At 42.4% G+C, this 115343-nt stretch carries 108 protein-coding genes and 2 pseudogenes (2 of these 110 only partly in view); 41 read left to right on the plus strand and 69 right to left on the minus strand.

The annotated features are described in order from the left end of the window. On the minus strand, positions 1 to 580 hold the 5' portion of the coding sequence (locus AVL57_RS09785; protein WP_057793315.1) for a flagellin. It extends 221 nt beyond the left edge of the window; only the first 580 of its 801 coding nucleotides appear in the window; it begins with the start codon at positions 578 to 580; its stop codon lies beyond the left edge, outside the window. A gap of 248 nt (positions 581 to 828) precedes the next feature. On the opposite strand from AVL57_RS09785, the gene pseB reads away from it, so the two are divergent. The 9 genes from pseB to AVL57_RS09830 all read left to right on the plus strand — a co-directional run bounded on the left by pseB (position 829) and on the right by AVL57_RS09830 (position 9691). Beyond that, positions 829 to 1980 (plus strand): UDP-N-acetylglucosamine 4,6-dehydratase (inverting), encoded by a 1152-nt coding sequence (pseB, locus tag AVL57_RS09790; protein ID WP_082759562.1) that lies wholly within the window; start codon positions 829 to 831, stop codon positions 1978 to 1980. Between the two features lie 62 nt (positions 1981 to 2042). After that, a complete protein-coding gene (gene pseF / locus AVL57_RS09795) occupies positions 2043 to 2744 on the plus strand; it encodes a pseudaminic acid cytidylyltransferase (RefSeq protein WP_057793320.1) in 702 nt (233 codons plus the stop codon). Further along, a complete protein-coding gene (gene pseG / locus AVL57_RS09800; RefSeq protein WP_057793322.1) occupies positions 2738 to 3862 on the plus strand; it encodes a UDP-2,4-diacetamido-2,4,6-trideoxy-beta-L-altropyranose hydrolase in 1125 nt (374 codons plus the stop codon). The genes pseF and pseG overlap by 7 nt, the downstream gene beginning before the upstream one ends. Before the next feature lies 1 nt (position 3863). After that, a complete protein-coding gene (gene pseI, locus AVL57_RS09805; protein WP_057793324.1) occupies positions 3864 to 4913 on the plus strand; it encodes a pseudaminic acid synthase in 1050 nt (349 codons plus the stop codon). Between the two features lie 4 nt (positions 4914 to 4917). Continuing rightward, on the plus strand, positions 4918 to 5625 hold the full coding sequence (gene pseH, locus AVL57_RS09810) for a UDP-4-amino-4,6-dideoxy-N-acetyl-beta-L-altrosamine N-acetyltransferase (RefSeq protein WP_082604954.1): 708 nt from the start codon (positions 4918 to 4920) through the stop codon (positions 5623 to 5625). A 43-nt stretch (positions 5626 to 5668) separates the two neighbouring features. Then, positions 5669 to 5938: an acyl carrier protein gene (locus AVL57_RS09815; protein WP_057793326.1), complete on the plus strand. Its 270-nt coding sequence runs from the start codon at positions 5669 to 5671 to the stop codon at positions 5936 to 5938. 4 nt (positions 5939 to 5942) lie between these two features. Continuing rightward, entirely contained in the window at positions 5943 to 7313 is a 1371-nt protein-coding gene (locus AVL57_RS09820; protein ID WP_057793328.1) for an ANL family adenylate-forming protein, read from the plus strand. Positions 7314 to 7317: 4 nt separating this feature from the next. Beyond that, positions 7318 to 8055, plus strand: a complete 738-nt coding sequence (locus AVL57_RS09825) for an SDR family NAD(P)-dependent oxidoreductase (RefSeq protein ID WP_057793330.1) — start codon at positions 7318 to 7320, stop codon at positions 8053 to 8055. Between the two features lie 151 nt (positions 8056 to 8206). Then, positions 8207 to 9691 carry a CDP-glycerol glycerophosphotransferase family protein gene (locus AVL57_RS09830; RefSeq protein ID WP_057793333.1) on the plus strand — a complete coding sequence of 495 codons (1485 nt, stop codon included), beginning with the start codon at positions 8207 to 8209 and terminating at the stop codon, positions 9689 to 9691. Between the two features lie 29 nt (positions 9692 to 9720). Here the strand turns inward: AVL57_RS09830 and AVL57_RS09835 are convergent, their stop codons facing one another. Then, the gene (locus tag AVL57_RS09835; protein ID WP_057793335.1) at positions 9721 to 10608 is read right to left on the minus strand and encodes a GSCFA domain-containing protein; all 888 of its coding nucleotides are present in this window, start codon (positions 10606 to 10608) and stop codon (positions 9721 to 9723) included. Positions 10609 to 10787: 179 nt separating this feature from the next. Between AVL57_RS09835 and AVL57_RS09840 the strand changes: the two genes are divergently transcribed. After that, entirely contained in the window at positions 10788 to 12062 is a 1275-nt protein-coding gene (locus AVL57_RS09840; protein WP_057793337.1) for a class I SAM-dependent methyltransferase, read from the plus strand. Positions 12063 to 12094: 32 nt separating this feature from the next. On the opposite strand, the gene AVL57_RS09845 is transcribed toward AVL57_RS09840, so the two are convergent. From AVL57_RS09845 to AVL57_RS09920, 16 genes are all read right to left on the minus strand, one after another. Beyond that, a complete protein-coding gene (locus tag AVL57_RS09845) occupies positions 12095 to 12790 on the minus strand; it encodes an acylneuraminate cytidylyltransferase family protein (RefSeq protein ID WP_057793339.1) in 696 nt (231 codons plus the stop codon). Next, positions 12790 to 13653, minus strand: coding sequence for a sugar phosphate isomerase/epimerase family protein (locus AVL57_RS09850; protein WP_057793341.1), 864 nt, complete (start codon positions 13651 to 13653; stop codon positions 12790 to 12792). Before AVL57_RS09850 ends, AVL57_RS09845 begins: the two co-directional genes overlap by 1 nt. Continuing rightward, complete coding sequence (locus AVL57_RS09855; RefSeq protein ID WP_057793343.1) at positions 13650 to 14255, minus strand: NeuD/PglB/VioB family sugar acetyltransferase; 606 nt, start codon at positions 14253 to 14255, stop codon at positions 13650 to 13652. Before AVL57_RS09855 ends, AVL57_RS09850 begins: the two co-directional genes overlap by 4 nt. Further along, complete coding sequence (locus tag AVL57_RS09860) at positions 14248 to 15303, minus strand: N-acetylneuraminate synthase family protein (protein ID WP_063457193.1); 1056 nt, start codon at positions 15301 to 15303, stop codon at positions 14248 to 14250. Before AVL57_RS09860 ends, AVL57_RS09855 begins: the two co-directional genes overlap by 8 nt. After that, a complete protein-coding gene (locus AVL57_RS09865; RefSeq protein ID WP_057793346.1) occupies positions 15300 to 16439 on the minus strand; it encodes a DegT/DnrJ/EryC1/StrS family aminotransferase in 1140 nt (379 codons plus the stop codon). The genes AVL57_RS09860 and AVL57_RS09865 overlap by 4 nt, the downstream gene beginning before the upstream one ends. Next, on the minus strand, positions 16432 to 17559 hold the full coding sequence (gmd, locus tag AVL57_RS09870) for a GDP-mannose 4,6-dehydratase (protein ID WP_057793347.1): 1128 nt from the start codon (positions 17557 to 17559) through the stop codon (positions 16432 to 16434). Before gmd ends, AVL57_RS09865 begins: the two co-directional genes overlap by 8 nt. A 15-nt stretch (positions 17560 to 17574) precedes the next feature. Further along, entirely contained in the window at positions 17575 to 18654 is a 1080-nt protein-coding gene (locus AVL57_RS09875) for a polysialyltransferase family glycosyltransferase (RefSeq protein ID WP_138118079.1), read from the minus strand. A 138-nt stretch (positions 18655 to 18792) separates the two neighbouring features. Continuing rightward, positions 18793 to 19791, minus strand: coding sequence for a stealth family protein (locus tag AVL57_RS09880; RefSeq protein ID WP_057793351.1), 999 nt, complete (start codon positions 19789 to 19791; stop codon positions 18793 to 18795). An 11-nt stretch (positions 19792 to 19802) separates the two neighbouring features. Then, entirely contained in the window at positions 19803 to 23186 is a 3384-nt protein-coding gene (locus AVL57_RS09885) for a motility associated factor glycosyltransferase family protein (RefSeq protein ID WP_057793353.1), read from the minus strand. A gap of 2 nt (positions 23187 to 23188) precedes the next feature. Next, entirely contained in the window at positions 23189 to 23503 is a 315-nt protein-coding gene (locus AVL57_RS09890) for a hypothetical protein (RefSeq protein ID WP_057793354.1), read from the minus strand. Beyond that, positions 23500 to 23928 (minus strand): flagellar export chaperone FliS, encoded by a 429-nt coding sequence (gene fliS / locus AVL57_RS09895; RefSeq protein ID WP_013785132.1) that lies wholly within the window; start codon positions 23926 to 23928, stop codon positions 23500 to 23502. The genes AVL57_RS09890 and fliS overlap by 4 nt, the downstream gene beginning before the upstream one ends. An 18-nt stretch (positions 23929 to 23946) precedes the next feature. Next, complete coding sequence (gene fliD, locus AVL57_RS09900) at positions 23947 to 25380, minus strand: flagellar filament capping protein FliD (RefSeq protein ID WP_013785133.1); 1434 nt, start codon at positions 25378 to 25380, stop codon at positions 23947 to 23949. Between the two features lie 24 nt (positions 25381 to 25404). Further along, positions 25405 to 25893: a flagellar protein FlaG gene (locus AVL57_RS09905; RefSeq protein WP_057793356.1), complete on the minus strand. Its 489-nt coding sequence runs from the start codon at positions 25891 to 25893 to the stop codon at positions 25405 to 25407. Positions 25894 to 25982: 89 nt separating this feature from the next. Continuing rightward, positions 25983 to 26822 carry a flagellin N-terminal helical domain-containing protein gene (locus tag AVL57_RS09910; RefSeq protein ID WP_057793358.1) on the minus strand — a complete coding sequence of 280 codons (840 nt, stop codon included), beginning with the start codon at positions 26820 to 26822 and terminating at the stop codon, positions 25983 to 25985. Between the two features lie 722 nt (positions 26823 to 27544). Then, positions 27545 to 28396, minus strand: coding sequence for a flagellin N-terminal helical domain-containing protein (locus AVL57_RS09915; RefSeq protein ID WP_057793361.1), 852 nt, complete (start codon positions 28394 to 28396; stop codon positions 27545 to 27547). Positions 28397 to 29056: 660 nt separating this feature from the next. Then, complete coding sequence (locus AVL57_RS09920; RefSeq protein WP_057793363.1) at positions 29057 to 29908, minus strand: flagellin N-terminal helical domain-containing protein; 852 nt, start codon at positions 29906 to 29908, stop codon at positions 29057 to 29059. A 227-nt stretch (positions 29909 to 30135) separates the two neighbouring features. Here AVL57_RS09920 and AVL57_RS09925 point away from each other — a divergent pair, with 227 nt between their 5' ends. Then, on the plus strand, positions 30136 to 31122 hold the full coding sequence (locus AVL57_RS09925) for a hypothetical protein (RefSeq protein ID WP_057793364.1): 987 nt from the start codon (positions 30136 to 30138) through the stop codon (positions 31120 to 31122). On the opposite strand, the gene flgL is transcribed toward AVL57_RS09925, so the two are convergent. The 13 genes from flgL to AVL57_RS09990 form a co-directional block, all read right to left on the minus strand. Further along, the gene (flgL, locus tag AVL57_RS09930) at positions 31099 to 32322 is read right to left on the minus strand and encodes a flagellar hook-associated protein FlgL (RefSeq protein WP_057793365.1); all 1224 of its coding nucleotides are present in this window, start codon (positions 32320 to 32322) and stop codon (positions 31099 to 31101) included. The two genes, AVL57_RS09925 and flgL, sit on opposite strands and share 24 nt — an antisense overlap. A gap of 6 nt (positions 32323 to 32328) precedes the next feature. Next, complete coding sequence (gene flgK, locus AVL57_RS09935) at positions 32329 to 34458, minus strand: flagellar hook-associated protein FlgK (protein ID WP_057793366.1); 2130 nt, start codon at positions 34456 to 34458, stop codon at positions 32329 to 32331. Between the two features lie 17 nt (positions 34459 to 34475). Further along, a complete protein-coding gene (gene flgJ, locus AVL57_RS09940; protein WP_057793368.1) occupies positions 34476 to 35426 on the minus strand; it encodes a flagellar assembly peptidoglycan hydrolase FlgJ in 951 nt (316 codons plus the stop codon). Beyond that, positions 35426 to 36538 (minus strand): flagellar basal body P-ring protein FlgI, encoded by a 1113-nt coding sequence (locus AVL57_RS09945; protein ID WP_057793370.1) that lies wholly within the window; start codon positions 36536 to 36538, stop codon positions 35426 to 35428. The genes flgJ and AVL57_RS09945 overlap by 1 nt, the downstream gene beginning before the upstream one ends. Before the next feature lie 20 nt (positions 36539 to 36558). Then, positions 36559 to 37239, minus strand: coding sequence for a flagellar basal body L-ring protein FlgH (flgH, locus tag AVL57_RS09950; protein ID WP_057796302.1), 681 nt, complete (start codon positions 37237 to 37239; stop codon positions 36559 to 36561). An 11-nt stretch (positions 37240 to 37250) separates the two neighbouring features. After that, complete coding sequence (gene flgG / locus AVL57_RS09955; RefSeq protein WP_013785145.1) at positions 37251 to 38039, minus strand: flagellar basal-body rod protein FlgG; 789 nt, start codon at positions 38037 to 38039, stop codon at positions 37251 to 37253. Positions 38040 to 38087: 48 nt separating this feature from the next. Beyond that, entirely contained in the window at positions 38088 to 38831 is a 744-nt protein-coding gene (locus AVL57_RS09960; protein ID WP_057793372.1) for a flagellar basal-body rod protein FlgF, read from the minus strand. A 127-nt stretch (positions 38832 to 38958) separates the two neighbouring features. Beyond that, positions 38959 to 40335 carry a flagellar hook protein FlgE gene (gene flgE / locus AVL57_RS09965; protein ID WP_013785147.1) on the minus strand — a complete coding sequence of 459 codons (1377 nt, stop codon included), beginning with the start codon at positions 40333 to 40335 and terminating at the stop codon, positions 38959 to 38961. Positions 40336 to 40349: 14 nt separating this feature from the next. Further along, positions 40350 to 41039 (minus strand): flagellar hook assembly protein FlgD, encoded by a 690-nt coding sequence (flgD, locus tag AVL57_RS09970; protein WP_013785148.1) that lies wholly within the window; start codon positions 41037 to 41039, stop codon positions 40350 to 40352. A 31-nt stretch (positions 41040 to 41070) separates the two neighbouring features. Beyond that, the gene (flgC, locus tag AVL57_RS09975) at positions 41071 to 41493 is read right to left on the minus strand and encodes a flagellar basal body rod protein FlgC (protein ID WP_057793374.1); all 423 of its coding nucleotides are present in this window, start codon (positions 41491 to 41493) and stop codon (positions 41071 to 41073) included. Between the two features lie 2 nt (positions 41494 to 41495). Further along, the gene (flgB, locus tag AVL57_RS09980; RefSeq protein ID WP_057793378.1) at positions 41496 to 41927 is read right to left on the minus strand and encodes a flagellar basal body rod protein FlgB; all 432 of its coding nucleotides are present in this window, start codon (positions 41925 to 41927) and stop codon (positions 41496 to 41498) included. A 178-nt stretch (positions 41928 to 42105) separates the two neighbouring features. Continuing rightward, positions 42106 to 42936, minus strand: coding sequence for a CheR family methyltransferase (locus AVL57_RS09985; RefSeq protein WP_057793380.1), 831 nt, complete (start codon positions 42934 to 42936; stop codon positions 42106 to 42108). Between the two features lie 14 nt (positions 42937 to 42950). Then, complete coding sequence (locus AVL57_RS09990) at positions 42951 to 43880, minus strand: chemotaxis protein CheV (protein WP_057793382.1); 930 nt, start codon at positions 43878 to 43880, stop codon at positions 42951 to 42953. Positions 43881 to 44088: 208 nt separating this feature from the next. Between AVL57_RS09990 and flgA the strand changes: the two genes are divergently transcribed. The 3 genes from flgA (at position 44089) to flgN (ending at position 45686) form a co-directional block, all read left to right on the plus strand. Further along, positions 44089 to 44811, plus strand: coding sequence for a flagellar basal body P-ring formation chaperone FlgA (gene flgA, locus AVL57_RS09995; protein ID WP_057793384.1), 723 nt, complete (start codon positions 44089 to 44091; stop codon positions 44809 to 44811). A 103-nt stretch (positions 44812 to 44914) separates the two neighbouring features. After that, entirely contained in the window at positions 44915 to 45247 is a 333-nt protein-coding gene (flgM, locus tag AVL57_RS10000; RefSeq protein ID WP_057793386.1) for a flagellar biosynthesis anti-sigma factor FlgM, read from the plus strand. Positions 45248 to 45257: 10 nt separating this feature from the next. Next, on the plus strand, positions 45258 to 45686 hold the full coding sequence (gene flgN, locus AVL57_RS10005) for a flagellar export chaperone FlgN (RefSeq protein ID WP_057793388.1): 429 nt from the start codon (positions 45258 to 45260) through the stop codon (positions 45684 to 45686). Positions 45687 to 45783: 97 nt separating this feature from the next. Here the strand turns inward: flgN and AVL57_RS10010 are convergent, their stop codons facing one another. Continuing rightward, positions 45784 to 46275 (minus strand): LPP20 family lipoprotein, encoded by a 492-nt coding sequence (locus tag AVL57_RS10010; RefSeq protein WP_057793390.1) that lies wholly within the window; start codon positions 46273 to 46275, stop codon positions 45784 to 45786. A 208-nt stretch (positions 46276 to 46483) separates the two neighbouring features. Between AVL57_RS10010 and AVL57_RS10015 the strand changes: the two genes are divergently transcribed. The 3 genes from AVL57_RS10015 to AVL57_RS10025 all read left to right on the plus strand — a co-directional run bounded on the left by AVL57_RS10015 (position 46484) and on the right by AVL57_RS10025 (position 50488). Further along, positions 46484 to 47713, plus strand: coding sequence for a flagellar assembly protein T N-terminal domain-containing protein (locus tag AVL57_RS10015; protein WP_082604955.1), 1230 nt, complete (start codon positions 46484 to 46486; stop codon positions 47711 to 47713). A 215-nt stretch (positions 47714 to 47928) separates the two neighbouring features. After that, positions 47929 to 48543 (plus strand): transglutaminase-like cysteine peptidase, encoded by a 615-nt coding sequence (locus AVL57_RS10020; RefSeq protein WP_231519261.1) that lies wholly within the window; start codon positions 47929 to 47931, stop codon positions 48541 to 48543. Positions 48544 to 48550: 7 nt separating this feature from the next. Then, complete coding sequence (locus AVL57_RS10025; protein ID WP_057793395.1) at positions 48551 to 50488, plus strand: bifunctional diguanylate cyclase/phosphodiesterase; 1938 nt, start codon at positions 48551 to 48553, stop codon at positions 50486 to 50488. Here the strand turns inward: AVL57_RS10025 and AVL57_RS10030 are convergent. Genes AVL57_RS10030 through AVL57_RS10045 form a run of 4 tightly spaced genes read right to left on the minus strand, consistent with a single transcriptional unit; the run spans position 50463 to position 56532 of the window. Next, the gene (locus tag AVL57_RS10030; protein WP_057793397.1) at positions 50463 to 51062 is read right to left on the minus strand and encodes a response regulator transcription factor; all 600 of its coding nucleotides are present in this window, start codon (positions 51060 to 51062) and stop codon (positions 50463 to 50465) included. The two genes, AVL57_RS10025 and AVL57_RS10030, sit on opposite strands and share 26 nt — an antisense overlap. Further along, positions 51063 to 52427, minus strand: coding sequence for an HlyD family type I secretion periplasmic adaptor subunit (locus tag AVL57_RS10035; protein ID WP_057793399.1), 1365 nt, complete (start codon positions 52425 to 52427; stop codon positions 51063 to 51065). It abuts the gene before it with no gap. Beyond that, positions 52424 to 54580 carry a type I secretion system permease/ATPase gene (locus tag AVL57_RS10040; protein ID WP_063457195.1) on the minus strand — a complete coding sequence of 719 codons (2157 nt, stop codon included), beginning with the start codon at positions 54578 to 54580 and terminating at the stop codon, positions 52424 to 52426. Before AVL57_RS10040 ends, AVL57_RS10035 begins: the two co-directional genes overlap by 4 nt. 23 nt (positions 54581 to 54603) lie before the next feature. Continuing rightward, complete coding sequence (locus AVL57_RS10045; protein ID WP_231751109.1) at positions 54604 to 56532, minus strand: TolC family outer membrane protein; 1929 nt, start codon at positions 56530 to 56532, stop codon at positions 54604 to 54606. A 248-nt stretch (positions 56533 to 56780) separates the two neighbouring features. Here AVL57_RS10045 and AVL57_RS10050 point away from each other — a divergent pair, with 248 nt between their 5' ends. Both AVL57_RS10050 and AVL57_RS10055 read left to right on the plus strand, forming a co-directional pair. Further along, a complete protein-coding gene (locus tag AVL57_RS10050) occupies positions 56781 to 57794 on the plus strand; it encodes a retention module-containing protein (RefSeq protein WP_061093585.1) in 1014 nt (337 codons plus the stop codon). Positions 57795 to 57932: 138 nt separating this feature from the next. After that, entirely contained in the window at positions 57933 to 58487 is a 555-nt protein-coding gene (locus AVL57_RS10055; protein ID WP_063457305.1) for a dienelactone hydrolase family protein, read from the plus strand. A 45-nt stretch (positions 58488 to 58532) separates the two neighbouring features. On the opposite strand, the pseudogene AVL57_RS21015 reads toward AVL57_RS10055, so the two are convergent. Further along, a pseudogene (locus AVL57_RS21015) lies at positions 58533 to 58763 on the minus strand (transposase); the annotation flags it as partial. Then, positions 58706 to 59660 (minus strand): annotated as a pseudogene (locus AVL57_RS10060) (IS110 family RNA-guided transposase); the annotation flags it as partial. The pseudogenes AVL57_RS10060 and AVL57_RS21015, both read right to left, overlap by 58 nt. A 398-nt stretch (positions 59661 to 60058) precedes the next feature. Between AVL57_RS10060 and AVL57_RS21510 the strand changes: the two are divergent. The 9 genes from AVL57_RS21510 (at position 60059) to AVL57_RS10110 (ending at position 66081) form a co-directional block, all read left to right on the plus strand. Further along, the gene (locus AVL57_RS21510) at positions 60059 to 60475 is read left to right on the plus strand and encodes a haloacid dehalogenase-like hydrolase (protein WP_057791731.1); all 417 of its coding nucleotides are present in this window, start codon (positions 60059 to 60061) and stop codon (positions 60473 to 60475) included. A gap of 240 nt (positions 60476 to 60715) precedes the next feature. Next, positions 60716 to 61129: a helix-turn-helix domain-containing protein gene (locus tag AVL57_RS10070; protein WP_057791729.1), complete on the plus strand. Its 414-nt coding sequence runs from the start codon at positions 60716 to 60718 to the stop codon at positions 61127 to 61129. Positions 61130 to 61257: 128 nt separating this feature from the next. Next, entirely contained in the window at positions 61258 to 61764 is a 507-nt protein-coding gene (locus AVL57_RS10075; RefSeq protein ID WP_057791727.1) for a GNAT family N-acetyltransferase, read from the plus strand. A 661-nt stretch (positions 61765 to 62425) separates the two neighbouring features. Next, positions 62426 to 62677: a superinfection immunity protein gene (locus tag AVL57_RS10085; protein WP_057791723.1), complete on the plus strand. Its 252-nt coding sequence runs from the start codon at positions 62426 to 62428 to the stop codon at positions 62675 to 62677. A 460-nt stretch (positions 62678 to 63137) separates the two neighbouring features. Further along, positions 63138 to 64076 (plus strand): acyl-CoA thioester hydrolase/BAAT C-terminal domain-containing protein, encoded by a 939-nt coding sequence (locus AVL57_RS10090; RefSeq protein ID WP_057791721.1) that lies wholly within the window; start codon positions 63138 to 63140, stop codon positions 64074 to 64076. Positions 64077 to 64168: 92 nt separating this feature from the next. Then, the gene (locus AVL57_RS10095) at positions 64169 to 64588 is read left to right on the plus strand and encodes a hypothetical protein (RefSeq protein WP_057791719.1); all 420 of its coding nucleotides are present in this window, start codon (positions 64169 to 64171) and stop codon (positions 64586 to 64588) included. An 86-nt stretch (positions 64589 to 64674) separates the two neighbouring features. Beyond that, entirely contained in the window at positions 64675 to 65055 is a 381-nt protein-coding gene (locus AVL57_RS10100; protein WP_057791717.1) for a VOC family protein, read from the plus strand. 96 nt (positions 65056 to 65151) lie between these two features. Beyond that, positions 65152 to 65478 (plus strand): antibiotic biosynthesis monooxygenase family protein, encoded by a 327-nt coding sequence (locus AVL57_RS10105; RefSeq protein ID WP_057791715.1) that lies wholly within the window; start codon positions 65152 to 65154, stop codon positions 65476 to 65478. A gap of 87 nt (positions 65479 to 65565) precedes the next feature. After that, positions 65566 to 66081, plus strand: coding sequence for a hypothetical protein (locus AVL57_RS10110; protein ID WP_057791713.1), 516 nt, complete (start codon positions 65566 to 65568; stop codon positions 66079 to 66081). A gap of 120 nt (positions 66082 to 66201) precedes the next feature. On the opposite strand, the gene AVL57_RS21190 is transcribed toward AVL57_RS10110, so the two are convergent. Beyond that, on the minus strand, positions 66202 to 66504 hold the full coding sequence (locus AVL57_RS21190; protein WP_057791711.1) for a hypothetical protein: 303 nt from the start codon (positions 66502 to 66504) through the stop codon (positions 66202 to 66204). 211 nt (positions 66505 to 66715) lie between these two features. Here AVL57_RS21190 and AVL57_RS10120 point away from each other — a divergent pair, with 211 nt between their 5' ends. Together AVL57_RS10120 and AVL57_RS10125 are read left to right on the plus strand one after the other, a co-directional pair. Then, positions 66716 to 66916, plus strand: a complete 201-nt coding sequence (locus tag AVL57_RS10120; protein WP_057791709.1) for a hypothetical protein — start codon at positions 66716 to 66718, stop codon at positions 66914 to 66916. 259 nt (positions 66917 to 67175) lie between these two features. Beyond that, entirely contained in the window at positions 67176 to 68303 is a 1128-nt protein-coding gene (locus AVL57_RS10125) for an alpha/beta hydrolase (protein WP_057791708.1), read from the plus strand. A 46-nt stretch (positions 68304 to 68349) separates the two neighbouring features. Here the strand turns inward: AVL57_RS10125 and rluF are convergent, their stop codons facing one another. The 4 genes from rluF to AVL57_RS10145 all read right to left on the minus strand — a co-directional run bounded on the left by rluF (position 68350) and on the right by AVL57_RS10145 (position 71098). Beyond that, a complete protein-coding gene (rluF, locus tag AVL57_RS10130; RefSeq protein ID WP_057791706.1) occupies positions 68350 to 69090 on the minus strand; it encodes a 23S rRNA pseudouridine(2604) synthase RluF in 741 nt (246 codons plus the stop codon). 136 nt (positions 69091 to 69226) lie between these two features. Then, the gene (locus AVL57_RS10135) at positions 69227 to 69469 is read right to left on the minus strand and encodes an EF-hand domain-containing protein (protein WP_013784036.1); all 243 of its coding nucleotides are present in this window, start codon (positions 69467 to 69469) and stop codon (positions 69227 to 69229) included. Between the two features lie 61 nt (positions 69470 to 69530). Next, positions 69531 to 70526, minus strand: a complete 996-nt coding sequence (gene trhO, locus AVL57_RS10140) for an oxygen-dependent tRNA uridine(34) hydroxylase TrhO (protein ID WP_061093586.1) — start codon at positions 70524 to 70526, stop codon at positions 69531 to 69533. 86 nt (positions 70527 to 70612) lie between these two features. Continuing rightward, a complete protein-coding gene (locus AVL57_RS10145) occupies positions 70613 to 71098 on the minus strand; it encodes a VC2046/SO_2500 family protein (protein WP_082819605.1) in 486 nt (161 codons plus the stop codon). Between the two features lie 192 nt (positions 71099 to 71290). Here AVL57_RS10145 and AVL57_RS10150 point away from each other — a divergent pair, with 192 nt between their 5' ends. From AVL57_RS10150 to AVL57_RS10160, 3 genes are all read left to right on the plus strand, one after another. Next, positions 71291 to 72934: a tetratricopeptide repeat-containing response regulator gene (locus tag AVL57_RS10150; RefSeq protein WP_057791700.1), complete on the plus strand. Its 1644-nt coding sequence runs from the start codon at positions 71291 to 71293 to the stop codon at positions 72932 to 72934. Next, positions 72934 to 73263, plus strand: coding sequence for a hypothetical protein (locus tag AVL57_RS10155; protein WP_057791698.1), 330 nt, complete (start codon positions 72934 to 72936; stop codon positions 73261 to 73263). Before AVL57_RS10150 ends, AVL57_RS10155 begins: the two co-directional genes overlap by 1 nt. Before the next feature lie 185 nt (positions 73264 to 73448). Further along, the gene (locus AVL57_RS10160) at positions 73449 to 74444 is read left to right on the plus strand and encodes an ATP-dependent 6-phosphofructokinase (protein WP_057791696.1); all 996 of its coding nucleotides are present in this window, start codon (positions 73449 to 73451) and stop codon (positions 74442 to 74444) included. A gap of 185 nt (positions 74445 to 74629) precedes the next feature. Here the strand turns inward: AVL57_RS10160 and AVL57_RS10165 are convergent, their stop codons facing one another. The 4 genes from AVL57_RS10165 to AVL57_RS10180 form a co-directional block, all read right to left on the minus strand. After that, positions 74630 to 75457 (minus strand): LytR/AlgR family response regulator transcription factor, encoded by an 828-nt coding sequence (locus AVL57_RS10165; protein WP_013784030.1) that lies wholly within the window; start codon positions 75455 to 75457, stop codon positions 74630 to 74632. Then, positions 75454 to 76533: a sensor histidine kinase gene (locus tag AVL57_RS10170; RefSeq protein WP_057796143.1), complete on the minus strand. Its 1080-nt coding sequence runs from the start codon at positions 76531 to 76533 to the stop codon at positions 75454 to 75456. The genes AVL57_RS10165 and AVL57_RS10170 overlap by 4 nt, the downstream gene beginning before the upstream one ends. Positions 76534 to 76652: 119 nt before the next feature. After that, entirely contained in the window at positions 76653 to 77114 is a 462-nt protein-coding gene (locus AVL57_RS10175; protein WP_057791694.1) for an Mpo1 family 2-hydroxy fatty acid dioxygenase, read from the minus strand. Positions 77115 to 77171: 57 nt separating this feature from the next. Beyond that, positions 77172 to 77855: a PilZ domain-containing protein gene (locus AVL57_RS10180; RefSeq protein ID WP_057791692.1), complete on the minus strand. Its 684-nt coding sequence runs from the start codon at positions 77853 to 77855 to the stop codon at positions 77172 to 77174. Positions 77856 to 77984: 129 nt separating this feature from the next. Between AVL57_RS10180 and AVL57_RS10185 the strand changes: the two genes are divergently transcribed. Next, a complete protein-coding gene (locus tag AVL57_RS10185; RefSeq protein ID WP_057791689.1) occupies positions 77985 to 79769 on the plus strand; it encodes a M61 family metallopeptidase in 1785 nt (594 codons plus the stop codon). A gap of 177 nt (positions 79770 to 79946) precedes the next feature. Here the strand turns inward: AVL57_RS10185 and AVL57_RS10190 are convergent, their stop codons facing one another. The 3 genes from AVL57_RS10190 to yejK all read right to left on the minus strand — a co-directional run bounded on the left by AVL57_RS10190 (position 79947) and on the right by yejK (position 82993). Next, the gene (locus AVL57_RS10190; RefSeq protein ID WP_171008992.1) at positions 79947 to 80834 is read right to left on the minus strand and encodes a M23 family metallopeptidase; all 888 of its coding nucleotides are present in this window, start codon (positions 80832 to 80834) and stop codon (positions 79947 to 79949) included. Between the two features lie 153 nt (positions 80835 to 80987). Further along, complete coding sequence (locus AVL57_RS10195) at positions 80988 to 81863, minus strand: 6-pyruvoyl trahydropterin synthase family protein (RefSeq protein WP_057791687.1); 876 nt, start codon at positions 81861 to 81863, stop codon at positions 80988 to 80990. Between the two features lie 65 nt (positions 81864 to 81928). Then, a complete protein-coding gene (gene yejK / locus AVL57_RS10200; protein WP_057791685.1) occupies positions 81929 to 82993 on the minus strand; it encodes a nucleoid-associated protein YejK in 1065 nt (354 codons plus the stop codon). A 159-nt stretch (positions 82994 to 83152) separates the two neighbouring features. Here yejK and AVL57_RS10205 point away from each other — a divergent pair, with 159 nt between their 5' ends. Both AVL57_RS10205 and AVL57_RS10210 read left to right on the plus strand, forming a co-directional pair. After that, positions 83153 to 83368, plus strand: coding sequence for a YejL family protein (locus AVL57_RS10205; protein ID WP_057791683.1), 216 nt, complete (start codon positions 83153 to 83155; stop codon positions 83366 to 83368). Positions 83369 to 83380: 12 nt separating this feature from the next. After that, entirely contained in the window at positions 83381 to 84898 is a 1518-nt protein-coding gene (locus AVL57_RS10210; protein ID WP_057791681.1) for a DUF3413 domain-containing protein, read from the plus strand. 176 nt (positions 84899 to 85074) lie between these two features. On the opposite strand, the gene AVL57_RS10215 is transcribed toward AVL57_RS10210, so the two are convergent. The 4 genes from AVL57_RS10215 to AVL57_RS10230 form a co-directional block, all read right to left on the minus strand. After that, a complete protein-coding gene (locus tag AVL57_RS10215; protein WP_057791679.1) occupies positions 85075 to 85632 on the minus strand; it encodes a D-glycero-alpha-D-manno-heptose-1,7-bisphosphate 7-phosphatase in 558 nt (185 codons plus the stop codon). A 24-nt stretch (positions 85633 to 85656) separates the two neighbouring features. After that, positions 85657 to 86520, minus strand: coding sequence for a putative RNA methyltransferase (locus AVL57_RS10220; RefSeq protein ID WP_057791677.1), 864 nt, complete (start codon positions 86518 to 86520; stop codon positions 85657 to 85659). 148 nt (positions 86521 to 86668) lie between these two features. After that, positions 86669 to 87799, minus strand: a complete 1131-nt coding sequence (locus tag AVL57_RS10225) for an enoyl-CoA hydratase/isomerase family protein (RefSeq protein WP_057791675.1) — start codon at positions 87797 to 87799, stop codon at positions 86669 to 86671. A 53-nt stretch (positions 87800 to 87852) separates the two neighbouring features. Continuing rightward, positions 87853 to 89007: an acyl-CoA dehydrogenase family protein gene (locus AVL57_RS10230; protein ID WP_057791673.1), complete on the minus strand. Its 1155-nt coding sequence runs from the start codon at positions 89005 to 89007 to the stop codon at positions 87853 to 87855. 313 nt (positions 89008 to 89320) lie between these two features. On the opposite strand from AVL57_RS10230, the gene AVL57_RS10235 reads away from it, so the two are divergent. Further along, positions 89321 to 90964 carry a response regulator gene (locus AVL57_RS10235; RefSeq protein WP_257721361.1) on the plus strand — a complete coding sequence of 548 codons (1644 nt, stop codon included), beginning with the start codon at positions 89321 to 89323 and terminating at the stop codon, positions 90962 to 90964. A gap of 107 nt (positions 90965 to 91071) precedes the next feature. Here AVL57_RS10235 and AVL57_RS10240 read toward each other — a convergent pair whose 3' ends face one another. Then, positions 91072 to 91983 carry an NAD(P)-dependent oxidoreductase gene (locus AVL57_RS10240; RefSeq protein ID WP_057791671.1) on the minus strand — a complete coding sequence of 304 codons (912 nt, stop codon included), beginning with the start codon at positions 91981 to 91983 and terminating at the stop codon, positions 91072 to 91074. 96 nt (positions 91984 to 92079) lie between these two features. Between AVL57_RS10240 and AVL57_RS10245 the strand changes: the two genes are divergently transcribed. Both AVL57_RS10245 and AVL57_RS10250 read left to right on the plus strand, forming a co-directional pair. Further along, on the plus strand, positions 92080 to 92562 hold the full coding sequence (locus AVL57_RS10245; protein ID WP_057791669.1) for a glutathione peroxidase: 483 nt from the start codon (positions 92080 to 92082) through the stop codon (positions 92560 to 92562). Between the two features lie 44 nt (positions 92563 to 92606). Continuing rightward, positions 92607 to 93632: a 2-hydroxyacid dehydrogenase gene (locus AVL57_RS10250; protein ID WP_057796127.1), complete on the plus strand. Its 1026-nt coding sequence runs from the start codon at positions 92607 to 92609 to the stop codon at positions 93630 to 93632. Positions 93633 to 93760: 128 nt separating this feature from the next. Here the strand turns inward: AVL57_RS10250 and AVL57_RS10255 are convergent, their stop codons facing one another. The 9 genes from AVL57_RS10255 to AVL57_RS10295 form a co-directional block, all read right to left on the minus strand. Then, entirely contained in the window at positions 93761 to 94522 is a 762-nt protein-coding gene (locus AVL57_RS10255) for a methyltransferase (RefSeq protein ID WP_057791667.1), read from the minus strand. Then, entirely contained in the window at positions 94519 to 95280 is a 762-nt protein-coding gene (locus AVL57_RS10260) for a Nif3-like dinuclear metal center hexameric protein (protein ID WP_057791665.1), read from the minus strand. Before AVL57_RS10260 ends, AVL57_RS10255 begins: the two co-directional genes overlap by 4 nt. A 100-nt stretch (positions 95281 to 95380) precedes the next feature. Then, on the minus strand, positions 95381 to 95704 hold the full coding sequence (locus AVL57_RS21030) for a serine hydrolase domain-containing protein (RefSeq protein WP_231751110.1): 324 nt from the start codon (positions 95702 to 95704) through the stop codon (positions 95381 to 95383). A gap of 132 nt (positions 95705 to 95836) precedes the next feature. Next, positions 95837 to 96217 (minus strand): hypothetical protein, encoded by a 381-nt coding sequence (locus AVL57_RS10270; RefSeq protein ID WP_057791661.1) that lies wholly within the window; start codon positions 96215 to 96217, stop codon positions 95837 to 95839. A gap of 269 nt (positions 96218 to 96486) precedes the next feature. Next, a complete protein-coding gene (locus AVL57_RS10275; protein ID WP_057791659.1) occupies positions 96487 to 96900 on the minus strand; it encodes a GFA family protein in 414 nt (137 codons plus the stop codon). Between the two features lie 72 nt (positions 96901 to 96972). Continuing rightward, entirely contained in the window at positions 96973 to 97632 is a 660-nt protein-coding gene (locus AVL57_RS10280; protein ID WP_057791656.1) for a TetR/AcrR family transcriptional regulator, read from the minus strand. Positions 97633 to 97762: 130 nt separating this feature from the next. Further along, positions 97763 to 98791 carry a protease SohB gene (gene sohB, locus AVL57_RS10285; protein WP_057791654.1) on the minus strand — a complete coding sequence of 343 codons (1029 nt, stop codon included), beginning with the start codon at positions 98789 to 98791 and terminating at the stop codon, positions 97763 to 97765. Between the two features lie 116 nt (positions 98792 to 98907). Further along, complete coding sequence (locus tag AVL57_RS10290) at positions 98908 to 101493, minus strand: acylase (RefSeq protein WP_082604913.1); 2586 nt, start codon at positions 101491 to 101493, stop codon at positions 98908 to 98910. A gap of 194 nt (positions 101494 to 101687) precedes the next feature. After that, a complete protein-coding gene (locus tag AVL57_RS10295) occupies positions 101688 to 104291 on the minus strand; it encodes a VolA/Pla-1 family phospholipase (RefSeq protein WP_057791652.1) in 2604 nt (867 codons plus the stop codon). A 316-nt stretch (positions 104292 to 104607) separates the two neighbouring features. Between AVL57_RS10295 and AVL57_RS10300 the strand changes: the two genes are divergently transcribed. Then, complete coding sequence (locus AVL57_RS10300; protein ID WP_057791650.1) at positions 104608 to 105375, plus strand: YciK family oxidoreductase; 768 nt, start codon at positions 104608 to 104610, stop codon at positions 105373 to 105375. A 160-nt stretch (positions 105376 to 105535) separates the two neighbouring features. Here the strand turns inward: AVL57_RS10300 and glnS are convergent, their stop codons facing one another. Then, positions 105536 to 107203 carry a glutamine--tRNA ligase gene (glnS, locus tag AVL57_RS10305; RefSeq protein WP_057791648.1) on the minus strand — a complete coding sequence of 556 codons (1668 nt, stop codon included), beginning with the start codon at positions 107201 to 107203 and terminating at the stop codon, positions 105536 to 105538. Positions 107204 to 107482: 279 nt separating this feature from the next. Between glnS and AVL57_RS10310 the strand changes: the two genes are divergently transcribed. Continuing rightward, positions 107483 to 108523 (plus strand): LacI family DNA-binding transcriptional regulator, encoded by a 1041-nt coding sequence (locus AVL57_RS10310; RefSeq protein WP_057796124.1) that lies wholly within the window; start codon positions 107483 to 107485, stop codon positions 108521 to 108523. Between the two features lie 137 nt (positions 108524 to 108660). On the opposite strand, the gene AVL57_RS10315 is transcribed toward AVL57_RS10310, so the two are convergent. From AVL57_RS10315 to AVL57_RS10330, 4 genes are all read right to left on the minus strand, one after another. After that, complete coding sequence (locus AVL57_RS10315) at positions 108661 to 110391, minus strand: alpha-amylase family glycosyl hydrolase (RefSeq protein ID WP_057791647.1); 1731 nt, start codon at positions 110389 to 110391, stop codon at positions 108661 to 108663. Continuing rightward, a complete protein-coding gene (locus AVL57_RS10320) occupies positions 110391 to 111881 on the minus strand; it encodes an MFS transporter (RefSeq protein ID WP_057791644.1) in 1491 nt (496 codons plus the stop codon). The genes AVL57_RS10315 and AVL57_RS10320 overlap by 1 nt, the downstream gene beginning before the upstream one ends. A gap of 38 nt (positions 111882 to 111919) precedes the next feature. Beyond that, entirely contained in the window at positions 111920 to 113815 is a 1896-nt protein-coding gene (locus tag AVL57_RS10325) for a glycoside hydrolase family 13 protein (RefSeq protein ID WP_057791642.1), read from the minus strand. Between the two features lie 245 nt (positions 113816 to 114060). Beyond that, positions 114061 to 115343, minus strand: partial view of an alpha-amylase family protein gene (locus AVL57_RS10330; protein ID WP_231751111.1) — the 3' portion only. It continues 532 nt past the right edge of the window; the window shows 1283 of its 1815 coding nt (coding positions 533-1815); the start codon falls outside the window, past its right edge; it ends in the stop codon at positions 114061 to 114063.

Below are 115343 nucleotides of genomic sequence, written 5' to 3' on the forward strand. Positions count from 1 at the left end.
GTGCACCACCTAAAATTTCAATCGCCTCGTCGGTAGCACTTAATGCATCATCAATATTACTACCAGAGGTTAAATCGATAGAAAGAACATCTGATAGTTGGCTGCCTATATCTTGGGTTTTAATATCAACTGAGTTGCCAGCATTGGCCCCAACTTGAAAACTCAACGCGCCATTGTCAGACAACAAGGGTTTACCTGCAAAATTGGTTTGCTCAATGGTAAAGCTAATGTTCTCTTGAAGCTGTGATATTTCAGATTGCAGCGCTTGACGGTCGCCGTCGCTTAAAACGCCATTACCTGACTGAATAGTAAGTTCACGTATACGATTTACATCATCGTTGATGTTACTTAACCCGCCTTCAGCAACTTGAGCTAACGATATACCATCATAAACGTTGTTCACAGCCTGACGATTACCTTCAACCTCAGAGGTTAAACGGTCAATAATTTGCTGGGCAGCAGCGCCGTCTGATGCGCTATTAATTTCTTTTCCGGACGCAAGTTTTTCCAAAAGCGTATTTTGCTTTTCTTGTACTTGCTGAAGAAGCGAACTGCCGATGTCAGAATCAACTTTCAACATTTTAACCTCCGGTTAAGTGTCAGTAGTGGTAATTAGTTCAGTAATTATACAGCATTTTCGTAAACCCAAGTACCCCACTACATTATTAATAAGTATACATTGCCATACTCATATATGGATTAGCGTGCTAAATTTGTGTTTAAAAGCGAAAAATAGCGAATAGGAACTGTTAAAAACTAATGGTTTATGGCATTCGCGCCGACACATGATATATTTATTTTCATAATGATAAAAATAGCGAGCGAGACATGTTCGACGGTAAATCAATACTGATAACAGGTGGCACTGGGTCTTTTGGCCACAAATATACAGAAACCTTGTTGTCTCGTTACAAGCCTAAGCGCTTAATCATCTACTCTCGTGATGAACTTAAGCAATACGAAATGCAGCAAAAATTTAACGCATCTTGCATGCGATATTTCATTGGTGATGTTCGTGATAAAGACAGATTAACCCGCGCTATGCAGGGCGTTGATTATGTTATTCACGCGGCCGCTATGAAACAAGTTCCTGCTGCTGAGTACAACCCCACCGAGTGTATTCGTACTAATATAGATGGCGCCGAAAACGTTATAAATGCCGCCATTGATAACGGGGTGAGTAAAGTCATTGCATTATCTACTGACAAAGCCGCTAACCCCGTAAATTTGTACGGCGCAACGAAATTGGCTTCAGATAAATTATTCGTAGCAGCCAATAATATGGTTGGCGGTAAGAAACCTCGTTTCTCAGTGGTTCGCTATGGCAATGTGGTGGGCTCAAGAGGCTCAGTAGTGCCCTTTTTCAACAAGTTAATTGATGAAGGTAGCGACCATATCCCCATTACACATCAGGATATGACGCGCTTCTGGATCACCCTTCAGCAAGGCGTTGATTTTGTATTGAAAAACTTCGCTCGTATGCTTGGTGGGGAGATTTTTGTGCCTAAAATCCCTTCTATTCGCATTACCGAATTAGCAAAAGCGATGGCACCTAACTTACCGATAAAAATTATTGGTATACGACCAGGTGAAAAACTACATGAAATGATGTGCCCAGGCGATATGGCATTTCACACTTATGAATTTGACGATCATTTCGAGATAGCGCCGTTAGTCGTTGAAGAAAACAGCGATAGCAGTTATCACCTCTATGTAGTTCGGTTTATTGGCATTGATGACGCTCAGCATCGCCATGCTATAACGTTTTTGCGCGAACAAGGTATTGTAGGGCACGTTCATTATATTCCGATTTATCTTCAACCTTACTATCAAGCTTTGGGCTTCGAAAAGGGCTATTGCCCGAATGCCGAGATCTACTACAAACAAGCGATTACCCTTCCACTATTTCCAAGCCTTACGCCTTCACAAATTTCATTTGTGGCCGATAAAGTAAAAGAAGCACGCTTACTCGTCGCTTGAAAAGTGCCGCGAGTACAAGTAAAGAAGCCGTAATGAAAGCAAAGATATAGAGCACGTTACTCATGAATATAGCCATTATTCCTGCCCGAGGCGGAAGTAAGCGCATTCCTCGAAAGAATATTAAGTTATTTCGAGGAAAGCCTATTATTGCCTATTCGATAGAAGCCGCCCTTAGCAGTATTGCTATAGATAAAGTTGTGGTGTCCACTGACGACAGGGAAATTGCCGATATTGCCATTCAATATGGTGCAGAAGTGCCTTTCTTAAGAGAAGTATCACTGGCAGACGACAAAACTGGTACTACGCCAGTAATTCGCAGTGCGCTTGAATCGTTAGTCGCACTCGGATGGAATGTTGATGTATGCGCGTGCTTATATGCTACCGCCCCTTTTCTAACAGGCACTTTGATTAACGATGCGGTACACCGGCTTCAGCAAGACAATGCTGAATTTGTTTTTACGGTAAATCAATTCTCTTTTCCTATTCAACGAGCACTCTTGCAAACTGAGCAGGGCGAGGTTATGCCATTCAATCCTGAAACGATTGGTAAGCGATCACAAGATTTACCAGACACCTTTCACGATGCTGGGCAGCTATACGTTGCTAATGCCACCACATGGCTAGATAAAACCAAGCGCGTGTTTTCACCTCAATCTCGCATGATTAAACTCCCATCACACCTTGTTCAAGACATCGATACTCCTGAAGATTGGAAGCGTGCAGAAGTCTTGTACAAAGTACTTAAAGAGATGGGTGAATGCTAAAAGTCGTTTTTCGTGTTGATGCTTCAATCGCTATTGGGGCTGGCCACGTTATGCGTTGCCTTACCTTAGCCCACGCACTAGGTGGCAAAGCATATTGTGAATTTATTGTCAGTAAAAGCGGAGCCGCACTTTCATCTAAGATAAAAGCTTCTGGGTATAATGTGCATGTTATTGCTGACATAGACAACGACCCGGCGCAACACGCGACGAATACGTTAGCAGTAATATTGCCTGAAACCGACCTGATTATTATCGACCACTATAACTTGGACACGCGTTACGAAACACATTTATACAACAAGGTTTCGGGTGTAATGGTTATTGATGATCTCGCCAATAGAAAGCACCACTGCAATCTGCTTTTAGATGGCAACTTGCTGCCAAATAGTGCTTCACGATACAAAGACCTTGTTCCTAAAGACTGCGCCACGCTTTTGGGGCCGCAGTTCGCGTTATTACGAGAAGAGTTCTACACGCCTACACAAACAAAAACCCCAAAACACATACTCAACGTTGCACTTCAAACCAACGAGAAACAAAAAAGAAAACGTATTCTAGTTTGCTTTGGGGGTACAGATCCGCAAAATGTAACCGATAAAACCCTATCAGCGATAAGTAAGCTAGACACTACACTTTTTGACGTTGATGTCGTGATTGGCAGCCAGCATAAGAGTTATGCTCAGATTGTTTCAAAAGTGGCGCAGTTTTCTACTATGTCATTGCACGTAGATACCACACAAATGGCAGTGCTTATGCGGCACGCGACAATAATGATTGGCGCGGGTGGCAGTATGCACTGGGAACGCTGTGTATCAGCTCTGCCTAGCATAGTTATTACACTTGCCGCCAATCAAGTCGCGACGACAAAATATTTGTCAGAATTGGGAGCCTGCAAATGGCTTGGCGACAGTGAAACGGTAACGAAGGACGCCATTGCGCATTCTGTATTAGCGTTGTTAAATGATGCAACGGCTCGGCGACACATGGCTAATATCGCATCACAGATTGTTCCAATAGATGGCGGCGCTGTTGCAGTGGTTGATGTAATAGTAGCGCAGATGAATAAGATAAAGGGCGAGACGGTGTTAAACAGTAGAATCTTAAGAGAGGAAGGCTAACGTGGATACATTTTCAATTGGTCACCATACCATTGGTGACACACAGCCCCCTTTTATTATTGCGGAATTATCGGGTAATCATAACCAAGATCTTGATGTTGCTTTGGCCATGGTAGACGCTGCCGCAGAAGCTGGTGTTCATGCATTAAAGCTACAGACTTACACTGCTGATACCATGACATTAGATATTGCTACTGGCGAGTTTTATATTGATGATGAGAATAGCCTGTGGCACGGTTCGTCGTTATATCAGCTATATGAAAAAGCGTTTACGCCATGGGAGTGGCATAACGCTATTTTTGAACGAGCGAAAGAAAAAGGTATGGTTGCCTTTAGCACACCATTCGATCTTACTTCAGTAGCGTTTCTAGAAAGCCTAGAAGTACCTTGTTATAAAATAGCCTCATTTGAAAATACTGACCACGCGCTCATTGCTGCAGTGGCTAAAACAGGTAAACCCGTTATTGTCTCTACGGGTATGGCAAGTTTGACAGAAATTTCAGAAGCGGTAGATGTGTTACGTGACAATGGCTGTGAGAATTACGTGCTACTTAAATGTACTAGCCAATATCCTGCCGACCCAGTAAACGCTAACTTAATGACCTTGCCCCATTTAAAAGCCATGTTCGGATGCCATGTGGGATTATCTGATCACACTACGGGTATAGGGGTAGCCATTGCAGCTGCCGCACTAGGCGCGAGTGTAATTGAAAAGCATTTCGTTATTGATAGAAATGCAGGCGGCGTGGACGCGGCATTTTCTTTAGAACCGAAAGAATTTAAACAGCTAGTAGAAGAAAGCCAACGCGCACGCATTGCAGTGGGGGAAGTTAATTACGGCTGTACAGAAGCAGAGGTTAATTCACGGGTACACAGGCGTTCGCTTTATATCGCTAACGATTTAAAGGCGGGTGATGTTTTAACCCCCACAAACTTGCGTTCAATTAGACCAGGCCTTGGTTTGCCGGTTAAAAATTTGCCCATGCTGTTAGGAAAGCCTGTCAAACAAGATGTGGCAAAAGGTACCCCTATGAGCTGGGACCTTATTTAATCCCATGACGCATATTCCCGAAACACCCAAACAAGTGATACCCAAACAAGTAGCACCTAAACCAGCAGCGCCTCTTTCAAAAGCAACTAGCGCAAAAACTAAAACATCGCCGAGCAGTCAGTTTATACCGTTAAATGAAACGCACCTTGAAACGGTGCTTGGCTGGCGTAACTTGCCGCATATACGCGAAAACATGCACTCTACTGATGAGATAAGCTGGCAACAGCACCTTAGTTGGTTTGAAACACTTAAAAACAACGCGGGTAAGCAGTTCTTTGTGTTTATGCAAAACCAGCGCCCTATTGGGATTTTAAATTTCACTTTAATAGGCGCTATTAAGAATAGCAATGAACTGACTGCGCCCTGCATAGAATGGGGATGTTATATTGGTGAGGACAATGTGTGGCCTGGGTCAGGGTTACTATTAGAAATTGCCGCACTCGATTATGCATTTATCAGTAAAAATGCAGCAACCTTGTATGCCGAGGTGCTGTCGTCTAATCAATCCGTGCTCAAAATGCACAAATTGTTTCAATACGAAGCACTTGAAGATCGAATAGATGAAAAACCAGAGAAAAAAGACGGCACTACTGTTACGGTTAAGCGCTTTTTATACCAACAAAAGCAGTGGCTTACCAAACGGGAAAAAGTACTTTCAATGTTACCAAAGCAAATTGGCGCAGCGGCACAGCATATACACTTTGTTGATTAACGTAATTTGCGACTTCTTAAACTATCAATAATGAACGAGACCAATGAGCGATTTAAACAGAACTGAGTTAGCGCAAACTATTTTAGATACCATGTCGAATGTAGCGGTTATTGCAGATTGTACGCTCATCGATACCATTACTGATGAAACCGTACTGCTTCAAAGCGGTTTAGATTCACTAGGATTTGCCATGTTGGTAGCGCAGCTTGAAGAAGACTTAGGTATAGACCCATTTAGTGAAATGCAACTCGCCGTATACCCTCGTACTTTTGGAGAGTTCACCGCGCTTTATGCAAGTGCATTAAAGGGCTAACAGGGTGTTGTCGCTGCTCGAGCAGGTTTCAAAATTTTCAGGTATTGCGCTTGTTCACAATACAAGGGCAGATAAAAAGGCAGCAAAAAAGGTAGATAATAGCGTTAACGATGACGCTCGAGCTATTCAATACACCACTTACGAAACCCTAATTGCCGAAGCCAAAGCATTACGCGCTAAGGGAAACTTGCCTTGCCAGGCGGTACTTACTTTTGATGATCTAACCACCTTTGTAACCTATTTGCTAGCCTATGAAGGCGTGGTGGAAAATTTATATCTACAACCTGAAGCCCCGCTTGCTCTTCCTAATACAAGCAACGCATATAACAGCAGCACAAACACGGTAGATATCACACACAAAAAACCAGCTGCAACCGTGTGGCACTTGGCCACGTCTGGCACAACAGGTACGCCCAAATGGATTGCTCATACTAGCTCTAGTTTATGCCGCGCTATTAAACACGGACGGCAACATCAGCAAACCCGCTGGGCATTATGCTACCAACCCTTTCGCTATGCAGGCCTGCAAGTAATCTTACAAAGCCTGCTCAATGGCGCCACGTTAGTAGATTGCACCACCGCAGATACCGCCAAAAAAGTAGATATCATTAGGCGCGAGAAAGTAAATGCGATTTCCGCCACCCCCACCCTTTGGCGTCAATTTTTATTAAGCGGCGCTTTTTCAGATAGCTCGCCTACTTTCACTATCGAGAAGATAACTCTTGGGGGAGAAATTACCGATGCCCCGTTGATGGCCCTATTGGCAAGCCAATTTTCGAACGCAAAAATTATGCATGTATATGCATCTACTGAAGCTGGTGTAGGCTTTGCGGTTACCGACGGTCAGCCTGGTTTCCCAAAACAATGGCTAACTTCGGGAGTGAATGGTAATAGCTTAAAAGTGGATAGCGAAAATGTACTTTGGATCAAGGCTAACGCAGCGCAAAACACTAAATTAAACAAGATAAATAACACCATTGTAGAGGTCGATTCACAAGGCTACGTAAACACAAATGATGTAGTAATAATTAAAGACAATCGTGTTTACTTTAAAGGCAGAGCAAATGGTGCCATTAACGTCGGTGGGCAAAAAGTGCACCCCGAACATGTAGAACAAGTACTATTACAATCGCCATTAGTGTCACAAGCGCGAGTCTACGCGAAGCAAAGCAGTATCATGGGGCAACTCGTCGTGGCAGATGTTGTGCTCTCTGCTAGCAAAGACATCGAAACAAAACCCACAATAGCGTTATTGCTACATTGTAAAAAGCATCTTGCTCGATTCGAAATGCCCACAAAAATTAACGTTACTGATAGCATAGCCATCAATGCCTCAGGCAAGATAGGCAGAGCACAACAAGCGTCAACAGAGTAAATATATGCAGCAACCAACATTGAATAAGAAACTAGTGATTGTGACGGGCGCGAGTCGAGGGCTAGGCCTTGCAATATGCCACTTATTGGCAGCAGATAACTACCAAGTGGTGGCGATTTCACGGGCAAGCAGTGACGCCCTTGATGCATTGTGTAGTGGCAATGATGTTACCCATATTCCATTTGATTTAGGGAACCTTGATTCACTTCACGAACTGACTAAATCAATAGTGAAAACACACGGTAGACCTTACGCGCTTATAAATAATGCCGCCGTAGGTTTTGATGGTGTGTTGGCCACTATGCATAACAGCGAGATAAACACGCTGCTGAATGTGAATGTTCAGGCGCCCATTTTACTGACCAAATATTTGTCTCGCGCCATGCTACTTAACCGCACGGGGCGAATTATCAATATTTCTTCAATTATTGCCAACACCGGATTTAATGGTTTAAGCGTTTATGCTGCCAGCAAAGCGGCGCTTGAAGGATTTACCCGCTCCCTTGCACGGGAAGTTGGAAAAGCCGGCATAACAGTGAATTGCGTAGCCCCTGGCTACATGCAGACGGATATGACAGATAGCCTTACTGGCGACAAGCTTGAAGCAGTGAAACGCCGTAGTCCGCTAGGCACACTTGCCACGCCTGAAGATGCGGCAGGCGCCGTATTGTATTTATTAAGTGATAGCGCAAAATCAATTACAGGTACAACCATAACCGTTGATGCTGGCAGCACGGCTTAGCTAGTTGGCTTAAATTTTTGGTTTGGCAGGCAACGTCATAAGAACGTTTAATTATCGATTAATGTTAGTTACGAACTCGATACGGATTGGACAGGCATTGGCATTGGCATTGGCATTGGCATTGGCGAGAGCTTAGCGAGAACGCATTACTATGCAGAGCAATATTAATACCTCACAACCAGTATACGTAGCACCAGCCAACCCAGCAGGAAGGGCGCTTGCGAGTGCACTAACGGCTGAGGGATACAACGTATGCGGGCTTGCTGATAATTTAAAGCAAGCCGATGGAATAATAAACTCACACGCTCAATCAAAACCTGATGCCATCGTTATTATTTGCAACGGCCCATACACTCATAATGTCGCCAAAGGGCTTATGGCAAGAGGGTTTGCTCCCCACCAGCTTTACACTTCGTTAAGAGAAGATGTCGACACCACAGTGCAAACGCAAAGCTCTGGCGCAAGCGCTCACTCGGACATTCGCCCATACAAAACGCCGATAAGCGAAAAGTTTAAGTCATTTCGGTTTAGAATATTATCGTTCACCATCAAGGTATTAAGGAGCATAGTGCCGCAACGGGGCTATGTGTATTACGCAGAGCAGTTTTTTGATACCAATATGCTGTTAGCGTACCGACAACACCGAAGACAATACCCTGATGAACCCTGGTTGATAGGCAGAAATATCAAGCAAGATTTAACCATGCTGGATGCCGACAATCATCTACTACGCTTATTTTCGCTTTACGGGCTGTGGAAAATGGTACGTGCTAAAAAGATGGTGGTAGATCATGAGTTCACCGGGAATACCTTCACCCTTTTAAGAAAGTTTATTCCTGTTGTACAGCTATGGCACGGGTTACCTTATAAAGCGTTGAGCGGAAATATTCATTACCCTGATATTTGCGATGATGCCTTCATATCTAGTTCATCATGGTTTAACGAACACATCTTTCCCACTATTTTTAGGGCTAAACGCTATTTAGATTTCGGATACCCTCGAAATGATGTGTTTAGTCAATCACCTCAAGCGCGAGACTGGATAAACGCTGAGCCTCTCAGCACATTGACGCATATTCAAAATACCACAGGTAGTATTATTGTATACGCCCCCACCTATCGCGATTGGGGGGATAACGATTATCCGTTAGATTTAGATAAGATAAACGCGTGGTGTGAGAATAATAAACGCGCTTTTATTTTAAAATTTCACCCGTTTATTTCACGTCAATTTGGGGATGCCATGGCACTGCCTGATAGTGAAAATGTTCAAACGCTTCCTTCGCACCCTCATATCTATTTATACCCTAGTGGAAAGAATATATACCCTTGGCTGGCCGATGCAGAAACCTTGATTACTGACTATTCGTCAATCGCGTATGACTTTTTATTGGCAGACAAACCGATTATTTATTTTCAATATGACAAGCAGGATTATCTGAAATTACGTGGAAATACATTGGTGAGTGACAATGATTTTATTGCGGGGGAAGTGGCGTTGACTATTGATGAATTACTTCGTCTTCTTACCGACTCTGCGGCAGCAAATACTGAATTAGTATCAGCACTGCGTGATAAATTTTTGCTCGGTAACAAACCGGCTTGCCCATTAATTCTTGAAGAGGTTAGAAGTTAAATCTTACAATAGTAATTGCCATCTTCTCTCTAGTCGTTAGCACTCAGGTAATACTCATCGAAAATTGACATTATCGTTTCAACAGTATCAGGCGTAATGTGTCTATTATCTTCTTTCCAAGGCGACTCAATGTAGTCATTTACTAACTCGTATGATGGGAAATAGAGGGCATCTGCATGCTCCTTTTGACTTAAAAACTCATGCAATACAGCACGGAGTGTTGCTTTAGAGGCAGTATTCGCGGCAACTACTGACTTTCCGTGATACGAACCAAGGAGCGGTATTGGGGAAAGGGTAAACAATACTTTCGCACAAGGAACGTTACTTTTGATTAAGTTATAAATTCGACGTAAATTCTCTAAATTTTCGGAAAAGGAAACAAACCGACTTTCAAATCGAGTTGGATCTAAGCGTCTATTTGGCACAAACTTCCAGAGGTATTGCTCACTCTCTTTGTCATACCAGGCCTCTGTGAGACCCAATGTTATTATAAAAAAGTCTGTTTCTTTAATAATTTGTTTGCAGGCTTCCAGACTATGGTATGTCTGTGCTTTTTCTTCGGCGGAACCGATGAAAACGGAGCCCAAAGGTTTGTTGTTAAACGCCCACTCAAACTGGGCAAGTAGAGCCGGTGTATGCACCATTATTTCGTCAATACGAATTAAATCCGATTGATTGTGGTCCCAGCTATGAGCATTAACCTGATAACCTTTTTTGAGTAAATAGCGAGAAACATTTCCAGCGAAACAAGAGCCAAAGGCAGTTATTTTTGTATTTTTAGTAATCAATGGCTCAGGCGGGGCGTAACCGTGCATAAAATAGTCTGAGACCGCCTCGGCACTCTCAAGTTGCGTATTACCTGGCCAACGATTCAAGCCATTGAACCCATGCTTTTCTAAAACGCTCAACTTACGCATCTCTGTCTCCGGTATTAATCATTCTCACACCTTTATTATCGGCCATACTCCAGTACGCTTAACACTTTTCTTAAACTAAATAAAAAGTTACCTTGACCAGCCTTATTCAATGAAACGCTTTAGAATATTGAATAATTGCCGTTAAACCATGTGACTACTTATAAGTAAAGGCGCCCCAAATGCTTTCTGAAAGATTTAAAAATGATAACGTCGCGAGGTTAACATTAAAGGAAGCGCAACTAGCCGCTAGGAACGAGTATTTGTCTCAAGTGGCTCTTGGCAAATATCAGTTCGAATCGGTACTTTGTGAATGTGGAAGTAATGATCTGGAAATTTTGGCTAAAAAAGACAGATACGCCATTCCGATTACCACACAGATATGCAAGTCATGCGGCCAAGTTTTCAGCTCTCCACGCTTAAACCAAACAAGCACCTCAGATTTTTATGCTAATTTGTACAGAAAGCTCTATGTAGGGGCCGCGGCTGCAGACGAACAGTTTTTTAATCGACAGGTTCGTCACGGCAATCGAATATTACGCTATTTATCAGATGTTATTAAGCCCAATAGAGGTTCTGTTTTAGAAATTGGCTGTGGTGCCGGAGGAATATTAAAGCCTCTCGAAGAAGCTGGCTATTCGTGTATTGGGGTGGATTTAGGGGACACCTATTTAGACATGGGCCGACAATTTGGGTTAACTCTTCATTGTATGTCTTCTCAACAACTTTATGAAACTACAAAAGAAAAATTCAATTTAGTTATTCTCAGCCATGTGTTTGAACACTTTCTTGATATAGAGAAAGAACTCAACACCATCTCATCGCTTCTTGCAAAAAATGGCCTTCTCTATATAGAAGTTCCAGGCTTATTCAACCTCAGAAACACTTATGACAGTGACTTTCTTAAATACTTGCAAAATGCACACAACTATCACTTTAACTTGGCATTATTGAAAAGAGTACTTGGTAAATATGGATTTTCATTTGTGAAGGGTAATGAAAATGTACAAGCCGTATTTAAGAAATCTGACAACTCTGTACCTTGCACTGATAATCAATACCCAAGCATTCGCGCATATTTAGATGACCTAGAGAGCAATCGAGAATGTTACGTTAAGCAACAAAGTGAGAACGCTGAATTAGCGATACGTCAACGCTTTAGCGAGCTCGATTTAACACTCAGTGCTTTCCCCGACAAATCCGTATCTCTTTACGGAACTGGCCTGCACACGAAACAATTACTGTCTTACATCACTCAAGCAAAAAAGTTAAAAAATATCATATCGCCAGATGCGGCAGAACATGGGAACACAATGGGAAACCTTCCGATAATTGCCCTTGAAGAACAGATTCCAAAGGCTATTGTTATTTCATCCAATTCGTATCAAGAAACGATATTTAGACGAATAAATCATCTTGAATCTAGTGGGGTTGAGATTATTTGCCTGTACAAGTGATTCACTTAGCATTAGCTATGCTGGAGGATAAGTTACTGCTGACGCTTAAGTGCTAAATTAAATTCATCCAGCGTATCAATATCAATTGAATCAACTTCGTCCATCACAAATGAATAGGTGGTGGGCTGGTATTGTGCAAACAAACTATCAACCTGGTAAATGAAGATAGCGCCATTGGGCATGTAAACTCGGCCATTGTTCTGTCGATTAAATAATCCACCTTGGTTTAAGCTATCGTCAAGGAACCTAAGTTGCCCTTCGGAATTATCTTGTAGCAACCATCGGTACTTATTCTCAACTTGATAGACTGACGCTAGTGACTTTTCTTCGCTAGGAATACGTTCAAAATACTCAAGAGCAGCATTGATGTGCTCATAGGTTCTAAGCGGGGATGTGGGTTGAAGGCAAACAACCACATCATAAAATAGATTAGCTTTTGCCATCTCATCTACTGCATGTTTAAGTACTGACATCATTCCTGCTGTGTCATCAGAAAGTGTTTTGGGTCGAATAAAAGGCACATGTGCCCCCCACTTTTTTGCCACTTCTGCATACTTATTACAATCGGTAGATACGACAGCATCTAGCACATATTTTGACTGCTTAGCGGCCTCTATACTCCATGCTAATAAAGGCTTGCCATTAAATGGCAGTATATTTTTGTCTTTGAGCCCTTTTGAGCCAGAGCGGGCTGGAATAACAGCTAAAACGCGCGGATGATTAGCCATCACGAATTCAACAACGCCGCTGTACTTTCGTAGCTTTCTTGCAAGCTACCATCGTAAACTTCAAGCGTAATCGTTTTATTGTTTAGAGCGACACTTTCTAGCAACTTAAATACTTCGGTCCCCTTGTGCAGCCCATGATTGGTATCGGCCATGCCATTATTATCACTAAAGTGTAGGTAGTCAGATTGTGCAACCAAGGTTTTAAGTTCATTGTCAAAACTTAGGCCCAAGCTATTACAGCTTACCTTAAGGTGTGCAATATCAAGCAACAATGGTGCGCCTGTGGCCTTTTGCAATTTTTTTATTGATACGCTGTCTGTCGCTAGAAACGGATTACCTTGCGTGAAGGTCTTGTGATTTGCAGCCGATAAAACATTATTTTCCACATAGAGTTTTACACCGTGCTCAATAGCTCTATCGTTGACTTTTTCCCATGCAGCAGCGAACAATTCAATGGCCTCATTCTCAGGCTGTAGTGCAACATTTGTAAATGCTTTACCTAACTTGTTTGTGTCGGGCTGCAGACGAAACCCTGCATGAATACCGTATACTGACGCCTCCAATTCATTTGATAATTCAATAACATTGAGAACATGCTCGATGGAACGGCGTCGTTCAAATTTATCATGAGATGATAAATTCAAAACAAAATGCTCTTTGGGAGGGGGAAAGTAGTTGTGGCATCGATACGTTAAGCCTAGCTCAGATTTTAATGCAATTAACTCTGCTTTCCACTCAGGGTATAAATTAGTTCCCCCGGAAAGTTCGATATTTGTAAAACCTTGATCAGCCAACATTTTAACGCTTTGCGCGATACGGCTATTATTGACACAACTGCTGGAAACAAAAATAGCCGAGTTCATGGTTTCACCTTTCTAGCTGGACTACCTACGTAAAGTCCTGGCTCATCAATATCACAATTCACAAACGCGTTAGCACCAATAATAACACCATCTGTTAAGCGCACACCTTCTCGGATAACCGCGCCAGCTCCTACAAAGCATCTATCTCCAAGCGAACAACGCCCTAATACCATAGCACCAACAGCAATATGGCTATGACATCCTATTCGGGATTCATGCTCAACAATAGCATGGGTATTAACAATCGTGTTTTCACCCACGATACATAAAGGACCAACATAAGCGCCTGAAAATATTTGAGAGCCCCGTTGCGCTGTCGCATTTTCGTCTATGCTTGCGCGCAGATGTACTAATGGCTTATTCCACAATCGAGTGTGGTACTGGTGAAACATGGCTTCTCGTATTTTGTTATCGCCTACTGATAGGACTAGAGACTCTACAGATTTTGCCAAATCCGATACAACCGGTATACCCATCACGTTTTCATCCGCTAAGGCTGTGCTATCGACTATACGCGCCACTTGCACATCAATTGAACGAAGTAGCGATAATACTGAACGAGCATGCCCTCCGGCACCAAGCAAGGTGATTACGTCAGACATTTACTATATCGCCTACGTTCAATAACTTTGTCGCTAATTTTCCATATACACTTTGGACATAATTAGCAGGGATCCCTACACCACCAGTTCGTTTCGCGCAAATATTACTCTCATTAAAGGCAACACCTGGCTCAATATGACAACTCGCCACTAAACACTTTTGAAGTGAAAGCCTGTTTTCACGCTCACACAATTCCACACGTTTTATATTGCGCCCCATCATGGTATCTACTCGCCTTATTTCACGCATAAAGCTAATTAATTCATCGGGTGAAAGCGATGCTTGGTGGTCAGGGCCAGGCAATGTCTTATCTAGCGTAAAGTGTTTCTCGATAACTAAAGCTCCAGCGGCAACTGCATAGGGCGAAGCACCTATGCCTACCGTGTGATCGGAATAACCAGCGATAATCCCATAGTCTTCCGCGTATTTGCGAATAACTCTTAGGTTCAAGTCAGCCTCTGGCGCAGGGTAACTGGAGGTACATTGGAGTAACACCACATCTTTACAGGCTTCATGAATTGCAGAAATAGCGTGATCGACTTCTGACTGCTCACTCATGCCGGTAGATAATATAATCGGAACACCTATCTTAGCGGCATCTAGAAGAAAAGGAGTATTGGTTAAGTCAGTGGACGATATCTTTAATGCTGACAATCCCAACGTAGCGAGAAAAGAAAGGCTAGGTTCATCAAATGGCGTAACTAGAAAATCAATGCTTTTAGTTGCGGCATACTCTGCTAACACCTTGCATTCATCCGCACTAATCTCCAGTGCCTTCAACATTTCATACTGTGATTGACTATCAGTTTTATTACCAACTTGATATGCGGCTTTTTTTACATCAGCTTTAATAAGGGCATCAGTATTAAAGAGCTGAAATTTAACCGCATCTGCGCCTGCAGAAACCGCTGTGTCTATTAGTTTCTTAGCCAACGCGATATCACCATTGTGATTCACCCCGGCTTCTGCAATGACATAGGTAGGCTCCCCTGCCCCTATAGTATGTTTTCCTATGGTGACATTTTTAGAAAAGCGATAAATTGTCATTTCGAAAGGCTCCGTTGGCGGTTGGTAATTGCGGTACTGATGATTTCACACACTCTTTGAATATCTTCACAACTCAAACCTACAAAAGTGGGCAATGACAAACCAGATGAAGATAATACATCGGTAGATTTCAGCGCAGCTCTTTCATTTGAATAAGGCGGTTGCTGATGTAATGGGTAAAAGAACAATCGCGACTCTATTTGGTGTTCCGTTAAAATACCTTGTAATTCGGCTGCACTAATTCCACTTAACGCTTCATCTATTCTTAAGGACATAAGCCAATTAACAGGTATAGCCCCCTTAATAACTCTTTTAAAAATGACCCCAGGAACATCCGTTAGATATTTTTTGTAGAGAGCTTCTTGTTCACTACGTGCTTTTGCAAATTCATCGAACACATTGAGCTGAGAAACGCCAATAGCAGCTTGAATGTTGGTCATTCTATAGTTTAATCCCGCTATATCATGCCAATATCGTTTCTCGGTGCTCATGCCGTGATCTCTTAGCGTTCTGATTTTAAGCGCGAGTGCATCACTATCTGTCGTCACCATCCCTCCCTCGCCGGTGGAAAGGAGTTTATTCGCAAAAAAGCTATAGCACCCCATATCACCAAAAGTACCTAAATAACGGCCATCTAGTGTAGCACCAAGCGACTCAGCACAATCTTCAATAACGCTTAAGCCGTTGCGTTTAGCGAAATCATTAATCTCATGCATCCGTGCCGGGTTCCCGTATAGATGTACGGGAATAATAGCTTTAGTTTTGTCTGATAACACCGCCTCAGCGTCGTTAACATCCAGTGTCCACTCATCTTTATTTACACAACAAAGCACAGGTGTTGCGCCACATAAAATAACTGCATTTGCGGTAGCGGCAAACGTTAGGTCGGGCACAATAACTTCATCTTCCGATCCGATCCCTAAACAGAGCAACGCGAGATGAAGTGCAGCCGTCCCACTGCTAACGCTGATGGCGTGCTTAGCCCCGCATTTTTCTGCAAATTCGTTTTCGAACCTCTCGACGTAAGCCCCTTTCGATGAAATCCACCCCGAATCTAAACAATCAACAACAAAGGTTTTTGCTTCTTGAGTGAGATAAGGCTTTGATACTGGTATAAAATCACTGTTGCTATTCATTACTATACTTATTTAAAATCGCTTCATCTCTTGAAAGGGATAAGTCGTGAGTCATCATTTCATTTACCATTTCATTCAGTGTGACTTTGGGTTTCCAACCTAATTCACGCTCCGCTTTACTTGCATCCCCCCACAATACGTCCACTTCATTTGGGCGAAAATAAAAAGGATCTATTTTTACTACTACATCACCGACATTAAGGCTACTTATAAAGCTACCTAAAAGTGTTTCCGTTTTTTCTTTATCAATTGTATCTATTCGCGCTATTTCATCTACACCACTACCTTGCCAAGCAAGCGTGATACCTAGTTCAGCAAAACTCAATTCAACAAACTGCCTTACCGAGGTTTTACTTCCTGACGCGATGACATAATCTTCAGGTTTATCTTTCTGAAGCATCAGCCATTGAGCTTCGACATAATCCTTAGCATGCCCCCAGTCCCTTTGTGCATCTAGGTTACCTAAGTATAGGCAATCTTGAAGACCATAAATCATACGCGCGATAGCTGAGGTAATTTTACGGGTAACAAAAGTTTTACCCCGTAGCTTAGACTCGTGATTGAATAAAATGCCGTTACAGGCAAACATCCCGTAAGACTCTCGGTAATTAACGACAGACCAGTAAGCATATAATTTTGCAGTGGCATAAGGTGAGCGAGGATAAAACGGCGTAGTTTCACTTTGCCGAGGCTCTTGAATTTTGCCATACAACTCAGACGTTGAAGCTTGATAGAACTTTACTTTATCAGCCTGTTTCAAGGTTCTAATTGCATCTAGTAGGCGTAAGGTACCAATAGCATTTACGTCAGCTGTATTTTCTGGAGCGTTAAATGAAACATGTACGTGACTTTGCGCGGCTAAGTTATACACTTCTGTGGGTTCAATATCGGCCAGTAATCTTACCAATGACAGTGGATCAGACATGTCGCCATAGTGTAGATAGAAATTATTTTTAGTCCCTTGGGGAGGCTGAACAAGATCGTGTACGCGATCTAAGTTTGGCAATGAAGCCCGTCGCCTTAACCCGTGAACTTCGTAGCCTTTACCCAGCAAAAAGCGCGATAGATATGCGCCGTCTTGCCCTGTAACCCCAGTGATTAGTGCTATTTTCTTTGCCATTACCTGACCTTAAAATTATTGTAAGTTAAGGGTCGTTATTCCAAACTCTTCAAACCTATCATATATAGACTCAATATGATCTCGAAGCGTAAACCTGTCACTGCCGTAATGACGTGTGCCCATAGCGGCCAATTCATTTTCATTTAACATATAACAAATTGCCTCACACGCATTGCCTGACAGTATTTTCATGTTAAATAAACTTGTTGAGTGTAAACCTACTACCTTTTCAGGCATACGACCTTGCGAGGCACACGCTAATTCATAAGGCTGATCGTGAAATTCTATTGTGTATCCCAAATCAGATAAAATCTGCGCCTTAGATTTTATATCTTCCGCTCTGTGAGCAAAGTAAATTAATGATGTTTTTGCATCATGGGACTTAGCAGCATGAGTCAAGATGTCGTAATAGCGCTTCGAATCAAGCAGGCCCTTTTCACATACCGGCGAGCCAATGAAATGCCGCTCTACGTTTTCATTATGGTCGTGTAGTGCAAACTGCTGTCGAAGCAACGACAGTGTATTTCGAATAGAATGCTTACTATCATTAAATTCAAATATAGAAAAAAGGCGAAACTTCGTAGGATTGTGAGATATCCCCAATGAAGATTTTAGCTCCCATGCCAGCAATTTTCGCTCGGGGTTGTCTGAATGCATAGAAACAGGAAGCATATAATCGCTAGGTCGAATTATAAACTTTTCAAAAACATTCGTAGCGGCGCCATCATCCACTAATACCACGTTATCTGCATTGATATTACATGCAATATCTTGCATCCATAGCTGTCGCAGGTCGCCAATTAATACCGTCGAAAAAGCACCTTTTGCAAATACAGAGATAAGATCTGAATAGGCGCCAATTCGCGAAGCTAAACTGCCTTCTTTAGGGATAGAGAGTAGCTTTACAGATTCAGGTTTCGCAATCTTATGCATTGCCTCAATTTGAAGCATAGAGTTTTCACAGAACGTAGCTGCATTCACTACGGTAATACTGACCCGCCGTCCCATTTGATGCAAATATTCCAACGCACACCAATATTGAAATGGTGATGAGATGAGCATTAAAATCTTCAATTGATGGTTGTCACTTGTCATTTACTGTTTACCCAACGACAAAAACGTCTGCACTTTTAGAAACTTATATTGATATGACCATGAGTTTATCACCTATAAACCACAGGTCGTAAACTCCTTATTTATCGGCAGTAAACGTAAACAGTAAAGCTTTATTTTTTAAAGGGCTAATTCAGACACGAGTGGCGGGCCACAGAGCGCTTCTAAGTCACTTTTTACAAAGGGTAAACGGGGGTAAAGTGATTGATACTCGTTGATACAAAACATTTTCCGTTTGTTTTGACGAAACAAGTCAAAAAGAAACTTAATTTTTTCAGCCTCACCTTCTCGGCATAACTGAAAACTAAAATGTACCATGGGTTCGGTACCGCTTGTCTCAACGTTTTTATGTCGGTAGCAATAATGATTGTGTAAGGATTCAAGCAAAAATTGGCTACGGTGCCTGAACTTGTGAGCTAAGTTATTTGTGAATTGAGCTGGAAATTTATCCCTAAGCGTTTCGATAATTTGTCTATCCATAGGTTGAAACCCATGGCTTATATTTATAAAAGAGTGAGAAGGGAACCCGAGCATTTTTGCGGCATTCATCATGCCTTGCTGATATAGTGTTGGCTTTATTTCGGCGGTGTGTGAGACCCAATCACCATAAACTACAGGCAGCCCTTGCTTGAAGAAAAAGTCAGGCGCAACATTGCCCCCAAGCATAAAATCATCGTTGCCATATATAAATTTCTGGCTCAACCCTGGAATTTTATCGATTAAAGATACTATGCTGCGGGTGTTAAATGTAGGCAGGTACTTTTCATTTCCAGAAAATATAGCTTTGTGATCAACTATCTCGATGCGATCTTTATAAAGCTTTTTGGACTCTAAAAATGAAGGTATTTGACTATCGGTTACCAGCCAAATTTTCCTATACCAGGGGGCATGATGCTTTATTGAACGTAGACAATATCGCAGTTCGCTTGTCTGTATAAATCTTAGGTTATCAATCGACTGCTCTTCATCTCCTGGATTACAACCTATATCAGAAGATAAAAAGGCCTGCCTTTTGGCACGGTGTTCAGGCGCATCTCCGTCTACCCAAAGTATAACGAAATCTATACCACTTTCTTGACTAACTGGATCTGGGCTACTATTGGACGTAGATAAAGTCATAAGTGCTTGGCTTAGCGCGTTTTTCGGTCAATAAATATTTGTTTCATGCTCTGGTATTTTTCATCATTTATTTTTCGACCGAGAATATCTAAAACCTTAATATGCGGGAGATAATAGACCCTATCACCATTACCTAATAATAATTCCTGCTCATCCAAACGACGTTGGCTGAGTAATAAAAAGTCGGAACCACTATAAGCATAAATCCCCTCAAGTGAGAGTAATCGCTTATCGAACCAAGGTGTATCCGCTGCGTCATCGTTATAAATCAACTTGGGAACAAAAACCACACCATTAATGCCACTAATTATTGAAAGTACAGCAAAATTCAATCCAGTTTCATCGTTACATGACACGGAGTACCCTTCTGTTAAATAACTTCCAGGGATGTAAACTGAATTGCCGTCCTCGATAAACAATGACTCTATATTTTTTGCGACTTCTCTTACTATCACATATCGCTTCTGATTCGCTTCTTTATTTGAAGGTTCAAGGTTAGTGGTTAACAATGCGGCAGGGTTTTTCTGGTCTCTATATTCGTCCACAATAGAAATGAATGTGCTATTTCGGCCAATTGGCGCACTGCTTTCGATATCAATATTAAAAGGTTTTGAGGATAAGTAGTTTCTTAATAAAATTTCTCTACGTTTACCCATAAAACTAGTAATACCATCCAGCTCGAATCGAGCATGTGCAAAACCATCACGAATATACTTTAAGTAGCGTTTCCATATAGAAAGGAGTTCGCTACTTAATGAAATCATCCGTGTTTCATCACTTAAATTAGCCACTTTAGTGAGTGAGCTATTAATGTAATTTAACGTGCCATTTAGGTAAAAGAATAGAAGAGAGTTTTTGTTCAGCAAAGATTTGACCACAAAGTTCCTTTGCTCTTCTATTAGCACTGTTAAATCTTCTTTGCTCTCTAATTCTGTAGGTACTAATAGATGAAATTGAGAAAGCTCTTCTATTAATACATTACTGTCGTAGCGATTGTTAAATCGCTTTTCAAAGTCATCAAAATCTAGCTCTTTAAAAACCTGTTGCTTCATTGCTTCAACTGCGGCATCTCTTTGAGCAGCGCTACAAACTAAAATAGCGTCCTCTTTGCGAAGCGGTTTAGTTCCCGCTATTTTCGCGCCATCATTTAGGTTATAAACTTCGGCTTTCTTCACTGACAAAACATTTTCTAATACAGATTTAGATACTTTAAATTCATATTTCGTTTTTACCACGGGCCTAAAATTTCCAGGCAGAATCAAAGATGTATTGTTTTCAGCGGTGTAATCGTACAGTTCGTTGCCTTTCTCACTGTAATACCCTGAAGATTTCGAATGATGATAATTTTCATCTACAAACCCCATATCAGTCCCAAACAGATAAAACTGCTCAAAGCCGATTTCAGTCAGCAGATTCATAGCGAAATTAGTGACGGTAGGGTATGCGGCATCAAGAGCCCCAAAGGTCTTTTTGGGGTACAGTTCCGCAATAGACACTGTTGAAGCTTCACCTTGTTTAAATGCTAAATACACATCTTTGTACAAGTTACAGGTGTCAGGATGAATTCCGTTGCAGCTTATTAAACTGATTTGTTTTAAGTAATCTGGCGCATTAACACGAATCGCCCAATCATAGGTAGACCGATTTGATTCAATTTCTGCGTGAAAATGAGGCGTAATACCGTGTTTATAAAGTGTTTGAAGCGCCGTTCCACAAGAAACAATAATTGCGGCATCAGCTTCTTCTTTAATCAAAGGAATGAGATCGTCAAGCGAAGGGCCATTACCAACAATAAAAACCGGTACTTCTTTGTGAATAGATTCTAAATGAGTCGAAGGCTTATAACGCATCAGTGGCATGTGGTGCTTTATCGCTGAATGTGTGTGCGAAAGACCATATTTTGCATTATCGAGATAGTCACCCATCGCAATAATAACCTGTAACTGCTCTCTTAGTTGAGATACGGCGGTTACTAACCCTTGATTATAATAAGACTGATAAAAATATGAATTGGCCAACACATAGGGACCAATAGACTGAAACTGAACCAATAAATCATTAATTAGATTGCTTCCATCGTCTCCAATATTTAAGTAAAGACGACGTTCTTTTTTATTGAAATAATCTAAAATTTTAGCCCAATCAACGCTATATAAAGACGCGTAAAAGAAGTCTTTATTAGGTTCGCAAATAAATAATTTTTCTATATCGAAGTTTTCTACAAAATACTCGAAATCGTACCCAGCAGCCAAACCAAAAAAGATAGTCGATTTTACTTTTTCTGGTAACTGTCCCGACTCTTCTTCAAAGCCCTGTAGTACTTTCTCGCATTCTGTAACCAACTGATAGTGGGTATAATTGCGAAGCTTTTTCCCTTTATAACCGAGCACTAAACTGTCTTTATGAGGGTGCTGAGTAAAGTTTTTAAAGCTGTGATGGGCTTCATTTTCCGGCGCGTTACCATAGAAAAGAGCCCCAGTGGCTTTATAGCAAATATTGATGCTGCCATCGGCGAGTGCAATGGGCTCCCACACGGCCGGAGAATATGCTAAAAACTCTTTATATAATTCGGGGAAATACTGTTTTAGTGCATCAAGATTACGCAGCTTGGTGCTTTCATCAAGAAAGCTTTGATCCCAATTAAACTGATGCTTAATTTGAGTCCAAGGGGAAATATAATTAACAATAGGATTGAGTGTGGTGCGTTTAAATCGCCAATGCTCAAACTCATCCCAGGTCAGGGTTTTAAGGCCACTTTCAACTTGGTCGAACGTTGGATTATTAAAATGCTTGTATAACGCAAATTTTGTTAAACCTAAATGTTCTTGTAGCTCACTAATATCACTATATAAACTACTTCCATCGCTGCCTATTTGTAGAAATAAAGCAATTCCCGCTTTCTTCGCATCACTAAGAATATCTTTCCAATTAATGGATGAAAGTGAGCAAATAAAATAATCAACATTAGGTTCGTAAACGACAATATTTTTATATTTCTGGCACGCTATCAGTTCTTCAAGGTGATAACCTAGCCCCAACCCCAGAACGACCAATGTATCTGTAGCAGTGGTGACACCTGATTCTTCGACAGACACATCAAGTCTATCATTCAAATATGCACGCAAATGCCCACTTACTTCTTCTTTTGGTGAGATCCCATAAAGTACTTGACCAGTCTGAATGTCGACAATATTCAACTCGCCGAATCTATTGCACATTATCGTAGAAGACGTGGCTTCTTGATTGACGAAAAATTTTAGTAAAGAGGGAATTTGACGTCTAAAAGCCTCAACACCTTCGTGATGACGCCGCTGAATTGATTTCGCAACTTCTTGTTCAATATTCTGTTGCTTTTGTTCGTCTTCATCAATGTGAAACTGAATTTGGTTTAGCATGATTATTTATATTTCTTTAATGCTGCCCGCCCACGAGAATATTGAACGGCTTCGTCTTTAGCACTATCTAGCAAACCACGCGCCAATTTCTCTAATTTATTATTTATCTCTAACTCTTTAGCAGCGAAAGCTTTTTCTACTTCGGAGTCCATTTGCTTCAGCGCCCGCCTTATTACACGGTCGCGTAATTGAACCAAAGATCTAAAATTTTCAGTAGGAATTGGGGCGTCAGAAGGCACCAAACAGGCAGCTAATTTTTCATTAACTACCTGTAAGAATAAAGGAGTGAGTTCGTGATTAAAAATAACCTGGTTCACATAGCTTGACGATTTTGACGCTGAGCTTCAAAGGCCTCTTGCTTTGCAGTTTCAGGAATTTGTACCCACGCGTCTCGAATAGGTGTTAATAGGCTAGACACTTCATCAAGTAACTTCAAGTCGTTATTTACATGCGCATCATTTAAACGCTGAATCATGTAGTCATATAGATTAAACATGTTCTGCGCTACTTCACCACCAATTTCAAGATCTAACGTATCACGCAAGTGCATGAGGATAGCGCTTGTTTTAGAGATAAAATCTGCTTTAGTGATAAGATCTTTTCTTTCCATTGCACCTTTGGCATAGGCGATTCGATCTAACGCGCCTTGCAGCAGCATGAGTGTAAGCTTATGCGGATCCGCAGACGCTATATCTTGTTTTAGGTTACCTTTGCGGTAAGCGTTAATGCCTTTAAGTGCCATAAAATCTCCGAAAACTTCTTAGCCTAGTGAAGCAAGTAATGCTGAACTAGTCTGGTTTAGCTGAGCAACAGTTTGGTCTAGATTCAAATACTTATCTCGAAGAATTTCTTCATAGCTAAGCATTCTTAGTTCCAATGTCTCTCGCTCGTCGTACAAATCATCTCTATCGTCTTTGGCTGACCGTTCACGCAAACTAATGAGGCCACTGTAAGAGGTATATTGGTTTGCAAATTCATAAAGCCGTACCGCAACACCTTCATCGTCATCAGTAAATAGCGATGCTATTTCATCAAAATTATCTTCAAGGGCATCTGCAAGACGATCTTCACCTGAACCCAATCCATAGTCGGTTGTGCCAATTTCTAGTTTACCATCGTCATCAAATTCTATCCCTAATTGGAATAAGCCCCCCAACGCAGATGCGCTGTTACTGTCACCAACTATACTGGCCAAACCTGATTGAATTCCGCGCAATAAAGAATCTCCAGCCAACGCGCCATCATCTTCTAACTCTGACTCGCCGTATTTAGTTAGCAGGCCTATTTCGTCAATCAAACTATTATAGTTTTCTACGAAATCACGAATTTTTTTATCGAGGCCTTCCTTGTCGTAACCAATTTCCAATTTTGTCGAAAGAAAATCACCGACGGCGTCTTTAGGCGAAATTTCATTCACTTCAAAAGACACGTTTTGAATGGTGTTTTCAAATTCATTGGATTCACTTTCAACCGCGATACCGTCTATATAAGCAATCGCATTTTGTGCAGATTCGATATTCGCAGGGTCGATGCTACCTGCCCCACCAGTAGTAGAAAGCCTATCTAACTCGGCGTTACCATTATCATTGGTGATAACCAAATCATTGCCCGTACCCGTTTCACTAGAGCTAAACACTAAACGAGGGCCGGCAGCTGTGCCGGTATCGATAATGTTGGCAGTTACACCGAAATTATCATCTGCGTTATTAATTTTTTCTCTAAGCGCGGTTAATGAGGTACCCGCAGTAATATCGATGGTAAAGCTGTCGCTTCCGCCTACGTCAAACGTAAGTGAGCCAGTACCTGATGTGAGTACTGGATCTGAACTGGCGGTAAACGCGCCATCGTCGGTAGTAATTCGGCTGCCTTGGGCTAATTGCTCAACTACAATATCGTAGGAACCACGGAGGGCTGAATTAGATGCTTCTGCAGAAAGTACATCGTCATCTTCAGAAGGGTTAGTAATAGTGGGTTCACGACCATTGATATCGTTATCGCTTCGTAGATCGTCTACCGCATCTTTAAAATCAGAAAATTTGGATTTAATCTGACCTAACCCTGAGATTTCAGCTTCAATCTGTTCTTCTTTCGCATTCAGCCGATCTTCTTTGGGCTGACGCTCAGCGGTAAGAAGCTGCTGAACTAGGTCGTCAAGTGCTAAACCTGAACCTACACCTAATGATTGAATTGTCATACTTTACCTCGTTAAACACGGTTGCTAGACGCGATTATTAATAAATACCCCTACACTGTCGCCTACGTCTTGCTGTAAATCTTGAATACGTTCAGCAAGCGCTAATACTTCTTCAGAGGGTATTTGTCTTATTACATCACCAGACTCAGAATCTTTTACCGTGACAACCGAGCGCTTAGTTTCATCATCAATAGAAAACGCCAAGTTTCTATTTTGCGTTTGCAAGAATGATTCAACTTCTTGAACAGCGTTCTCTAGCGAAGCTTGATTCTCTTCTTCTGATACTTTATCGGCTAACGTACCAGAACCTTGAGCCAAATTTTGTACACTAGATACACCGTTTTTAAGCGCCGTATTTGTTCCACTACTATTTGCTTGCTGTTGGCCAGCACTATTATTTTCACTGTCGTTGCTCGCTTTACCTGAGCTCTCGTTAGGCGCAACTTTAGACACCGTTGCGGATTCAGAAGCTAATGCAAAAGCCTGACCAGTTTGATTATTTACGATTTCCACTTATTTCACCCCCCTTTTGAAACGACAAAACGGGCCCTTGCAAATAAGCAAGCACCCGTTACATTCCAACTAAGGTATTAAATTATAGCTTATCCAAGCAAAGATAGCGCAGTTTGAGGGCGCTGGTTTGCTTGACTTAGTACAGAAATAGATGCCTGCTGAATAATCTGATTACGTGTTAGATCTGCCGTTTCAGATGCAAAATCTGTATCACGAATCTGAGAACGTGCAGATGACAAGTTCTCACTGATATTGCTCAAGTTACGAATAGTTGATTGGAAACGGTTTTGAAGCGCACCCAGGTCAGCTCGAACTCCCCCAATACCTGATATTGCAGCGTCTACATCAGATAGAAGCGCAGACGCGCCATCTGCTGTGGCAACACTGTTGGTAGTAATACCCAACCCAGTTGCACTAAAGCCGCTGATAGAACCAAGATTAGTTGAAGATAAGTTCACAGAAATGGTTTGGCCAGCATTTGCACCTACTAAGAATTTAGCAGAGAAGTTACCGTCCAAAAGTTTCACGCTTCCGAATTGAGTATCGGTCGCAATGCGCGAAATTTCAGTTCTAAGCGCAGACACTTCTTTTTGAAGTGCTAAGCGGTCAGCTGAAGAGTTAATACCGTTTTGTGATTGAACTGCTAATTGGCGAATACGTTGTAAGCTAGATGTTACTTCGCTAAGCGCTCCTTCAGCAGTTTGTGATAATGAGATAGCATCGTTCGCATTACGAACAGCTTGGTTTAATCCTTCAACTTGAGACGTTAGACGGTCAGAAATTTGAAGACCAGCAGCATCATCAGCCGCACTGTTGATACGAAACCCAGATGACAATCTCTCAAATGACGTGTTCAATTTATCACTTACGTCAAAAAGCTGACGTTGAGCGTTTATTGACGACACATTAGTATTTACAAATAAAGACATTAGATTACCTCCTAGGGATTCAATGATGCCTGTGCTACCATTAAATCCTTCCAGTTCAAATTAGCTGGGTCACTACTCCCGACTAACTTCCTCTTGCAAAGTAAATTACATTACCCCTCAACAATAGGTATCGGCCAAGTCTTTAGCTTCTTTAGTTTTTTTTGTCTTTTTTTAAAAATAAATCAAAATAATATTTAAGCTACTGATTTTTAATGGCTTTATATCTATCTGATTTTGTGCTTTTTTATCTTTAAGGCCACTAAAGCGACACAAATGCTAGTCTATTTACGATAAATCGATTCACATTCCGGCTGGCAACATTTACTTTTAAGGGTATTACGGCATCATTAGGTTTAACAATGATTCGTAGATTTGACACATTAAGTGAATACACTTGGCATGGAAGGTGCATTTATATTTGTGAATCATTAATTTTGCTCAAGTTAATGATTTCAGTTTGGCAGGGTGTTTCGGCTTAGAATAAAAAAAAGGCCGAGACATTAAATCTCGGCCAATCTGCTCACGTTAGGAGATTGAGCAAATACTGTTTCAGTCGGCTGGCAGGGTTTTAGTAGGATAAACTGGCCTCTCAACCAACACTTCTACACTCTCAGTCCTGTTAGTCGGCGCTTTCTCAAAGGGGGCGGCCTTAATTGGCCGCCATTCCTTCATTAGGGGATGGCCTCTCAACTCCTTCCCAATTAAAACGCCTTATTTACTTCTTACCCTAGTAGTGACAATGCCGCTTGTGGACGTTGGTTTGCCTGGGCAAGAATAGTTGTACTTGCTTGTTGAAGAATCTGGTTACGGCTCAACTCTGCCGTTTCGGTGGCAAAATCTGTATCTTTAATTCGTGATCTTGCCGCAGATACATTCTCAGAAATATTACTTAAGTTTCTGATGGTAGATTGGAAGCGGTTTTGAAGCGCACCCAAGTCTGCACGCAGGCCACCTATTGCAGATATCGCGTTATCTACAGAACCAAGTAGTGCAGATGCATTCGTTTCTGTTAATACATCATTATTCCCACCTGTAATTCCTAAACCTGTCGCACTAAAGCCATCAATGCCTGCGCGGCCCAATGCTTGTGTAGACAAGTTAACAGAAATCGTTTGCCCAGCGTTGGCGCCTACTAAGAAGCGAGCTGAAAACGCGCCAGTTAGTACATCTACGCCAGCGAACTGGGTAGTGGTAGCAATACGTGAAATTTCAGTACGAAGTGCCGACACTTCTTTTTGAAGCGCTAGTCTATCCGCAGAAGAGTTAATACCATTTTGCGATTGGATAGCAAGAGTACGAATTCGCTGCAAGGCTGTCGTGGTTTCTTGCATTGCACCTTCAGCAGTTTGCGACAACGAAATCGCATCATTTGCATTACGTACCGCTTGATTTAGACCTTGAACTTGTGAGGTCATACGGTCGGTAATTTGTAGACCTGCAGCATCATCAGCGGCACTGTTAATTCTAAAGCCAGATGATAAACGTTCAAATGCAGTATCTAAGTTATTGCCTGTTGAAAACAACTGGCGCTGCGCATTAAGCGATGACACATTAGTATTTACGAATAGACTCATGAGAGGTCTCCTAACAGTTTAAGTTTTGCGCTATTGATTTTATTATTTGCGCGAGTTAATTAAATATTTTGGCATAGCTTGTGCTTCACATAATTGTCAGGATTTTATTCTGACGCTTTAACGGGTCACTCCCGGTGAAGCTTGTTACACAGAGAAGGAAACTTCTCTTTTGCTGACTGTCGGGTTTGTTGTTCCAGACCTCAAACCTCTCACTACCTCCTGGCTTCATTCTCGCCAGTCAGCAGCCCAATCAGCAAACTTAACTCTTTATCGACTTACCTCACCATTTCCTTTAGAACTTTATGAAAATGATTTTTCAGGTTTCAAGCTATTGATCTCCTGACAATATCTAAAACCAAGCAGCCAACTAACACTCGTCAAAACCTATTAAACTTATTGCTTTTATTATTCGTTTTAGGCTTTAAAGAGAGGAAGTAATGTTTACCTTCCCTTTGTTATAGTTATCGTACCGGACTGCCGTTTACTTTAGGTTTTTTTGATCTTTTTAAAAAAATCTTTTATTTCAATAAATTAATTCGCAGAAATAAAAAAAGGCCGATTAAAAAATCGGCCTTTTTAAATATAATTCACTGTAGAACAGCTGAGGTTAAAGGTTCACTACCTCCTGGCCCCATTCTCTCACTGTTAACGACTAGCTTATTAACCTAGAAGCTGAAGTGCTGCCTGTGGACGCTGATTCGCCTGAGACAACACGGTAGTGCTCGCCTGCTGTAGAATCTGGTTACGGGTCAAGTTAGCTGTTTCAGTAGCAAAATCGGTATCTTTGATTTGTGAACGTGCTGCTGAAACGTTTTCAGAAATATTACTAAGGTTACGAATCGTTGACTGGAAACGGTTTTGAAGCGCACCTAAGTCGGCACGAAGACCACCTACCGCTGAAATAGCCGTATCTACGCTAGCTAGCATACTTGATGCATTTTCACTGGTAAGTACGTTATTTGTGCCGCCAGTAATCCCTAAACCTGTCGCACTGAAACCCTGAACACCAGCGTTTGCCAACGGGGTAGTAGAAAGGTTTACAGAAATCGTTTGGCCAGCATTTGCACCTACCAAGAACTTGGCAGAGAAGTCACCTGACAATATATTTACACCAGCAAACTGAGTTGTGGTTGAAATACGCGATATTTCAGTTCTTAGTGCAGATACTTCTTTTTGAAGTGCTACACGGTCAGCAGAGCTGTTGATACCGTTTTGTGATTGAATTGCTAGTGTACGAATACGTTGAAGAGAAGTAGTCGTTTCAGACAACGCACCTTCAGCCGTTTGCGATAGTGAGATCGCATCGTTAGCGTTACGTACCGCTTGGTTAAGACCTTGAACTTGTGAAGTCATTCGGTCGGTGATTTGTAGACCTGCGGCGTCATCTGCAGCACTGTTTATACGGAAACCCGAAGACAGACGCTCAAAAGACGTACCCAAAGAATTGCTTACATCAAATAATTGACGCTGAGCATTCAATGAGGAAACATTGGTATTGACGAACATAGACATAAAGTCTCTCCTACACTCTCAGTCCAGCGTGAGCTGGCTGCCGGGGATCCGGCTATTACAATTTTAATAGTCACCAATACCTGAGGGGTAATGATGAACTGGCTCTCTCAGTGTTTGTATCGACATAACCGCAGTTCCCTTTAGAATTATTTACAAAAATTGCCGTAGTGCGGTATAAAATTGCCGTTTACGATTACATAACAGTCGGTTTTTAAAAGAGTATTAGCGTGAATATAAATTTGAAGATTAACGCGGTTGAGCGAATTTCATCTGAAGGTGAACACTGCGCATTCACTGATTTAATCGAAAATCCCTTCGACAATAGTCGTAAGTCACTACTGACCTGCTATAGACGGGGCGTAAACCATATAAGCCCAGATGGTGTTGTGATTGTCTGTAAAGTGAATGTTAATTCAGGAGCAAAAACTTACCAACGACTGACACTACCCTCTTGGGATTTACGCGATCCAAAATTTTGTTTTGATGGACGAAAGTTAATCATCAGTGCCTACGCTAAGCACAAAGACGTAAATACCGGTGTGATAACCACTAAAATGGTGAGTTACTTTTCTACCACCGGTGAGTCTTGGTCAACACCCCACTTTTTTGGACATTCAGGTTGGTGGCTTTGGCGCATAACTTGGAACAAGGGAAAGGCTTATGGGTTTGCCTATAATCGTAAAAATCAAAGGATCGATTTGTTTGAAGGCAATCCGCTCAAACAACTTTACCTTCAAAAGAAGGGCGCTATGTCTTTTGAAAAGCACAAATTTGGCTATCCGAATGAAAGCCATATAGTGTTTGATGATGCTGATAAAGCGACGGCGATTGTACGCCGAGATGCCGATAGTTTCAGCGCCAAATTGGGTTTTTCCTTGCCCCCCTATACCAATTGGACATGGCACGATTTGGAACAATACGTGGGAGGACCCGTAATGTTATCACTTTCCGAAAATACGTATGTGGTAGCAGGTAGAAATTGGGATGGTAAAAATCTGACTACGGCAATTTGGTTACTTTCATCAACTGATTATTCGCTGAAACTTCTGATTACCTTGCCTAGTAAAGGAGACAATAGTTACCCAGGCTTAGTGTGGCAACACGATACTTTGTATGTCTCTTATTATTCAGATCATATCGATAATAAAACCCGTGTATACCTCGCCACATTATCGGGAATGAATGCTTTACTAGATGAAGTTGAACAAGGATAAATTAGATACTTGCGGGAAAGTCGCTAACGCTGCATTGAGTGCGGTTTCTTGTTTGGCAAATTCCGTAGAAGCCTCTGCATAATCAACATCTTGGATTGACGAACGGGATGCCTTTGCCGCAATTTCCATATCAAGGTTACTTTCGTAAGTAGATTCAGCGATGTTTAAGCGACTACCTATAGAGGCGCGTTCAAGAGATATTTTTTCTAACCCATTATCTAACCCGACCAATGAATCGGCAATAGCCTCTTGCAGCGCACTATCATCAATGGTGCTGTCCATAAGTATGGTTTGAATTTCATGAAGTGATTGGGCCATACTCTTTTTCTCCGGCGCATCCAAAGAAAAATTAATGGTATCGCCAACGGCAGCACTCGCTTCAAACTGCATGCCTTTGATAGTAAATGGACTCCCCGAAGTATAGCCAACCGTTCCCACAACAGCACCTGTGCCAGTATTGGTTAACTGTGCTTCTCCCGATGCCAAAAACTCTACTTGATAGTCATTATTAGCACTGGTCACTGGGTCATAATTCTTGTTGAAAAAGGTATCAAATGTACCTTGTTCTTTCACTATTGTGTTTTGTAAATCCGCAGCTGTAGTGCCAGTGACTGAGAAATCAAAACGGGATAATACGTTCTCAAAAACTTCATAACCGTTGCTGGTAGATTGTATTTTTGAGCTAGACGATAGCTGAATAAAACTTACGCCTGCATCACCCGAAAACGTGATTGCATTTCCTGATGATGCGGGATTATAGGTAAATGCTTGGTTTGCAGATTGATAGCCTGCATACATATAATTTCCATCGGCGTCTTGGGTATTCATTAAGTCGAAGATCTCCAACTTAATTTGTTCTAACTCAGCGCCAATGGCGCGTTTATCAGGATCGTCCAGAATACCCGAGCCTGCTTGAACAACAAGCGTTCTAGCACGGTTAATTGAATTGGTAATATTTGTTAGCACTGCTTCTTGCTGTTCTAGAGAGCCAGTTACCAAATCATTATTTCGTTGAAATTGCGTCAGCCCATCAAGCTCTTCGGTCAAGCGCAACACTTTTGCAGCACCCACAGGGTCGTCTGCCGGTGTTAAGATTCGCTTACCTGTTGCCAACTGCTCTTGTGTTTTAGCCAAACCTTCTTGGTTTTCCATAATGGAGCGAATGCTTTGGTCGTAAATTTGACTCGTTGATATACGCATAATCTGTTACCTCGCTGCACTTAGAATAGTATCGAACAACTCTTGCGCTGTGCTTAAAATTCGTGCTGCGGCAGAATAAGACTGCTGAAACTTAACTAGGTTTGCCGCCTCTTCATCTAGGCTTACTCCAGACACTGACTCAAACCAATTTTCTGATTGAGTTTTCATTGCTTCTGCTGAAGTCAAAGAAATGTCAGCCATGGCTGCGTCTTCACCAATCCGCCCTACCATAGATGCATAAGCATCTTGAAAAGTACGTTGCTGGTTGGTTGATTCACTGCTCACTTGCACTAGATTCTCGTTCTGCAAAGATGCGATTTCAAGTGCATTACTGTTGTCGTTGAAACCATCAGTATTGTAACTAATCGTAAAACTATCACCTGCTTTAGGCACACCATCTAAACTGATGTCGTAACCTGGGTAGTCATCTAGTGATGAAAATGCTGCGGGCCAAGCAGGGCCGCTGCCACTGCTTTCTGCCTGTGCTAGTAAGTTGCTTAAATTCGTTGCGCCGGTCACATTGGTAATGACATTAGGCGGCGTTTCTCCATCTAGCACTTGATAGCTATCTTCTGCGGTAAAGACTATTTGAGCTGGCGCGCCAAACGTGCCGCTGGGTGAGCTGGCTAAATCGTGTATGCCACCAGCGCCGTCAAATGCAGATTGTTCGGTACCACCGCCGACTTCAGTGTTGGTAATTGTTACCCCACTTACATTGGCGCTACCTAAATTCGTTGCATCCGCTTGGGCTCTTACGGGCGCCGCGAAAGCGAGGTCTTCAGGTCTGTTTGTGGCTAACTCAATGGTTGATGCAATAGTTTTAGTAGGCTGCATCAAAAATTCATCCCCAACCGCATAGGTTGAAGCACCACCAAACTCTACTTCAATACCACCAGGTAATTCGTTAAAGCCACTAGTAACAGTGTAGTTTGAATAGATAATATCATTCCCAGAACCGTCTTTTTGAGGTGTTCCGTCAGGATTTAAAAAAGTAATTTCTATTTCGCTAGGAACCCCTCCCGCTACAGCGGTTACCTCAATTTGATAATCCGCATCAGTGAGTTCAGCGCCTTTTCCCGCAATAAGCTGCCCGACAACCTGATAGTCTCCGCTGGTATCTTGAGTTTCTAATCCCCTAAACGTAGGAATGTCGAAAATATTGCTACCCAGCTGACCGTCTAAATCCATCCCGAGCTTGTTTTGGGTATTAACAGCATCGGCAAAAGTAACGGCAAGCTGGCCCACATCGCGCATAGCAGTGCCAAGCACTTCATTTCTGTAACGAAATAATCCGCCTAGGCTGCCACCTAAGTCACTTTCGACAACACGAACCGTAGTATCGTTTTTCGTTTGAGAACCAAAATCAGTTTCTAACTTTAATTCTTTGCTGGTTGAATCCGCACTGGTACTTATTTCAAATAAATTAAACGCGCCATTATCTAGTATGAGTGATTCGCCAGTGGTCAAATTTACGGTAATCGCTCCGTTTTGACTCTGACTCTCTTTCACATTGATAGCCATAATAGAGGCGAGTTCTTCAACAGCGGCATCTCGTTTATTCATTAATGCGCTGGGTTCGTCGCTGGTGTTATTCCCTTTGGCAATGACAATATTTTTGTTTAGTTCGCCAATAGAGCTAATCAAGCTATTGGTTCTGTTAACCAACGACGTGACTTCAAGATTAAACTCTTCTTCCTTCTCAACCATGTAATCTGACAGGGTTTTCATACGCTGATATAGCGATTCTGACTTCCCTAATACCTGTTCACGAGAGGCCAAATTTGTAGGGTCGTCGGAGGCAGTTTGGACTGCTGCAAAATAATCACTAATGCCTTTAGAAAGGGAGTTCGCTTCACTGGCCAGAAGGTTATCAATTGCTGACGTTTTTGAAGAAAAAGCCTCTAGTTCGCCCACCGAAGTTATATCGCGGCGAAGCTGGTTTTGCGCAAATACGTTAATAATTCGCTCTGTATTACCGATTTCAACACCGAATACATCACTGTTAACAAGCTCGGTTCGTTCGCGTACGTACCCTGGCGTATTTACATTGGCAATATTATTACTGGTCGTTTGTAAAAGCTTACTACTGGCGTTTACACCACTGGTGGCTAGGGAAAATAAATCAACTGCGCTCATATATTAAACCCCTCTTCTTACGGCATTAAGCCGTTAAGCCTATCACTGTTGTAAACGGCCATGATTTTACTGGCGTAATTAGGATCCGTAGCATATCCAGCGCTTTGTAGCTCACGGGTATAGCTGTGTGCATCTGAGGCTTGTTCTACAGCTTGCTGATAACGAGGCTGAGTGACGATAAAGCGCCCATAGTCATCAACGGCTTCTTCTAATGAAGCATAAGAACGAAATGCTGCTTTTTGCTTTTGTGGAATGCCGCTATTGAATTCAAGTGTATCGACAACCGCTTGGTCGCCTTCCCACTGCGCATTCGCTTTAATCCCAAAAAGATTATGCGAACTTTCACCATCGGCGTTGTGAATAACAAACTTACCCCAGCCCGTTTCAACCGCAGCCTGTGCAATAATGGCTTTAGCATCCATACCGTACTTTTCAGCCACTTGCTCAGCATAGGGGCGTATAGTTTCAACAAAGTCTTCAGGGCTATCAAACATGCTGTCTTTGGTGGCCGATTGCACACCTTTAGATTCAGAAGCCAGCACAGTTTCCTGGGCTTGCTCTGTGGCAATAACACGGTCACGGTTCAGCGAGCTCAAATTACCATCACTGCGAATTACGCTGGCAGGTAAATAACTGTCTTCAGATTGCCCCATTTGTTTCACGATAATATCAGCTAACCCCAAACCGCCGCCTGACGTTAAATCAGTTGCAAGTTGTTGGTCGTGCATATCGCGATAGAACTTAACTTGTTGAGAATTAAATGGGCTATTTTCATCGGCAAGCGCGTCTTGCGCTTTACGCATTGACTTCAGCATCATTTGCACAAATATGGCTTCAAATTGCTCTGCCGCTTCTTGCAATACACTTTCATCACCCGAAGCAATGGCCTCGCGCATTTTATTGATACTGCCAAGATCGTGAACATTGCGTGCCATATCGAGCTGATTTTTTGAGCTGAATGCTTCCATTAGATGATCACCAATTCACCGTGTAGTGCACCGGCTTGTCTTAATGCCTCTAAGATAGCCATTAAGTCGCCTGGTGCTGCACCGACTTCGTTGACAGCTCGCACTAGCTGATCGAGAGTCACCCCAGGTTCAAAAGAAAACATGCGACTATCTGATAAATCCACATCTACAATCGACTGTGTCGTTACCACCGTTTCACCATCTGCAAACGCATTAGGTTGGGTAACTTGTTGGTTTTCTGAAATTGTCACCGTTAATCCACCATGGGTAATAGCGGCTGGCAGTAAACGCACGTCTCGACCAATCACAATCGTACCGGTACGACTATTGATGACAACCCGCGCAGGCGCATCAGCCGGCGTGAATTCAAAATTTTCTAGTGTGGCCAAAAAGCCCACTCGCTGACCAACATCTCGTGGCGCTGATACACGTACTGACGCGGCATCAATGGGCGTTGCTATGGAATACCCTTTTTCTGGCTGTGCGCCTAATCGCTCATTAATCACATCAGCTAATGCCTTTGCTGTTGAAAAATCAGGGTAATGCAAGTTCAGTGTTAGTGAATCGCCATTGGCAAAACCGCTTGGTACGGTTTGCTCAACCATGGCACCATTTGGAATACGACCAACAGTAGGCGTATTCACCACAATTCGCGAACCATCGCCACCTTGAGCACCAAAGCCACTCACTACCAAGCTACCTTGCGCTACTGCATACACTTTGCCATCTACCCCGCGAAGAAACGTTTGTAGAAGCGTGCCGCCTTGCAAACTACTCGCTTCACCTACTGACGACACGGTAATATCAATGGTTTGCCCTGGCTTAGTAAAAGCCGGCAATTCTGCGTGAACAGCCACGGCTGCCACGTTCTTAATTTTCGGTTTGGTGTTGGAGTCTAAGCTAATACCGAAGTTACTTAACATGGTACGGAAGCTTTGCTCGGTGAAAGGACTTTGCTCGCCGGTGCCAGGTAAACCTACCACTAGACCATAACCTACTAATTGGTTACTTCTCACCCCTTGGATACTTGCCAAGTCTTTGATGCGTTGTGCATTAGCATTGTTAGACAACACCAATGTTAATGCGATAAGTACCACTGAAAACAAACGCATAATGATTCTCCTAGCCCCGCTTAAAGCGGCCACCATGATGATGTGAAAAACTTCGTTAGCCAGCCTTTCTCTTGCGCACTGGCAAATGAGCCCGTTCCGCTGTATTGAATTCTGGCGTTGGCGATTTTGGTCGATAGCACTTCATTTTCGGGGCTAATGTCAGATAAGCGAATAATGCCCGTTAAACGAATATATTCGTCGCCATGATTTAAGGTAAGCCACTTTTCGCCGCGAATAACCAAATTGTCATTGGGCAGCACTTCCACTACGGTGACCGAGATATTTCCCGATAAACTATTACTTTGATTTGTTGCGGCATCACCTGCGAAGTCGTTTGAAGAACTAACGCCAAGCTGAACAGATTGGCCGCCAATATTTAACGCTTGCCCGCCTAATCCAGTGATTGTATCTAAATCAACCGTGGTGTCTTTTGATGTAGATGTACCCGCTGATTTACTCGCGTTGGTATTTTCACTTAACGTTATGGTAATAATGTCGCCAACCCGTCTAGCCGTCATATCTGAATATAAGCTATTAGCCATATAAGAGCGGAACAGCGAACCATCTTCTACAATCTTCTCGCGAGGATAATCAGGAACCACTGGAGCAAACGACGGGTCGTTTGCTTGAACCGGTGGCTGGTTAGTGCTTGCACAACCTGCCAAAATTGCCACTGAAAGAAAGAGTCCGATAATTCGCATAACATTACTCACTAAAGTTGCTGAATGACTTGTCCAAGCATCTGATCCACCGATGAAATCACTTTCGAGTTCATCTCGTACAAACGTTGACTTTCAATCAAATTAACCAGCTCTTCGGTCACATTCACGTTAGAGGTTTCCAACGTACCCTGTGCAATAGTGCCTATACCTTGAAGGCCTGGTACACCCTGAATAGGCGCCCCGCTTGATGCGGTTTCAACGTAAAGGTTCTGCCCAATAGGCTGGAGGCCAGTTGGGTTAATAAAGTCTGAAAGGTTCATTTGCCCAAGCACTTGCGGCTCTGCTTGACCACGAATCGACACGCTAATTTCACCGTCTTGTGAAATGGTAATTTGCTGCGCATCCTCTGGAATAGCCACTTCAGGTTGTAATAAAAAGCCAGCGCCAGAAGTCACTATTTGACCTTGGTCGTTCATTGAAAACTGACCATTTCTTGAATAGGCAATGGTGCCGTCAGGCTGTAATATTTCAAAGTAACCGCGCCCTTGAATAGACATATCCAATGCGTTATCTGTGGTTAATAAGTTACCTTGGGTATGCGCTTTTTGTGTTGATACCACCTTTGAACCAGAACCTAACATAAGGCCAGACGGTAATTCGGTATCAGCTGATGAACGGCCACCAGGTTGGTTTATATTTTGATAAAGCAAGTCTTCAAAAATTGCTCTGTCTTTTTTAAAGCCTACCGTTGATGCGTTAGCCAGGTTGTTCGATACCACGGCGACATCTGTTTGTGCGGCATCAAGACCTGTTTTACTTATCCACAATGCTGGGTGCATGGCGACCTCCTAACCTTTTAAGTTCGTATAACGAAATTGTTAACTAATCTATAGAATACGTAGTAACTGGTTGCCGCGAGAATCTAGCTCGTCAGCTTGCTTCATCATCTTCACTTGAAGCTCATAGTGGCGCTGCAGGCTTATCATGTTGACCATTTCATCAACGGCATTCACGTTCGAGCCTTCCAACATGCCAGACATCACTTTTACACCAGCGCTTGCTGGAGCTACCGTGCCGTCTTCCATTCGAAATAAACCATCAGTGCCTCGTTCCATATCAGCATAGTTCGGCTTAACCAATTTCAGCCTGCCAACATCTTCAATGACATTTTCGGGCGCACCTAGCTGTCTCATTGACAAGGTGCCGTCCATACCGATATCTAGATTATCCAGTGGTACAGGAAGGAAAATTGGACCGTTATCACCTAAAACTGGGCGATTGTGCACATCTGTCAAAATACCGTCGTCACCTAACTTGAAGTTACCGTCACGAGAATAGGCTTCTTGGCCATTGTCATCCTGAACGGCAAACCAACCATCGCCTTGTATAGCAACATCTAAATCACGACCTGTTTGAATCATGGGGCCCGATTCATAGTTGTTTGACGGACTTTCGGTCATTGAAAAAACGCGAGACGGCAAACCTTCGCCGTAGGCAGGCATTGACCTTGCCTGTTCTAACTGAGCTCTAAACCCAGTTGTTTGCGCGTTAGCCAAGTTATTGGCACGAAGCCCAGTACCTAGAAGGTCTTGAGATGCACCACTGGCAGCAATGTAGAGAAGTTTGTCCATGACTGACTTTTGACTCTGGTTAAACCATATACAGGTTTTGCAATCCCAGTGCCAACATGCACAAATAAGAAGTGGATACAAAAAAACCGCAACAAAGTTGCGGCTTTTTTTAGTTAAACATCACTGTTTATCGGATGTTCAGGATAGTCTGGTTAAGTGAATTATTCACTTCAAGTGCTCGAGAGTTAGCCTGGAAGTTCCGCTGTGCAATAATCATATCGATAAGCTCAGTGGTTAGGTTTACGTTAGCTTGCTCTAGCGCTGATGAGTTAATTTCACCAAATGTACCGGTAGTTGCTTCACCCGCTAATGCTTCACCAGAGAGAATACTTTCTTTCCACTCAGTGCTGCTTTGCTGGGTTAAGCCCTGCTCATTGGCAAATCTCACTAGGGCCACACGCACGATGGGCTCTGACGTACCGTTTGAGAACGTCGCTCGAACCAAACCATCTGGACCGATATCAATACCTGTTAATCGACCAACTGGCAAACCATCTTGCTCTAATGACGTAACTTCGAATGCTGATGCGTATTGCGTAGGCTCAACAGTAGTCGCATTTGAAGGGTCTAAGTTGAAATCGATACCAATTTGCTGTGTCGCATCCGCGCCGTTTGATAAAGCAGAACCAAGCGCTTCAGTCGTTAATTTATAGTCGGTAGTTTGAATGCCATCTGGTGATTCAATACCAATAAAGTCACCACCTTGAGAAAACACAAGTTTAGCTGCTGTAACACCGTTACCTGTGTTAGTACCCAACGAGTTTACCGCTGTAGTAGGGTCGGAATCAGTACCGGTAGAATTCACTAAATCAGTAAGTTGATCGTCTACCGCTGTCGCCACATACCATTCATTGTCTGCCGCCACATCTTTAACGAAGTAATACGTCATCACGTGGCTGTCGCCTAGTGAATCATAAACCGTTACCGAGGTTGCCGCGTTGTAGGTAAGTGGATCTTGTGGGTCAAATGCAGCTGGATCTAACCCTTGATCACCTGCAGGTAAGTTCATACGAATATCAACTTCTGAGGTTTGCGCTGGAGAACCTGATGAATCTGGGATTTGAACTGGCTCTGTAGTACTTAATGCAACCGATGAACTGGTAGAGTCTGAGTTAACGGGGAAACCTAAAAGTAAGTCGCCGTTACTGTTAACCACATAGTTGTCATCATCTAACTTGAATTGACCGGCACGAGTAAACGAGAAGTCTCGTGAGGTTTCATCAGGAACAGTAGCAAAGAAACCATTACCAGTAATCGCTAAATCAAGTGCAGTATTGGTAAACTGTAAGCTACCTTGTGAAAACTGCTGGGCTACGTCTTGTGTCAAAACACCGTCGCCCACCTTGGTTTTACTTCCAGCCAATAATGATGTGGCGTACACGTCGCCGAATTCAGCTCGAGACTCTTTAAAGCCAACAGTATTCACGTTTGCGATGTTATTCGCGGTTACATCTAAATCTTTTTGTGCGGCAGCTACGCCACTTAGTGCAATATTAAAAGACATGCTTCTTTCTCCTGCTAACTGCCGATTTGAATAACGTCGTCAAGACTAATGCTGACTTCGCCATCTAAATTTAAAATTACGCCCTGACCGCTGCCGGCCAAGCTAACACTTCCTACATGACGATTAATGGCAGTATTCAATTGAACGCCTTCACCGTTTAATTCGCCTGTAGCACTAATTACGTAGTCGCCCGCTGGCATATCGTTGCCTTGGGTATCCTTGCCATCCCATTCAAATTGAATGTTGCCAGCGGCTTGTGTGCCAGCATCAATGGTCTTAATCACTTCACCGTATTGATTTTCAACGGTGATCGTCATGTTTTGTACACTCTGCTCATTAACCACAACACCCGAGACCCCAGCAGCGTCGCTAGACATGTGCCCTACGTTGCCCTGCACTAACACGTTCTGGCCTATTAAGCTGGATGCTTGCAATGCCTGATTAGATGTCATCGAGGCGGCGAATGACTCGAACTTATCATTCAACTGAGAAATACCGTCAGCCATAGTGAATGATGTCATTTGCGCTACCATCTGATCATTATCTACAGGTTTAGTAGGATCCTGATTCGCTAATTGCTCAGTTAACATGGCAAAAAAGTCTTCTTGCGAAAGCTGTTGCTCTGTTCCATCGACAACCGGAACCGTCTCTTCTTGCCAGTAGAGTTCGTTGTTCAGGCCAGTAGTGTTGTTAATTGTGGTCACAGTATTTTCCTCACATTACCTATGCGGCAACTTATTGCCCTTGTCCTAGCTGCAGTACCCGACGGAATATCCGTTTGGTGGTATCAGCAACCTGAACGTTGGTTTCATAGGCTTTTGACGCCGACATCATATTTGCCATTTCTTCAACGATGTTTACGTTCGGCTTATAGATATAACCCTCTTCGTCAGCCATTGGGTTATGCGGGGCATACTCAACTTGCAATGGCGCATCGCTTTCTACAATTCCCTTAACTTCAACACCCACACCCTTACTTTGATCGCCCATGGCTCGCTGTAACTCAGCGGCAAACACAGGGTGTCTTGCACGATACGTTTCGTTATAACTACTGCTTACCGAGTTCGCGTTAGCAATGTTACTAGCAGTGGTGTTTAAACGAACATTTTCAGCTTCCATACCGGTACTGGAAATTGACATCACATTAAATAAGCTCATGATTACTGGCCTCCAGAACTAAGGGCTTTTTTCATACCTTTGACTTTACCGTTAATAAACTCAAGTGTGGCTTGATAGCGTAAACCGTTATCTAAAAAGCGGTTACGTTCTGCTTGCACTTCCACCGTATTGCCGTCTCCGGTATCCGGTTGAGTGGGTATGCGGTATTGCATTTCAAAATTTGATGCTACCGACGACATATCGCCACCTATGTGTTTATCATGTGTTCTTGCTAAGCTGCCACCACCCAATTTGTGCTGCCCTTCTTGGGCGCTCATGGCTGACTCCATCGCTTTGTTAAAGTCGATGTCTTTAGCTTTATAACCAGGGGTATTGGCGTTCGCTAGGTTTCCAGAAATGACTTCCATTCTGTCGGTGCGTATTGCTAACGCCGACTGATGAAACCCGACTAACTTGTCGAGATTAATGGCCATATTGAAAACTCCTAGTTGCGAAATTCCGAAAAAACGTCGTGAATAAAGAATGACGAATTAACTATTATAGAGTTTTACTAGCAAGGCAGATGCCAACCTGAAGATTGGCACTGTATAAAAAAGAGAAAAGAAACGGGGGAAATCTGAACTATTACATGAAATTCAGTACGTTATATGTTTATTTCTTTTGGTAGTACAGGCCAGGATTACATTTAATCATGGCATATGTATCGCTTGCCGCACTGATAGATTCAGACGCGCCAAGGAAAAGGACACCGGCAGGTTGCAGCTGTCCGGCAATTTGTTGCAGTATCTTTTGTTTTACATCTGCCGAAAAATAAATCAGCACATTGCGGCAAAAAACGATGTCAAAGCGGCCAAGTGCTGCATAGGAGGTTAACAAATTCAAACTTCTGAATGAAACCATTTTGCGCACTTCTGGCTTAACCTGCATTTGGCCACTTTCATGAGGCTGGAAAAACATAGCCCTGCGTTGTGGCGATAACCCTCTCGCTAGCGAAAGTTCATCATATAGCCCTTGGCTACACTTATTTAGCATTTCAGAAGAAAGGTCAGTGGCTATAATTTCAACCCCTTGCCTAAGCAATCCAGGTCGCTGTTTTTGAAACTCTAGAATGGACATAGCAATAGAGTAAGGCTCTTGTCCAGACGAACAAGCTGCACTCCAAATTCTAAGCTTTTGATTTTTAGTTGCTAGTTGAGGAAGTAAATCGCGTAGTAGCAACTCAAATGGATAGGTATCTCTAAACCACAACGTTTCATTTGTGGTCATCGCATCGATGACGCTTTGCAAAAGGTTACGATCGTAACCCTTTACAACCACATCAATAAGCGCATCAGTATTGTCATAGTCATGCTTATATAACAAAGACGCAAGCCTACTTCTTACAAGATATTGTTTGTTTTCCCCGAGTACTATTCCGCATTGTTTCTCGAGGAAGTGCCGAAACTTTTCATAGCTTGCCGGCGACACATTTTTATTATCCAACCCCTACTGCTCCGTTATTCACAATCCGTCATTAACCACTTCTGAACTGCTGTCGCTAGTTCATCGGGGTGAAATTTCGCAATAAAGTCATCCGCTCCCACTTTCTGGACCATGGCTTGATTGAATACACCACTTAAAGATGTGTGAAGTACAACATGAAGCTTTTGAAGTTCTGGTGTATTTTTAATTTCCGCCGTAAGGGTGTAACCGTCCATCTCTGGCATTTCTATGTCAGACACTAGCACCCCAATTCGCTTGGTAATATCACCATATTCTTCAGCGATTTCCTTCAAGCGGTTTAACGCTTCTAAACCATTCTTTGCCAGCTCAATTTCTAACCCAAGTGAGGTTAGCGCTTTTTTAACTTGATTTCTTGCCACAGCTGAATCGTCAGCAATGAAGATAATTTTGTCTTCTTTACCTTCCGTAGAAAGCCCTTCAGCAACATCAGCGCTTACTTCTGCATTAAGCGGTGAAATTTCATTGAGAATTTTTTCTACGTCGAGAATTTCAATTAATTCGTTTTCTACTTCAGTAACAGCAGTTAAGTAACTCGCTCGGCCTGTCCCTTGAGGAGGCGGCATGATGGCATCCCAGTTGGTATTAATGATGCGCTCAACAGCGCCCACTAAAAAGCCTTGTACAGAACGGTTGTATTCAGCAATAACGATAAACGCGTTTGATAAGTCTTCAATACGCTTGCCACCCGTCGCCATGCTTAAATCGATGACAGAAATAGTTTGCCCACGAATATGTGCTACTCCGCGAACTAACGAGTTCAACTTTGGCATTGAAGTCAGTGGTGGACACTGAAGCACTTCGCGTACTTTAAACACGTTGATACCAAAGCGTTGACGGCCATTAAGCCTGAACAACAATAACTCAAGACGGTTTTGACCAACTAATTGGGTTCGTTGGTTAACCGAGTCTAAAATTCCCGACATATCTCACCTCTTTTTAATACTGGGCATGATCATTGCCTTCACTAAAGAGAATAGACAATATCACTAAATGTATGCAGGTCAAACGACAGAAAAATGACGGTTTCGCTGCATGTACAACTTAATCACGGACGTACGCAAGTTATTGTCTGAACCTAATTTGTCTTATAAGCATAGACAATAACTCAGTAAGTGAACACGAAAAGTGACTATGAAAAATTTAAAAAACGTAAAATCTTGGCTTACAGGAGTTCGTCTGCCACTTTTCACTGTTGTGGTGACCGTTGCTTTAGCACCTTACAGTTACGCTGAAACAATGCACGATGTAGTGAATAAGGGCGCAGAAGAATACCTGCTGTCGGCGCTTAGTATACACGATGAAAACACCGATATTGCTGTGAGCATTGCTGAAGTAGACGAAAGAATTAATATTCCTCAGTGTCCAACGGGATTTCAATTTCACGCGTCTGATGAATCTTTAAACCAATCGTATGTTTCGGTGCGGGTGAGTTGTGGAACTAATGATTGGTACTTGTTTACCAGTGCCCAAGTCACCAGAACGAAAGAAATTGTGGTTACGTCTGGCGCGGTTAGCCCTGGCACCGTACTCTCTGCGTCTAATCTAACGCTGGCATCGGTGGATATAAAGCGTCTTCGTTATAGTGCTTTTACCGATGTAGATGCATTAATTGGCGCTCGAATGAAACGCCGAATTGTTGATGGTCAAGCTGTGCAATCTAATATGCTATGCTTTGTGTGCAAAGGCGATAGAATTACCATTCGCGCATCACTTGGTGGAATGGCGGTTAAAACATCCGGAATAGCACAACAAGACGGTGTTATTGGCGATACCATAAAGGTGATCAATGCCAGTAGCCAAAAGCCTGTCATAGCGGAAGTCGCCAGCGCTCAAGAAGTCGTGGTACACTTGTAGTTCAGCGTGCTAAAAAACTACGTTTTCGTTGTATAAAAGCCTAAAGAAAAGAAGGCTTTTGCCGATAACATGTACAGAGGCGAAAAGGTAGTGGAGAAATATTATGGCAATTAACAACGTAAACAATGGGTTACCAAAAACGCCCGTTGATAATACAAAAATTACGCAACAGAATCAGACACAGCAGTCGCAACAGCAACAAGCGACTTCTAACAATGCTTCTGTTGCTCAAGCACCACGACAAGATTCAGTATCCTTGACTCAGTCTGCGCAGCAGTTGAATCAAGTTCAGAAGAAAGGATCTGAGGCACCTGTAAATCAGGAAAAAGTCGACCGTCTTAAAAAAGCGGTCTCCAGTGGTGAATACCGAGTAAACCCAGAAGTGTTAGCGAATAAAATCGCTAAGCTTGAGGGTGAGATCTTTGGCCGCAAATAATTAGGTTTTTATGACTAGTCATCTTTATTCAGCATTATCACAACAGGTCGCTAATTTAGAGGGCCTGTGCTTGTTGCTGGAAAAAGAATTACATTTGATTAGCTCACGAGATGCAGAAACCTTGATGAGTCTGCTAGAAGATAAGTCTGCATTACTAGAGTCTATTCAGGCTACCGACCAAAAAGTCGAGGCCTTACATCGTCAAACTACAGACGAAACGATTAGTGCAGAAGAACAAGGGTTAATGGATAAAGCGAAAAGTCTGTTAGAAGACTGTAAGTATAAAACCAAAATTAATCAGAAAGCCGTAGAGCAAGGACAGCTTCGCCTCACACACTTACGGAATCTGATGTTGGAAGTTCGCGCTAAAGAGTCCTTAACCTACGACAAGAAAGGCAAGCCAAATGCTGGCCGTTTAGGTTCAGGTATTAGCGCCTAAGTAATGCACTCGTCATAAAATGCCAAAATAAGAATACAAAAAAGCGCGTTTAATACGCGCTTTTTTGATGGTGCTATTTAGCCATATATTTAAATACTTAGTAGTACTTAATGTCTTTAATTCTTTGTGGCTTCGCCGTCGTCAAATAAATGTCGTAAACGCGATGCATATCTAGTTCAAGTTCGGTGGCATAGGTATCTTCACCCACAGGGTAACTTTTTATTACCCTTGCCCCTCTAATGACTCCCTCTACAGAAGCCCGTAAGGTTTCATTATCCACTACAAGGCTAGACAGTGATTGATTACCTTCAATTCGTTGTCCATACACCTGCTCTGCGAGTTCTCTGTAAGCCTCTAGTTTTGACGCTTTAATTGCCATCAAGGTTTTCACCGTTTCGCTATCACCCCGTTGCGACATAATAGGGGCATAGCCTACAGCACTTAGTACGGGGTAACTGTCTGGCTCGACCGTCTCCCATTCCACATGTTTATCTACAAATAAACTGCATCCTGGTAAACCTGTCAGAGCAGCGAATAAAGCCGCTGTTATACATGCTCGGCTACTTACCAATTTCCTAAAAAACACCATCAGAGAAACCTCATTCTCAATTTTTCTATTAGTGGATAAGCAATGTTTACGCCTAAATTTTAAATTTGAAACATTGGCATCTATTTCGCTTATATAAATTGGAGTAAAAATAGAAACAAAAACTGACAAAAAACTGGTTCAAAAAGAATACTGACTTAAATTAACTGATGTAGCGCTCTTCATCGCACTGCAACAAAAGGACAAGACTGTGCTTGGCATACGAACATTCGCTAAATTATTTTTAGTTAGCATCTCTTCTGCTAAAAGAAGATATCAAGCTAGATACGCCAATGTCGCCTTTTTTATGGCGCTGTTTTGCCTTACTGCAGTAACGACAGGGCAATGCCATGCCGCCTGGTATGAAGCCAAAGGCCAAGCAGTTATCGTGAACGGTAATAAAGAAAAAGCGCGTAGAGACGCCACTGAAGAGGCCCTAAAACAAGCTTTGTTATTCGCAGGTGCCTCGATTAGCAGTGTTCAGCAACTCACAAATGGGCTACTTGAAAGTGAAGATATTACCATTAGTAGTTCCGGTGAAGTGGACCATCTCGAGCTTACTGATGAAATATGGCATAAGGATTATGTGACTGTAAGCGTTAGGGCGGATATCTTCCCCGCGGCAAAACAATGTAACGCAGTGGAGTATGATAAAAATATTGCCACCAGTTACTTTATGGTGGAGAACCGCAATCATTTGGTTGAAGGAAAGATCCCTAACTTTTCAGAGGCAGTGACAAGAAAGCTAGCTACCGAAATGTCGGCGCAGACGCAAAATTTAAATTTAGCGTACATTGCTCCGCACACCACACGATGGGGAGTTAATGGGCTTGAAGAAAATGTGCGTGCACTGTCACAACAATCAAATGCACAGTTTGTTTTAATTGGCAGCATTAGTGACGTTAGTGTGGAAAGACAACGTCCCTCTTCGTTTGCGTTCTGGAAGGATGAAAAAGCCACCCGATACTTTTCGCTAAGCATTAAGGTTTTCGACGGCATAAATAGCGGCTTAATACTGCAACAAGATTACGTTACTGAAGCAAAGTGGCCTTTTGACAGATTTGCCGATGTAGACGAATTTTCGTCTACCTTTTGGCGCACAGAATACGGTAATGCGATTAAAAAGCAGATGCAGCAGTTAACCGCTGATATTAACGAGACTATTGCTTGTCAGCCCATGACTGGCCGAGTACTCAATGTTGCTGGTTCGCATATTTCAGTATCATTGGGGCGCGATAATGGCATAAAGAACGGTGATGAACTTTTTGTCTATCAAACCAGCGAAATTATCGACAGACACGGCAAGGCCTACTTGCAGTACCATATTTACCCCGGAGCATTTGTTGTTGAAAATGCGTATGGCAATACCGCCAAATTAATTCATAAAGACAGTGGCATTATTGCGAATATCCAAGAAAGTGATTTCGTTATTAAACGGTAGCCGTGATAATTCTCTTCTACGCAGCACTTGGTTTCACATTTCCCCCATGCTATACCTATACCATAGTATGAACATCTATATATAAATGCAGGAGCACCGACTATATGGTGCTTATACTTTCGTATAATAAATAATTAAAAAAATAAATCATGACCCTTTCGATATTTGCGTCAAACTGCTTCGTAGTTTTAGCTCTTATGTTGACAGGACAGCAAATGAAGGATCATCTGTCTATAGAGTTCCCCGTTTTAGAAATGGAAGTTAAGACACGATTTGGGGATGATAAAGCTCTAGATGTCAAAGCGTTAGAAGAAAAACTAAGCCAGCTAAACAATCTTTCAGTATCCGCTCAGTTAGACGGTGTGAACCGCTTCTTTGACGAGCATATTCAGTACGCCACCGATGATATTGTTTTCAAACAAAAAGACTACTGGGCTACCCCCGCCGAGCTTTTTGGCCATTCCCGTGGAGATTGTGAAGATTACGCCATTGCAAAATATATAGCTCTGCTACACTTAGGTATTGATAGTGCTAAACTTCGCTTAATTTATGTTAAAGCTAAGATTGGTAGAAGCCGCGTAACGCAAGCTCATATGGTATTAGGTTATTACGAAACGCCGTCTTCAGACCCTTTGGTCTTAGACAGCCTTGTTTCTGAAATATTGCCTGGTTCACAACGAACCGATCTCATGCCTGTATTTAGCTTTAATGACGCTGGCATTTGGTCGCCTGGCAAAACCAAGCAGGTTTCCACTTCTACCAGTAGACTATCTCGGTGGCGCAACGTTATTGAGCGCATGAAAAGTGAGGGAATAAAAAGACAATCCTGAGGAGTCTATGTCAATAACAAGAGAGTTGTGGCTTGCCATTATAGCCGTTGTCCTTGTTGCCATTGTGGGAAGTGTATCCATTCACGGCGCAACGACAAAAGGCTATGTAGAAGAGCAGCTTTATTCTAAAAACCTCGATAATGCTAACATGCTGGCACTTACGCTAAGTGGTTTAGAAAAAGACCCTGATACACTAGATTTATTTATCATGTCCCAGTTCGATGTGGGGCACTATGCGTCAATAACACTGCAAAAGCCTGATGGCGAAATCATTTCAAGCCATACTCATACCACACAGTTAGATGAACAAACACCGGCTTGGTTTGTTTCATTGTTTAGTCCAAATGTCGAACCAGGCGTAGCTCAAGTCTCTGAAGGATGGGGCCAGTACGGAGTCGTTAATGTTCAAACCGATACTAGCTTTGCTGTGGCCTCTATGTGGAAAGCCACACTCCGGTTAATTTTGGGATTGTCTCTTGTAGGCACGGTGGCAGGTCTTATTGGTGCATGGTTTTTACGCCTTATTATGCGCCCTCTCGACCAAGTTGTTGAACAGGCTGAGTCTTTCAGCCAAATGCAATTTGTTCAAGTAAGTGAACCACGAACCTTAGAATTAAAACGCGTGGTTAAAGCCATGAACTTCCTAGCAAGTAATTCCCAACGAATTATGGATGAGGAAAATACACGTCTTGATCTTCTTCGCCACAAAACTCAGTTTGATGTCGAATCCGAATTAGCCAATCGCGACTATTTTATCTCTATTCTTAAAGGCCAGTTGGCATTCAGAGATACCGAAGGTGTGAATTGTATATTTCTACTGAGGGTTGTGGGGGGCCGAGAAGCATTTCTTCGCTCGGGGCCAGAAAACCGTAGAAAGCGACTTTTACAGTTCACCACCAATGTGAATGATTGCCTTGCACAGCACCATCACCATTACACCGATAGCAGAGTAGCTCGAATGCAGAAAAATGAGATTGTCATACTGCTAACGGAAACTCATGACATAGTGACAATTGCTGAGGCTATTCATGGTGCCTGTTTATCTGAGTTGTCTCAACAGGGCGATCCGAAATTGTATCAGTCTGTAGTACGGTTGCGACCTGACGATGATGTGTCATCTGCGCTAATGCGCCTCGATACACTGCTCGATGATGCTGAAGATAGAAAAATGAGTGGACCATATATAGAAGGCTCTCTCGACTCGTCTATTTCGTTGGTGGAAGAAAACCGTTGGAATAAGCTGCTCAAAGAAGGTATTGCTAATCAAGCGGTAGAAACGTTTAACTTTCCGGTATTAAATGCTGAAAGAGAACTAGTTCACTATCAAAGCTGGGCGGGTATTGAAATTGACAATGACTTGAGAAAAAGTGGCTATTATACCCACTGGGCGAGATACTTGGGCTTACTGCCTGCTTTAGAGCTAGCGACCATCAGCCACCTTTTCTCACATATAGTCAAAACTGGTACAAAAGCAAAGTTTGCCTTTCTGTGCTCTGAGCAGTTTCTTCTTGATCAAGAAATTTTAGCGCAGCTGTATTTCCAAATAAAAATGAACGAGAACTTTGCCTCACAACTTAACTTCGAAGTGAGGGAATCTACCGCGGCTCGCTTCCCTCATGAGTTTGAGTTATTTTGCTCCACGTTGAAAGCTAAAGGATGCGGCATCGGATTAAAGCGGGTTGGCGAATCTTTCTCTCAATTAATGAATGTGCAAGAACTTGGACTTGATTATGTGGTTATCGATTCTGCCTTTATGGCAGATATAGATCACAACCCTGCCAATCATGCTTTTATTAGAGGCTTCTGTTCACTTGCCCATACTTTTGGCATTCACGTTTATGCTGACGGTGTGAAGACAAATAACACTAAAGAGCTATTTGTGGAGTTAGGTGTAGATGGCGTGGTATCGCATATTGAAGTTATAGAGCATCTTTTAAATGACTAAACTCGCCAAGCGACAGTAACAACCCTATTCTGTCTTTGGCGTTTAACTTCTTCAGAAGCGTGCCTACATGCTCTTTAATCGTTCTTTCTGCGAGCTTAAGGTTTCTCGCAATTTCTTTGTTACTCAAGCCCTCTAGAATACCCGTGAGTACATCTCTTTCCCGCGCCGTTAATGTCGCAATTTCAGGTACTTTTTCTTTTAAACTCAGCGTAGTTGCAACTGCTGACGTTGTATTCACATAAAGCTCGTTGGGTACCCAAATTCCGCCTTCTTTTAACACCCGACTAACCGATTCAAAAAGAGATGGTTGTCCTAGTGCATGACAGTACGCCCTTGCGCCCAATAATAACGCGGTCTGCATTTCAGGCCTATCGTAATGAAATGTTAATAAAATAACATTTCGACACTTCCCACTAGCGGCAATAATGTTTTCACGCCAATTTTTATGAAATGTCGACACCCAAATACTGTCTTCTTTCTCGCAACGTACACTTTCAATATCAGAAAACTCAACCCAATCTATTGCGTCAACACCAAGATTCTTTTGAGATGTATTCATAATATAATGTTTCATCTATCGCTCCCTTAGTGCAGATGACGTAACGGTGAAAAGTGGAGACAGAATGTAATTCAACACCGTCTTTTTGCCTGTTAAGATATCTACCTGAACAATCATTCCCGGCATGATATCCAGCGGTGCATCAGCAATGGTTCTTTTGGTTTCTAGACGGACTAAGAAGTAGGTCTCATCCTTCTCATTGGTAATAGCATCAGCGCTTATATGCTTTACTTCAGCATCCATACCACCATATATAGTGAAGTCATAAGCGCTAAATTTTAAGATGGCTTTTTGCCCCCCTCGAATGAACGCAATATCTTTAGGGGAAACCTTCGCTTCTACAATAAGCTGGTCGTCTTGGGGAATAAGCTCAATGACCGCACTTCCAGGTGTAATTACCCCGCCAACGGTGTTAATTAGTAGACGCTGAACCGTGCCATTAATTGGCGACCTGAGTTCAGCTTGCGAGACTACATCTTCTAACGTGGTTTGCGATTGTTGAAGGGTTGCCATTTCACCCACCGCATCGGTTAATTCTTGATTCCACCGATTGATGAGTTTTAGCCTACTTTCTTCTTTACTAATAACCTCTTCTTCAATGGTGGAAAGGCCTCGTTCGATAGCCACTTGCGACATGGCTATGTTTCCTTCAAGCTCTACAATTTGTCGCTCTAATCGTAAAATTTCAATTTCAGACACCGCTCCAGAATCTAATAGGGGTCTTGTAACGCCTAATTCCTTTTCGGTTAACGAAAGCACACTCTTGTATTGATAAAGGTTAGCTCTTTCTTGTTCAACATCTTGCTTGCGTTGCTGTATTCGACTATCAGAACCTGCTGCTACTTCATTTAATTCAGCAAGATTTGATTCAAAAAGCTTTCTTTCGTTTTCAACAATTTTAGGGGCTTGTTCAACTAAATCGGGCGAGAAAGCTAAACGAGTATTGTGCGTTAACGCTGAAAGACGCTGCACTTTGGCGGCAAGGGCGGCAAATTGTGTTGTATTTTCTTCTAAACTTGAAATGTAGCGTGTAGGGTCGACACGAAGTAATACATCGCCTTTTTGAACCTGTTGGCCTTCATTTACCAATATATCTTGAACGATACCACCATCATATGATTGAAGGATTTGCAGCTGCTGTGAAGGGATCACTTTCCCTTCCCCTTTAGCTACCTCGTCTATCTCTGCAAAATATGCCCAGACTAGCAATATGAGTAAGACCACTGCTACGCTGTACAAAAGCCGCTTCGCTTTAGCAGGAGTTTGCATAATTCTGGCCCATTCAGCTTCAAGTACCCAATCTTGGCCCGAAGGGGGCGCTAGCCATCCCCTTACTAGCTTATGCAAAATGCTATTTTTGTCGTCACTTTCAATCTTCATTGTGCCGTCCTTTGTTTAGAAGGTACCGGCTTAAACTGAGGTAAAACGTCCTCTTTTTTACCATCAGCTATTACTTTTCCGCTTTCGATAACAATGACTCTGTCGACTAAATCCAGCAACGTAGTGCGATGGGTATTGAGGATAAATGTTTTGCCTTTAATCGCTTCTCGAATCGTTTCTTTCATCATGGCTTCATTCGCTGAATCCATGGCAGAAGTAGGTTCGTCCATAATGAATATCGCGGGGTTGTAAATCAGTGCACGGGCCAGTGAAACAGATTGACGTTGCCCACCTGACAATTGCTTCCCCCCTTCCCCAACTTGCTGTTCAAAACCGTTTCCGTGACTATTAACGACTTTCGCTAAGCCACATTGCTTAGCAATTTCCCATAGCCTCTCGTCATCTACCCCTCGATGTGCCGGCAATATATTCTCTTTTAGTGTGCCAGAGAAAAGATTCACATCTTGCGGCACATAGCCTATGTTTTGCCTAAGAAGGACAGGATCGTATTGCTTCATGTCAATTTCATCGAGTAACACTTGACCCGATTCGGCTTTATAGAACCCCATCAGTAATCGATTTAATGTAGATTTACCGCAGCCATTCTTCCCCAAAATGGCAACGTGCTCACCTTGCTTAATTGAAAAGTTTATATCTTTAAGTGCCAAGACGTTTTCATTAGGGTAGCGAAAGCAAAGCTGCTTAACATCAAGGTTTCCGCTTAACTGGCTGGCGTTTTTAACTTGCTTGTTGTCACCACCTTCTGATGGCAGTGACATGATATCGTCTAACGCATTTTTCGCAGTTTCAGCTTGATGATACTGAGCTAAAAGCGCAGCGGCTTGAGATACAGGCCCCATAGCCCGACTCGAAAGTAAGTACGCCGCTATTAGCCCACCTTGGGTAATTTCACCTTCAATAATGAGGTACACACCGGTAAGAATTATCACTACACCGACGGATTGCTGAATCCACAGTGCAGAGTTGTTAACCGACATAGAAACTAAACGTAGTTTAGCATTCACTTTGGCTAAGAAGATGGTTTGCTTTTCCCATGCACTTTGCGTTCGGCTTTGATATCCAAAGGCTTTTAAATCTTCAAGTGCCGTAACACTTTCAGTAATTAATGAACTTTTTCTGGCGCTAATCTCCATCGACTCTTCAGACAATGAGCGCATGACTCGCTGTGCTTTTAGGGCATATAGAAAGAGAATAGTTGTGCCCAATAAAATTGGAATGACTAGATAGATATCTATCATCGCAATGATAAACACAAACAGTAAACCAAAAGGCAAATCAACCAAGGCGACCAAGGTCAGTGAACCAAAGAAGTGACGAATACTCTCAAAAGATTGCAGGCTATTAATAAACGCACCACTTTTGGCGGGCCTATTGGTTAAATCGATTGAAAGTACTTTCTCCATAATTTTTGCAGACATGGTGACGTCTAAGCGACTAGCGGCAAGCTCTACAAAATATTGTCGCAAGACACGTAAGAGAAAATCTGCCGCTAATACTAAAAGCACGCCGATGGCTAGCGCCCACAATGTCTCCATCGCCGCGTTGGGCACTACCCGATCATATACATTCATCACAAATAGCGGTAGCGCTATCGATAACAGGCTAATGAATATTGATGCCAGTAGAACATCACGATACAAGTCATACGCAGATTTTACTGATGACCAAAGCCAATGACCGACAGCGCTTTTTTCAACCTTGCCAGAAGGCGTTTCAGATTGGGCAACAGGACGCGCGAAAATTATGTAGCCGGTAAACTGCGAGGCGATTTGTCCACGTTCTACCGATACCACAGCGGTACCTAGCTCTGGATAGGACACTTTCGCACTATCATCGGTTAATTCGTGTAAGACGCAGGCTTGTCTGCCTTCCATAATTAACACGGCGGGAAGCAAAGCAGCATTAATCTGCGTAATGTCTCTTTTTGCAGTACGACTTGCTAAACCAGCACGTTGGGCGGCACGCTCGAAGCCCGTGGGAGATAACTCACCATTATCTAGAGGCAAACCACTGAGTAGGCTTACCCTAGAAACCGAAATATTGTGTGCTCGACAAATAATCATCAAGCAATCCATTAGCACGCCACCTTGATTTTCCAAATAAGACAGCGCGCCTTTTTCTCCCTGAACCATTAACCCTCCGCGTCCTTTGCGAATTAAAGCTGAATTATCGTGGCTTCAATTCGACGATTTTTTGCATTTGCGGCTAGTGACTCTTCATCAATTAAAGGCCGCGTTTCGCCATAGCCTACCGAGGTAATACGGCGGCTACCTATGTCAGCGGACTCAATTAGTAAAGCGGCAACTGCACTCGCTCGCCGTTCTGAAAGGCGTTGGTTATATGCCGCATCTCCATCTAACGAGGCATGACCGTGAATAATAACGCCGGCATTGTCATACTGTTCAAGTGCATCAATAACTTGAGCAAGTGACGAGGTGTATTCAGACGAAATTTTGGATGAGTTTGATGCGAATGATATGTTGATACTAAAAGAGGCTAAAACTTGTGCATCATCTAAGGTGAAATCGGCAGCGCTTGCTGGGGTATTAATGGCTTGAGGTTCAAGTTCAGGTGCACTCGCTTCACATCCAAAATCATCAACCATGGCACCAGGTGCAGAATTAACGCAATCGTCCCATAGATCGACTATGCCATCTGAATCTGAATCTCGCTTTAAGATATTGCGCTCATCATCTAACGATGTTCGGGTAGCTGGGCATACGTGATTGGGATCGTAACGAAGCTCTTTTTCTGCTAATTCACTTACACTGGCTACGCCATTTCTACTCACTCCTAACGCTTTAACCAAAACCCCCGACGCAGCCAATAGACGTGCTCTCGCTTTTTCTAATGTATAGGTGGCTTGTACATAAGCTCTGCTCGACTCGTAATACTCATTTTCTGAATCGAGCAAATCAAGAAGTGAACGTTCGCCAATAGTGAACTGATCCATATACGCCGACTTAACTCTGTCGGAAGACAATCTGTGTGCATTTAATGAAGGTAGCTGCTCGCTGATATTTTGAATATCGTTACGAGCAATTTGAATAGTTTGGCGCATATCAACACACGCTTTATCTCTTAAGTCTTTAGCTAAATCCACCTGTGAAAGTGCTTGCCTAATTGCCGCTCTGTCAGCACCGCCGTTGTATATATTATACGAAAAGTTAACCCCCACACTCGCTTCAGAAATAGTATTGTTTAACGCCGCTTCGTCTCGAGTTTGCGCCCCGTAACTCGCGGTTAAGTTAACTTGAGGATGATATCGACTTCTTGCGCTATCAATTGCAAAACGTTGTGCGTCGATATTATAAATTGTTGCATTGAAAGACGGATTAGTTTCGTATGCCGCTAACAATATGGATTCTAAATCCATTGCTACTGACGTAGGCATAGCCTCTGAAAGTGACACCTCGGCTAATGCTTCTGCAGGTTTCTCCCCAACAAGCCTTAAAAACCTAGCAGTTACATCATGCAAGTTAGACAGTTCAGTTAATACATTGGACTCTGACAGCGAAAGCCGACCACTAATTTGTTCCAAGTCAGCTCTTCGGCCAACACCTGCTATCACACTTTCTTCGATTTGCTTAAAGACATCCACATGTGTAATGAGGTTCTTTTCTGCCAATGAAAGCAACTCTCTATAAAGCTGAACATCCATATAAGCCAATGCGGTTTCAAGTGACTTTTGTTCTATCTCGCCCATCAATTCATAGTAACGAACCACTTGAGCTTGTTTGAACCTACTTACTTCGCTGGAGGTGAAAAAGCCATCGTAAAGTAATTGCGTTAACCTAATCTCAGCAGTGTGGCCTGCGTAATCTTGATCTAACCCATAATTTCTCTCGGTATAGGCGCTGGAAGCTAGAACGTCAATAGAAGGGAGATAACCGGATTTAGCAATATCTACATCTTTCATGGCGATTTGGAGTTGCCGCCAACTGGCCTGAATTTCAGGGTTTGAATTAATAGATTTACTTACATATTGCTCTAAGGAAGCACTCGCCATTCTGGGCGAGGACTCTTGCGCAGACAAGGAAAATGTTACTAGCCCAAGTAGCCCAAAAATCTGTCTTTTCTTCATACCTACAGTACTCATATATATAAACAAACCCACATATAAAAGTTTTCTCAACGTGACTTTAGCCTAGTAGTAAATCTAAAGTCCTGCCAAATGATGGCGTGCAATTATGTTTAAAATTAGCTAATTAGGGGAATACACCTAGAGAACCATTCGTCATATCACTACCTGTACCACGGTACGGTAACCATTTTCACTATCACTGCTAGGCTTTACTAGGTATGTAATGTGATAGATGAAAGGGATTTTAAATGGTCGATGTAGTTATTGTAGAAGTAAATGGTGAAGTGTTGGTAGAGCGCCCAGAAACGGGTGAGCAATTTGCTGTCCGTGAAAACACCACCTTATTGGATGGAGACAGCCTTACAATCCCCGATGGTAGTACAGTGCTTGTCAGTATTGATGGCATTGTGAGAGAGTTACCTGCTGGCCAAACTGTTACTTTCCCTCTTCAATTGGCCTTTTCAGATGTTGACAGCGATGACGAATTTGCTGTTTTCGACGACAGCGTCGAAGATCTTAATGCATTGCTTGATCAAACTGGAGATAGCCAGGATCTCGACCAAGATTTTTTAGACGTACTTGCTGGCGATGATGATATTTTAGAGTCGTTAGAAGCCACCGCTGCTGGTTTAGATGGTGGCGGCGGTGCAGGTGGCAGTAACTTTGTTCGTGTCGACAGAATTAATGAAAATGTAGATCCCGTCGCTTTCGAATTTGAGCAAGGCGCCAACGATAACGAAGAGATAACGTCGGAACAGTTGGGTGACGGCGGTGACGAAGCCGCAGACATTACCATCACACTCGACGCTATTCCTCTTAATAACGACTCTACCCCGACCTTATCGGGCAACACTGACGCAACGCCAGGTTCTACCGTAACGCTAACGGTGACTGATAGCGCCGGTAACGTACAAACGCTTACCACCACTGTACAAGCTGATGGCACCTTCTCTGTGGATGTGCCTGTTGAATTAGCGGAAGGAGAATATTCCGTTGAAGCCAGCGTTACAGATGCCGCAGGCAATACTGCAACCGATGCAAATACCGGCGAAATTGACACGACTGCACCGGCCATTTCGTTAGATGCACAAGGCACAAACAACGACACTACGCCTACCCTGTCAGGCACTACTGATGCCGCACCAGGTTCGACCGTAACGCTAACGGTGACTGATAGCGCCGGTAACGTACAAACTTTTGCTAAATCTACACCAGTGAGCATATTATACATACATGGACTCCTACCTAACCTTTGTGTGTGACAACGTAAATGTTAGACCAACCTATTAGGTTGTGGAGTCCAATTATCTCGCTGGGACGCATACACGCGGGGCGGCTTCGCCATTATGCCCCACGTGCCTGCGCCCGTTATTGAAAAGTTAGATGGCACGGAAAGCTCAATGAAAACCCTAATTATCACTGATATATTCGGTAAAACCGAACCTTTAACCGAATTGGCTTCATTAATTTGTCAGGAGCATTTGATCTTAGATCCGTACAATGGCAAAAATATGGATTTTTTAGATGAGGAAACGGCCTATCGTTATTTCTCGGAAAATATCGGTCTCAAAAATTACACTTGCGCACTCAAAAACTTACTAGTAAACACCTCTGCGCCTATTCAACTTATTGGATTTAGTGTTGGTGCATCAGCAATCTGGAATATCTCAAACGATGCAACGATTTGTCATAATGTAAAAAGCGCAATCTGCTACTACGGCTCACAGATAAGAAATAACAAAGATATCACTCCTTTATTTCCTATCGAACTGCGATTTCCAATCAAAGAGGAACATTTTTCAGTTGGGGAGCTTATTTCTAGTTTAAGCAACAAATGTAATGTTAAAATCAAACAAGTCCCTCACTTACACGGCTTTATGAATAAGTACTCTAATAATTATAACCAAGAGGGGTTTAAATCTGAGATTCAGACTTATGAGAAATGTGCCATCTAACAAACGACTATGGTTTCAACTCCCTCGTTAAACCGTTTTTTCTTCTCACGTGACTCCATCTCTAACCATTGAGATTAATATGACAACCATCTTCCTCACACAGGCAATGATGGCGACTTTCTTCGGTTTCCCTGCGGCCACTAACCTCTTATAAGTGGCTTTAAACTTAGCATTGCACTGCATCGCTGACATCATGGCCATAAATAAGACCGTTCGAAATTGACGTCGCCCTCCTTGAGTAATTTGCTTACCCTTATATCGGCCACTTTCTTTGTTCGTCGTAGTTGAATATCCGTCGAGATATTGGTTGGATACCGATAACTATGCGCAACCTCAATGAGTAAACGCCTTGCTCTGCCGTTGCCGGCTTTAGTAACAGCGCCTAAATGCCGCTTTTCACCTGATGATTGCTCACTAGGCACTAGCCTTAAATACGCCATAAGCTTTCTCGGGTGGTCGAATCGGTGTAAATCACCAAGTTCCGCAACAACCCCAACCCCACTAGCAGCCTCACACCACGCATTGCTTGAATCGCTTTAACGACAGGATAATAACGCCACTGGTGTACATGATGGGTTAGCTCATTGTCCAGCCTTTCTAAGCGGCTAATCCGCTCTTCAATAGTCTGCAGCTGTTCCTGCAATACGATTTGCTGCGCCGGATGAGGTAATATCAGTTCGGTCAGCCACCGCAGATGTTTTTTGACCAATTTGCTGTACCTTCGTAACGAATATTACTTCGAAGCAACACCGCTTTGAGTTGGTACTTGGCTTCTTTTAAATTCTTCATTGCCGCTTCGCGAGCGCGGGATAAGTCACGTACCGCTTCATCTTCAGGCTCAGGAACATAGATAGGTGTAAGATCTTCCGACTTTAGCAACTTCACTAATTTAAGTGCATCACGGCGGTCAGTCTTAATCCGTTCACCAGGCTTTTTGGGTATAAGGGACGGCGCTACAACATAGCAACAATGCCCTGCTTCGTAAACCACATGAATTGTCGCGCCCGGATACTTCGATTCAAACTGACGAATGAGCTTTTTGACGCTGACTTTTGAAGAAGGAATGCGGCCATAGTGCACCGCACTTGCTCCACGCGGCTCTTCACGATAAGCCACTTCATGGAATTTTTTGTGAGTATCTAATCCTAAAAAAACTATGCTATGTTTGTTCATGCTAGCCTCCAAATGATTTAGTCTTAAGCAAACTAATAATGGACTCCGACCGGCGCTCCGGTGGCTATTTAAGCTAACCCACGAAAATGCGGAGGCTAGCATTTCTCAGGGAGTCATTGTGTCTATGCCCAATCAAGGAAGAGTTTAGCTACATGAACTTAGTGCTTTTTGATTTCGATAAAACCATAATAAATAGAGATACTGGCGCTGCGTACATGAAGTTCATGCTTTACCGAAACCCTTTACGCCTATTGTTTTGTTGTCTGTCATTGCCAATCTCTACCCCATTTTTATTCCATGCGAAGACTAAATATATAGGATTCTCGATACTTTTATAGTTAGCAACACTTGGAATCAGCACCAAGAAAATTGTTTATCTTCGTAAGTCGTTCATCCGAATGTACCTCAATGACAGCTCAACTATAATTTTTAAAGACGCTGTCCAAAAACTATTCTTACACTTTTCAAATACAGATGAAGTTGTAGTCGTTAGTGGGGCTTCAGACTGGATGGTCAAAGCCATTTTCACTCATAATCATTTCCCTAACGTAAAGTTCGTCTGCTCTAAAGAAACTCGCTTTTTCGGCGGCATTATTAGTAAATTTCACTGTTACGCATCTAGAAAAGTAGAACGTGTCCAGGAACTTTTTGATTTAGAAAAATATGACTTAATTATTGGCTACTCAGACAGTTCAGTCGATATCCCAATACTTAAACTTTGCAATAAGCGATATATTGTTAACCCTACCCCAAGTTGCTTTAAAAAATTTACTAGGTCGTTCAATAAGGAAATGGTAATTTTAAGTTGGGCATAACAAACGAATAAATTCGCTCCTACGTTCGCTGGGACAAAAACACGTAGGCTCCCTGCTCTTCGCTTGGTATTTTAACCCATATGAATACGAAGCGGCATATGCTTAACATGGATGTCCACTTTTAGTGGGTAAGACCAATCCCAGTAAAACATCGCCTGTCGCCCCACTGTCGTGTGAATTTCGTAACCGACAATAGATTAAAACATGGATAGTCCCCTCTCACATTGGTAAGGAGCCCGAATGATAGTCAAACGTCTTAGAGAAAAACGAAACTGGTCGCAAGAACAACTTGCCACGTTAAGTGGCTTGAGCACGAGAACTATTCAACGAATAGAAAGTGGAAATAAAGCCAGCATAGAATCTCTTAAAGCCCTTGCCTCTGTGTTTGAAATTGACATTTCTAAACTTCAAGAGGAAATTATCGTGATAGACAAAACATCTAAAGAATGGAACAAAGAGCCATTGTGGGTCAGGTTTTCGTTTTGGGGAGTAAAAGCAAGAAAGCAAATTATCATGTTAGAAATGATAACCGTGCTCTTGGGCCTACTAACTTGGCTCATAAAACCCGACGTATTTGCCACGCCGGCATTTTTTCTTTTAGCTTACATCTTTTCTAACATGAAGCATTATATTGATACGAAAAAATATTGGTGAGTGGCGATATAAAAAATTCAATAAACTCACTTCTTTCGCTGGGACGCACACGAGCAGGGCGATTTCGCCATGATGCCCTACGTGCCTGCGCCCCACATTTGAAATGTTAGGCGCTTTTAGGATAATCAATGCTTATCAATCCTTTAGTTGAACTTGAAGATAGCTATTTAAACTACATCAAAGAATTGGGTAGCGAAGAACGTTATCCCTATCCAATGGATTTAGATTACTCAAACTTTCCTGCTTTTGTTCAGTTGCTAAACGATTATTCAGAGGGTATCAACTTACCCAGTCACATGGTGCCCAATACCACTTTCTGGCTTATCGAAAACCAAGAAATTATTGGCTGCTCCCATTTACGGCACACATTAAACGACTCATTAAAACATGCTGGCGGACATATCGGGTTAGGTGTAAGGCCTCGTTATCGCGGCAAAGGCGTTGGAAAACGTTTGTTATCTCAAACCATCGAGCGAGCTAATAGAATGGGTATTTCAGCGGTGCATATTCACTGCTACAAAAGCAATATCAGCTCTACAAAGCTCATAGAATCTTCTGGCGCAATACTACATTCAACTATAGATTTAGAGGATAGTTCGGAAACGGTACTTAGGTTTATTCATGAGCACACCTAACAACTTAATAAACTCACTTCGTTCGCTAGGACGCATACACGTGTGCTATTTCACGTTTAACCCTACGCGGCATTACCCCTATTTGGAGCGCTAGCAGTCAATGGAAGCTACGAAGACAACATCATTTATAGCTGGTGCACTAATAATACTCAGCGATGCTGTTATTGAATTTTATTCTTTTCCATGGGGCGTTTTCGCGTTCATTTTCTTCTTTTTATTTATTTTTTTAGTTATTGGTAAGCAAATTACTAATGAATATGAGCGCCAAATACACAGAAGGCACGAACTAGATGAAAACCCATGGAAAGACACTGTGAGTTTACGTTTTAACTTCAATTTAGTTGTACGTTTATTGCTTTTTTGTTTAGGTATAATATCTACAGTAGAACTAATAAACTTAGAATTTGGCATTCAACAACCCGTTTAAATCATTCGCGCTGCTAGCTAGGTCGCTAATACATGGACAGTATCTCTTAGCTCCTAATTTTAGCCCACATATATTTGCCATTTCCTGGTGGGGGTTAAGTTTCAATCACACTTTTGTATAAAAAAATTTTAGTGGTTCTGTAATAAATTTCTTAGATTTAAGACTACTATCTTTGACAATCAGGTTTTATTGTCAATTTCATTAAATCAGTAGTTAATATTAAGGGCGAATAAAATGGAATACATCGATAGTATTTTGGCAAGTGACAACTACGCATTTATAGGCTTTTTACTCGTTGGGGTTTTAATCCTCTGGTTCCTTCCAGCATTGCTTGCTTTGGCTTTTAATAGAAAGCAATTCAAATATATATTGCTTGCTTGTATTCCCGCGGGCTTTTCTCTAATAGCATGGGGAGGAGTAATGGTTTGGGCTACAACGGGCAAAGCAATTGGTAAATATGCAAATAAAGCCAGTAGTGAGAATTAAAAAGTACATATACGCCCTGCCTTACAAAACTGAATAAGGAACAAGATGCCAATTAGAAAATGGATATTTCAATACAGTATCGCTTTGCCCCTGGTATTCGCGTTACTTTCAGGCATTCAATACATTAAAGGACATACGCTTTCTTACTCCGTCGTTTTTGGTATAACGTGGTCTTTTATTTCAGTAGCTATATTTGCCACTCGAAGAGCTTATAATTTTAAGAAAAATATCGACTGCCAATTATGTAACGACTTAACCCAAAGTGATTCACATCAAAAGTAGGTTTAAAACATTACTTATGGGTTATTTACCAAGTAAATTCACTTGTTGCGCGGGCTGGGATTAAAACAAGTGTGCTGACTTGCTTCACCTCTGAGCCGTTTAGCATTAGCTAATCTTAAATAGTAATGAAACAAACTTTAAAAAGTAACATCTTTTAAAAAATGAAAGGAAGCAAACGGTGTTGAAAATAGTTAAATATTTTAGCTTTATAGTTCTCATCATATTAATTTTGTTAGTTGGGTTTGTATTCATTACTCCAATGACATTCGACTCTAGTACTCCCCCTTTGAACTATGGAAAAGTTGATGCTGAGCTGTTTTTGGGTGAAGGTAAGGAACAGCCTTTACTTGTATACTTTGGCGGTAGTGAAGGCGGAAATAGTATGACAAAGCCTCATAACATTAAAGAAAGACAGCAGTATATTGATCAAGGATATGCGATGTTAGCTGTTGGATATTTTGGTATGGAAGGTATACCTCAAGAGCTAGATCGAATTTCTTTAGATGCTATTTATAATGAAATAGTTCTAACATTAAATAACCCAAGACTAAATTCGAATTGTGTCGCTGTTATGGGGGGCTCTAAGGGAGCTGAATTAGCACTTACCTTGGCTTCTAAATACACACGAATCAATGGTGTTGTTTCATTAGCTGGAAGTCATGTTGTATTTGCCGGCCCTTCTTTTTTTGCTGATGGCAAAACCTCTTCATTTATGTTTAATGACCAAGAGCTCCCTCACGTACCACTAACGCTGAATATTTTACCATCAGTTTTAATGGGCAATTTACGACGTGCTCATGAAATAGCACTAATGGATATTGATTCGGTCGAGGAGGCTAGAATAAAGGTAGAGGATGTTAATGGACCTATCTTATTAGTTTCCGGTGAAAAAGATCACATATGGCCTTCACAAGAAATGTCAGAAGAAGTAATAGAGAGATTAAAAACAAAGGGCTTCCCCCATCCTTTTAAACATATCGCTGTACCTAACGGAAATCATTTTCAACCTCAAAATGATTTCCAACCGGAAGTGATTAAATTTTTGAATGAAAAATTCTTGCCTTACTGCGATGCTCATCATCAGAACATCGCCGTTGACACCCAAAAAAGCATTTAAGCTCGTAAACTCGTTCGCAAAATTAACAATACGCTATTGTCGCTGTGCTCAATAATGCTTAAGCTTATGTTGACGTTTTACAAGGATGATTTATGAAACCAGTACTTTTAATATTGTTACTAGGCCTGTATGCATGTTCCCCTTCCCCTGAAGATTTAGCGAATATAGCAAGTCAGCAGTTCAGGGAAAGTGGCGAAACAGAAGAGACTTGGCTACATGACGGTGAACTCCATTTTTCCACCGCATTCGAATGGCAAAAAGCTTCTTTTCAAAATAAACGGGCGACTTCTTCAGATTTTCTATTAGCGCTCGACGAACAAGGACGGCTGGTAATTAACATTGCTGACAATCAAAGTTTAAAAATACATAGCGAAGAACTTACCCGAAAATTAAACAAGCAATTCGAAATTATTGGTCCGGCAGTTCATAACAAAAACAAATACAAAGACCAATTAATTAGTGATTCCGTCGTTTTAATAGCATCTCAGAATGGTTGGCTAAAAAACATATAACAAATAAATCAACTAATAATAAGCGGGGCTTTAAGCTTTCTAGCCGCAAACTTTCCACATAATCAGTTTTTAACGTAGGTAAATAAATGGAACTCAATCAGGTTACTTTACCAGTAAGCAATATGGATGATGCTGTTGGTTTTTACTTAAAGCTTGGCTTCACACAAATTGTCGACACACCTCACTATGCTAGATTTTCTTGCCCAAATGGAAACGCTACATTTTCTTTATCTCTTGAAAATGAAGTGTTTGAAAATAAGTCGGTAATTTATTTTGAACACGAACACCTTGATGAGCTTTACCAAAATTTATCTCAAAAAGGTATTCAGTTTATACAACCCCCTACTGAGCAAAGTTACCTTTGGAAAGAGGCTATTCTAAAAGACCCTTCTGGTAATAAGATCAAACTCTACTGGGCGGGCGAAAACCGCTTAAATCCGCCGTGGAAAGTAGAAATACGCGAGTAACACGCACTTGAAAGTACTCGTTAGATTGCTTGCTTTAAATATCAGTAAATTATTTCTAGCCGTCTATTGCGGCGTTTACATCAAGGAAGAATTGTAATGTTCGTCGTAATGTTTGAGTTCGTAGTAAAGACTGGATATGAAGAGCAATTTCTTTCCGCATGGCCCAAAACCACGCAAGGTATTTTCCTATTCAAAGGAAGTCTAGGTTCTCGTTTACATAGGCATAAGAACGATACTTTTATCGCTTACGCTCAATGGCCAGATGAAGAAACCTATCGCCAAGCCGCTAAAATCGAAATGAGCGCCGCATATGAACAGCAACGTCAATTAATGCGAGAAAGCCTTAATTTAGAATCAACAAAAACCTTGTATGAAATGGAAGTTGAAATTGATTACTTACATCGTAGAGTCTTTGATGTATAACAATAAATTGAGCAACGGCTGACACGGCCTAAGTCGTAAACATGGTTGCCAACTGGCTTCGTAATAAGTGTCTTAAGGGCTAAATTTATGGCAAGAGAAAAATGGTACAGAAACCCAGAGATGATAATCGCACTCACAGCTCTGTTTATTGGACTGCTTACCGCTTTCATTTCAATTTACTCTGCTTACACTGACCGCGCCTATGCTAAAGCTTCGGTATGGCCTAAAATTGAAATTTCTAGAAGCCATAATACTAATTCTTTTAGTTATGGCGTTGCCAATAAGGGAACTGGCCCAGCGCTCATCAAGTACGCAAAAGTTTATTCGGGTACGAAATTTCTAAAAAAATGGTCAGAATTTCCAGAATTCAAAAATATATCTCAATCCCATTTAAATAATACTACTTTGCCGTCGGGTCACTCTATAACACCTCTAAAATACAAAGGTGAGTCGGTTTCGGATATATTAGCTATAGATGATAATATTGAAATAGAGCTCTGTTATTGCTCAATTTATGAGGATTGTTGGGTAGTTGATCGCACAAATATAACCCAACCAGTTAATTCATGTTCAGTCCGCTCTGAACACGCATTTTGGCAATGAAGTAATTAGTTAGATTGGCGCTTAGTCAGTTCTATTGTTGTGGTAACTGATGTAGCCAAATCAGATTTAGAATTATCCAAAGGTGCATGGATACTTTATTTAGCTTACATATTACCGCCCTCATTGGATTGTTATTTTTAAGGAATATATGCGTAGCATCCAAATTTTAGGCTTAATATGCGCACTGGCTGCTCTAGTAGTTACGTACTGGTCAATGTTTATCATAACTCCGGTATCAAATGGGTCTGCCGCAAGTTCGGTCGGCTTAGTATTAATGTTTGTTGTCGTTCCTTTATTTGGACTTTCTGCCACTTTATTAATCCCATCTTCCTTAGCTTTACTGAACGCTAAGTTAAGGAGAGCCACCTTTATTTTCGGAAAATTTTGGTACGGTATATGGGCCATTAATAGCTTTTTTTTCATTGGCCTATTTAGCTATCGGGTTATACTTTTGTTCCCTGTATCTTGTTGTTGGGCTTGTAAATTAATTGGGCTATTACTAAAGCCTTTATTTCGAACTGGTAACGGCTGAAGGTATTTTCGCTTTACCATAAACTCCAACGCGCCTCCAATTGGCAATATTTGATCTAGCTAAAACGGCAACTCGTTAGGCATTGGAAAAAGGGAAAAGCTAATGAGACAGTTTCTTTTAGGTTTGTTTGTATCAACCCTGCTTGGTGCTGCTATTTTATTTTTTTCACCCTTTTTTATCGGTGAAATTGAGCCTTGGATCTCATCCTATTACTACACTGGCGCGCTACTATTGGCAGGGTTTATAGTGCTTATTGATCGGCATGCTTCTTACGAAAGCGTTTTTATAGGCATTATGCTTTAGCAAGCTATTTGCTTGTTTAATTTTATACCTGTAGATTCACTGGTCGGGGTCGCCTTGGTTATTATGGCCTTCAAGAGCTTATTGTCTTGTGTAGGTCTATTGTTAAAGTCCGCACTTATTAACATTCTGTACGTGATTAAAGGGGATGCCTAACACCATGTTATCTGCAAAGCTGCGCCCTACTCACTCGCCGTTTGAAAGATAATCTTAATTGCCTTAGAGAATTTCACATAACAATTTAAAAATAGGGAAATATATAGTGAAAAGGATACTTTACGGATTGTTACTTATATTGGGAAGCCAATGTAACGCGTGGTCAGTTGAAACAGTATTTACAACCGAAGACTTAGTTATAAATAGTAAAAAGCTTGGTGAAACACGTAACCTTGTAGTGTATTTGCCTGCAGGTTACTTAAAAAGCGACGCACACTACCCTGTATTGTATGTAACAGATGGTGATATTCAGGGGCCTCATACTGCGGGTACGATAGATTATTTGGCAAAATTCGATCAGGCACCACAGATGATTATTGTGGGTATTGTGAACCCTCGTGAAACACGCGAAAGAGACTTAACCTTAACCAGTGCAAATAATCAAAACCCACAGCAGTTAGTAAATGCAGACCTGTTTTTAGCTTTTGTTGAGCAAGAAGTGATACCCGAAGTAAAAGCGCGCTATCGTACTTTAGATTACCAAGGGTTGGCTGGCACCTCACACGGGGGACAATTTGCTATTAATGCTTTAGTGAAACGACCAGGTTTGTTCAATGGTGTTGTAGCAGTAAGCCCATCTCTATATTGGAATAAAAGCCAGTTACTTACATTAACTGAAAACGCGTTAAAGCAAGGCAGTTTACAAGGGCGTTTGTATATTTCTATAGCACAAGAAGAGCCTACAATGACTGAGCCCTTCGCCAACTTTGTTGCACTAACAAAGCGTTACCCTAACCAGCAATTTGCTGTAACCAGCCAAATGTTTAGTAATGAAACGCATAACACCACTGCATTACTTGGTCAGTACTATGGTGTGAAGTATTTATTTAATGGTTGGGCAATACCTGAAACACCGCAAACCTTAGCCGATTTACAGGCTATCTTTGCAACACGTTCGTCATTGTTAAAAACATCGATGATTATTCCCGAAGATCGGGCTGCTGGTTATGGGCAGTGGTTACAGTATTTAAACAGGCAAGACGATGCGCTAGCCCTGCTTAAATGGAATACAGAAAATTACCCACATTCTTTAAATGCACATACCGCACTGATCAATGCTTACCTTCATTTTAATATGGAAGATGAAGCTAAACAGGCGCTTGGTACAGCGTTGCGGTTAATTAAAGGGCTTAGCACAGAACAAAAAGAACAACTTCAAAGTTTGTTCTCTTAACGTATAAAGCCCTTCAAGTAGGTTAAGCCGCTTTATTTTATAGCGCCTACCCTGCGGTTTTAGATGATTTTTGCACAGCGCTATTCAGTTGATTTAGCTCTTTTTCCGTAAGGTTACGCCATTGGCCTGGTTTTAAATTACCTAGCTCTAAGTGCATGATGCGTGTGCGTTTCAGTTTAGTCACTTCGTAGCCGAGAAATTCGCACATGCGCCTGATTTGTCGGTTTAGGCCTTGGGTTAGAATAATTGAAAACTGAAACTTGCCACGTGCATTTACCTTACACGGTTTAGTCACGGTGCCTAAAATCGGTACGCCTTTTGCCATTTTTTGAACAAAACGTTCACTAATGGGTTGGTTAACGGTAACTTCGTATTCTTTATCGTGGGCATTTTCAGCACGCAAAATTTTATTCACAATATCGCCGTCACTGGTCAGAATAATCAATCCTTCTGATGGCTTATCAAGTCTGCCTACTGGGAAGATTCTTTGTTTGTGCTTAATGGCATCGATAATATTACCTTTTACATGGCGCTCGGTGGTACAGGTAATGCCAATGGGCTTGTTGTATACCAAGTAAATGCGGTCTGATTTGTCTTCGGCCACGGCTTTAACAAGCTTACCATCAACCTTCACCTGATCGCCCTGCGCTACTTTAGTACCCAGTTCAGGCAGCTTATCGTTAATGGTAACCCGATTTTGCTCAATCAATTTATCAGCTTCACGTCGTGAGCACAGTCCAGTATCACTGATATATTTATTAAGACGCTTTGTTACCTCAGAGGTCATGCTAAAAGTCCTTACCCTTTCGCTTCTAAACGATAACGTGAGTAAACCTCGCCGGTTTTACTCTCAATGTTGTTACCATTAATTTTACTATAAAAAAAGCGAGCTAAAAGCTCGCTTTTTTAACATTCAGTTAGTATTAATATTCCCACCAACACTCTTGCCACCACTCAAGGAATTCCTCGAAATCGATATAGCCGTCGTTATTGCTGTCTATTAATTTAAAACCTTCCTGTACATGGCTGGCTTTTGTTTTTGGAGAAATAACGGTTAATAACTCGATAAACTCCGTTAAATCAATTTGACCATTACCATCTTGGTCGAAGAAGGTGAAATCTTTCTTTATTTCTTCAATTTTTTCGTCTGAAAGTTGAGCGGTCACACGCTTTCCCTTTTTTAGCAACTACATAGAGGGTGAGTTTAACGCCCTTATTGAGTAGTGTCTATGCTTGATTTTCTCTTGCTTTTAATGCGCGCTCACGTTGTAAGCGGGCCTTTTCTTCACGTTTTTGTTCCATAGTAATTCGTGCCTCTGTACCCACGTGTTCTTGCTTTCTCATCTTGGCAAGATTCACCTGCTTTTCGCGCTCACGAAAACGGGAAAGTTGATCTTCTGTATGGGTTCCAAAACAATGCGGGCAGCTTACGCCAGACTCATATTTTTCACTTTGCATGTCTTCATCGGTAATCGGTAAACGACAGGCATAGCACTGATGATAATCACTTTTTTCAAGATCGTGATTCACAGCCACACGATTATCAAATACAAAACAGTCGCCTTCCCACAATGACTCTTCTTTTGGTACATCTTCTAAATACTGAAGAATACCGCCTTCCAAGTGGTATACCTCATCAAACCCCTGCTCTTTTAAATAAGCCGTAGATTTTTCACAGCGAATACCGCCGGTGCAAAACATGGCCACTTTTTTGTTTTTTTCTGGGCTTAATGTTTTAGCGACATACTCTGGAAACTCCCGAAAAGTTTCAGTTTTAGGGTCGATAGCGTGCTTAAAAGTACCAATTTCGATTTCATAACCATTTCGAGTATCTATCACAGTCACATCGGGGTCGCTAATAAGCGCGTTCCAGTCGGCTGGTTTCACGTACGTACCTACGGTTTTACGTGGGTCGATACCTTCAACACCCATGGTGACGATTTCTTTTTTGAGCTTAACCTTGGTGCGGTAAAAAGGCTGTTCTTCGTGAAGTGATTCTTTACAAGAGATAGGATTAATTCTCTCGTCGGCATTAAGATATTGAAGTAATCCATCAATACCTTCTCGCGTGCCTGAAACTGTGCCATTGATGCCTTCGCTGGCAAGTAAAAGCGGACCTTTAATGCCATTAGATTCCATGGCAGTTAATAGGGGTTGGCGCATGGCCTCGAAGTTTTCAAGCGCAACAAATTTGTACATCGCGCAAACGATATATTTAGACATAGTAATGTTAACCTTTGCTAGTTGGAACGTAAAACCAGTGCAAAAATGCGGCGCGCACTATATCAAATCAGTTTTAACATTTCCAGTTAGGCAGCAAGAAAGGACTCAGACTGCTCAATGATGTCACTAAGCATGGTGTTGTCTTCACCAATAGAGGAGGAATAAGTAGCGGCAATGCGCTTTTGCGTTGCTAACGAACAGTTAGTAATAATATCTTGCCTGATTTTCTTAGCGTCATTTGTTTGTGCAAGTGGCACTGGGTGCATTTCATTGTGAAGGCGTACTTCATCAAACTGCAATGATGAGGGCTCTTGCTGTGTTACTTGATGCGCTATTTTTTGAGACAATCGATTCATGTGTAACCAATCTGACTCACTCGCAAAAAGTGGTGCTTTGCGGTAAAAGTTAAGCGCTTCTAGTCGTTGTGTGATGTCACTACTGGCTTCGTCTTCGCTAGGGCTTTCTATCGATATTGTATCGGCAAGCGCACTTTGCTGCATTGCCAAATACAAAGCAAAAAGCGTGGCATTACCCGCTGCTTTTGACAGCGTGCCGTTCCATTCCCATGCCATACTGGGATCTATGGATTTAATTGTGTTTATATCGTTATCAGACACAAAAATAAGACGATTTAAAATTCATACCTATAGTGTCGGCAAGATAATGTTTTTCTTAAGCTTATTCTTGCCCTTATCGTTATTTTAAACAATCATGTATAGAACCTCTCAAGTAGTTAAAGTGTCATGGTTATCATTGGATGAAAAATGAACTTTTCGAATAAGCAGGTGCTTATTGTTGAAGATCAACGCCCTTTTCTCTTATTACTACGTGGATTATTGCATTCCATGGGCGCAAGTGACGTTGTTACCAAGTCTTCTGCGGAAAAGGCGCTGTCACTGTGTAAAAAGCAGAAATTCGATATTATTGTTTGCGATCTTCATTTAGGGGTAGACAAAAAAAACGGTTTCGAGCTTATAGAAGAGCTGAGAATAAAGCGCTTAATTAAACCCACCACCGTGTTTATATTAATTAGCGCTGATAGTGCGCGCCCTGTAGTACTTGGCTCTATTGAACGACGCCCTGATGATTATCTTATTAAGCCCTTTTCACAGGTACAACTTAAAACCCGTATTACCCGCGCATGGCAAAAACGACAGTTTTTAGGGGCGGTATTACAAGAGGTGGCCAATGAAAATATCAACGATGCTATCGATTTGTGTGAAGATCTTATTAGTACCCCATCACCCTATACAGGCACGTGTGAGCAGCTTTTAGTTGAACTGTATTTGCGCCTAGAACAATACGACAAAGCACTGGATGTACTTGCGCCTTACTTAGAGGGAAAGCCAATACTTTGGGCTAAGGTTGCGTTGGCAAAAACCTATCTAGCTTTAGAAGAATTCGATAAAGCCATTGGTATTGCCGAGGATATTATTAAACGCAACCGGTTTAATGCCGAGGCCCATGATGTATTGGCGAAAGCCAATGATGCAAAGGATCAGGGCGAAGCCGCGATTTCTGCGATTAAGCATGCCATAAAACTTTCGCCCTTTTCTTTGCCTAGGCATTTTAGTGCATGCTCCATAGCGCGAAACCATAAGGATTACATTTTAGCCTCTACCTCTAGTTTGGCCATATGGGACTTATCGAAAAGAACCGTACATCAGAACAGCCTGCATTGGTGTGGATTTATTCGAAGCTTGCTTGATGTCGCCGAATATACCGATGACAAACGCACGCGAAATCGCTATCAACAAGAAGCTTTGCTTGCCCTCCAACGGGGTAAGTTTGATGAAAACATATTACGTATAGACGAAGATTTTGATGTCAGTATTTTTGGCAGCATTATCAACGCTCGCGTTAATGCTATTGATGGGAAAATGCTTGATGCCAAAAAGAATTTGGCGCAATCACAAGCTGCCATAGACGAAAAGTACACCACGCCGCCAATCACATTTATACCGGATAGCCTTAAAGTCATGTACGACCTTGGTGAATTTGAAGACGCACTGCAACTTCAAGACATCATTAAACAGCAGAATTTAGAATTCGATTCTAATAGCGACTTCTTGTTACGTTCAGAGACGACAAAAGTCCAACAAAACATGACTAATTATCAGCAGTTCAACCGTGAAGGCATTCAGCTTTACCAACAAGGCCAATATGAAAAAGCAAAAGACTCCTTTGCCCTTGCACAAGGCTTTTCGCCGGTAAATACAGGTGTAGCCCTCAACCTATTACAGTGCTTATTACAGATATTAAGCAAAAACCAAAAGCCAGATCCTGATTTATTTAAAGAATGTCGTCGACTTTATAAACTTATTGATGACATGCCACTAAAGGTGCAACACGAAGAGAAATACTCTACGCTACGTAACGACTTAGACACTTTTATGGGAATTACATAATGACAATAACCCTAATTGAAAAAATCTGTGCGCTTGCTAGCCTACTTTCAGTTGTAGCACTTAATGGATGCAGCCAAACCCCACCTTGTGAAGATATTGTAGAAGTAAATCGTCAATTACATGTATGCAAAAGCTTGTCGAAAGTGATGAATGATAATCGCTACCCACAGCAAGCGATGTCAGCGAAAAAGCGTTATGAAAGTGAATGTGAAAACTTCAGGTATTATCGCGATGATTACGACACTATTTGTAAGGGAGAGCAACAAGCCATTGGCAAAAAAGCCAAAGCGGCGGTTAACAAGGAAAGTTTACCTCCTAAAGATTATTAAGTAGCGGGTTGTTTTTTGATACCAAGCGTTATGCGGAGCTTTAAAGGCAGCACCTTACAGGCAACGTAAGGTTTTATTGGCGGTGTGGTTTTGATGTTGCCATGTTACCGTATGGTCTAGCGCCTTGTTCGTAGTAACATCTATTTAAAGAGGCGTTATCAAGTAGACGAGAAAAGGATGAAAACATGTCGAAACGCGTTGCAGTGCTAACATCGGGTGGTGATGCGCCAGGAATGAATGCTTGTATTCGAGCTATTGTTATAGCCTGTGAGAGACAAGGATTTACGCTGTTTGGTTACCAGCATGGTTATAACGGCTTACTTGAGCAAGAGTATGAGATACTTGCGCCTCAAGCAACGCACAACCTCATCCAGCAAGGGGGCACCGTACTACACAGCGCCCGTTGCGAACCTTTCAAAACCGACGAAGGAGCAAAAACTGCTGCCACTAACCTTACAAAACTAGAGGTTGATACCCTCATTGTGATTGGCGGCGATGGGTCTTTTAGAGGTGCTGATCATTTGGCAGATTTCTGGCACGGTCAAATTATTGGTATTCCAGGTACCATAGACAATGATGTCGCTGGCACCGATGCCACCATTGGTTATTACACCGCTATCGATACAGTCGTTTCATCAATCGATAAAGTCAGAGACACTGCAGACGCGTTTGAACGTATTTTCATTGTAGAAGTGATGGGCAGACATGCCGGTTTTCTTGCGTTGAATTCAGCCCTCGCCTCGGCGGCTGATTACGTTATTTTGCCAGAAACCTTTGATCAATGTGATGCAGAACTGGATAAAATTACTGGGCAAATTGAGAAGAGAAGACAACTCAAAGGCGCGATTAGCTTTATTATAGTGGTAGCTGAAAATGTGTGGCCTGGTGGACTTAACGATTTGGCCAACAAACTGGTATCAAAAACCCAGTCTGAAGTTCGCCCTGTAACGCTAGGTCATGTTCAGCGTGGTGGTTCACCGGTGAGTCAAGATAGGTTGCTTGCTACTAAGTTAGGCACCTATGCTGTGAGTTTAGTGGGTAGTGACACCAACGGCGTTATGGTAGGTGAACTTAATGGTACGCCCAGTGAAATTCCCCTTACACAAACATGGGAGAAGAACAAACCGTTAAACCCTTCTAGTATGGAAACCATGCTCACCATCATGAATGAACGATACTGAAATACGACTAATTAATTGCTGTAGCACTCGATAAATGGTTACGCATAACCCTGACTAAATACGATATATCAATAAGTTAACTCAATCAGTTAGTAGAAATAAAAATGCCCGATTTCTCGGGCATTTTTGAACAAATACGTTGTCTACGCTATCAGTTTAAGGCTTATAGACCCAAGCTTTTAGCGTTACATTTTCATCGCCGCTTTTACTTTGTCTCTATGACTACGACTTACTTTTAGTTCGGTGTCATTTTGCAAAATGAGGTGATACTCACCGCTAATGTGGCTTACTAATTTTTTCACAAAACGAATATTAGCGATAGCGGAACGATGTACTCTCACAAACCACTGAGGGTTAAGCTCTTGCTCGAGCTCCTTCATGGTTTTACGCATAATGTGCATACCATCTAATGCATGAACACACATGTAGTCACCCGCGGCATCTATCCACTGTATGTCTTGAACATTCACTCTGGTAACTTCAGAACCATCTTTAATGGCCAATACATCGGGGTAAGGATTGGTTTCAACCGGCTCACCATTGGCTAGCTTACGTAAGATTTCTTCGCAATCGTCGCCAGTCAACTCGGCCACCAAATTCACTAAGCGTTTAGACTGTTCATCTTGATGCTGTGTGGCGAAATATTCTCGCACTTTCACTAGGGCATCTTTAAGGCGTTCATCATCTGCAGGCTTTAATAAGTAGTCTAACGCATGCACATCGAATGCTTTAATCGCATAACTGTCATACGCAGTAACAAACACTACCATGGGGATAGGTTGGTTGAGCTCACGCAGCTTATGGATAACCTGAAAGCCATTTAGCCCAGGCATCTGAATATCAAGAAACACTAAATCGGGACGAAGTTGTGAAATACTACTTACTGCTTCAAGCCCATTTTGACACTCAGCAAGTACCTGAATGTCGTCATGACGTTCTAACCTAGCCCGAAGTCCACGGCGAGCGAGTGGTTCATCGTCTACCACTAGGGTTTTAATTACTTGCTTTGTCATGCGCATACATCCTTTACTTCATAGGGAATACGAATTCGAACTCGTACACCCGACGGCTGATTATCTTCAATAGAAAATGCGAAATTGCGTTGATACAGTGAATGCAATCTCTCTTTAATATTCGCCAGTCCAACACCATTTTCACGGCTTAACTGACCATCTACAATGTCGGCACCGGGCCCATTATCAGCCACATCCATTAGTAAGTCGTTTCCAAACGCGCGGGCTGTTATAGCAATTTGACCGCCATTCTCCATTTTAGAAATGGCGTGCTTAACAGCATTTTCAATAATAGGCTGTAATATCATGCTAGGAACAAGTGCGTTTTCACACTCTTCATCGATATTCCAGACCACTTCTAGCCTGTCATCAAATCGTACTTTTTCAATCTCAAGATATAACCGTAAGGCCTTTGTTTCTTGGCCTAAAGGCACTCGTTTAATAGGGTCGTTATCCAAAGAATAGCGCAAAAAGTCGCTCAAGCGAGAGACCATCGCTTCTGCGGTATCGTTTTCTTTTAGTAACACCAAGGTAGAAATAGCGTTTAGCGTGTTGAACAAAAAGTGAGGATTCAGCTGATAACGCAGCATCTTAATATGCGCTTGATGCGCCATGGTGCTGGCTTTAAGCGCATTTTGCTTTTCTTTTTGCAACATCTGGAAGTTCTTAATACCGAAGTAAACGCCACTCCAACAGCCCACCATGATGAGTGAGTTAATCGTATTGGTAAAATACATGTACCAAGCATCAGGCCTGTAGCCATGCTTGTAAATTTCCCAATAATTTATATTTTTAACCACAGCCCACAACAACGCAATCAGATAACAGGATGCAATTACTGTCATTAGCATGTTTAACGGCGACTGTTTTCTTGCCCAGCGATAGACGTAACGCAATGGTATAGTTAACAACCAGCCTGCGTAAGCATTGAGTAATATTATAAATACCCAAATTGGCCTTACATCGTGAAGGAACGAGCCAATATAATAGATGATGGCAAAACCTGCCCAGCCTGCGCTGTGCAATGTCCAAAATAACCTTTCGTTACTTTCAATAACGCGCTGAAAGCGGCTCACATGTTTACCAGTGGTTGAATTGATTGATAGATTATACGCAAGGTAAGCCTCTGTAGGAGCATCTTGGTCGTACTTCATATGCGACTTGTCGCACGCTTTGCTAAGATTAGTGACCGTAACTAATAACTAATATTCAATCTCTTAAGCCAATGCATCCACCACCATGCTGGGCCTACAAGTAAAAAGCGAAGATCTTCCAAAAATGAGGGCTTTTTACCTTCAATTTTATGACCGATAAATTGCAGTATCCACATCACAACAAACAGCGATAGACAGAACAGCCAAACACTAACGCCAAAGTAGGCAATAAGATTAATACCACCGAAACAAACAATGGTAAGCAGTGTCATGGCCGCACCAATGGGACCAGACAATTTGAAATAATAATACAGGATTGGAATGGCAACGATATGTGCCCAAGTCACATTGAAATTGGCAATGAAATCGGGCACGGGTATCGCCCAAATAAGCCCTAAGGTGACAAAATAGATACTAGGCACCGCAATGCCGTGAATAAGCACGTTGGTTTTATTTTGGTGGCTTTCGTTGTATTGCAGTAATAGCTTTTCAATCGTTCTCATAGCAAATTCCACTTATTGTTATAATAATTGCTTCAATTTTTTGTTGTGAACATCGTATTAACTAATTAGCGTATGGCCTGCTAAGAGTGCATTGACAGCATCGTCATCACTATCGAATTTCAAGCCATAATAAACAAAGTCTGATTCTAACTGGTGATTTTTGACAGTGGCATTCAACGTGGCTTCTTTACCATCGGTTGAATAAACTAATGCAATTTTAGTTTCATCAATCATGATGGGCCATTCAGGCTTGAGCGGCAGAGCTATACGGCAGCCATCGTTAGATATATCCACAATAATACCGGTCACATGTTCAGATTCAGGAAAGGCTTCACAGGACACTTTAACCGCTATACCCGGCTGCGCCCGCTTGTTAGCACGAAGGCCTATAGATTCTATGCGGCGTGGAAAGCTGGTAATTAATAACCCTGAGGGTTTAGCCAATAATTTGAGAACCTTTACCCTAAACGCTATAACTTGCCCGGCATCGCCTTCAAGTACAAAGCGTACTACTACGTCGTTACCCACCGTCAATAAGTCTCTGACAACTATCCATTTTGCGGAAGTGGGTATCTGGAATATCATGCAGGTAGCAAGTTCCATTCCTACATAAGCGGTTTTTACCCGCTTAGGTGCCGTTGGCGTCGTAATTTGTAAATCTACCACTGCACCCGGTGGCAAGGCACACAAATTATCGACGTCTTCTCGGTTAAGTTGACTACTTACTGCATTATCTGACATGTATTTAAGAACATTCTTATTATACTTACTCTAAATGTAACCAATTTTGTGTCGGCTGACAAAACCTTCTCTATCAGGCATGATGTCGCCATATTTTTAAGATACGAATAATTTTTTATAAAGGTCACCATGAATAGCGCTTCACTTCACTACCAACTGTCGATTTACTCGTGGCAACAACATTTGTTTGATGTAACGTTAACCGTGCCTTCTCACGAATCACAAACCTTATCGCTCACGTTACCGTCTTGGATCCCTGGCAGTTACATGGTGAGAGACTTTGCCAAAAATATAGTGTCTTTAACAGCGAGCAATACTGCTTCTGGCGAACCGGTTACTTGCACAAAATTAGATAAGCAAACGTGGCAGGCCGATACCCACGGTGAGGCAGTCACTATTACTTATCGAGTATATGCCAACGACTTATCAGTCCGTTCTGCATTTATTAACGACGAGTATGCCTTTATTAACGGCACCAGTGCATTTCTAAGTGTTGAAGGCTTTGAACAACAGCCATGTAAATTACAAATTATTAAACCAGCTGTGGCGAATTGGCGTGCCTATACCAGTATGCCAATGACTGAAGATATGCCAGATAGCTGGGAATATGAAGTGGCAGACTATGCTGAGTTTATCGACCATCCACTTTATATTGGGGTATGTAACTTTCACAGTTTTGAAGTAGAGGGCGTTACCTTCGAGTTGTTATTCTCTGGTAGAAATAACCTCGACATAGAGCGTATTGCAAATGACTTAACCCCAATTTGTAAGCACCATATGCAGTTATTTGGCGATCCGCAGCCTATTAAACGTTATTTGTTTATGACGTTGTTGGCAGATACTGGTTTTGGTGGTCTAGAGCATCGTGATTCTACCGCCCTACTCTTTCCGCGTTTCGACCTACCTATGGTCGGCGAAAGCGAGACAAAAACTGACGGTTACATTACGTTTTTGAGTTTATGCAGCCACGAACTTTTCCATACATGGCACGTTAAGCGTATTAAGCCCGAGGTGATGGTAAAGCCCGATTTACAAAAAGAAACTTATACAAACCAACTGTGGATTTATGAGGGCTTTACCAGCTTTTATGATGACGTCACGTTAGCGCGTGCGGGCACTATTACTCCTCAAAAATATTTAGATATCGTATCGCAGAATTTAACGCGTTTATTGCAAAATGCAGGTAGGTTTAAGCAGTCAGTAGCGGAAAGTAGCTTCGACGCTTGGACAAAATTCTACAAGCAGGATGCCAGTGCAACTAATTCAATTGTTAGTTACTACACCAAAGGCGGCATTATCGCTTTTGGCCTAGATTTGTTGCTACGTGAAAAGTCGAATAATGAAATCAACTTAGATTCGCTGATGCGTCATTTATGGGATCAGTACGGCCGCGACGAAAAAGGCACCCCTGACGACGTTATTGCCACGTTGTGTGAGCAAGATTTTGATATTGATATTTCTGACTACCTTGCTGATGTGGTTTACGGCACTAAAGACGTGCCGTTAGAGAATTGGCTGTCGACCATTGGCGTTAAGCTCATTACCCGCAGCAAGGTGTCTGCCGATGACAAAGGAGGCAAAACAAGCGCTGAGGGTATGAAACGACAATTAGGTGCTAACTGCAAGCCAGCTCCATTAGGATTAACGGTTACGCAAGTTTTTGAAGGTTTAGCCGCTGCCGACGCAGGCGTTATGGTTAACGATATCATTATTGCCATAAATGGTTTTGTGGTAAACCAAGTGAAATTACAACGGATTTTAGATGCCACCAATACTGGCCAAGTCAGCCTTTCACTTATTCGAGATGGCCGATTGTTAACTGGTGATCTTGACATAAGAAATGCACGAGAAGATGTGTGCTATTTTGACATTATTGATGAGAGCAAATTTTCAGCATGGCTGGGGCTTAACTAACCACTCTCGGTTTATTTTTGCTTATGTAGATTTATGTCTTTTTAGATACGCACATACTAAGAGCTAGCAGTAAATACAAAAAAGGGCTACCGCATTGGGTAGCGCTTTTTATTGTTAGATGACGAGGCGCGTTGTTTGCCTATGTAGGCGTTACCGCTTTATTCTGGCGTTCCCGCTCTAATCAGGCGTTCCCGACACTACCGTCTGAGGGTCGAGGCGCATTTTGCCCAAGTTAATTCGCCAATCTAGGTGTGGGCCTGTCGCTCTACCCGTAGCGCCAATGGTACCAATCTGCTCGCCTTGCGCTACTGTATCGCCTACTTTCACTGTGATGGAATCTAAGTGAAGAAAAGTAGAAAAGACGCCCATTCCATGATCAAGAATTAACGTATTACCTGAATAATACAAATCTTCTGCTAACGTAACTGTGCCTTGAACTGGTGCCGTTACTGGCGAGCCTGTAGGTCCACCCACGTCTACGCCAAAGTGAGGCCATTTTGGTACACCATTTAATACACGCTGACTTCCGTAAACGCCTGTTATTGGACCTTTAGCTGGCCACTCAAAGCGCGTAAACAATGCATCGGCATCAGTTACTTTACTGCGAGCTTTAGCCACATTAACGTTGTCTTGTCTAATTCTTTCAAGCACTGCTTTTGGCGGCGTCACCATCTTAGAGTCTAGCCCGTCTATACGTTGAATGTCGTATTCACGTTTAGTGAGGGTAATTTCTCGTACTGAACTGGTGCCATCGGCAAGTTCGACTTTAAGCTTGTGAGAAAGGCCTGCATCGCGAGGAAAACCAAAAACGAATTTGCCTTCGCTATTTAGCGACAATGTTTCGCCATCAAGCGTAACGACAGCATCAGGGGCAACCTGACCTCTTATCAAGCTACCTTGCGTTAGGGTGCCATTTAACGTTATCCCGTCTTGCTGCGCATGAGCGCCAGTTAAACTACCACCCAACAATAGTAAGACTGACATGCCAGCAGAACGTACTGCGACTTTTAGTGAGTTGATCACACTAGATTGGACAGACTCTACACCCTTAACCCTAGAACTCATTACTACTCCTTTCTCGCACTTTCATCACACTTGATTCGCATCGATGCTGAATTTATAAAGTACTTATGCAGCGCTTGTGCCGTTCTTTTATTCTAAGCTTGCCAATAGCCTTTACCCGATTTTGCCTACCATACTTAAACAAAAATGAAGTAATTAGTCAGACACCATGGCGCCTTTACCCACACCTTCATACGCCACTACTTGGCAATGATTGTTGGGAGTGCGTTTCTTTTGCTCAACTAACAAGTACTGAGCTAAACATTCCACCGTTGAATCTGTAGTGATCACTTCACAATCGGCCTTAGGAATAAGTAACTCAAAATAGCCTTGTGATGATTCGTAAGCAAACAAGAAATAATCGCTAGGGGTAGCGACTGAACCGGTTATTTTGCGATCTTCATACGCTATTTCATCTTCCGTAGTGGCGATATAGATATCGTCCCAACGGTTCGCCCAATAGGCTTGTTCTTGTTCGCTTATTTTACCATCGAGGTAAATATCAATACGAGAGCGATGACCATGCGCTATACGCTGACAGTTTCCGTCATGCTTTTTTAACCCGTGGGTATAATGATAAAACGGCGAATCAATCACCTCGGTACGCAGCTTTAAAGTAATGTTATCAACGTTTTCGGGTAAATGGGTGGCAAGCACCTCTTTTAAATAAACGCTCACCGATTCCATGGTAACTACATCTGAATACAAAAACGCATAGGCTTCTGCTGGGCAGCGAAGCATAATTTCTCGCGCATCTTCGCAGGTAAAGCGCACTTCAACCTGTTCATTTACGTCATCATGGATAACCGTTGCGCCCGCATATTCTGCAGGCACAAGCAATTTATGATCGACATACTCGTCAATCAGTCGTTTAAGATCTTTCTTAACAATTCCAAAATCCTGAACCATACTTTCTTCGTTAAGTTCGCCGGTTAGGATTACATCGACAATCCAGCTTTCACCTACCATGCCGCGTTTGGGGCAAAGGTAAGAAAAGTCCATTACTGTCAAATCGTTTACAAATAGTTGCATGACACCCTTGTATCGTGTTCGTTTTCTGTTGTTAGTATACGTTTTTTACGTGTTAAACGCAGTGATTAGTCCATAGAAGATTGGCGATTAAGCTGATCTTTTAAATTGGGTGGAATCCCCCGAATCGTTAAGGTATCGGTAGCGGGGTCGTAAAATACACGATCGCCCATCAGCTTGCGCTCGAAACTTACCGATACACCGCCGCCCTGCCCTGTAAATTTCGCTAATTGTTTTAACGCTGCAGGATCTGGCTGAATTTCTTTTTCAAGCGGTACTTCCATAGACTGAGTAAATGATGAAAAGTTGCTACTGGTTTCTTCGTTTGAAGGTAGTCTGTTCGCTAATTCATCAACCGATAAGCTTTCGCCAGCATCAATCTTTTCTTTAAAATACGTCTTCACTTCTTCGCGGTGTTGGTGCTGCTCTTGTGGATCTAATGATTCACTAGCCAAATAAGCGTCTACAGACGAAATTAACTGCTTATTTTGCTGCTTCACATCAACCAGTTCTTCACAACCAACAAACTGCATAAAGAAGTCTGACACTTTACGGCCCATACGGCCTTTTATAAAGCTAACGTAACGCTGCTGTTCGGGTTGTATATCCCATTGGGTTAGGTCAATGCGAACTGCTAGTTGCATACGTGCCAAATCGAGATGCTCTCGAGCAGACAAATCCAGTGAATTGGTCACTTCAACGTGAGAGCGCGTATTTAGCAACGCAATCATCAAATATTGCGTCGCTAAAAACTCATACTGGCAAAAAATGAGAAACCCTGTTTCTACTGTGCCTGTATCTATTAACGTTTTCACTAATCGCTTGGTGGCTGATAACGAAAAGCTATGAAATTCTTCTTCTAAATTGTCGCCGCCTGCTTTTTTCTGCGTTAGGTAGTTTTTTAGACCTTCGGAAAACTCTGCAACGTTATCAGTGTTTTCTTCATCGCTTTGTGAAACAAAGTGACCCACCCCTTTACCGGGCTTAGCATTAAAGCTGTGGTTAATCTGGTGTGCGAGAAGCTCAATTTCTGGCGTGACTGCCAAACAATTGTCACGAGGGATAGCTTCAATTTTATCCTCGTTATTAACGACTAAACGGTGTACAACAAAGTGATGAATCAGTGCACTCATAGCGATTAGGGTGTCCTGTTGCTTAAAAAATGTCAGAAAAACTAACGGAATTGCGGGATTTTAGAATGAATGATTGTTATCACTCAAACAACGATTATAATCATTTTACGAGTAAAACCATTCTTTTTATCAAAGAAATCATGAAAAAGAGGCGTAACAGTGCCCCAGAACAGTCGTTATACCACTGCTGAATTTGAAACCTTAATGAATAAAGTCATTCTAACCCTCGAAGAAAACGATGCGGGGAGAGATCTATCGCTAATGGTACTAGGTAATGTGATTACCCATATTTTACAGACTCAGGTTAGTCCTGACAAACGCGAAGCCATGGCAGATCAGTTTGCTAATGTGCTCAAGAAGAGTGTTCAAGGTTAAGTAGGCTTTTTTATGATTTTAGCCGAATCTCCTCGCCGCCAGCGAGTGACGAAATTAGTTAATTGGGGCCATTGGTTCGCGCTAGCGAATATAATAATAGCCATTGTTATTGCATCAATTTTTGTTTTTTCTTCTCCCATGCCTGGCACGGGCGTAGGTACGCTGTACCTACTCACCAATTGGTTGGGCCATATTGGCTTTATGACCTTTTTCGGGTTTGTAATTTTTATCTTGCCCTTGTGCTACTTAGCCACCAATCCAAGGGCAATTAAAGCCAGTGCTTCTATTATTGCTGCGGTTGGACTTGCCTTGCTGGCATTCGATGCGTTGTTATTTAATCGCACCGGCTTTCATATCAGTTTTCACGCTGCCGATTTGCTTAAAACTGAAGCACAAACGCAAATAAGTGAATTCTACTGGCAACAGTGGGCTTATTTATTCATGCTGTTTTTAGTGTGGTTAGGCTTTCAGCTTGTGCTTGCCAATGCTATCTGGAAAAGGGTTGAGCGCTTTTCACAGCATAAAATTGGTGTGCCAGTAGCCAGCTTTTTTGTGGTGTGTTTTGTTACCAGTCATGCAGTGCATGTATGGGCCGATGCCGAATTGTATCAGCCTATCATCAAGCAAGATAATATGTTCCCGCTGTCGTACCCAGCTACAGCTAAAACTACCATGTCGCGTTATGGCTTGCTTGATTTAGCCGCCTATGAAGAGCGTAAACAGCTCCAGTTTAATACCGATATTCATAATATTAGCTATCCTGCGGAGCCTGTATATTGCTCTATAGATTCTGGTAAGAACATGACAGTGATAGTGCAGATTGATGATGCCCCTATTGCTGGTATAGACACACTTGGGCTTAATGCGTTAGAAAACTACCATTCTACCGCCAGTAGTTTACAAGGATTGATAACTACCACCTTGTTTGGTGTGCCAGAGATTTATCAAGACTCACTAAGTAAAAAGCGCCCTGTACTATTAGCCTTACCCGTTGGTCTAGGAATGCCTGTCTCTATTCATTTTGATGAAAGTTTACCTGACGATTTGTTTACTAGTTATCGCCAGCCTCTTTCAAACAATCATAATGGTTTACACTTGGCATTTTTACCTGCATCTGCGATTGAAGGCTATGTAACGCAAGAAATGCTGCAAACCAACAAGGTAATGATTGCTACCGGTTTCGGGAGCGAGAGTTCGCAAGGCATGCTTTACAGTAACATGTCGCTAAGTGCAAATATCGCTAGCACTGAAGATCTCGCACCAACAATTATGAATACCCTTGGATGCGCGGCGCCTACAACCTTCTACTCTACGGGTCAAAACTTATTAAACCCAAGTCGCAAATGGCTAGTCAGTACCTCTGGTGAGCGTATTGTGGTGTTCCACAATGGCAAACGTACTGATGTGCTAAGTAACGGTAGTTACGAAATTACTGACGTTGCTACAGGTAAGCGCAGCAATGCCCCGCTTAACGTTGATTTATTAAGTCAAGCCATCAAACATTTGTCTCGGTTTTCTAACCAAAACTAAAACATGAAAGGCGCCACTTAGGCGCCTTTTTTGTATCCATTCACATGCTTTTTAACCCACTATCAACGCGAATGCTTTTGGCATACGACTTTGTTTTCTCTTCATTCTGCTTACTCGACTCTATGATCGCCTTAGCTATTAACTAGCGTTAATGAAAGCACGAAGGAAAATGTGAATTAAACGCTACTGGGAACAGGTATGTCGTTCAAAGATGTGACTTGAGTGACATTGCCTAGCTCTGCTCCAGCTGGCGGGGCTTTTCGGGAAACAAAATAGCAGTGGGATAAACTTACTTTTTGCCCTGCTTGTATATCTCGCCAACTGTCACCAATCATGATGCTCAAAGGTAATGAAACAGAGTGCTCTTCAGCGGCCTGTAGTAGCATGCCTGGGTTTGGTTTTCGGCACGCACACTGTTTTTTGTACGCGCCAATGCCATGCTCTGGGTGATGAGGGCAAAAATACACAGAAACCTCGCCAATACCGGCTTGGTAAAAGTCTTGCTGAACGGCACTCATCAAAGCGTTAAAATCATCTTCAGAATATAAGCCTCGTGCTATACCCGACTGATTAGTAACAATGATAATTTTATAGCCTGCTTTTTCGAAACGCTTTATTAACGCAAATATGCCGTCAACATATTCAAAATCTTCGTACCGACCCACATAACCATAATCGACATTAATAATGCCATCACGGTCTAAAAACAAGGCTTTAACAGTGTGTGAACCCATGTTGTGCTATCTCTTCAAATACACTCAAACGGTCTCTGGCATTTTTAGCCAAGCTTGAACACGAAAATCAACGGTGACTTGGTTTAGCTCCTCAACAATTTCTGCCAATCTGTCCGGTGGTAAACGCCAGTAATACGGCGTCATTTTAATCAACGCGATTTTTTGTTCATCGTTATCGAAATGCAGGGGATAATTGACTGTTTCATCCATAGATTGTTCGAAACCCACCCGCTCCTCTTTTTCTACCGCATGTTTTGCGGGGTTATCATATACCAATGATTTTAACTCGAACAAATGCATGGGTGCTGGGTCTACGGTAAGCAAAAGACCACCCGCTTTCAACACACGTGTATACTCTTCACTGCTTCCGGGGGCAAAAACCTGAATAACCACATCTTGAGTATTCGATTCAATGGGCAAATCAAAGCTACTGGCCACAACAAACTGCTGCGACTTATACGCCTTAGCCGCTAATTCCACCGCAATTTTCGCGATATCACTACCGCTGCCGGTAGTGTGAATACTTTTGGCTTTTAAACCTATGACTAGGGCGTTTAGGTAACTCCCTTCGCCACACCCTGCATCGTAGATCGCAAGTTCCGGCTTTGCATTGATATCGGCATTGTCACTACTACGGGTATCGGTGTAATACTGCGCCACTATATCTGTCATGCGCTGCTTTAAGGGCCCATAACCATTGAGATCGTGGAACTCTCTTCGGGCGCGAACCATACTTTTGTCGTCACCAGGTGACTTGGAATTTTTAAATTGTACGGGAAGAAGATTAACGTAGCCTGCTTTCGCTTTGTCAAAACTATGGTTATTGCTGCATTGAATGACCGAGGCACTCATATCGATTGGGCTTCGGCAAAGTGGGCATTGCCACATAAAAAGAATCCACTGTAAAACTGTCTAATACTGGCGGCGAGTTTACCAAACTTCGCCGCCGGTGTCGTGACTGCTTCAGCGTTGATACTAGGTTGTCAAAGTGTTTACGTGTTTTAACACGAAGGACCGCTCACACGATGAAGGCTGGCTACAAATCAGCCAATGGGTGGGCTTCATTGGTCCATGGGGAATCAAAGAAAGAGGCAACCACCTCTTCTGGCACATCTTCCACTTTTTTGTACATCCAGTTAGGCGATAAGTCTTTTTCTATTAGTAATGCGCGTACGCCTTCCTGAAACTCTCCGTGTTGACCACAGCGACAAGACATAATCGCTTCCATACGAAAGCAATCAGCCAAAGACAATTTGGCGCCACGTTTACACTCTTCAAACACTAAGTGCGCGGTTATAGGCGACCCTTTAGCCAATGTAGATTGCGCCCGACTTAACCACTTATCTTCGCTTACATCCGCTGATAATAAGTTATTAACCACATCGGTGACGTTGTCTGGTTCACACCATTTATCAATAACCGTACGGTGAGATTCTACATTTCTCGCTAGCTCACTTTCTGGTGCGTTTAGGCCGTCTAATATAGCGGTGACTTGCCCGTTAAGGGACTCAGATTCATCATCAAATTTCCACGAGAAGCTTTGCAGTGCATCAAACATTGCGGATTGTTGATCAGACGCTACTAATACGTCAGCTAATTCTACATAACACGCGTCTGCACCATTCATTTGTGCACCGGTAAGCCCCAAGAAAAGCCCAGTTTTACCTGGCAAGCGTGGCAGAAAATAACTGCCACCTACATCAGGGTACAATCCGATGGTTATTTCAGGCATCGCAAGGCGGGACGTTTCGGTAACCACGCGATGGCTTGCACCACAAATCAACCCCATTCCACCGCCCATGACGATGCCCGCCCCCCACACAATAATGGGTTTAGCGTAATGGTGAATGGTATAATCAAGGGTATACTCGGTACGGAAAAAAGAGGCTAGAAAGTCAGGGATTTCGCCATTCGATTCAAGCATGGCGTTGTACATAGATACAATATCGCCACCGGCACAGAATGCTTTTTCACCCGCGGCTTTTAACACTACGCAAACAAGGTCGTTTCTATTTTCCCATGCTTGTAGTGCGTCTAATAACAAACTCGCCATTTCTAAATCTAACGCATTGAGGGCTTTGGGCTTATTAAGAGTAAGCACGCCAATAATATGCCCTGAGTTTGTTGTGATTTCTTCAACAACCACTACTGATTCTGTGTGTTCCACTTTTTACTCCTTGTTGCATTCTATGCTATACCACCGCGCCTGTTATTATCTTATTACAGAACGCTGTTTTCATCGCTTAGCAAACGCCTACCGATGATGACCCGCATAATTTCGTTCGTGCCTTCTAGTATTTGATGTACCCGCACATCTCTTACATGACGTTCTAGCGGATATTCTTTGATATAGCCGTATCCACCATGTAACTGTAACGCGTCGTTACACACCTTAAAACCCACATCTGTCGCAAACCGTTTGGCCATTGCGCAATATGTACTGCTATCGGCATGCTTACTATCAAGCTTACTGGCCGCCATTCTCACCATTTGACGGGCCGCAACCAATTCAGTTGCCATATCAGCTAATTTGAATTGCAACGCTTGGAAGGTAGCAATGGGTTTTCCAAACTGTTCACGTTCAGTAAGGTACTGTCTGGCCACATTGAGCGCTTGTTGCGCTGTTCCTATGGAGCACGTTGCTATATTAATTCGCCCACCGTCTAACCCTTGCATGGCCATTTTGAAGCCTTGCCCTTCATCACCTAAGCGACACGACGAATCAATTTTTACATTGTCAAAAGTGATCATTCTGGTTGGCTGGGCATTCCAGCCCATTTTTTCTTCTGCTTTGCCATAAATAATACCTTCAGCGTCAGCTGGAACGGCAAAGGCACTGATCCCTTTGGGTCCATCTCCTCCGGTACGCGCCATTACCACGAGCACGTCGGTACTGCCTGCGCCCGAAATAAACACTTTTGCGCCGTTAAGCACATAACCATTCTCTACTGGCGTAGCTTTGGTTTTTAATGAAGCAGCATCTGAACCTGCACCGGGCTCAGTTAGGCAATAAGACGCCAGTTTTTCACCTGATACAAGTACTTCACACCATTGCTTTTTAACGGCTTCTTGGCCCCAAGTAGCAATCATCCACGTTGCCATATTATGTATTGTCAGCATGGCCGTGGTGGTGGTACACCCCATAGAAAGCTGCTCAAAAATGATAGATGCATCAAGGCGCGATAACCCCAGCCCGCCTTCTGATTCAGGCGTATACAAACCACAAAAACCTAGTTCACCCGCTTTTCTAATGGCCTCAATGGGAAAATGATGGTCTCTGTCCCATTGTGCTGCATGGGGTGCGAACTCTTGCATCGCGAATTGGCGAGCAGTTTCTTCGAAGGCGAGTTGATCATCTGAAAGGTCGAAATTCATGTTACTTGCCCTTCTGGGTAATAAATTGGTAATTTGTCATATTGGCTTCAAGTGAAACACAACCATAGCGTCGTCACTCGTAAATACAGTATCTAACAACTTACCTTCACGTAAACGTAAACATCAAAATTAAATAAAGTTAATGTAAAATAAATGTGACAAATGTGAGTGTTTTTCACCTAAATTTCTAACCCCACTAGCCTTAAAATAATAAATAAAGACATACAGTTAGAAAGTTAAACTTACGGCTAATGCACTTTACACTCAGCGCTGATAAGCTATGTTTATTAAAACACTACTATACTGACAACTTTTGGATTATCGGATTGCTATCGTTGAAGATAACGCAACTGCGCGTACCACGTTGCGAGGTCACCTTCTGCCCATAGCAAAATTAAACGTTAGCAGTTTTGGTTCAGGTGTTGAGCTCAAATCTGCGCTACGTAAGCAGCATTTCGAGCTCATTATAATGGATTACCACCTAGGCCAAGGGAGAACAGGTGTGGAGTGGGTACAGAGCTTAAAAGAATCAGGTTTTATTCGCCCTGGAACGGGACTTATATTTCTTACCTCCGATCGTTCTCCTCAAACCATCGGGCGTATAATGGATTTGCAACCAGATGCATTGCTTATAAAGCCTTACACCATTGCGTCATTATCTCGCCAAATTAAGCACTATTTGAGCTACCGCCAATATATTGAACCCGTGTTACGGGAAATGGATAACAAACAACGCCCTGCTGCTATTACGCTATTGCGTAAGAAATTACGCGAAGGCGTGCCGCCAAGACTCGCTTCCGACGTAGGTAAACTTTTCGCCAAACTCTTATTTGAAAACGACGATATTTTGCATGCGATGCGAGTGTATGACGATGTACTCACTCGTTCAGATAAAGTGCTTTGGGCACAATGGGGCAAAATTAAGTGTCAGTATGCGGCGGGGCTTTGGCCCGATTGCCAAGACGCACTCAGTGACATGGTAACTTCAAGCCTTGCACGAGACAGCGCGTTTGAATGGCTAGCCTCTTTATCTTTTGAGCAAAAGTCGTATGAGCAAGTAGAGACCTATTTAAGTCAGATTAAATTCAGTGAACTTAGCTTACCCGCTGCAAGGTTAAAATCTATCGCGTATCAAAAACAGGATAAAGTGGTAGAAGCCATAGACCTGCTTCAAAAAAAGCGCGCTATGCATCGAAGTGCCAAAGACAGATTTAATGATTTCACCTTTGAATTGGCGGAGTTTTATTTACTACTTGCAGAAGAAGCGCCTAGTACTAATCGAGAAGAAAGCTTAAGCCAGGCGCGTAAATTAGTAGGCTTGGCAGGTCGTAGTCAAAGCGATCGCCAAGTTTTACAAAAAAGAGACTATCTATTGGCCTTTTCAGCCATTTTAGAAGGCGAAGATCAAAAAGCCGCTCACTTACTTGAAAGTGACTATATGGATGATTACTTGCGAACCGAGCCCTCGATGCTGGTTATTGCGGCCAAAGTACATCATGGTTTGGGCGAGGAAGGGAAAGCGAGCCAATTACTTGCGCTTGCAAAGCAGAAGAATTCGGAGCTACAGATTATTTCTGAGCAAGTCGCTAACGACGATCTCATTTTTAATGGTGGTCAGCGTTTAGGCCTAAACCATGACCAAGCGGTCATGCTGAATGAAACCGGTACAAAGTTATTCGTGGATAAACAATACTTACCAGCGATGAAGCATTTTTACGATGCATTGAATTTATCGCCAGAAACGGCCGCATTCGGACTTAATTTATTGCAGTGCATGATTGAATCCGATACCGCCGTTTATCGTAAATACGGCATTCGCAAATTGCTTAGAGTTGTTGCTGATATGCCACTTTCAGAGAGTAACCATCATAGGCTCACCCAATTAAATTTAGCCGCACAAACGAACGCTGAAAAGCTAATGGCCCCTGCTATCAACGAAGACAACAAGGGCCATTAACGGTTAGATGTAAGCTTGGGTTACCAGCCGGACAAATTGTCTATGAGTTATTTTGCTACAAGTTAACAAGAAATGAGTCAACCAGAAGAACTCATACTAGTGGTTCTTCATTTCAAACGCATTAACAGACTGGATGTATCCCAACGATGGCCACCCATTTTTTGAACGTCGCCATAGTATTGGTCGACCAACGCCGTTAGTGCTAATGTAGAGCCATTTCGACGCGCTTCATCAAGGGCGATTGATAAATCTTTTCGCATCCAATCAACGGCAAAACCATAGTCATAATGATTGTCGAGCATAGTAGCTGCACGATTTTCCATTTGCCAAGATTGCGCAGCGCCCTTACTGATGACATCAATCACCGCATTACAGTCTAACCCTGCTTTTTGTCCAAAATGAAGCGCCTCTGCTAGCCCTTGAACAATGCCGGCGATGCAAATTTGGTTCATCATTTTTGCTAACTGACCACTACCACTTTCACCTAATAATTGACTGTGTCTAGCATAGGCAGAAAATACAGCTTCAGCGCGGTCAAACGCTTTTTGTTCGCCTCCCACCATAACAGTGAGTAAACCATTTTCAGCACCAGCTTGGCCACCTGACACTGGCGCATCTAAAAATGCGATAGACTGCTGCTGGCATAGCGAAAACATTTCACGCGCAACTTCTGCCGACGCTGTAGTGTGATCTATCAGCAAGGTACCCGGCCCCATCGTACCTAGCGCTTGGCTCGCAACATCTTTAACATCATTGTCGTTACCTACGCACATCAACACTATATCAGCGTCTTTCGCAGCTTCTGCTGGGGATAGCGCCAAGGTACCTTCAAACTCTTTTACCCACTTATCAGATTTCGCTTTTGTGCGATTATAAACAGTAACATCGAAGCCTGATTTTGCTAAATGCCCTGCCATGGGGTAACCCATTACCCCAAGCCCTAGAAAACTGACCTTAATCGAAGCATTATCGATAAGTGAACCTACAGATGAAGACGTTGTAGTTGTATTATTTGACATAGTGTAACTCTCTTCATAACTGATTATACTGAAGCGAAGTGTAACAAACTTTTTGATAACTAAAACAAATCAATAACTAAAATAAAGAGAAGCGCTATGAGCATATATAGTCATCAAGTGGTTAAAAATAACGGCGAAGCTATTGCTATGTCAGACTTTAAAGGCAAAGTCTTACTTATTGTTAATACCGCTAGTAAATGTGGCTTTACTAATCAATATGAAGGTTTAGAAAAACTATATAAAGATTATAGCGCGAAAGGCTTCGAGATATTGGCGTTCCCTTGCGACCAATTTGGCCACCAAGAGCCTGGGTCAGATGACGATATCGCTCAATTTTGCACTCTGAATTTTGGGGTGTCTTTTCCACTATTTAAAAAAACTGATGTTAATGGTGCACAGACCCATCCTCTTTACGTTGAATTGAAATCTGAAGCACCGGGTTTGCTTGGCTCTAAACGCATAAAATGGAATTTCACTAAGTTTCTTGTCGATACAAACGGAGACGTGGTTAAGCGTTACGCTCCAACCACGAAGCCGAGTGAAATAAGTAATGATATTGATAGACTTCTAAAAGCCTAAATTATTATCGTTTAATGGATAGGGAGTGCAATGTAATGAGTGTAATGAAAGTCGCATTTTTTAGCGCCAAACCTTATGAAGAAACTGTCTTTAAGGCAGCCATTGAGAGTATTGAGAGTGCAGAAAGCCCCGCTATTTCTTTAACTTATTTCCCCCATCAACTCACCGCTGAAACTGCGCTATTATGCCAAGGTTTTGATGCTGTTTGTGTTTTTGTCAATGACGAACTTAACGCGAAAACCTTGTATATCTTGCATGAAGCTGGCGTTAAACATATTGCTCTACGCTGCGCTGGCTTCAACAATGTTGACATCGCCACTGCCAATGAGTTGAACATCAGTGTGTCTAGAGTGCCTGCCTATAGCCCTGAAACAGTAGCGGAACACACGCTAGCGCTAATTCTTACGCTAAATCGCAAAACACACAAAGCCTATAACAGGGTAAAAGAAGGTAATTTTGAATTAACCGGTTTATTGGGTTTTACCCTGCACAATAAAACGGTAGGCGTGATAGGTACAGGGCGCATTGGCCAATCGGTGATTCGAATTTTGAAAGGCTTTGGTTGCAATGTCTTATGTTACGATCCCTACCCTAATGAGCAACTTATACAAGAAGGCGTTGTTTACACGTCTCTCGAATCGCTTTTTAGCCAAAGCCACATTGTTACCCTTCACTGCCCGCTTACCGAGCAAAGCTATCACCTTATCAATGAATCGAGTATTGCCTTAATGCCTAAAGGGGCGATGCTGATCAACACATCACGGGGCGGACTCATTGATGATAAGTCGGTAATCAATGCGCTAAAAAATGGGCATTTGGGATATGTAGGTTTAGATGTTTATGAGCGAGAATCAGAACTGTTTTTCAGCGACCATTCCCAAGACATTATTCAAGACGACGTATTTCAGCGTTTGCTAACGTTTCCAAATGTATTGGTAACGGGACATCAAGGCTTTTTCACCAAAGAAGCCTTAAGTGAGATTGCCGCCATTACCCTAGATAACTTACGCTTCTTTGCCGGTGATGCCAGTCTGAACGTTAACAATAATATGGTAAAGCCTATAAATTAACAGGTAGCACTAAACAAGGCATGGGTTTGATGGGCGTAGCTCGATGGGCATGATTCAACGGGTGTGGATTAACGCATATGATTTAAAGGCTTAGGTTAAAGAGAATATTAGGAAAGTAGCAATATTTGCTACTTTTCCAATACAAGATGAAAGTACTTGCCTAACCACATAAACGGCTCGGTTTGGTTATAAGTTCGCTCTAAGGTTAGTAGCCCTTCAAACTGAGTGGTTTGATGTTCAGGATTCTTCAAGTAATCATGAAAACATCGTATACCGGTTTTCGCTTTTACGGTAAAACCAATAGACTCACAAAAGTCACTAGCCTGTTTAGCCGGTAAAGGGTTCTTGGGATTCAGCCGAACCTGATTTCTCACTTTCATCCCCTGCGCAATATAATCAAAATTACCATAGATAGCGTTGGTCATTAGATTTGCATCGCGGTTAAAAAAGCTAAGACTTAGTATTGCCCCTTTGCGCATGTTGTCATACAGAAATTGAATAGCTTGGTAGGGATCATTTAACCATTCCAAAACAGCATGGCAAACCACAAGGTCGTAGTTTTCCATGTTTTGAATATCTAACAAATATTGATGTTGAATATCCACGTTAGAGAATGTTTTTAGGTTCTCTTTTGCATGTTCCAAAACGTCTTCCGATCCATCGGTTAACAGAATACTATGCCCTAGCGATGCCAAATGAGCGGCCATCACTCCTGTGCCGCCCCCCACTTCTATCACCTTTTTAGACTGTGTGTTTTCTGATACTTCAACAAAAGGCGCTAACGCCTCACAAAGTATAATTTGTCTAAGTTTACCTTTTGTCGTGCCATAAATATTATCGGCAAACTTTGCGGCTATACCGTCAAAAATATGATCTGATTTTTCTGTCATGCTGGGTTTGGGATATCGATAAAAGTCACGTCTAGGTTAAACTCAGACTGAATATGCTCACCCAACGCCTTCACTCCGTAGCGTTCAGTGGCATGATGACCCGCCGCAAAAAAACTAATACCCATCTCTCGCGACGTATGAATAGTTTGTTCAGAGACTTCGCCAGTAATAAACGCATCTACGCCAGCTGCTACCGCTTGCTCAATAAATCCTTGCCCGCCCCCAGTGCACCAAGCTAGAGTTTTAATGGTTTTAGTATCATCACCTTCCGCTAATACCGTTCGCCCTAACATTTCAGCTAAACGTTGCTGTAGCTCATTCTGAGACATTGGCTTTTCGAATTCCCCTTGCATCACTACACCCGTAGGTTTTACGCCGCTAAGGGCTTGCACATTGTCAATTTCAAGTAATGCTGCAAGCTGCCGGTTATTCCCAAACTCGGGGTGAACATCTAAAGGTAGATGGTATGCAAATAGATTTATATCGTGTTCAAGCAATGCCTTGATGCGCTTTTTCTTCATGCCGCTAATCGCTTGCGATTCGCCTTTCCAAAAATAGCCATGATGTACCACTATGGCATCGGCATTTTCTGCAATGGCAGCATCAATCAACGCTTGTGAGGCCGTTACCCCTGTTACCACACGTTGAATTTCTGCTTTTCCTTCAACTTGCAGACCATTAGGGCAATAATCACTAATCTCATGGGTTCTAAGTGTGCCATCTAGATAGCGTTTAAGTTCAAGATTATTTACTGACACAAACACTCCGGTTAACTATTATACGATGAATTCAAAAGTCTCGTTGAACCTATAGAATTGTTGAGCATTATACTGATTTTAAACCACTACTGCCGTCATTTTATAAGCCTACTTCGTCATTGAGGCTTAGCTTTTTCAGCTCTACTAATTTCATTATGGCTTGTGCGGTGAAGAGTTTAGAAATCGACGCAGCTCTAAATAAAACTTTATCCGTTACTGGTGTAGTTAATTTTTCATCTAAATAGCCGAAACCTTCAATATAACTCAATTCACCTGCAGTAATAACAGCTACTGCCATTGCAGGAACACGACTCTTTTCCCGAACTTCATTTAAATAATGAGGAAGAACCCTATCGCTAGTCGTTTCGGCGGAAACAGCATTTATGAAAAACATGAATAGTGTCGAAATGATTAACTTAAGCAAGAAGCCCCCAAAGAAGAATTTAACGCTCACAAATTGTTGTCATACGTGGGCCGGAATGACTACAAGACCCCTCGTATTGGTTCTAAAGGGCGAATAGAATTAGGGTGCACCAAAAAATTAAGAAAATAGCGATTAAAAGTCAAATACGTTTGCTGATAGATAACCTACACCGATACCAAAGCACAGCATGGAAATTGTTCTAATAAACTTCAAAACCTTTGAAGCATCGTATATATGCTTACCTTTGAGCAGTGAATCAATTATATGATCCTGCCCCATTATTGACATGATAATAGAAGCCACAAAAAAACCGAGGGAGATATAAAGGTCTTTACTTGCTTCTACGGCTTTCAATTGAACGAGAACAACGATTGCACCAATAGCTGCTGAAGATAACCAAGCATATTGTTTTAATAGGTCAAAATGTAACTCCGTTGTAAGGGTCTCATTTCTAATTTTATTCTGACTGGCCGAATCTAGTTCAGTTGTCTTTTCTACTTCAAAAGAATCCATTAGTAAAAATCCAATTTTAATTTAATGCTAGGAACATTTAAGGGGATTAAAATAGTTTGCTGTAAGTGCTGCGAAATAACAAAAAACAAGTTGTTTTGGTGTACTTCTTATTTTCACTATTAACTTAACTAGCCATCAAAGAAACTATGTATTTTTTTAGCCCAAATTACGAGCCCTTTTTCAAAAACTTATTGTCCTGCACTAGTGCGGTTATAATGCGCGAGCAATCAATTGTAAGAATTAACACCCACTCATCAACTACGGTTGATTTATAAATTTTTTCTAGCAGGCTCAAAGCTATCATACCTTGGCAATTCAGCATCTAGGTTATCCCAGTTTGCCTTTGAAGTAACAAAGTTGTGAGAGATTGGCCTTTCTGAAATATCTGAATCTAAAATACCAAGCCGTATTCTAAGCTTTTTAGGATTGGCTGCGTTTGAACTATAAATTGGTGAAGCACATACCGAACAGAAGTGTCTATTTTTGCCGAGTTTGAATTCGTAAGTGGCAAGTTTATTTTGTGGATCGATAACGCGAAATTCGTCTATGTTTATAAAACCATTGGTGGCGTAGGCTGTACCGCTATTCTTTCTACAAAGTGAACAATGACAATGAATGATGTCATCTATCGAGCCAGAAATTTCAACGTTTATCACGCCACAGAGGCAAGAGCCGTAATACATTTCACATCCTTGTAATAATAAGGGCAGATTACATTCTTACTTTAAATTTTTGTACTGCCACTTTAAGATCGTTTAGCTAACACTACTTACCTTGCTGTGCGGTGTAGGAAGGTTGCCAGCAACGCCTTGTGCTACGAAGGGCACAAGATGACTAATCACCTCTTCAATATTCACATGCTTATGAAAATCTGACTCAGCAATTTCTGTTAGCGCGCGGCTTGAGGCCATTGAGAAAACAAAACTTCCCATTGCAAAGTGCAAACGCCAGAAAAGCTCCTCTTGAGGTAAGTCGGGCAAGCATTGTTGAATAGCGTCAACCAAGGCTCTAATTGTCTCGCCATAGTCGTTCATAATGAAGCGACGTAAATGCCCTTGGGTTTCATTATATCCACGGCCCAATAGCTGAACAAAAATGGCTGTACCTGACGGCCTGAGCAAATTGAGTTTCAACATGGGTGGAATAAGTGCATACAACAAAGTAGCGACACCTTGGCTACCAGAAGAAACCTTATTGTTGGCTAGGCAGGCATTTACTTCAGGCATCAAAATATCGAAATACCTTTTAAGCACTGCCTGAATAAGATTTTTTTTACTACCAAAGTGATAATTGACTGACGCTAGATTAACCTCGGCGCGAGTAGTAATCTCTCGCATCGATGTCTGCGTGAACCCTTGCTCTGAAAAGAGCAGTTCTGCGGCATCCAAAATATCAGCTTTAGTTTGCTTCGCCATTTTTTATTTTTCTTTAACCTAAGTACAATCACGCCCGTTCCAAAACGCAGGAAACGACTTGGAACGGGGCGAAAAGGTTACGCATAACCAATTAGGAAATCTGTAACCTATTAATTTATATTAATTATTTTTAGAACCAGTGTCTTGCTTTATTCCAAGACTGCATAACTACCCGTTCGGCCACAGCAGCAACAGATAGCCCTAGCTTTTCTGCCACATTTTTCTTCAACGAGTACTTAACTTTAAATATTTCACGTTCTGGGAAGTGCGACAAAATGTAGTCATCAGAGGTTGAAAGCTCATCAACCAAACCTAATTCTTTTGCTTTAACACCTGGCCAATATTCACCCGTTGCTACTTTCTCTATGTTCATTTCTGGGCGTTGGCTATGAACAAAGTCTTTAAATAAAGTGTGGATTTCTTCAATCTCTTCTTTAAATTTTGCGCGGCCTTCATCGTTGTTTTCACCGAACACGGTAAGTGTACGTTTGTATTCACCCGCCGTATGTTGCTCAAATTCAACATCGTTTTTCTTCAATAATTTATTGAAGTTAGGCAATTGTGCTAGCACACCAATTGAACCGATATACGCAAATTGAGACGCTAACAATTTATCTGCCACACAAGCCATCATGTAACCACCACTGGCCGCGACTTTGTCTACTGCGATGGTTAATATGAGACCTTTTTCTTTAATGCGCTGTAACTGCGAAGCTGCTAATCCATAACCATGTACCACGCCACCACCACTTTCTAAGCGCACAAGTACTTCATCTTCTTTGTTGGCTACACATAAAATAGCGGTGATCTCTTCACGTAAATGCTCAACCTCATTGGCATCCATAGAACCTTTGAAATCAATCACAAATAAACGAGATTTTTCTTCTTCATCGCTAGCTTTCTTATTTTTACTTTTGGCCTTATCTTCTTTCTTCTGCTTTTTAGCCAATTGCTTCAGTGCTGCTTTATCGAGCAGTACTTGCTTAGCGTAATGGGTAATGTCCTTTAGTTGCTCTGAAAGCGAAATTATTTCTAACTGACCTTTACCCTGTTTCTGCTTACTGGCAACGCCAACAATGGTTGATACCACGATAATAAACGCGATAACCAAGGTAACGGCCTTAGCCACAAATAAACCGTATTCGTACAAAAACTCCAAATCTATCTCCTAGTACAAAATAAAAGGGTCTGTAGTCAGACCCTCCTTAACGACCTTATTGTCTAAATAGAACTTACATTAAGGCGACATTATATAATGGCGCCTATAATAGCAGTCTAATTTTCCTCTGACGATAGTGTTAATGTACTGATTGTATTTGCAGATATTTCTTCGTCGGTAAAATACAACTCACGTAACCTAGGTTGAGACGAATAAAGTTCGGTTTGATCAAGGGAATTTTCACTGCCGTAAGCCCTTGATTGAGAGTATGAAAGAAGACCTCTTCCCTTTGGCCCTTCTTCTGTAAAGTTAATGACCATCATCCAACTGCTACCATAATTGATATGATAACCTTGCGCTTCTGCGCTCATAATAGTATTGCTGTTAAGCGGTGCATAGGTATGCCTTGGCAACAAGGTGCCATTATTGTTAGGCACAATGCTAAAGACATTAAAGCCACCTTCAATGTTGTGTGCACCCGCCCATGGAAGTTTCACACCCGATGCCGTGCCATTCGGCAAGCTACGCTCAACAAATTGAACTTCACCCAACGTTGCATCAAGTGCTACGCCGGCTTGGTTAACAACCTGAACCGCTGCAGCAAACTGATTAATAGTGGTTTCATTCTGCAATAAACCACTAGGTGTGGTTACTGGGTTATCAACAGAAAACGGCGTTTCCCACTGGGGATCCCTGTCAAATTGAAACGCAAACTCTCTAAATACGTGTGCTCCAACACTGTCTTTATTCATGGTTCCATCCCATGAGGCTAATGCTGCACAGCCAGCAGAGATATCTACGTCTTCACCATTAACCGAAACTGGAGCACTACCTTGCGCAGTACAAGCTTGAAGTAAGCTAGGTAGCACCATATCAGCCAACATGCTTCGATTGTTGAGTAGCAAAGTTTCAACTTCATCAGGCGTAAATGTGTTGTCACTGCCTGCTTCAGATTCAATAAATTGCTGAGCTAAACGTGACCGCAGACTTTGCTGATTTTCCACATTCCCATAAAGAGGCGATACGCCTGTGATGGGCGACGATAAGTTTGTTAACCAAAAACTGTTGTTAGAGTTTTGTACTGAATCTGTTCCCTCATACTTTGGTGCTTCCTCGTAAGGTACAGGTCCATCAAAATCAAACGCTGAGGCGAAACCGGGTAGAACCGTAAAACCAGCCGCTATTTTGGTCTGAACTAACACAGGATTAGTGGTTAATTCTGAAATGGCAGTTTCCGTTAAGTTAGGGACAGTAGAATCATCAATGTAAAAGACCTGACCGTCAGCCGAAGCAGACATGGTGTTATTGAAAATAACGCCGTCATAGTCTTTAAAGGCTTGTTTGAACTCATCCATAGAGCCAGCCATATTCATCGCTAGCCAATGATCAACAACGTCCAAATTCGGTAAGTTTGCGTCCTTTATGGCAAACGCATTGGTTGCTGTCCACTCAAAATTACCCGGCACTTCAATCATAGGCCCGTAATTCGTGTAATAGGCTGTTTTATTCAGCGTGATGGTTTGACCTGGTGCCACCGCTACCTCAATTTGCATTGGTTTTTTGTAAATGGTGCGTTTGCTACCATCAACGCTATGCGTAAGACCAGCGCTATCATCTTCATCTAAGGTTAATTGGTAAACGACAAAGTGCTCAGCAGTAGAAAATGTGTGTGTCCACGCAACATTTTCGTTAAAGCCTATATTCACCGCCCCAGGTAAGCCCGTCAAAGAGCCCCCCGTCACGTTTAAATAACCAGGTATTTGCGTATGGAACTGCCAAAAACGTAAATTCCCCGTGTGAGGAAAATGAGGATTCCCCAATACCATTCCCATGCCATTAGTGGTTTTATCACTGCCTAACCCCCAGCCATTTGAGCCCATGTCTTGCGGATTTTTTTCGGGTAGCGTTATGGTCGGGTTAATTTTAAATGGTGCAGCATTTTCATTTGTCAGCAAAGTGGTGTTAGATGATGTCGCTGTGACTTGTGTAGCGATATTAGTGTTCGCTGCCGGTGTAGGTAAGTAGCTTTCACCTTCAGGTGCCGCTAAAAACATTGGGCCTAAAAAGTTAGCTGCACCTGGTAATAAAGCTACACCCAATGAGTAAGTTAACAAGTCAGTGCTGTCGATATCCGTTACCCAAGGCTGTCCAGCACACGACTGGTCTTGATCAGCCACAGGTGTGTCCGCTAAATAGCGATTGTAACCTGCTGTATAACCTTGAAACATGGCTCTTGAGTTAGCTGACATGCGGGCTAAATTCTCTTCAGCCAGCGCACGAATCCCCAATGTTAAAAAGCCAAAATCGTTGATAAGGTGCTCTGAATCACCACTGCCCGCTTGGTTGTCGGGACCAAAGTATTTCGATCGCTCAGAATTATATTTAATAATTTGATCGGCCAAAATACATAAATTATCTTTAGCAAACGCATAACCCACCCCGTAGGCCATACTTTCTAGATTATCCGCTTTAACATGAGGTACACCGTACGTCGTCCACGTTATTTCAGCAGTTAATACGCCATCTGTATCAAAAGCAGGTATCGGTGTGGGTGTGGGTTCAACCGGAGTTGGCTCAGGCGCGGTAGGCGTTTGAACGTTATCAAAATTATTGTCGTTCCCTCCACAACCTATTAGTGTGGCAGCAATAGAGGCTGCGAGAAGTGTACGATATGGCAAAATACGTTTCTTTGGTATGTTCACAAACTGTCCCTTATTGTTGTAATACTCGAAATCAAGATCCTGTACCTTTCTTTCTTCAACAGATCCGACCAATTAACACTACATTAACAACAGGAAACATTCAAACAACATTTTGTCTTTAGCGTAAATATGCAAAAAAAAAGACCGACATAAGTCGGCCTTTTCATGTTTATGAATCAACTAGTTACATATCATTAGTTAGATACAACGGTCTCATCAGTAATAGGTAATATCGTAGCGTCAGACGCGATATACCCTGCTACTTCCCTTTGCATTTCAGCCGTCACTGCCGCACTGGCTGCTGGGCTTAAACTTGATGCATGCGCACCACTGTTGAATAAAACCAAGCCACTTAATGCATCGCTACCAGATTGAGTAGTTGTCACCTGCTCTAAACCAATGGTATTAGCAAGAGCTAACTGACCAGACAATGGTAATGATGTACTAACGGGTATGACTTGGTCAGGCAAGTTTTCTTCACCGCCATCACCTACCACTGTCATCATATGTACCGGCGTCGTTTCACCAAGCGTAGTAGCATAGTTAGTTGGGTCACCAGCGTCCATCACCGTTTGTGCAGCAAATGCGAATTCAGCAAATACCGCATTCACTTCTGCAGCTTGTTCATCGCTTAAGGCATCCATAAATGCGCTTACCGCACCCACTAACTGTGCTTCTGAAACATCAGTTGTGCCATAAAGCTGAGTTAACAAGGCAACAAACTCTTCAGACGACTGAGATAAAAGCAATCCTTTAATGAGCGGACCAAAGGTAGGAGACTCAAGTAAGAACTGAGCCGCACCGCCTCCTGGAGACTCTAACGAGGCTTGTTTAACAGCGTACATACCGTCTAACGCACCTAATGTTTCGCCCATGCTGGTGTTAGCTACTGCGGCAAAGTTACCGCCAGTAATAGCGCCTAGTGATACACCCATGATAGATACACGAGACATATCAAATGACACATTCTGACTTGCGGTAGCATCAACTACTGCGTTTAAACCTAAACGTAAGCCCAATAAATCAGACACGCTTTGACGCAGGTTATCACGCGCAGTTGGCAAGCTAGCCAAGTTCATGTAATGCGTAGCACTTACCGTTGTTGCATTAATTTCGTCTATACCGTCACCGTCTAAATCATAACCACGAGTACCGTGAAGCGGTTGGTCGATAGCTACCGAAGCAATGCCTGCCAAAGACAATGTCCCCGTAATGGCTAGCATATCTTCTTTTTTACTGGTGATACCATGGGCTAGAATTACTACAGGCCAACCCGCTTCTGGCATGCTGACAGAAAAGCCAAGTGCGCCCGCAATTGCTGGGTCAGGAATAGTCACCTGCACATCTAGCGTCTCTTCACCCATGTTTCCGCCAGTCATCTGAGGGAATGGGTTAAACTTAGTGATGTTACGGGCGTTATCTAGCATTTCGCCATCAACACGTAAATCAGATAAGCCAAGGCTCGAGCACGTTTCGAAATTGGGACCTGGTGTAGCACTAGCGAGTACTTCATCAGAAGCCGTTGCTAACACAATACCGCTGTCGCAGGCTGCTTGCCAAAACTCGTTAACCGGCGCTGTTGGGTTTTCTGCGCTTGGGACACCTAAGAAATAAGGAAGCGACACGCTACCTTCATAACGTTGTGCCGCACAAAATGGGCCCGCTTCAGCAAGTATGCCAGTTGACACAGCTACAGCGAAATCGTTTACTGCACCCCATTGGGCAGACAACTGACCTGATACAGTACCCGCTAACCCAGCACACGTTTCAAGAGCACTGAAGTCAGTGGCTTCGATAATAGGCACTAAAGCTGCTGCCTCAGCAGGTAAATTATCTATACCAACTGAAACCGCACCAGCCACCACATCTTCGGTAACTAAGTTTAATGCTTCCATCGCCGTAGGTGCGCTATCAACGTCCCCCACTACAATAACTGGAAGTGCTTCACCTGCGGTTGGGTCTCCAGCAGCAGCGCGCGCAGCAAACTCACCCACCATCACTTTTTTGATAGTGTCGAGTGAATTCTCAATTGATTGAGTAGTGAATGCAGAAACATAGGTGATATCTTCACGCTCATAACCTGCACCAATCACTGGGTTCACCAATGAGTTCACTATGCCTTGAAGTAGTAATTGAGCATCACTTGATAATGGTAATGTATTAATATCTTGTCGCGTTAAATCCCACGATGTAGAGCCTTGAACTGCTTTACCTGACGAATCTTTCAAAGCAGTGGTCATCACCAACATGTGACCTTGAGCCGGCTTCAATGGCTTTAATGGCACAAAGGTGATAGTTGATTCATCAGCAAGAGAAAGTACATAATCTTCGCCGTAAACCAACTGGTCGCCAAGTTTACAACCCGCAGAAGGCGTTGTGATTTGCGCACAGTCTGGATCGTTTAAATCCAACCCTAAGGTTGCTTCAAACATCAACACACCCGCTGCTAAGGTAGAAGCGTCTAGCGAAACACCCGCTGGTGTCTCCACTGAAATAGCAAATGGATGCTGAGTTGACCAACCATCTAGCACGTTAAGTGCGTTTTGTGGGTCAGCGAAGTTAGTTGGATCGTCTACCGGAATGTTAAGGGTATAATCGAAGAATCCGTCATCCCCAGGCAGCATTAGAAGATCGTTAGGTATATTTAAATCGCCACTAGCGGGATCAAACACGATACGTGAAAATGGTGTTTGGACCTCTGTCTCGGCCTGAATATCGGACAGGGTATCATCGGAGCCGCCACAGCCTGTTAGACCCAGCGCAAGGGCCACACTGGAACTTAATATGAGTTTTCTCATTCTTACTCCCTACAAGCATTGTTGTTATTCTGTGTATCTAAAACTCGCATTGCTTGTAAGATGGCACCTTTAAAGCCTTGTTCTTACTGCAAACTCACCGAGTTTCAAACATGTTAGACCAGTTGTATCTCCCTCAATCTTATTAACTTTGTTGCAACTTTGCAAAGTTTTGTTAACGCTAAACGTTATTTTTTTTTACGTTTGGCGTTTTTATACTTCGAAAGTTTTACTTATTGCCCAGTGTGAGTATCATCTGCACCTATATAATATGAAACTATTGTGCAGAAAAACACATGCGAATTTATAAAGGAAACTGATGAACGATTATCAAGCCCCTGCCGATTTATTAAAGGGTAAAGTCATTCTTATCACAGGTGCTGGCGATGGCATCGGTGCTCAAGCCGCTCGAACATACGCAAAACATGGCGCAACCTGTATTTTACTAGGCAGAACCGTCTCTAAGTTAGAAGCCGTTTATGACGAAATCGTAAATGCTGGGAGTGTTGGGAATGCTGAGCCGGCACCAGAACCCGCAATAGTACCTTTAGATATAAAAGGCGCAACACCGTCACACTACCAGCAAATGACACAAACCATTATAGACCAGTTCGGTAAACTAGATGGCGTATTGCACAACGCTTCGGTGCTTGGACATTTAAGTTCATTTAAAGATATTGAGCAGCAAGAATGGCTTGATGTGATGCAAACCAATTTAAACGGTACGGTGTTTTTAACTCAAGCGCTAATCCCTGCCCTTGAAAAAGCAGACAATGCATCGGTTATTTTCACTACCTCTAGCGTTGGCCGCAAAGGGCGCGCGTTTTGGGGAACTTATGCGGTATCTAAGTTCGCTACAGAAGGTGTTATGCAGACATTAGCTGACGAGTATCAAAATAAGTCGCTACGCTTTAACTGTATTAATCCAGGCGGCACGCGCACTAATATGCGAGCTCAGGCTTTTCCAGCTGAAAACCCTGATACATTGAAAACACCTGCCGACATCATGCCTATGTATCTTTACCTCATGGGTAAGGACAGTATTGATGTGAATGGTCAATCTCTTGATTGCCAACCTAAGCGCTAGCGCAAAAGATAACAAGCAACAGACCCCCAAAGAAAAAGCCGCGTAAAACGCGGCTTTTTATGATGAACCTTTGTGTTTGGCCTAGCGCACTCCAATGAGTGCACTAGTAGCTGGCTAAAACAGTCACTGTTCGAATGACAATATCAACGACTATCTAGCTTTAGTCGCCTATTTTAGCCCAAGTATCACGTAATCCTACTGTGCGGTTAAACACAGGCTTATCGTCAGTACTGTCGGCATCTAAGCAAAAATAACCGGTACGCTCAAACTGCCATGCACCTGCTTCAGATCCTCGCTTAGCAAGCCCAGCTTCCGCCCAGCCAGTTAGAACCGTTAATGACTCAGGGTTTATCACATCGGTAAAGTTCTCTTCAGCGGCTGGATTCGGTACGTTGAACAAGCGATCGTATAACCTAAACTCAGCTTGCTGCGCAGTACCAGCGTCAACCCAATGAATCACGCCTTTAACCTTGCGGCCATCGGCAGGATCTTTACCTAAAGTGTCAGCATCATAAGTACAGTAAACGGTGGTTACATTACCGTCTGCATCTTTTTCTACACGGTTAGCTTTAACCACGTAGGCATTACGCAAACGTACTTCTTTATCTAGCACTAAACGCTTGAACTTTTTGTTTGCTGATTCGCGAAAATCTTCTGCTTCAATCCAAATTTCGCGACCAAAACTAATTTCGCGAGTACCCATAGACTCATCACTTGGATGATTCGGCGCTACCAAGGTTTCGCTGTCGTTTTCTGGGTAGTTTTCAATCACTAATTTAATGGGATCGAGAACGGCCATCGCACGAGGTGCATTCACGTTTAGGTCTTCACGAACACACGCCTCTAACATGGACATTTCAACCATGTTGTCCATTTTAGTCACGCCAATACGTTTACAAAATTCGCGTACCGAACCCGCGGTATAACCACGACGGCGTAGGCCAGCAACGGTAGGCATGCGAGGGTCGTCCCACCCGCTAACATGATTTTCTTCAACCAATTGAATCAAGCGACGTTTACTTAATACTGTATATTCAAGATTAAGACGTGAAAACTCATACTGACGTGGCGTGCTGTCAATAGTGATATTTTCAATTACCCAATCATACAAACGGCGGTTGTCTTGGAACTCCAAGGTACACAACGAGTGCGTAATGCCCTCTATTGCATCCGAAATACAGTGCGTGAAGTCGTACATAGGGTAAACACACCACTTATCACCCGTTTGATGGTGATGAGCGTGTTTAACACGGTAAATTACAGGGTCACGCATGCACATGAAGGGTGAAGCCATGTCAATTTTGGCACGAAGGCTACACTCGCCTTCTTTATACTCGCCCGCAGTCATTTTAGCGAATTCGCGCTGATTGGTTTCAACGTCGGTATCACGGTATGGGCTGTTTTTACCTGGCGCAGTTAATGTGCCACGTAATTCGCGCATCACGTCTTGGGTTGAAAAATCAACATAAGCTAAGCCTTTGTCGATTAATTCATTAGCGAAGCCATGAAGTTGATCGAAATAATTTGAAGAGTAACGCTCTTCACCATCCCACTCAAAGCCCAACCACTTAACGTCTTCTTTGATAGAATTTACGAACGCAATGTCTTCTTTTGCTGGGTTTGTATCGTCGAAACGCAGATTACAAGAACCTGAGTAATCTTGTGCAACACCAAAATTTAGGCAAATAGACTTTGCATGACCAATATGCAAAAAGCCATTTGGCTCCGGCGGGAACCGAGTTTTAATACTCTCGTGCACACCGTTGGCAAGGTCTTTGTCGATGATCTGACGGATAAAGTTGGTCGGACGGTGCTCAGTCTCGGCCATTCGCGTGTTCCCCTTAGCGTTTAAATTAACGTTCAAAAATAATCGTAACGTTTAAGATTAATAAATATTATGAATTAGTATAACACTGACGTAAAACCGACAACCACGTTTTATTACACCTAGCCTTACAAGTGATTAGTTTTAATGCGATGAAACGGTTTTTTACCGCTTCTGGTATTAAAAAACGGCGTGTGAATAGCAAAAAAAGCGTGGTTAGAAAAAAGTATGGTATCTTTCTTCTTGTCGACAACTCGGTCGTAGCAGACAAACATGGTGCCCATGAAAGAAAAAGCAACCTCTTTTGATATTGCACATTTGGCAGGCGTTTCTCAATCAACAGTATCAAGAGCGCTAAATAATAGCCCTTTGGTAAATCAAGAAACCCGTGATCGGGTTCAGCGTATTGCTCGTGAACTCAATTACAAAGTTGATAAAAATGCCAGTAATTTACGCAAGCAAAAAAGCAGCACCATAGCGCTTTTGTTGTTTGAAGATCCTACCTCAGATGATTCAATGATTAACCCTTTCTTCCTTGCCATGTTAGGTAGCATTACCCGCGCCTGTGCAGCTGCGGGTTATGACTTACTAGTGTCATTCCAAAACTTGGAAGACGACTGGCATGCAGAATATGAAGATTCAAATAAAGCCGATGGCATTATTTTACTGGGGTACGGCGATTACACCGATTACCGCAGCAAAGTGGCACAACTTGAGTCACAAGGCACCCACTTCGTTCGTTGGGGCGCACCCGATGCCGCCCACCCTGGTGTTAGTGTTGGTTGTGATAACTTTCAAGGCGGCTACAGCATTACCGAGCATTTAATTGCTTTGGGCAGAACTCGATTTGCTTTTATTGGTGATTCCGGTAACAAAGCTCCTGAGTTTATGGCGCGTTTTCAAGGGTATAATGAAGCGCTAACAAACCATAATCTTTACGAAAGTTCGTTGCAAAGCGATGCCGTTTCTACCGAAGAAGCCGGTTATGATGCCATTCAAGGTATGTTGAACGATGCCAACACTAACGGAACAGGATTACCTGACGCTATTGTTTGTGCGTCTGATCTCATTGCAATGGGTGTATTAAGAGCGTTAAGGCAAACTGAGTTGAGTGTGCCCGACGATATTGCCGTGGTGGGTTACGATAATATCGCAGTGTCAGCTTTCACAACCCCTGCGCTAACCACCGTTCAGCAAAATACAAAGCTAGCTGGCGAATTATTGGTAAGTACGTTAATTAAAGCTATTTCAAACGAAACAGTAGAAGATTTCCTAATGCCTGCCGAAGTCATCATTAGACATTCATGTGGGGCAAAAAGATAGGCTGCCTAAAGCTAATAAGCGAGACTATCGAGAAATATGGAGATGCCCTGCTGAAACTTGATTTATAAATAGTAAAAAGGCGCTTATTATTAGTCAATAACACTAGCAATAAGCGCCTTTTTGTTACGAAGTAAAAATTATTGCGCTGACATCTGTTTGATAAGTGCCGCTTCTAGCGCATTTGAATCTAACGCCCCTTCCCTAACCCATACTTGAACGCCATTGGCGGATACTGACGTTGTTAACGGGTCACCGGCAACCAATTCACGTGTTTCACCAGACAATTGTTCAGACCATGTGCCAGCTTGCATATATTCATCCACACTGAAATCGGCAGGTTTATCGGCCTTATTTAGCAGTACCAACGCGGTTTGTTGTACACTATCACTTTGTAAAACACGGTAAAATGCGGCTTCATGCCCGGCTAACTCAAGGTTGAACTGCAAACCTCGTTGAAGTACTGGTGTGTTTTTACGCACATTCGCAATTTTAGCCAATTCGATGGCAATAGGATGAGACTTTGCGTTGTCTATATTGTCTTGGCCAAAGTAATTGCGGTTACCTTGGTGTTCAGACGTACCACGCATAAAGCCAATTTCTGACCCTTGGTACACCACAGGAATACCACGAACCGTAAATAACCAGTTATGGGCATTGATAAAGCCATTATCGGTAGCGTTAATACGCGCCATGTCGTGGTTGTCATAAAATGTAGTTAAATCATAAGGGTTGTTGTAAGGCCCATGGGTTAGATACAAAGTGTCGGCTAATGTAGCGAAGTCACTTTCAAGTGGCTTTTCGAACACTTTCACCATGGCTTCTTGCATTGGGAAGTCAAGCACACTTACCGCGCCATTCTTTGGAAGGGTATGCTGCGCAATAAAGTTCGCATCATATTGGAAGCTTTCTCCGAACATAAAGAAGTCGGGATGTTCTGCCCTAACCCGGTCTGACATTTCTCGCCAAAAATCATGAGGGACATGTCGAATGGTGTCGATACGAAACGCATCCGCGCCTTGTGAAATCCAATAAAGGTAACTATTGATAAGATAATCTCTTACCTTGGGGTTTTGATCATCAAGATTAGACAACTTTACTAGGTCTGGGTAATCATGAAAAAACTCATGAAGTGGATTATTTTTTGGGTCTAAGTCTTCAGGGGCTAAATTCTGGTGATCAGCAACTAACTCACCTTCCGCATTATAAATTTCACCGTACCCTGGTTGGTCAGAGGGCATGGTGAAGCTTGGCGTACCGTGGTTTGCCACAATATCAAATACCGATTTCAAACCAAAATTTTCACGCATTTGTGTGGTGTATTGCTTCACACTTAAATCATGACTTATCAAATGCTCATCAGCTTTATAAAAATTAGTTGCCCAGTAACCGTGGTAGCCCGTTTTCCCGCCATCTTTAAAAGCGCCGCCATAAGTGATTTGCTCATCACCACTAAATGATTGGTTTGGGTTTTCTAGCACTGGTGTCATCCATACAGCAGTAAACCCCATATCGCGAATATAGTCGCCGTTGTTTAGCACCCCTTTCAAATCGCCCCCCATGTACCCTACATACGCTTTTTCGCCGTTAGGGCCATTCATGGGAAGCTGCCAAGTTGGAAATTCTCCGCCTTGATTTTCATGGTTATTGCTGGGGTCGCCATCAACGAACCTATCGGTCATCACAAAATAAATTGCTTCGCTGGCAAACGGTGTGCTGGTGCCTAGAATAGTGACTTTTGTTTCAGCGTGTTTAGTAGAGCCTGTGCCGGCTTCTACACTGGACGCTGACGTACTAGCACAACCTGATATTGCACCTACACTCAATGCAACTGTGATAGCAACGGTAAGGGTTTTTACTTTATGAATCATTATGCTAGTTCCTTATCAGCGACTTCAGCTTCTACTACGTCATGTTCTTTTACAAAAAATACAGCAATGGCGCCCAATAACATTGACGCTCCAGCGACAACGATTATGTATTTAGCCTCGTTATTGAACACACTACTTAAAATCCAACCTGCAGTTAAACCAGACACTATTTGTGGTGCGGCTACCGTAAAGTTAAATATGCCCATATATACACCGGTTTTGTTGGCTGGTAACGCCCCCGCTAACATGGCGTAAGGCATGGCTAAAATAGCCGCCCATGCAATCCCTACTCCAATCATTGGGATCAGTAGCTTCACGGCCCCTAGGGGCACAGTAACTTCAGTAATTAACAAGTTTACATTCACCATGGTGAGGTCTTGGAAGAAAAGGAAGCTAACATAGCTTACGCCGCCCAAAATTAACGCCCCGGCATAAATGGTTTTTCTACCAAATTTATCAGCTAGACGAGCAAGGAATACTGAGAAGACGGCGGCGAATACCGAGTAAGCAGCAAACAATATACCCACCCAGTCACCGGCTGCGCCTTTAGCGGCTACAATAGCGTCTGGTACTTGTGCAACTGAGGCAATGTGCGCTGGATCCCACCAGATCTTGTCAACGCCCCAGATATGCTGGGTAATTGCTGGTGTGGTATATACCCACATAATAAACAGGGCAAACCATGAAAAAAATTGTACAACGGCAAGTTGTTTCATGGTTTTAGGCATGTGAACAACCAAAGAAAAGAATTCTTTCATACGCACGGTAAAGGGTGCTTTTGGCGTATTTTGTGGCTCAACGTTACTTTCAGCGCTTAGGCCTTTGTATCTATTGTACTCTTCTGGTGAGTACTCTTTGGTGCGAAACACCGTCCAAATTACCGTACCAAGCAATACCGTAGCACCAATATAGAAAGCCCAAATAACAGAAGGCGCGACTTCGCCCATTTGTGCAGTATTTTCAAGACCAACCACGTTAGTTAATACGAATGGCAATATTGAACCAATAACGGCCCCAATATTGATAAGCAACGATTGGATAGAGTACCCAATGTTACGCTGCGACGGTGGCACCATATCAGACACTAAAGAACGGAAAGGCTGGAAGCACACATTAAAAGATGCATCCATTAGCGCGACCATCAGCGCCCCCATTAGCATTGGCGCTAGAAAGGCCACAAATAAAGGCGCATTAGGTAATAAAATCATACCTAGCACTGCAGCTACAGCACCGGCAAGAATAAAAGGTCGTCTTCGACCTAAACGGTTCCAGGTTCTATCAGACGCTGAGCCAACAATAGGTTGTACAATCAACCCCATAATTGGCGCTACAAGCCAGAAGAGTGATAACGAATGAAGGTCTGCCCCTAGGTCGGAAAGAATTCGGCTTACGTTGGCATTTTGCAGCGCAAAACCAAATTGTACACCAAGAAAGCCAAAACTGACGTTCCATATTTGCCAGAAAGAAAGGCGAGGTTGAGTTGCTTGCATATTTTGCTCTATTTATTGTTTTACTATGATAATTCGCATTAATGCGCAATATAAACGGTTGCGGACATTGCCGGTAAAGATATGGTATCAGTGGTTTTGTATGACTTACCATCGCTTACACGCGTTAACGTTTTGTGTGAAGACAACATTTCGTCATAGGTAGTCAGCGGTATATCCACAGGCTCTTTATTTAAGATAACCATAATTTTGTCGCCTCGCGTTTCATTTGGCGTTGGCGCGTTAACCTTGCTATTTTTCTTGCCTTCGGGTGTAGAAATAGGCTCACGGAAAAACGTATAAACACCATCAGTTGGGGCGTAATGTTTAAGGGAGCCTTCAAATTGTAATGGGTGCGTTTTTCGCAGTTGAAGAAGTTGTTTGATCCGTTGCTGAGCCCAACGTTCATCGGTAGTTAACCCTTCGCCAGTAAATGCATTTTTCTTACTATCAGAAGGCCAACCGCCTGGAAAGTCAGAACGAATAATGCCGTGGTCCTCACTGCCCTCGTTTTGCATGAGTATTTCGGTGCCGTAAAACACCTGAGGTATCCCACGAGTCGTAAGCAGTAACGACATCGCCATATTCCACTTTTCTACATCATGACCAAGTTGTGTATAAATTCGACTCATGTCATGGTTGTCAGGAAAGATAACCAAGTTGTTCGGATCGCCGTAAAGAAAATCAGTGGCGAGTGTCTCATATATACTGATAAATCCCGAGTTCCAACTTTCTTCGTTAGTCAGCGCCTTAATGACTGCCGCTTGTAGTGGAAAATCCATGACGGAAGGCAACGCGCTATCGTAGTCATCATGTCTCTTACTTCCTGCTTGCCAATAAGCTGTTATAGCAGGGTTAACTGACCATTCTTCTCCTACTATATTGAGATTCGGGTACTCGCTGATTAGACGGTTCGTCCAATCGCTTAAAAAAGCTTTATCGGGGTACGAATACGTATCTACTCGAATCCCACTTAAATTAGCACTTTCAACCCACCAAATGGCATTTTGGATAAGATAGTTTGCAAGGTGAGGATTGCGTTGATTTAAATCTGGCATGGTAGGCACAAACCAACCATCGCTAAACCCTTTGATATCACTTTTTATCGCATGAGGGTCGTGAAGTGATTCACGTTTATGCGTAGTACCAATAAACTTACTATTGTTGTTTATCCAGTCATTTGAAGGGGTATCTTCCATCCATTTGTGATTGCTACCTATATGGTTGAGAACCATATCCATGATAACACCAATACCCCTTTTATTTGCTGCGCGACTTAACATCAAGAAGTCTTCGTTAGTACCATAGCGAGGGTCAATTTGGTAATAGTCTGTAGTCGAATAACCATGATAGCTATATGTATCCATAGCGTTTTCAAGCAGCGGCATGGACCACAGTTGGGTAAAGCCTAACGCTTCTATGTAATCAAGATGCTGAATAATACCTTCAATGTCACCGCCATGCCGACCGCCTTTTAACGAGCGATCCGCCTTATCAATAAATCCCTCAACATCGTCGTTGTCTTTGTCGCCATTAACAAACCTGTCTGGAGCAATCAAGTAGATAGCATCTCGCGGACCAAAACCTTTTCGTAACGCTGAACCATCCCTTCTCTTTTGCAACGAATAACTAATGTCGCGTGTAGAGCCATCAGTATCGACAAATCGGAGTTTGACATCTCCAGCTTTTGCTTTTGAAGTATCTAATGTAACGAACAAGTAGTTCGCGCTTTCAAGTGCATGCTTTTCTCGAAGCACAACGTCACTATTAACAATGGTAACGGTATCATCAGCTATATCGTCGCCATAGATCATCAGTTCAACGTTACTATCATGCATACCTACCCACCAGTTAGGTGGGTAAACGTCAATACTACTTTCTTGTGATGAATAACAGTTAAATACGGGAAGTGTTAAAGCAGATGTAAAAAGTGCCATTAGAACACTTTTTCGCTTTGAAATGCCTATTGGACGAACGGCCTTATTTACGCGGTTTAAATTGAACACATCAACCCCATGTTAAAATTACGTTAAGTGAAAGACAGAATTCAGATACTAACCTGCGCTTTGATTGGAACCAATGTTATGCATACGTATTCACGAATCGGCATGTAAGAATCCATGCGAATTAACATAAATAGAAGGTTTTGATTCTGCAATCGAAGCAAAATTCACACAAATAGTTAAAATGCGAATACTCTTGTTTCTAATCCGTTTAATGAAAGTGTCGCTGTGTAATTCGAACCACTGAGATTAAATGTTATTCCCTTATGAGTAAGTAAAGGCTCAAGAGTGAGTTCAGTGGTATTTTTTTGCAGTGACGAAATAGGAATGGTTAACGTTATAGGGCCAGTAGATTCTGTACTAAAGTTAGCAATAACAACTATACCATGCTCATTTTTTTCTCTCATAAAAGCAAATTGCATTTCCGTGTATGCTGTGCCGTCTGCGGCGAGATTCAATGCATGTAGGCTTTCATATTTTCCGGTTACAGCAGGATTAGTAGCAACAATACCCATAGTCTCTTTATAGAAATTGTGTAATGCTTTTTCTTCGCTTGAAGACTGGCCTGCGTCAAACTTGCCACCATTCATAAACCGCTGATGTGCGGGCACACCAATATAGTCAAAGATTGAAGTACGACTAGGGTCTCCAAACCCCGCTTCTTCACTACCGTCCTCACCTAAATCCTGACCAAAATACAAGAGGATTGGTGAAGCACTTATCAGTGCGCTAACGGCGAGCGCAGGTTTACCTTTTTCTGCACCTCCAGCAAATTCTGGACTAGCGATACGTTGTTCGTCGTGGTTCTCAAGAAAGTGCAGCATATGAGTCGAAATATCGCTAACTTCATCGTGCACACTTACCAACTCACTTACCTTACCCTCTCCTTTCATTATCGTTTTCAAGGTGTCATAAAAGCCCACTTTATCGTAGAGATAATCCATCTTACCTAGCTGAATGTAGTCTCTGTATTTATCGGGTTGATAAACTTCCGCTAGCAAAAACGCATCAGGGTTTCTCTGTTTAATGGCACTGTTTAAAAATGACCAGAATGCTACGGGCACCATTTCAGCCATGTCGAACCGAAAACCATCAACGCCTTTATCTAGCCAGTAGATGGCAATGTCTCTAAATTTGTACCAAGAGTCTGGTAATGATTTGTCAGCCCAAAAAGCAGCATGCTCTTGCACAGACTTATCTCGATACGCTTCTGGTAACTCAGGAAAGTCATGGGTTCCGTCGGGTCTTACACCGTAATTTATTTTAACGGTTTCGTACCAATCATTAATATCAGGCTGTGATGCTCGACTGCCATTGCCCGTCCATTTAGCCGGAAATTCATCAAACTTTCCGTCAACCAATTGATGCTGATTTTTTTCAGTAGCTTTGCCGCCTAAAACGGTATCTGCAACGCCCTCTGGCAATACGAAAGGTGTATTGGGTATGTAATAGAAATTATTGT

The organism is Alteromonas stellipolaris (assembly GCF_001562115.1).
GTDB lineage: Bacteria > Pseudomonadota > Gammaproteobacteria > Enterobacterales > Alteromonadaceae > Alteromonas > Alteromonas stellipolaris.

Bases quoted from the DNA above. Each gene is read 5' to 3' on its own strand.
- pseB (WP_082759562.1), top strand. From the start codon at position 829: ATGTTCGACGGTAAATCAATACTGATAACAGGTGGCACTGGGTCTTTT.
- AVL57_RS09910 (WP_057793358.1), bottom strand. From the start codon at position 26,822: ATGTCTTTATTTGTAAATACTAATGTGTCGTCAATAAACGCTCAACGT.
- pseG (WP_057793322.1), top strand. From the start codon at position 2,738: ATGCTAAAAGTCGTTTTTCGTGTTGATGCTTCAATCGCTATTGGGGCT.
- trhO (WP_061093586.1), bottom strand. From the start codon at position 70,526: ATGTCTAAATATATCGTTTGCGCGATGTACAAATTTGTTGCGCTTGAA.
- AVL57_RS09830 (WP_057793333.1), top strand. From the start codon at position 8,207: ATGCAGAGCAATATTAATACCTCACAACCAGTATACGTAGCACCAGCC.
- AVL57_RS10165 (WP_013784030.1), bottom strand. From the start codon at position 75,457: ATGACAAAGCAAGTAATTAAAACCCTAGTGGTAGACGATGAACCACTC.
- flgG (WP_013785145.1), bottom strand. From the start codon at position 38,039: ATGCACCCAGCATTGTGGATAAGTAAAACAGGTCTTGATGCCGCACAA.
- AVL57_RS10175 (WP_057791694.1), bottom strand. From the start codon at position 77,114: ATGAGAACGATTGAAAAGCTATTACTGCAATACAACGAAAGCCACCAA.
- flgA (WP_057793384.1), top strand. From the start codon at position 44,089: ATGAAAAATTTAAAAAACGTAAAATCTTGGCTTACAGGAGTTCGTCTG.
- rluF (WP_057791706.1), bottom strand. From the start codon at position 69,090: ATGACCTCTGAGGTAACAAAGCGTCTTAATAAATATATCAGTGATACT.
- AVL57_RS10150 (WP_057791700.1), top strand. From the start codon at position 71,291: ATGAACTTTTCGAATAAGCAGGTGCTTATTGTTGAAGATCAACGCCCT.
- AVL57_RS09845 (WP_057793339.1), bottom strand. From the start codon at position 12,790: ATGGCTAATCATCCGCGCGTTTTAGCTGTTATTCCAGCCCGCTCTGGC.
- pseH (WP_082604954.1), top strand. From the start codon at position 4,918: ATGACGCATATTCCCGAAACACCCAAACAAGTGATACCCAAACAAGTA.
- flgH (WP_057796302.1), bottom strand. From the start codon at position 37,239: ATGCGAATTATCGGACTCTTTCTTTCAGTGGCAATTTTGGCAGGTTGT.
- AVL57_RS10315 (WP_057791647.1), bottom strand. From the start codon at position 110,391: ATGATTCATAAAGTAAAAACCCTTACCGTTGCTATCACAGTTGCATTG.
- AVL57_RS10035 (WP_057793399.1), bottom strand. From the start codon at position 52,427: ATGAAGATTGAAAGTGACGACAAAAATAGCATTTTGCATAAGCTAGTA.
- AVL57_RS10050 (WP_061093585.1), top strand. From the start codon at position 56,781: ATGGTCGATGTAGTTATTGTAGAAGTAAATGGTGAAGTGTTGGTAGAG.
- AVL57_RS10100 (WP_057791717.1), top strand. From the start codon at position 64,675: ATGGAACTCAATCAGGTTACTTTACCAGTAAGCAATATGGATGATGCT.
- AVL57_RS10220 (WP_057791677.1), bottom strand. From the start codon at position 86,520: ATGTGGCAATGCCCACTTTGCCGAAGCCCAATCGATATGAGTGCCTCG.
- AVL57_RS10255 (WP_057791667.1), bottom strand. From the start codon at position 94,522: ATGACAGAAAAATCAGATCATATTTTTGACGGTATAGCCGCAAAGTTT.
- AVL57_RS21190 (WP_057791711.1), bottom strand. From the start codon at position 66,504: ATGAAAAAAAAGCTATTAATGGCCCATATACCGTACCAAAATTTTCCG.
- AVL57_RS10195 (WP_057791687.1), bottom strand. From the start codon at position 81,863: ATGCAACTATTTGTAAACGATTTGACAGTAATGGACTTTTCTTACCTT.
- AVL57_RS09945 (WP_057793370.1), bottom strand. From the start codon at position 36,538: ATGCGTTTGTTTTCAGTGGTACTTATCGCATTAACATTGGTGTTGTCT.
- AVL57_RS10245 (WP_057791669.1), top strand. From the start codon at position 92,080: ATGAGCATATATAGTCATCAAGTGGTTAAAAATAACGGCGAAGCTATT.
- flgJ (WP_057793368.1), bottom strand. From the start codon at position 35,426: ATGGAAGCATTCAGCTCAAAAAATCAGCTCGATATGGCACGCAATGTT.
- AVL57_RS10215 (WP_057791679.1), bottom strand. From the start codon at position 85,632: ATGGGTTCACACACTGTTAAAGCCTTGTTTTTAGACCGTGATGGCATT.
- AVL57_RS10320 (WP_057791644.1), bottom strand. From the start codon at position 111,881: ATGCAAGCAACTCAACCTCGCCTTTCTTTCTGGCAAATATGGAACGTC.
- flgM (WP_057793386.1), top strand. From the start codon at position 44,915: ATGGCAATTAACAACGTAAACAATGGGTTACCAAAAACGCCCGTTGAT.
- AVL57_RS10105 (WP_057791715.1), top strand. From the start codon at position 65,152: ATGTTCGTCGTAATGTTTGAGTTCGTAGTAAAGACTGGATATGAAGAG.
- AVL57_RS09850 (WP_057793341.1), bottom strand. From the start codon at position 13,653: ATGAACTCGGCTATTTTTGTTTCCAGCAGTTGTGTCAATAATAGCCGT.
- yejK (WP_057791685.1), bottom strand. From the start codon at position 82,993: ATGAGTGCACTGATTCATCACTTTGTTGTACACCGTTTAGTCGTTAAT.
- AVL57_RS10085 (WP_057791723.1), top strand. From the start codon at position 62,426: ATGGAATACATCGATAGTATTTTGGCAAGTGACAACTACGCATTTATA.
- AVL57_RS09815 (WP_057793326.1), top strand. From the start codon at position 5,669: ATGAGCGATTTAAACAGAACTGAGTTAGCGCAAACTATTTTAGATACC.
- AVL57_RS09860 (WP_063457193.1), bottom strand. From the start codon at position 15,303: ATGACAATTTATCGCTTTTCTAAAAATGTCACCATAGGAAAACATACT.
- AVL57_RS10275 (WP_057791659.1), bottom strand. From the start codon at position 96,900: ATGTATTACGGCTCTTGCCTCTGTGGCGTGATAAACGTTGAAATTTCT.
- AVL57_RS10310 (WP_057796124.1), top strand. From the start codon at position 107,483: ATGAAAGAAAAAGCAACCTCTTTTGATATTGCACATTTGGCAGGCGTT.
- AVL57_RS10075 (WP_057791727.1), top strand. From the start codon at position 61,258: ATGCTTATCAATCCTTTAGTTGAACTTGAAGATAGCTATTTAAACTAC.
- AVL57_RS10280 (WP_057791656.1), bottom strand. From the start codon at position 97,632: ATGGCGAAGCAAACTAAAGCTGATATTTTGGATGCCGCAGAACTGCTC.
- AVL57_RS10030 (WP_057793397.1), bottom strand. From the start codon at position 51,062: ATGAAACATTATATTATGAATACATCTCAAAAGAATCTTGGTGTTGAC.
- flgK (WP_057793366.1), bottom strand. From the start codon at position 34,458: ATGAGCGCAGTTGATTTATTTTCCCTAGCCACCAGTGGTGTAAACGCC.
- AVL57_RS10325 (WP_057791642.1), bottom strand. From the start codon at position 113,815: ATGGCACTTTTTACATCTGCTTTAACACTTCCCGTATTTAACTGTTAT.
- AVL57_RS10270 (WP_057791661.1), bottom strand. From the start codon at position 96,217: ATGGATTCTTTTGAAGTAGAAAAGACAACTGAACTAGATTCGGCCAGT.
- AVL57_RS21510 (WP_057791731.1), top strand. From the start codon at position 60,059: ATGTACCTCAATGACAGCTCAACTATAATTTTTAAAGACGCTGTCCAA.
- AVL57_RS09840 (WP_057793337.1), top strand. From the start codon at position 10,788: ATGCTTTCTGAAAGATTTAAAAATGATAACGTCGCGAGGTTAACATTA.
- AVL57_RS09855 (WP_057793343.1), bottom strand. From the start codon at position 14,255: ATGTCTGACGTAATCACCTTGCTTGGTGCCGGAGGGCATGCTCGTTCA.
- AVL57_RS10230 (WP_057791673.1), bottom strand. From the start codon at position 89,007: ATGAATTTCGACCTTTCAGATGATCAACTCGCCTTCGAAGAAACTGCT.
- AVL57_RS09915 (WP_057793361.1), bottom strand. From the start codon at position 28,396: ATGAGTCTATTCGTAAATACTAATGTGTCATCGCTTAATGCGCAGCGC.
- flgB (WP_057793378.1), bottom strand. From the start codon at position 41,927: ATGGCCATTAATCTCGACAAGTTAGTCGGGTTTCATCAGTCGGCGTTA.
- AVL57_RS10145 (WP_082819605.1), bottom strand. From the start codon at position 71,098: ATGGCATGGGAATGGAACGGCACGCTGTCAAAAGCAGCGGGTAATGCC.
- AVL57_RS10180 (WP_057791692.1), bottom strand. From the start codon at position 77,855: ATGTCAGATAATGCAGTAAGTAGTCAACTTAACCGAGAAGACGTCGAT.
- AVL57_RS10240 (WP_057791671.1), bottom strand. From the start codon at position 91,983: ATGTCAAATAATACAACTACAACGTCTTCATCTGTAGGTTCACTTATC.
- AVL57_RS10155 (WP_057791698.1), top strand. From the start codon at position 72,934: ATGACAATAACCCTAATTGAAAAAATCTGTGCGCTTGCTAGCCTACTT.
- AVL57_RS09825 (WP_057793330.1), top strand. From the start codon at position 7,318: ATGCAGCAACCAACATTGAATAAGAAACTAGTGATTGTGACGGGCGCG.
- AVL57_RS10210 (WP_057791681.1), top strand. From the start codon at position 83,381: ATGATTTTAGCCGAATCTCCTCGCCGCCAGCGAGTGACGAAATTAGTT.
- flgE (WP_013785147.1), bottom strand. From the start codon at position 40,335: ATGTCTTTTAATATTGCACTAAGTGGCGTAGCTGCCGCACAAAAAGAT.
- flgL (WP_057793365.1), bottom strand. From the start codon at position 32,322: ATGCGTATATCAACGAGTCAAATTTACGACCAAAGCATTCGCTCCATT.
- AVL57_RS10010 (WP_057793390.1), bottom strand. From the start codon at position 46,275: ATGGTGTTTTTTAGGAAATTGGTAAGTAGCCGAGCATGTATAACAGCG.
- AVL57_RS10300 (WP_057791650.1), top strand. From the start codon at position 104,608: ATGAACGATTATCAAGCCCCTGCCGATTTATTAAAGGGTAAAGTCATT.
- AVL57_RS09920 (WP_057793363.1), bottom strand. From the start codon at position 29,908: ATGTCTATGTTCGTCAATACCAATGTTTCCTCATTGAATGCTCAGCGT.
- AVL57_RS10020 (WP_231519261.1), top strand. From the start codon at position 47,929: ATGAAGGATCATCTGTCTATAGAGTTCCCCGTTTTAGAAATGGAAGTT.
- glnS (WP_057791648.1), bottom strand. From the start codon at position 107,203: ATGGCCGAGACTGAGCACCGTCCGACCAACTTTATCCGTCAGATCATC.
- gmd (WP_057793347.1), bottom strand. From the start codon at position 17,559: ATGGCAAAGAAAATAGCACTAATCACTGGGGTTACAGGGCAAGACGGC.
- AVL57_RS10070 (WP_057791729.1), top strand. From the start codon at position 60,716: ATGATAGTCAAACGTCTTAGAGAAAAACGAAACTGGTCGCAAGAACAA.
- AVL57_RS09835 (WP_057793335.1), bottom strand. From the start codon at position 10,608: ATGCGTAAGTTGAGCGTTTTAGAAAAGCATGGGTTCAATGGCTTGAAT.
- AVL57_RS09880 (WP_057793351.1), bottom strand. From the start codon at position 19,791: ATGACTTTATCTACGTCCAATAGTAGCCCAGATCCAGTTAGTCAAGAA.
- AVL57_RS10160 (WP_057791696.1), top strand. From the start codon at position 73,449: ATGTCGAAACGCGTTGCAGTGCTAACATCGGGTGGTGATGCGCCAGGA.
- fliS (WP_013785132.1), bottom strand. From the start codon at position 23,928: ATGGCACTTAAAGGCATTAACGCTTACCGCAAAGGTAACCTAAAACAA.
- AVL57_RS10055 (WP_063457305.1), top strand. From the start codon at position 57,933: ATGAAAACCCTAATTATCACTGATATATTCGGTAAAACCGAACCTTTA.
- AVL57_RS10045 (WP_231751109.1), bottom strand. From the start codon at position 56,532: ATGAAGAAAAGACAGATTTTTGGGCTACTTGGGCTAGTAACATTTTCC.
- flgN (WP_057793388.1), top strand. From the start codon at position 45,258: ATGACTAGTCATCTTTATTCAGCATTATCACAACAGGTCGCTAATTTA.
- AVL57_RS10025 (WP_057793395.1), top strand. From the start codon at position 48,551: ATGTCAATAACAAGAGAGTTGTGGCTTGCCATTATAGCCGTTGTCCTT.
- AVL57_RS10250 (WP_057796127.1), top strand. From the start codon at position 92,607: ATGAAAGTCGCATTTTTTAGCGCCAAACCTTATGAAGAAACTGTCTTT.
- AVL57_RS10295 (WP_057791652.1), bottom strand. From the start codon at position 104,291: ATGAGAAAACTCATATTAAGTTCCAGTGTGGCCCTTGCGCTGGGTCTA.
- pseF (WP_057793320.1), top strand. From the start codon at position 2,043: ATGAATATAGCCATTATTCCTGCCCGAGGCGGAAGTAAGCGCATTCCT.
- flgC (WP_057793374.1), bottom strand. From the start codon at position 41,493: ATGAGCTTATTTAATGTGATGTCAATTTCCAGTACCGGTATGGAAGCT.
- AVL57_RS09885 (WP_057793353.1), bottom strand. From the start codon at position 23,186: ATGCTAAACCAAATTCAGTTTCACATTGATGAAGACGAACAAAAGCAA.
- AVL57_RS09875 (WP_138118079.1), bottom strand. From the start codon at position 18,654: ATGACAAGTGACAACCATCAATTGAAGATTTTAATGCTCATCTCATCA.
- AVL57_RS10185 (WP_057791689.1), top strand. From the start codon at position 77,985: ATGAATAGCGCTTCACTTCACTACCAACTGTCGATTTACTCGTGGCAA.
- AVL57_RS10120 (WP_057791709.1), top strand. From the start codon at position 66,716: ATGAGACAGTTTCTTTTAGGTTTGTTTGTATCAACCCTGCTTGGTGCT.
- AVL57_RS09990 (WP_057793382.1), bottom strand. From the start codon at position 43,880: ATGTCGGGAATTTTAGACTCGGTTAACCAACGAACCCAATTAGTTGGT.
- AVL57_RS10095 (WP_057791719.1), top strand. From the start codon at position 64,169: ATGAAACCAGTACTTTTAATATTGTTACTAGGCCTGTATGCATGTTCC.
- AVL57_RS09865 (WP_057793346.1), bottom strand. From the start codon at position 16,439: ATGAATAGCAACAGTGATTTTATACCAGTATCAAAGCCTTATCTCACT.
- AVL57_RS10190 (WP_171008992.1), bottom strand. From the start codon at position 80,834: ATGAGTTCTAGGGTTAAGGGTGTAGAGTCTGTCCAATCTAGTGTGATC.
- fliD (WP_013785133.1), bottom strand. From the start codon at position 25,380: ATGACAATTCAATCATTAGGTGTAGGTTCAGGTTTAGCACTTGACGAC.
- AVL57_RS09960 (WP_057793372.1), bottom strand. From the start codon at position 38,831: ATGGACAAACTTCTCTACATTGCTGCCAGTGGTGCATCTCAAGACCTT.
- AVL57_RS10040 (WP_063457195.1), bottom strand. From the start codon at position 54,580: ATGGTTCAGGGAGAAAAAGGCGCGCTGTCTTATTTGGAAAATCAAGGT.
- AVL57_RS10110 (WP_057791713.1), top strand. From the start codon at position 65,566: ATGGCAAGAGAAAAATGGTACAGAAACCCAGAGATGATAATCGCACTC.